General features: G+C 62.0%; 106 protein-coding genes and 2 pseudogenes (2 of these 108 only partly in view). 54 read left to right on the top strand and 54 right to left on the bottom strand.

Translation table 11 applies throughout. The features are described 5' to 3' along the window. Nucleotides 1–140: the 3' end of an SCP2 sterol-binding domain-containing protein gene (locus HBO12_RS22090; RefSeq protein ID WP_169956963.1), read on the top strand. 175 nt of this gene lie to the left of the window's left edge; only the last 140 of its 315 coding nucleotides appear in the window; its start codon lies beyond the left edge, outside the window; it ends in the stop codon at nt 138–140. Nucleotides 141–319: 179 nt separating this feature from the next. After that, nucleotides 320–1,690 carry a 2-oxoadipate dioxygenase/decarboxylase HglS gene (gene hglS, locus HBO12_RS22085; protein WP_170043212.1) on the top strand — a complete coding sequence of 457 codons (1,371 nt, stop codon included), beginning with the start codon at nt 320–322 and terminating at the stop codon, nt 1,688–1,690. 150 nt (nt 1,691–1,840) lie between these two features. Here hglS and HBO12_RS22080 read toward each other — a convergent pair whose 3' ends face one another. The 8 genes from HBO12_RS22080 to HBO12_RS22045 form a co-directional block, all read right to left on the bottom strand. Beyond that, on the bottom strand, nt 1,841–2,080 hold the full coding sequence (locus HBO12_RS22080) for a DUF465 domain-containing protein (RefSeq protein ID WP_032857259.1): 240 nt from the start codon (nt 2,078–2,080) through the stop codon (nt 1,841–1,843). A 78-nt stretch (nt 2,081–2,158) separates the two neighbouring features. Then, complete coding sequence (locus HBO12_RS22075) at nt 2,159–4,693, bottom strand: excinuclease ABC subunit UvrA (RefSeq protein ID WP_170043211.1); 2,535 nt, start codon at nt 4,691–4,693, stop codon at nt 2,159–2,161. Nucleotides 4,694–4,750: 57 nt separating this feature from the next. Continuing rightward, complete coding sequence (locus HBO12_RS22070) at nt 4,751–6,880, bottom strand: hybrid sensor histidine kinase/response regulator (RefSeq protein ID WP_170043210.1); 2,130 nt, start codon at nt 6,878–6,880, stop codon at nt 4,751–4,753. 229 nt (nt 6,881–7,109) lie between these two features. After that, the gene (locus HBO12_RS22065; protein ID WP_346343191.1) at nt 7,110–10,208 is read right to left on the bottom strand and encodes an error-prone DNA polymerase; all 3,099 of its coding nucleotides are present in this window, start codon (nt 10,206–10,208) and stop codon (nt 7,110–7,112) included. Next, entirely contained in the window at nt 10,184–11,599 is a 1,416-nt protein-coding gene (locus HBO12_RS22060) for a Y-family DNA polymerase (RefSeq protein ID WP_169956957.1), read from the bottom strand. Before HBO12_RS22060 ends, HBO12_RS22065 begins: the two co-directional genes overlap by 25 nt. A gap of 7 nt (nt 11,600–11,606) precedes the next feature. Beyond that, entirely contained in the window at nt 11,607–12,218 is a 612-nt protein-coding gene (gene imuA / locus HBO12_RS22055) for a translesion DNA synthesis-associated protein ImuA (protein WP_169956956.1), read from the bottom strand. Continuing rightward, on the bottom strand, nt 12,218–12,835 hold the full coding sequence (gene lexA, locus HBO12_RS22050; protein ID WP_170043208.1) for a transcriptional repressor LexA: 618 nt from the start codon (nt 12,833–12,835) through the stop codon (nt 12,218–12,220). Before lexA ends, imuA begins: the two co-directional genes overlap by 1 nt. 79 nt (nt 12,836–12,914) lie before the next feature. Then, a complete protein-coding gene (locus HBO12_RS22045; protein WP_170043207.1) occupies nt 12,915–13,883 on the bottom strand; it encodes a Gfo/Idh/MocA family protein in 969 nt (322 codons plus the stop codon). A 141-nt stretch (nt 13,884–14,024) separates the two neighbouring features. On the opposite strand from HBO12_RS22045, the gene HBO12_RS22040 reads away from it, so the two are divergent. After that, nucleotides 14,025–14,387 carry an NUDIX hydrolase gene (locus HBO12_RS22040; RefSeq protein ID WP_169956953.1) on the top strand — a complete coding sequence of 121 codons (363 nt, stop codon included), beginning with the start codon at nt 14,025–14,027 and terminating at the stop codon, nt 14,385–14,387. Nucleotides 14,388–14,390: 3 nt separating this feature from the next. On the opposite strand, the gene HBO12_RS22035 is transcribed toward HBO12_RS22040, so the two are convergent. Then, nucleotides 14,391–14,639, bottom strand: coding sequence for a DUF1652 domain-containing protein (locus tag HBO12_RS22035; RefSeq protein WP_169956952.1), 249 nt, complete (start codon nt 14,637–14,639; stop codon nt 14,391–14,393). 462 nt (nt 14,640–15,101) lie between these two features. After that, the gene (locus HBO12_RS22030; protein ID WP_170043206.1) at nt 15,102–15,431 is read right to left on the bottom strand and encodes a hypothetical protein; all 330 of its coding nucleotides are present in this window, start codon (nt 15,429–15,431) and stop codon (nt 15,102–15,104) included. Nucleotides 15,432–15,599: 168 nt separating this feature from the next. Between HBO12_RS22030 and HBO12_RS22025 the strand changes: the two genes are divergently transcribed. Then, on the top strand, nt 15,600–16,145 hold the full coding sequence (locus HBO12_RS22025) for a hypothetical protein (RefSeq protein WP_169956950.1): 546 nt from the start codon (nt 15,600–15,602) through the stop codon (nt 16,143–16,145). 57 nt (nt 16,146–16,202) lie between these two features. Here HBO12_RS22025 and HBO12_RS22020 read toward each other — a convergent pair whose 3' ends face one another. From HBO12_RS22020 to HBO12_RS22000, 5 genes are all read right to left on the bottom strand, one after another. Continuing rightward, on the bottom strand, nt 16,203–16,841 hold the full coding sequence (locus HBO12_RS22020) for a hypothetical protein (protein ID WP_169956949.1): 639 nt from the start codon (nt 16,839–16,841) through the stop codon (nt 16,203–16,205). A 119-nt stretch (nt 16,842–16,960) separates the two neighbouring features. Further along, complete coding sequence (locus tag HBO12_RS22015; protein ID WP_170043205.1) at nt 16,961–19,438, bottom strand: TonB-dependent siderophore receptor; 2,478 nt, start codon at nt 19,436–19,438, stop codon at nt 16,961–16,963. Between the two features lie 102 nt (nt 19,439–19,540). Further along, nucleotides 19,541–20,485: a FecR family protein gene (locus tag HBO12_RS22010; protein ID WP_170043204.1), complete on the bottom strand. Its 945-nt coding sequence runs from the start codon at nt 20,483–20,485 to the stop codon at nt 19,541–19,543. Continuing rightward, nucleotides 20,485–21,027, bottom strand: coding sequence for a sigma-70 family RNA polymerase sigma factor (locus HBO12_RS22005; RefSeq protein WP_169956975.1), 543 nt, complete (start codon nt 21,025–21,027; stop codon nt 20,485–20,487). The genes HBO12_RS22010 and HBO12_RS22005 overlap by 1 nt, the downstream gene beginning before the upstream one ends. A 132-nt stretch (nt 21,028–21,159) precedes the next feature. Further along, nucleotides 21,160–23,307 carry a TonB-dependent receptor family protein gene (locus HBO12_RS22000; RefSeq protein ID WP_170043203.1) on the bottom strand — a complete coding sequence of 716 codons (2,148 nt, stop codon included), beginning with the start codon at nt 23,305–23,307 and terminating at the stop codon, nt 21,160–21,162. 171 nt (nt 23,308–23,478) lie between these two features. Between HBO12_RS22000 and HBO12_RS21995 the strand changes: the two genes are divergently transcribed. From HBO12_RS21995 to HBO12_RS21980, 4 genes are all read left to right on the top strand, one after another. Then, nucleotides 23,479–23,640, top strand: coding sequence for a hypothetical protein (locus tag HBO12_RS21995; protein WP_169956945.1), 162 nt, complete (start codon nt 23,479–23,481; stop codon nt 23,638–23,640). Nucleotides 23,641–23,645: 5 nt separating this feature from the next. After that, a complete protein-coding gene (locus HBO12_RS21990; RefSeq protein WP_170043202.1) occupies nt 23,646–24,284 on the top strand; it encodes a helix-turn-helix domain-containing protein in 639 nt (212 codons plus the stop codon). 67 nt (nt 24,285–24,351) lie between these two features. Beyond that, nucleotides 24,352–24,843 (top strand): hypothetical protein, encoded by a 492-nt coding sequence (locus HBO12_RS28630; RefSeq protein WP_170043235.1) that lies wholly within the window; start codon nt 24,352–24,354, stop codon nt 24,841–24,843. A 349-nt stretch (nt 24,844–25,192) separates the two neighbouring features. Beyond that, nucleotides 25,193–26,029 carry a 5'-nucleotidase, lipoprotein e(P4) family gene (locus HBO12_RS21980; RefSeq protein WP_170043201.1) on the top strand — a complete coding sequence of 279 codons (837 nt, stop codon included), beginning with the start codon at nt 25,193–25,195 and terminating at the stop codon, nt 26,027–26,029. Between the two features lie 1,047 nt (nt 26,030–27,076). On the opposite strand, the gene HBO12_RS21975 is transcribed toward HBO12_RS21980, so the two are convergent. Next, nucleotides 27,077–28,939 (bottom strand): sigma-54-dependent Fis family transcriptional regulator, encoded by a 1,863-nt coding sequence (locus tag HBO12_RS21975; protein WP_170043200.1) that lies wholly within the window; start codon nt 28,937–28,939, stop codon nt 27,077–27,079. Nucleotides 28,940–29,248: 309 nt separating this feature from the next. Between HBO12_RS21975 and HBO12_RS21970 the strand changes: the two genes are divergently transcribed. From HBO12_RS21970 to HBO12_RS21960, 3 genes are read left to right on the top strand one after another with little or no spacing between them, the layout of a single operon-like run. Beyond that, the gene (locus tag HBO12_RS21970; protein WP_057445001.1) at nt 29,249–30,229 is read left to right on the top strand and encodes a thiamine pyrophosphate-dependent dehydrogenase E1 component subunit alpha; all 981 of its coding nucleotides are present in this window, start codon (nt 29,249–29,251) and stop codon (nt 30,227–30,229) included. Between the two features lie 23 nt (nt 30,230–30,252). After that, the gene (locus HBO12_RS21965; protein WP_170043199.1) at nt 30,253–31,272 is read left to right on the top strand and encodes an alpha-ketoacid dehydrogenase subunit beta; all 1,020 of its coding nucleotides are present in this window, start codon (nt 30,253–30,255) and stop codon (nt 31,270–31,272) included. Then, complete coding sequence (locus HBO12_RS21960; RefSeq protein WP_170043198.1) at nt 31,269–32,372, top strand: acetoin dehydrogenase dihydrolipoyllysine-residue acetyltransferase subunit; 1,104 nt, start codon at nt 31,269–31,271, stop codon at nt 32,370–32,372. Before HBO12_RS21965 ends, HBO12_RS21960 begins: the two co-directional genes overlap by 4 nt. Nucleotides 32,373–32,486: 114 nt before the next feature. Here the strand turns inward: HBO12_RS21960 and HBO12_RS21955 are convergent, their stop codons facing one another. Then, complete coding sequence (locus HBO12_RS21955; RefSeq protein ID WP_169957333.1) at nt 32,487–33,383, bottom strand: helix-turn-helix domain-containing protein; 897 nt, start codon at nt 33,381–33,383, stop codon at nt 32,487–32,489. 138 nt (nt 33,384–33,521) lie between these two features. Here HBO12_RS21955 and HBO12_RS21950 point away from each other — a divergent pair, with 138 nt between their 5' ends. From HBO12_RS21950 to HBO12_RS21890, 13 genes are all read left to right on the top strand, one after another. Next, nucleotides 33,522–34,880 carry a glutamine synthetase family protein gene (locus HBO12_RS21950; protein ID WP_170043234.1) on the top strand — a complete coding sequence of 453 codons (1,359 nt, stop codon included), beginning with the start codon at nt 33,522–33,524 and terminating at the stop codon, nt 34,878–34,880. A gap of 30 nt (nt 34,881–34,910) precedes the next feature. After that, nucleotides 34,911–35,999, top strand: a complete 1,089-nt coding sequence (locus HBO12_RS21945) for a polyamine ABC transporter substrate-binding protein (RefSeq protein ID WP_170043197.1) — start codon at nt 34,911–34,913, stop codon at nt 35,997–35,999. After that, the gene (locus HBO12_RS21940) at nt 35,996–37,291 is read left to right on the top strand and encodes an NAD(P)/FAD-dependent oxidoreductase (RefSeq protein WP_170043196.1); all 1,296 of its coding nucleotides are present in this window, start codon (nt 35,996–35,998) and stop codon (nt 37,289–37,291) included. Before HBO12_RS21945 ends, HBO12_RS21940 begins: the two co-directional genes overlap by 4 nt. Nucleotides 37,292–37,377: 86 nt before the next feature. Beyond that, nucleotides 37,378–38,733: an MATE family efflux transporter gene (locus HBO12_RS21935; protein WP_170043195.1), complete on the top strand. Its 1,356-nt coding sequence runs from the start codon at nt 37,378–37,380 to the stop codon at nt 38,731–38,733. Between the two features lie 51 nt (nt 38,734–38,784). Continuing rightward, on the top strand, nt 38,785–40,467 hold the full coding sequence (locus tag HBO12_RS21930; RefSeq protein WP_169957012.1) for a caspase family protein: 1,683 nt from the start codon (nt 38,785–38,787) through the stop codon (nt 40,465–40,467). Next, a complete protein-coding gene (locus HBO12_RS21925; RefSeq protein WP_169957013.1) occupies nt 40,464–41,330 on the top strand; it encodes a lipase family protein in 867 nt (288 codons plus the stop codon). The genes HBO12_RS21930 and HBO12_RS21925 overlap by 4 nt, the downstream gene beginning before the upstream one ends. A 186-nt stretch (nt 41,331–41,516) precedes the next feature. Beyond that, a complete protein-coding gene (locus HBO12_RS21920; protein ID WP_169957014.1) occupies nt 41,517–42,017 on the top strand; it encodes a sigma-70 family RNA polymerase sigma factor in 501 nt (166 codons plus the stop codon). A 32-nt stretch (nt 42,018–42,049) separates the two neighbouring features. After that, nucleotides 42,050–43,018, top strand: a complete 969-nt coding sequence (locus HBO12_RS21915; RefSeq protein ID WP_170043233.1) for a FecR family protein — start codon at nt 42,050–42,052, stop codon at nt 43,016–43,018. An 84-nt stretch (nt 43,019–43,102) separates the two neighbouring features. Next, nucleotides 43,103–45,508 carry a TonB-dependent siderophore receptor gene (locus tag HBO12_RS21910; protein WP_170043194.1) on the top strand — a complete coding sequence of 802 codons (2,406 nt, stop codon included), beginning with the start codon at nt 43,103–43,105 and terminating at the stop codon, nt 45,506–45,508. A 204-nt stretch (nt 45,509–45,712) separates the two neighbouring features. Further along, entirely contained in the window at nt 45,713–46,543 is an 831-nt protein-coding gene (locus HBO12_RS28435; RefSeq protein ID WP_262377053.1) for a hypothetical protein, read from the top strand. 224 nt (nt 46,544–46,767) lie between these two features. Further along, entirely contained in the window at nt 46,768–47,115 is a 348-nt protein-coding gene (locus HBO12_RS21900) for a hypothetical protein (protein ID WP_170043193.1), read from the top strand. 172 nt (nt 47,116–47,287) lie between these two features. After that, on the top strand, nt 47,288–47,635 hold the full coding sequence (locus tag HBO12_RS21895; RefSeq protein ID WP_169957017.1) for a hypothetical protein: 348 nt from the start codon (nt 47,288–47,290) through the stop codon (nt 47,633–47,635). Then, nucleotides 47,625–48,239 carry a type III secretion effector protein gene (locus HBO12_RS21890; protein ID WP_169957018.1) on the top strand — a complete coding sequence of 205 codons (615 nt, stop codon included), beginning with the start codon at nt 47,625–47,627 and terminating at the stop codon, nt 48,237–48,239. The genes HBO12_RS21895 and HBO12_RS21890 overlap by 11 nt, the downstream gene beginning before the upstream one ends. Before the next feature lie 13 nt (nt 48,240–48,252). Here HBO12_RS21890 and HBO12_RS21885 read toward each other — a convergent pair whose 3' ends face one another. From HBO12_RS21885 to HBO12_RS21840, 10 genes and pseudogenes are all read right to left on the bottom strand, one after another. After that, entirely contained in the window at nt 48,253–49,404 is a 1,152-nt protein-coding gene (locus tag HBO12_RS21885; RefSeq protein WP_170043192.1) for an MFS transporter, read from the bottom strand. Nucleotides 49,405–49,541: 137 nt separating this feature from the next. Beyond that, nucleotides 49,542–50,204, bottom strand: a complete 663-nt coding sequence (locus tag HBO12_RS21880) for a carboxymuconolactone decarboxylase family protein (RefSeq protein WP_170043191.1) — start codon at nt 50,202–50,204, stop codon at nt 49,542–49,544. A 181-nt stretch (nt 50,205–50,385) separates the two neighbouring features. After that, nucleotides 50,386–51,621 carry a cytosine deaminase gene (codA, locus tag HBO12_RS21875; RefSeq protein WP_169957021.1) on the bottom strand — a complete coding sequence of 412 codons (1,236 nt, stop codon included), beginning with the start codon at nt 51,619–51,621 and terminating at the stop codon, nt 50,386–50,388. A gap of 102 nt (nt 51,622–51,723) precedes the next feature. Continuing rightward, complete coding sequence (gene codB / locus HBO12_RS21870; RefSeq protein ID WP_170043190.1) at nt 51,724–52,992, bottom strand: cytosine permease; 1,269 nt, start codon at nt 52,990–52,992, stop codon at nt 51,724–51,726. A gap of 182 nt (nt 52,993–53,174) precedes the next feature. Beyond that, nucleotides 53,175–53,315 (bottom strand): annotated as a pseudogene (locus HBO12_RS21865) (NUDIX hydrolase); the annotation flags it as partial. Nucleotides 53,316–53,388: 73 nt separating this feature from the next. Beyond that, nucleotides 53,389–53,745, bottom strand: a complete 357-nt coding sequence (gene queD, locus HBO12_RS21860) for a 6-carboxytetrahydropterin synthase QueD (protein ID WP_003190259.1) — start codon at nt 53,743–53,745, stop codon at nt 53,389–53,391. Between the two features lie 140 nt (nt 53,746–53,885). Continuing rightward, nucleotides 53,886–54,281 (bottom strand): hypothetical protein, encoded by a 396-nt coding sequence (locus HBO12_RS21855; protein ID WP_169957023.1) that lies wholly within the window; start codon nt 54,279–54,281, stop codon nt 53,886–53,888. A gap of 302 nt (nt 54,282–54,583) precedes the next feature. After that, complete coding sequence (locus tag HBO12_RS21850) at nt 54,584–54,796, bottom strand: helix-turn-helix domain-containing protein (RefSeq protein WP_169957024.1); 213 nt, start codon at nt 54,794–54,796, stop codon at nt 54,584–54,586. Nucleotides 54,797–54,799: 3 nt separating this feature from the next. Beyond that, nucleotides 54,800–55,381, bottom strand: a complete 582-nt coding sequence (locus HBO12_RS21845) for a hypothetical protein (protein WP_170043189.1) — start codon at nt 55,379–55,381, stop codon at nt 54,800–54,802. A gap of 90 nt (nt 55,382–55,471) precedes the next feature. Then, nucleotides 55,472–56,551, bottom strand: coding sequence for a patatin-like phospholipase family protein (locus HBO12_RS21840; protein ID WP_170043188.1), 1,080 nt, complete (start codon nt 56,549–56,551; stop codon nt 55,472–55,474). A gap of 159 nt (nt 56,552–56,710) precedes the next feature. Here HBO12_RS21840 and HBO12_RS21835 point away from each other — a divergent pair, with 159 nt between their 5' ends. From HBO12_RS21835 to HBO12_RS21805, 7 genes are all read left to right on the top strand, one after another. Next, nucleotides 56,711–57,019: a PepSY domain-containing protein gene (locus tag HBO12_RS21835; protein ID WP_169957027.1), complete on the top strand. Its 309-nt coding sequence runs from the start codon at nt 56,711–56,713 to the stop codon at nt 57,017–57,019. Next, nucleotides 57,019–57,333: a PepSY domain-containing protein gene (locus tag HBO12_RS21830; RefSeq protein WP_169957028.1), complete on the top strand. Its 315-nt coding sequence runs from the start codon at nt 57,019–57,021 to the stop codon at nt 57,331–57,333. The genes HBO12_RS21835 and HBO12_RS21830 overlap by 1 nt, the downstream gene beginning before the upstream one ends. Then, complete coding sequence (locus HBO12_RS21825) at nt 57,333–58,001, top strand: response regulator transcription factor (protein ID WP_169957029.1); 669 nt, start codon at nt 57,333–57,335, stop codon at nt 57,999–58,001. Before HBO12_RS21830 ends, HBO12_RS21825 begins: the two co-directional genes overlap by 1 nt. Beyond that, a complete protein-coding gene (locus HBO12_RS21820; RefSeq protein WP_170043187.1) occupies nt 57,998–59,311 on the top strand; it encodes an ATP-binding protein in 1,314 nt (437 codons plus the stop codon). The genes HBO12_RS21825 and HBO12_RS21820 overlap by 4 nt, the downstream gene beginning before the upstream one ends. A 209-nt stretch (nt 59,312–59,520) precedes the next feature. Next, nucleotides 59,521–60,474 carry a TAXI family TRAP transporter solute-binding subunit gene (locus tag HBO12_RS21815; RefSeq protein WP_170043186.1) on the top strand — a complete coding sequence of 318 codons (954 nt, stop codon included), beginning with the start codon at nt 59,521–59,523 and terminating at the stop codon, nt 60,472–60,474. An 88-nt stretch (nt 60,475–60,562) separates the two neighbouring features. After that, a complete protein-coding gene (locus HBO12_RS21810) occupies nt 60,563–62,590 on the top strand; it encodes a TRAP transporter permease (protein ID WP_170043185.1) in 2,028 nt (675 codons plus the stop codon). Continuing rightward, the gene (locus HBO12_RS21805; RefSeq protein ID WP_169957033.1) at nt 62,587–63,003 is read left to right on the top strand and encodes a DUF1850 domain-containing protein; all 417 of its coding nucleotides are present in this window, start codon (nt 62,587–62,589) and stop codon (nt 63,001–63,003) included. The genes HBO12_RS21810 and HBO12_RS21805 overlap by 4 nt, the downstream gene beginning before the upstream one ends. A 7-nt stretch (nt 63,004–63,010) precedes the next feature. Here HBO12_RS21805 and HBO12_RS21800 read toward each other — a convergent pair whose 3' ends face one another. Beyond that, complete coding sequence (locus tag HBO12_RS21800) at nt 63,011–65,158, bottom strand: methyl-accepting chemotaxis protein (RefSeq protein WP_170043184.1); 2,148 nt, start codon at nt 65,156–65,158, stop codon at nt 63,011–63,013. Between the two features lie 238 nt (nt 65,159–65,396). On the opposite strand from HBO12_RS21800, the gene HBO12_RS21795 reads away from it, so the two are divergent. The 3 genes and pseudogenes from HBO12_RS21795 (at nt 65,397) to HBO12_RS28820 (ending at nt 68,487) form a co-directional block, all read left to right on the top strand. Further along, nucleotides 65,397–66,716: a Na+/H+ antiporter family protein gene (locus tag HBO12_RS21795; RefSeq protein WP_166647879.1), complete on the top strand. Its 1,320-nt coding sequence runs from the start codon at nt 65,397–65,399 to the stop codon at nt 66,714–66,716. A 91-nt stretch (nt 66,717–66,807) separates the two neighbouring features. Further along, nucleotides 66,808–67,629: pseudogene (locus HBO12_RS28825) on the top strand (cache domain-containing protein); the annotation flags it as partial. Nucleotides 67,630–67,665: 36 nt separating this feature from the next. Beyond that, nucleotides 67,666–68,487: a methyl-accepting chemotaxis protein gene (locus HBO12_RS28820; protein WP_370693742.1), complete on the top strand. Its 822-nt coding sequence runs from the start codon at nt 67,666–67,668 to the stop codon at nt 68,485–68,487. 448 nt (nt 68,488–68,935) lie between these two features. Here the strand turns inward: HBO12_RS28820 and trhP are convergent, their stop codons facing one another. Then, nucleotides 68,936–70,255, bottom strand: a complete 1,320-nt coding sequence (gene trhP, locus HBO12_RS21785; RefSeq protein ID WP_170043182.1) for a prephenate-dependent tRNA uridine(34) hydroxylase TrhP — start codon at nt 70,253–70,255, stop codon at nt 68,936–68,938. 162 nt (nt 70,256–70,417) lie between these two features. Here trhP and HBO12_RS21780 point away from each other — a divergent pair, with 162 nt between their 5' ends. Continuing rightward, the gene (locus HBO12_RS21780; protein ID WP_169956214.1) at nt 70,418–71,485 is read left to right on the top strand and encodes an AI-2E family transporter; all 1,068 of its coding nucleotides are present in this window, start codon (nt 70,418–70,420) and stop codon (nt 71,483–71,485) included. Here HBO12_RS21780 and HBO12_RS21775 read toward each other — a convergent pair. The 3 genes from HBO12_RS21775 to HBO12_RS21765 form a co-directional block, all read right to left on the bottom strand. Continuing rightward, nucleotides 71,482–71,661: a hypothetical protein gene (locus tag HBO12_RS21775; protein WP_169956212.1), complete on the bottom strand. Its 180-nt coding sequence runs from the start codon at nt 71,659–71,661 to the stop codon at nt 71,482–71,484. The two genes, HBO12_RS21780 and HBO12_RS21775, sit on opposite strands and share 4 nt — an antisense overlap. A gap of 109 nt (nt 71,662–71,770) precedes the next feature. Beyond that, a complete protein-coding gene (locus HBO12_RS21770; RefSeq protein WP_029296627.1) occupies nt 71,771–71,965 on the bottom strand; it encodes a hypothetical protein in 195 nt (64 codons plus the stop codon). Between the two features lie 231 nt (nt 71,966–72,196). Next, nucleotides 72,197–72,544: a hypothetical protein gene (locus tag HBO12_RS21765; RefSeq protein WP_169956210.1), complete on the bottom strand. Its 348-nt coding sequence runs from the start codon at nt 72,542–72,544 to the stop codon at nt 72,197–72,199. A 164-nt stretch (nt 72,545–72,708) separates the two neighbouring features. Between HBO12_RS21765 and HBO12_RS21760 the strand changes: the two genes are divergently transcribed. Further along, the gene (locus HBO12_RS21760; RefSeq protein ID WP_169956208.1) at nt 72,709–73,527 is read left to right on the top strand and encodes a shikimate 5-dehydrogenase; all 819 of its coding nucleotides are present in this window, start codon (nt 72,709–72,711) and stop codon (nt 73,525–73,527) included. A gap of 129 nt (nt 73,528–73,656) precedes the next feature. Here the strand turns inward: HBO12_RS21760 and HBO12_RS21755 are convergent, their stop codons facing one another. Beyond that, nucleotides 73,657–74,307 carry a YceH family protein gene (locus HBO12_RS21755; RefSeq protein ID WP_170043181.1) on the bottom strand — a complete coding sequence of 217 codons (651 nt, stop codon included), beginning with the start codon at nt 74,305–74,307 and terminating at the stop codon, nt 73,657–73,659. A gap of 115 nt (nt 74,308–74,422) precedes the next feature. Here HBO12_RS21755 and HBO12_RS21750 point away from each other — a divergent pair, with 115 nt between their 5' ends. Beyond that, a complete protein-coding gene (locus tag HBO12_RS21750) occupies nt 74,423–74,932 on the top strand; it encodes a DUF1993 domain-containing protein (protein ID WP_057439460.1) in 510 nt (169 codons plus the stop codon). Between the two features lie 93 nt (nt 74,933–75,025). Here the strand turns inward: HBO12_RS21750 and sstT are convergent, their stop codons facing one another. Then, nucleotides 75,026–76,249 carry a serine/threonine transporter SstT gene (gene sstT, locus HBO12_RS21745; RefSeq protein ID WP_169956202.1) on the bottom strand — a complete coding sequence of 408 codons (1,224 nt, stop codon included), beginning with the start codon at nt 76,247–76,249 and terminating at the stop codon, nt 75,026–75,028. Nucleotides 76,250–76,458: 209 nt separating this feature from the next. Between sstT and HBO12_RS21740 the strand changes: the two genes are divergently transcribed. After that, nucleotides 76,459–77,613: an MFS transporter gene (locus HBO12_RS21740; RefSeq protein WP_170043180.1), complete on the top strand. Its 1,155-nt coding sequence runs from the start codon at nt 76,459–76,461 to the stop codon at nt 77,611–77,613. Here the strand turns inward: HBO12_RS21740 and nhaR are convergent. Then, entirely contained in the window at nt 77,610–78,515 is a 906-nt protein-coding gene (nhaR, locus tag HBO12_RS21735) for a transcriptional activator NhaR (RefSeq protein WP_170043179.1), read from the bottom strand. The genes HBO12_RS21740 and nhaR overlap by 4 nt on opposite strands. Before the next feature lie 148 nt (nt 78,516–78,663). Between nhaR and HBO12_RS21730 the strand changes: the two genes are divergently transcribed. From HBO12_RS21730 to mnmH, 4 genes are all read left to right on the top strand, one after another. Continuing rightward, nucleotides 78,664–78,915 carry a hypothetical protein gene (locus HBO12_RS21730; RefSeq protein WP_170043178.1) on the top strand — a complete coding sequence of 84 codons (252 nt, stop codon included), beginning with the start codon at nt 78,664–78,666 and terminating at the stop codon, nt 78,913–78,915. A 29-nt stretch (nt 78,916–78,944) separates the two neighbouring features. Further along, nucleotides 78,945–79,694, top strand: coding sequence for a TerC family protein (locus HBO12_RS21725; protein WP_057726241.1), 750 nt, complete (start codon nt 78,945–78,947; stop codon nt 79,692–79,694). Between the two features lie 94 nt (nt 79,695–79,788). After that, on the top strand, nt 79,789–80,823 hold the full coding sequence (gene selD / locus HBO12_RS21720) for a selenide, water dikinase SelD (RefSeq protein WP_170043177.1): 1,035 nt from the start codon (nt 79,789–79,791) through the stop codon (nt 80,821–80,823). After that, nucleotides 80,823–81,923, top strand: a complete 1,101-nt coding sequence (gene mnmH / locus HBO12_RS21715; RefSeq protein ID WP_170043176.1) for a tRNA 2-selenouridine(34) synthase MnmH — start codon at nt 80,823–80,825, stop codon at nt 81,921–81,923. Before selD ends, mnmH begins: the two co-directional genes overlap by 1 nt. 64 nt (nt 81,924–81,987) lie before the next feature. On the opposite strand, the gene HBO12_RS21710 is transcribed toward mnmH, so the two are convergent. Both HBO12_RS21710 and HBO12_RS21705 read right to left on the bottom strand, forming a co-directional pair. Then, entirely contained in the window at nt 81,988–83,043 is a 1,056-nt protein-coding gene (locus tag HBO12_RS21710) for a permease (RefSeq protein ID WP_169956190.1), read from the bottom strand. Between the two features lie 52 nt (nt 83,044–83,095). Beyond that, nucleotides 83,096–83,797, bottom strand: coding sequence for a histidine phosphatase family protein (locus HBO12_RS21705; protein ID WP_169956188.1), 702 nt, complete (start codon nt 83,795–83,797; stop codon nt 83,096–83,098). A 255-nt stretch (nt 83,798–84,052) separates the two neighbouring features. On the opposite strand from HBO12_RS21705, the gene HBO12_RS21700 reads away from it, so the two are divergent. The 4 genes from HBO12_RS21700 to HBO12_RS21685 all read left to right on the top strand — a co-directional run bounded on the left by HBO12_RS21700 (nt 84,053) and on the right by HBO12_RS21685 (nt 88,003). Further along, nucleotides 84,053–84,751, top strand: coding sequence for a glutathione S-transferase N-terminal domain-containing protein (locus tag HBO12_RS21700; protein ID WP_169956187.1), 699 nt, complete (start codon nt 84,053–84,055; stop codon nt 84,749–84,751). 3 nt (nt 84,752–84,754) lie between these two features. Further along, nucleotides 84,755–85,597 (top strand): PhzF family phenazine biosynthesis protein, encoded by an 843-nt coding sequence (locus HBO12_RS21695; RefSeq protein ID WP_170043175.1) that lies wholly within the window; start codon nt 84,755–84,757, stop codon nt 85,595–85,597. A gap of 218 nt (nt 85,598–85,815) precedes the next feature. Continuing rightward, the gene (gene hemB, locus HBO12_RS21690) at nt 85,816–86,790 is read left to right on the top strand and encodes a porphobilinogen synthase (RefSeq protein WP_057959111.1); all 975 of its coding nucleotides are present in this window, start codon (nt 85,816–85,818) and stop codon (nt 86,788–86,790) included. A 127-nt stretch (nt 86,791–86,917) separates the two neighbouring features. Further along, entirely contained in the window at nt 86,918–88,003 is a 1,086-nt protein-coding gene (locus tag HBO12_RS21685) for a DUF1615 domain-containing protein (RefSeq protein WP_170043174.1), read from the top strand. Nucleotides 88,004–88,005: 2 nt separating this feature from the next. On the opposite strand, the gene HBO12_RS21680 is transcribed toward HBO12_RS21685, so the two are convergent. Further along, complete coding sequence (locus HBO12_RS21680) at nt 88,006–88,785, bottom strand: DUF4349 domain-containing protein (RefSeq protein ID WP_170043173.1); 780 nt, start codon at nt 88,783–88,785, stop codon at nt 88,006–88,008. A gap of 168 nt (nt 88,786–88,953) precedes the next feature. Here HBO12_RS21680 and HBO12_RS21675 point away from each other — a divergent pair, with 168 nt between their 5' ends. Then, nucleotides 88,954–89,364: a PaaI family thioesterase gene (locus tag HBO12_RS21675; RefSeq protein WP_169956181.1), complete on the top strand. Its 411-nt coding sequence runs from the start codon at nt 88,954–88,956 to the stop codon at nt 89,362–89,364. A 187-nt stretch (nt 89,365–89,551) separates the two neighbouring features. Here the strand turns inward: HBO12_RS21675 and HBO12_RS21670 are convergent, their stop codons facing one another. Genes HBO12_RS21670 through HBO12_RS21660 form a run of 3 tightly spaced genes read right to left on the bottom strand, consistent with a single transcriptional unit; the run spans nt 89,552 to nt 92,137 of the window. Then, entirely contained in the window at nt 89,552–90,733 is a 1,182-nt protein-coding gene (locus tag HBO12_RS21670; protein ID WP_170043172.1) for an acetyl-CoA C-acetyltransferase, read from the bottom strand. A gap of 11 nt (nt 90,734–90,744) precedes the next feature. Further along, nucleotides 90,745–91,404, bottom strand: a complete 660-nt coding sequence (locus HBO12_RS21665; RefSeq protein WP_027603173.1) for a CoA transferase subunit B — start codon at nt 91,402–91,404, stop codon at nt 90,745–90,747. 34 nt (nt 91,405–91,438) lie between these two features. Continuing rightward, complete coding sequence (locus HBO12_RS21660; RefSeq protein WP_048729618.1) at nt 91,439–92,137, bottom strand: CoA transferase subunit A; 699 nt, start codon at nt 92,135–92,137, stop codon at nt 91,439–91,441. A gap of 132 nt (nt 92,138–92,269) precedes the next feature. Between HBO12_RS21660 and HBO12_RS21655 the strand changes: the two genes are divergently transcribed. Next, nucleotides 92,270–93,172, top strand: a complete 903-nt coding sequence (locus HBO12_RS21655; protein ID WP_169956177.1) for a LysR family transcriptional regulator — start codon at nt 92,270–92,272, stop codon at nt 93,170–93,172. Nucleotides 93,173–93,292: 120 nt separating this feature from the next. Here the strand turns inward: HBO12_RS21655 and HBO12_RS21650 are convergent, their stop codons facing one another. Further along, entirely contained in the window at nt 93,293–93,622 is a 330-nt protein-coding gene (locus tag HBO12_RS21650) for a hypothetical protein (RefSeq protein ID WP_029296579.1), read from the bottom strand. A gap of 332 nt (nt 93,623–93,954) precedes the next feature. On the opposite strand from HBO12_RS21650, the gene HBO12_RS21645 reads away from it, so the two are divergent. Then, entirely contained in the window at nt 93,955–94,116 is a 162-nt protein-coding gene (locus HBO12_RS21645; protein ID WP_169956119.1) for a hypothetical protein, read from the top strand. Between the two features lie 137 nt (nt 94,117–94,253). Here HBO12_RS21645 and HBO12_RS21640 read toward each other — a convergent pair whose 3' ends face one another. From HBO12_RS21640 to HBO12_RS21625, 4 genes are all read right to left on the bottom strand, one after another. Then, on the bottom strand, nt 94,254–94,694 hold the full coding sequence (locus tag HBO12_RS21640) for a CBS domain-containing protein (protein WP_169956176.1): 441 nt from the start codon (nt 94,692–94,694) through the stop codon (nt 94,254–94,256). A gap of 124 nt (nt 94,695–94,818) precedes the next feature. Beyond that, the gene (locus HBO12_RS21635; protein ID WP_170043171.1) at nt 94,819–96,768 is read right to left on the bottom strand and encodes a DNA topoisomerase III; all 1,950 of its coding nucleotides are present in this window, start codon (nt 96,766–96,768) and stop codon (nt 94,819–94,821) included. Nucleotides 96,769–96,997: 229 nt separating this feature from the next. Further along, nucleotides 96,998–98,623 (bottom strand): MFS transporter, encoded by a 1,626-nt coding sequence (locus HBO12_RS21630; RefSeq protein WP_170043170.1) that lies wholly within the window; start codon nt 98,621–98,623, stop codon nt 96,998–97,000. Nucleotides 98,624–98,717: 94 nt separating this feature from the next. Beyond that, the gene (locus HBO12_RS21625; protein ID WP_169956171.1) at nt 98,718–100,364 is read right to left on the bottom strand and encodes a GMC family oxidoreductase; all 1,647 of its coding nucleotides are present in this window, start codon (nt 100,362–100,364) and stop codon (nt 98,718–98,720) included. Nucleotides 100,365–100,494: 130 nt separating this feature from the next. On the opposite strand from HBO12_RS21625, the gene HBO12_RS21620 reads away from it, so the two are divergent. Beyond that, a complete protein-coding gene (locus tag HBO12_RS21620; RefSeq protein WP_169956169.1) occupies nt 100,495–101,382 on the top strand; it encodes a LysR family transcriptional regulator in 888 nt (295 codons plus the stop codon). Nucleotides 101,383–101,527: 145 nt separating this feature from the next. Here the strand turns inward: HBO12_RS21620 and HBO12_RS21615 are convergent, their stop codons facing one another. From HBO12_RS21615 to HBO12_RS21600, 4 genes are all read right to left on the bottom strand, one after another. After that, nucleotides 101,528–103,387, bottom strand: a complete 1,860-nt coding sequence (locus HBO12_RS21615; protein WP_170043169.1) for a DUF3857 domain-containing transglutaminase family protein — start codon at nt 103,385–103,387, stop codon at nt 101,528–101,530. Between the two features lie 151 nt (nt 103,388–103,538). Beyond that, on the bottom strand, nt 103,539–104,636 hold the full coding sequence (locus tag HBO12_RS21610; RefSeq protein ID WP_170043168.1) for a DNA alkylation repair protein: 1,098 nt from the start codon (nt 104,634–104,636) through the stop codon (nt 103,539–103,541). Between the two features lie 124 nt (nt 104,637–104,760). After that, entirely contained in the window at nt 104,761–106,107 is a 1,347-nt protein-coding gene (locus HBO12_RS21605) for a type I glutamate--ammonia ligase (protein WP_170043167.1), read from the bottom strand. A gap of 22 nt (nt 106,108–106,129) precedes the next feature. Then, the gene (locus tag HBO12_RS21600; RefSeq protein WP_170043166.1) at nt 106,130–106,687 is read right to left on the bottom strand and encodes a helix-turn-helix domain-containing protein; all 558 of its coding nucleotides are present in this window, start codon (nt 106,685–106,687) and stop codon (nt 106,130–106,132) included. A 206-nt stretch (nt 106,688–106,893) separates the two neighbouring features. On the opposite strand from HBO12_RS21600, the gene HBO12_RS21595 reads away from it, so the two are divergent. Beyond that, nucleotides 106,894–107,199, top strand: coding sequence for an RcnB family protein (locus HBO12_RS21595; RefSeq protein ID WP_170043165.1), 306 nt, complete (start codon nt 106,894–106,896; stop codon nt 107,197–107,199). A gap of 175 nt (nt 107,200–107,374) precedes the next feature. Continuing rightward, nucleotides 107,375–108,580 (top strand): MFS transporter, encoded by a 1,206-nt coding sequence (locus HBO12_RS21590; RefSeq protein WP_170043164.1) that lies wholly within the window; start codon nt 107,375–107,377, stop codon nt 108,578–108,580. A 129-nt stretch (nt 108,581–108,709) separates the two neighbouring features. Here the strand turns inward: HBO12_RS21590 and HBO12_RS21585 are convergent, their stop codons facing one another. The 3 genes from HBO12_RS21585 to HBO12_RS21575 form a co-directional block, all read right to left on the bottom strand. Continuing rightward, nucleotides 108,710–108,958 (bottom strand): DUF1652 domain-containing protein, encoded by a 249-nt coding sequence (locus tag HBO12_RS21585; protein WP_029296553.1) that lies wholly within the window; start codon nt 108,956–108,958, stop codon nt 108,710–108,712. A gap of 11 nt (nt 108,959–108,969) precedes the next feature. Further along, a complete protein-coding gene (locus tag HBO12_RS21580; RefSeq protein WP_029296551.1) occupies nt 108,970–109,221 on the bottom strand; it encodes a CsbD family protein in 252 nt (83 codons plus the stop codon). Between the two features lie 134 nt (nt 109,222–109,355). Further along, complete coding sequence (locus HBO12_RS21575; RefSeq protein WP_169956161.1) at nt 109,356–110,849, bottom strand: PAS domain S-box protein; 1,494 nt, start codon at nt 110,847–110,849, stop codon at nt 109,356–109,358. 264 nt (nt 110,850–111,113) lie between these two features. Between HBO12_RS21575 and HBO12_RS21570 the strand changes: the two genes are divergently transcribed. Both HBO12_RS21570 and HBO12_RS21565 read left to right on the top strand, forming a co-directional pair. Beyond that, entirely contained in the window at nt 111,114–112,082 is a 969-nt protein-coding gene (locus tag HBO12_RS21570) for a hypothetical protein (protein WP_169956159.1), read from the top strand. A gap of 87 nt (nt 112,083–112,169) precedes the next feature. After that, nucleotides 112,170–112,790, top strand: a complete 621-nt coding sequence (locus HBO12_RS21565) for a transglycosylase SLT domain-containing protein (RefSeq protein WP_169956157.1) — start codon at nt 112,170–112,172, stop codon at nt 112,788–112,790. Nucleotides 112,791–112,827: 37 nt separating this feature from the next. On the opposite strand, the gene HBO12_RS21560 is transcribed toward HBO12_RS21565, so the two are convergent. After that, nucleotides 112,828–113,610, bottom strand: the 3' portion of a protein-coding gene (locus tag HBO12_RS21560; protein ID WP_170043163.1) for a hypothetical protein. 387 nt of this gene lie beyond the right edge of the window; the window shows 783 of its 1,170 coding nt (coding positions 388–1,170); its start codon lies off the right edge, out of view — the gene reads right to left on this strand; its stop codon occupies nt 112,828–112,830.

Here is a 113,610-nt window from a genome sequence, read left to right as displayed (position 1 = left end):
CTCTGGTGATGGATGCTGAAACCATGAAAGGTATCGTCAGCGGCGAAACCGATGGCATGCAGGCCTTCATGGGCGGCAAGCTGCGCGCCGAAGGCGACATGATGCTGGCAATGAAGCTGAGCGAATTGTTCCCAGGCTGATCCAGGGCAACCTGGGTTGACCAATCCCGCCTACCCAGGCGGGATTTTTGTTTATGCCTGTGGCGCTCATTCATTTGCAGAATGAAGTCCAGAGGAATCTTCGTTTGCACCCAAGGGCACCGCCCAACAAAATCTGGCTCACGGCCCATACCACCGTTATCGCAGCCAGGAATTTTTCTATGCCTACCCCGCGCCATATCAGCCCCGACGACATCCGCAAAGACTTCTCCAGGGCCATGTCCGACATGTACCGCGAGGAAGTACCGCTGTATGGCGCGCTGCTGGAGTTGGTGGCCCAAACCAATGCCCGGGTACTGGCCAGCGATACCGACCTGGCGCAGCAACTGCAGCGCACCGGTGAAATCCAACGCCTGGACATGGAGCGCCACGGCGCCATCCGCCTGGGCAGCGCCTATGAGCTGGCAACCATCCGCCGCCTGTTTGCGGTGATGGGCATGCAACCGGTGGGCTACTACGACCTCACCCCGGCCGGCGTGCCGGTGCATTCCACCGCCTTTCGCGCGGTGCATGAAAGCGCCTTGCAGGCAAGCCCGTTCCGGGTCTTTACCTCGCTGCTGCGCCTGGAACTGATCGAAAACCTTGAACTGCGAGCCTTTGCCGAAGCCGCCCTGGCCAAGCGCTCGATCTTCACCCCACGAGCCCTGGCGCTGATAGAGCAAGCTGAAACCGACGGCGGCCTGAATGCCGGCGATGCCCAGGCCTTTGTCCAACAAGCCCTGGAAACCTTTCGCTGGCACCACACCGCCACGGTCAGCGCAGCCCAGTACCAGCAACTCAGCGACCAGCACCGGCTGATTGCCGATGTGGTGGCCTTCAAGGGCCCGCACATCAATCACCTGACCCCACGGACCCTGGACATCGACCGCGTACAAGCCGACATGCCCGGCAAAGGCATCACCCCCAAAGCCGTGATCGAAGGCCCGCCCCGCCGCCAATGCCCGATCCTGCTACGCCAGACCAGCTTCAAGGCCCTCGACGAAGCCATCGCCTTTACCGATGCCAAGGGCAGCCACAGCGCCAGGTTTGGTGAAATCGAACAGCGTGGCGTGGCCCTGACACCCAAAGGCCGGGCACTCTACGACCAATTGCTCAACGCCGCGCGGGATGAACTGGGCGCCTTCCCCAACGAAGCCAACGCCCAGCGCTACACCGAACTGATGGCGCAGCATTTCCAGGCCTTCCCGGATAATCACCGGGCCATGCGCGAACAAGGGTTGGCGTTCTTTCGCTACTTCGTGACCGACACGGGCCGCGCAGCCGACAAGAGCCCGCAACCCAATCTGGACGCACTGCTTGCGGCCGGCTGCGTGGCAATCGAACCATTGGTGTACGAGGATTTTCTGCCGGTCAGCGCGGCGGGGATTTTCCAGTCGAACCTGGGCGATGCGGCGCAGAGTCACTACACGGCCAACGCCAACCAGGCCGAATTTGAACAGGCCCTGGGCCGCCGGACCCTTGATGAATTGCAACTGTATGCAGACACCCAGCAGCGCTCGATCGACGCTTGCCTACAGGCGCTACGCACCTAGAAAAGAGAGTTCGCCCGACACCACAACGCATTCCATGCGCAGTCAACGTGCCCCAGGGTCGGGCGAACGGTTGGGATAATAGGCAGTGGAGGGGCTGCTGTCCTTCGGTCAATTCTGAACAAATATGGACACCCCCGCTCCCAACGTTGGCTAGTGCCCCTTGGTCTGTTCCAGTTGTTCGACGATTTTATCTTTGATCAACAGGCGTTTCTTTTTCAGGTTCTCTACATCATCGTCATTGGCACTTGCGGATTCTGCTTCCAGCACCTCCTTGTCGGCGACGTCATACTGGGTGAGCAATACATCTAACCGATGGTGGCTTGCCCGACGCTGCTGAACGTCTTCCTTGCTCAACCCCAAATCCTGATAAAGATCATGTTTCACTGGCATGAAGTACCTCCGCAAGTTAATCAATGACTGGTACACCTTGAAGCTAGCCCATCCATGGGCCTCTTGTCATGCCCAAGGTCAATTCCCCTGGCCCAGTTCCCGTGCGAGGAACGGGGCGGTGCGGCTGGTTTTGTTCTGGGCGAGGTGTTGGGGCGTGCCGCTGGCGACGACTTTACCGCCACGGTCGCCGGCGCCTGGGCCGATGTCGATGACCCAGTCGCTCTGGGCCACCACGCGCATTTCGTGTTCGACCACGATCACCGTGTGACCGGCGTCCACCAGGTGGTTGAGTTGCAGTAGCAGGCGGTCGACGTCACGAGGGTGCAGGCCGGTGGTCGGCTCGTCGAGCACATACAAGGTCGCGCCCCGCGCGGTGCGTTGCAGTTCGGTGGCCAGCTTGATCCGCTGGGCCTCGCCGCCGGACAGTTCGGTGGCCGGCTGGCCCAGGCGCAGGTAACCCAGGCCAATGTCGCGCAGGACTAGCAACGCACGCAGTACGCCCGGTTGTTCGGCGAAGACGTCCACCGCCTGCTCGACGGTCAAGCCCAGCACCTGGGCGATGTTCAGGCCCTGCCAGGTAATCGCCAGGGTCTGGGGGTTGTAGCGCGCGCCATGGCAGATGGGGCATGGTGCGTAGACGCTGGGCATAAACAGCAATTCGACGCTGACAAAACCCTCGCCCTCGCAGTTCGGGCAGCGGCCCTTGGCGACGTTGAAGGAGAACTGCCCGGCATCGTAGTGGTGTTTTTTCGCCGCCGGGGTGGCGGCGAACAGCTTGCGCACGTTATCGAACAGGCCGGTATAGGTCGCAAGGTTGGAGCGCGGGGTGCGGCCGATCGGCTTCTGGTCCACCTGCACCAGGCGGCGGATCTGCTCCAGGCCCGCGCGGATGCGCCCGCCGCTGGTTTGCGGTGCGTCTTCCAGATCGGGCTCGTCGTCGCTGACCACCACCCGCCCCAGGCCCTCCCCCACCAGGTCCAACAGGGCCTGGCTGACCAGGCTGGATTTACCCGAGCCGGAAATCCCCGTCACCGCGGTAAAACAGCCCAGGGGGAAGTCCACGCTCACCCCGTCGAGATTATTGCGGCTGACCCCTTCCAGGCTGAGCCAGCCACTCGGCGCACGGTGCGAGGTGTTCAACGGGCGCGGCTCGGCAAACAGGTACTCACGGGTCTGTGAGGCTTCAATCTGTGCCAGGCCCGCCGGTGGGCCGCTGTACAGCACCTGGCCGCCTTGCTCGCCGGCTGCCGGGCCGACATCGATCAGCCAGTCGGCGCGGCGCATGGTTTCCAGGTCGTGCTCCACCACAAACAGCGAGTTGCCGGCGGATTTCAGGCGTTCCAAGGCAGTGAATAAGGCTTCGCCATCGGCCGGGTGCAAGCCCGCCGACGGTTCATCCAGCACGTAGATCACGCCGAACAACTGCGAGCCCAATTGCGTCGCCAGGCGCAGGCGCTGCAACTCGCCAGAGGACAGGGTCGGCGTGCTGCGCTCCAGCGACAGATAGCCCAGGCCCAGGTCGGTCAGGGTGCTGACCCGCTCCAGCAAATCCTGGGCGATGCGTTGGGCGGCCAGGCGTTTTTCCACCGAGAGTTTTACCCGCCCCTTGCCCTCGGCCACCGGGCGTAAAAGCTGTGCCAGTTGCAACAACGACAGCTGCGACAACTCGCCAATATCCACTCCGGCGAATGTCACCGACAGCGCAGCCTTGGTCAGGCGCTTGCCCTCGCACAAGGGGCACGGGCTGCCTTGCATGAACTGCGCGACACGCTTTTTCATCAGCGCACTCTGGGTGTGGGTGAAGGTGTGCAGGATGTAGCGCCGGGCGCCGCTGAAGGTGCCCTGGTAACTGGGTTCGAGTTTGCGCTTGAGGGCGTCGCGGGTTTGCGCCGGGGTCAAGCCGGCATACACCGGCACCGTGGGCGTGTCCTCGGTGAAGAGGATCCAGTCACGCTGTTTTTTCGGCAGCTCGCGCCAGGGGACATCGACGTCATAGCCCAGGGTCACGAGGATGTCCCGCAGGTTTTGTCCTTGCCAGGCCAGCGGCCAGGAGGCGACGGCACGTTGGCGAATGGTCAGCGAGGGATCGGGCACCATCAGCGCCTCGGTCACCTCATACACGCGGCCCAGGCCGTGGCACTGCGGGCAGGCGCCCTGGGGCAGGTTGGGCGAGAAGTCTTCGGCGTACAGCATCGGCTGCCCCGGCGGGTAGCTGCCAGCGCGGGAATAGAGCATGCGGATCAGGCTGGACAAGGTAGTCACGCTGCCCACCGATGAGCGCGTGCTAGGCGTGCCCCGCTGCTGTTGCAAGGCCACGGCGGGCGGCAGGCCTTCGATCGAGTCCACATCCGGCACGCCCACCTGGTCGATCAGGCGCCGGGCATAGGGCGCCACCGACTCGAAGTAACGCCGCTGCGCCTCGGCGTACAACGTGGAAAACGCCAGGGACGACTTGCCCGACCCCGACACCCCGGTGAACACCACCAGGGCATCCCGTGGGATGTCCACATCGACATTGCGCAGGTTGTGTTCCCGGGCGCCCCGCACCCGGACAAAACCGGGGCGCGCGGCAGGCAGATCGGTGGCAGGCGGCAAGTGGCGCTGTGAAGTCATGGTCAACCTTATAGGAGGCGGCAAGTCCAGTGGTGGATCCGGCACCCTGGCAAACGTTCAATCGCAGTGGTTTATCCGCGCGGTCAGCACCGAGCGTACCTGTTGCGTCAGCTCTTCGGGGCTGTAGGGTTTGCCCAGCAGATGTATTTCGCTGCCCAGCAGGTGGTCGCTGGAAAGAATGTCACGGGTATGCCCGGAGGTGAACAGTACCGCAACCGGCGGCTGTTGCGCCTTGGCCCACTCGGCCAGGTCGGTGCTCTTGATTCGCCCCGGCATCACCACATCGGTGAAGATCAGGTCCGGCCGCAAGCCGGTGCGCAGCATCAGCATCGCATCATCGCCATCCTCGGCGGTGAGCACTGTGTAGCCGGACTGTTGCAGCAACTCCACGGCCGCGCCGTGTACACCTTCGTTGTCCTCCACCACCAGGATGGTTTCCCGGCCGCCTTCTTGCAGTGCCACGGCGGCAGGTGCCTCCTGGCTTTCCGGCTCAAGGCTGTGGGGAAAGTACATCTGCACCACGGTGCCCTGCCCTGGCTCGCTGCTGATCTGCACATGCCCGCCGCTTTGCTTGACGAAACCAAACACCATGCTCAAGCCCAGGCCGGTGCCGTGACCGTCCGGCTTGGTGGTAAAGAATGGCTCGAAGACCCGCCGCAGCACCGCCGGCGGCATGCCCGCCCCGGTGTCACTGACCGACAGGCGCACATATTCACCGGGGGCAATCCCGTTGCGGCTGCCATCCTCGGGTGACAGGGTGATGTTTTCACCGGTGATGCGGATCACCCCCTCGCCCTTCATGGCATCCCGGGCATTGATCGCAAGGTTGAGCACGGCGTTTTCCAACTGATTGCGATCGACATGGATGCACCATGGATCTTGCGGTAATTGCACATCGATCTGGATCGTTTCCCCCAGGGCCCGCTGCAGCAATTCACCCAGGCCTTCATAAATGCGCCGGGGGTTGAACACCGCCGGTGACAGGGGCTGGCGCCGGGCAAAGGCCAACAGTTGCGAGGACAGCTTGGCGCCGCGCTCGACAGCCGCCAGGGCGGCACCGACGCGCCGTTGTACCTGGGGATTGTCCCGTTCATGGCGGGCCAGCAAGTGCAGGTTGCCGGCAATCACCTGCAGCAGATTATTGAAGTCATGGGCCACGCCCCCGGTCAGCCCGCCAATGGCCTCGAGCTTTTGCGACTGGCGCAACTGGTCCTCGGCGGCCGAGCGCGCCTGGACTTCGGCAGCGACGCGCTGCTCCAGGTTATGGGTGAGCTTGAGCAGGGATTCTTCGGCAATCTTGCGCACATGGATATCAATGATCACCCCCGGAAAACGCAGCGGCCGCCCGCCCGCATCCAACTCGCAACGCCCACTGGCCAGTACCCACAGATAGCTGGCGTCAGGGCGCCGCACGCGAAACTCGACGTTATACGACCCGCCGGTTTCCAGGGTGCGGGCAATCAGGCGGTTGACCCGCGCCAGGTCATCGGGGTGGATGATCTGGGTGGCAACGGCAATGGACAGGCCCTGCTCCACGTCATCCATAGACAGGCCCAGGGTGCGGGCAAAACGCTCGTCGCCCGACAGCCGATCCGGCAGCACATCCCAGACAAAGGAGCCCAGCAGCGCCCCGGCATTGAGCGCCAGTTGCAAGCGCTCGTCCGCCACGCGGTAAGCGCCCTCGGCTTCCTGGCGCAAACGCTCGGACAGCACATGCGCGGTGGTTTCCACGACAATCGCCAGCACCCCGGCCGGCTGCTGGTCGTCACCGGCCACCGGGCTGTAATAGAGGTCGAGCCACAAGTCTTCGGGGCTGCCATTGCGCAGCAGCATCAAGGCCTTGTTGCGATAGGACAAGGTGCCGCCAGCCAGGCAGGTGTCCATGACATGCCGGTTGAAGTCGGCCACTTCCGGCCAGCCTTGCTCCACCGGCACGCCCAGCAGAAACGGGTGGCGCCCGCCGGCGAACACTGAGTAACTGTCGTTGTAGATCATGTGCCCGGCGCGCCCCCAGAGCATCACCATCGGCACCGGCGAAGCCAGGAGCATCTGCACGGCGCAGGTCAGGCTGGTGGACCAACTGTCAATCGAGCCCAGGTCCGTGGTCGACCAGTCAAAGGCACGAATCCTTTGGGCCATTTCACCGCCCCAGCCGTCACAACCATGGGTATTGGATAAAAATTGCATGGATCAACTCGGTGCAGAGAGAGGGCAGTCGCCAATGTTGGAGCATAGCCGGACGCGATGGTTTCACTGCATCTGCGAACCATTGCAGGAGCAAGCTTGCCGGCGATGGTCGTTAACCATGGCGTGGGCCCTAGGTGTTCTTGCTGGCAAGCCTGCACCCACAGAGGATAGCGCTCCGCGCGCAGGCTCGGCCCGTTACACCACGATGGCCGCAGGAAGGTTGCCCCCCTCAGCGGAAATCCCGGCTACGCACGCTGATCCCCGCCAACAGCGGCGTCAGGTCGCTCAAGCGGCCAGCGATCAAATGGCGCACTTCGCCTACCGCTTCCCAGCGCCCATCCACCTTGAGCAGCCGTGAGCCCACCAGCACCTGGCGCTGACGCTCGGCCAGGTCGCGCCAGACCACCACGTTGATGTTGCCAAACTCATCTTCCAGGGTCACGAAGGTCACGCCGCTGGCGGTGCCCGGTCGCTGGCGCCCGGTGACCAGGCCGGCAACGCTGACATTGCGCCCATGCTCCACCGCCTGTAGCTCCTGGGAACTGCGACAGCGCCGTGCGCGCAGTTGATCACGCAGCAGCGCCAAGGGATGGGGCCCCAGGGTGGTGCCCACGCTGGCATAGTCGGCGTACAGGTCTTCGCCGACGCTGGGGGCCGGCAGTTGCACCGCCTCTTCCTGCGGGCTCGACACCCCGGCAAACAAGCCCAGCTGTTTTTCCACCCCGGCCACGTCCCAGCGCGCCCGATGCCGGTGCCCGGCCAACTGGCGCAAGGCCCCGGCATCTGCCAGCAGTTCCTGGGCCCGGCTGTCCAGTTGGGCGCGTTCACCCAGGTCAGCGATAGTCGCAAACCTGGCGCCCTGGCGAGCTTTTTCGATACGCCGGCCCTCTTCTTCGCGAAAGCCGCTGATCATGCGCAACCCCATGCGAATCGCCGGTTGCTCGCCGTCGATGGGTTCCAGGCTGCAATCCCAGTCACTGGCGGTCACGTCCACCGGGCGAATCTGCAAGTGATGGCGGCGTGCGTCCTGCAGGATCTGGTCCGGGCTATAGAAACCCATGGGCCAGCTGTTGATCAGGGCACAGGCGAATGCCGCCGGCTCATGGCATTTGAGCCAGCAACTGGCATAGGTCAGCAAGGCGAAGCTGGCCGCGTGGGACTCCGGAAAACCATAGCTGCCAAAACCCTTGATCTGCTCGAACACCTGGGCGGCGAAGGCCTCGCTGTAGCCGTTTTTGAGCATGCCGGTGCGCAATCGCTGGCGATGGGGCTCCAGGCCGCCATGGCGCTTCCAGGCCGCCATCGAGCGGCGCAACTGGTCTGCTTCGCCAGGGGTGTAGTGCGCCGCGACAATGGCGATCTGCATCACTTGCTCCTGGAACAGCGGGATACCCAGGGTGCGCTTGAGTACCGCCTCCAGCTCGGGCGACGGATAGGTCGTAGGCTCTTCCTTGTTCCGCCGCCGCAGATATGGATGCACCATGCCGCCCTGGATCGGCCCGGGGCGCACGATGGCCACCTCGATCACCAGGTCATAGAACGTCTCGGGCCTGAGCCGGGGCAGCATGGACATCTGCGCCCGGGACTCGATCTGGAACACGCCTATCGTGTCGGCGCGGCTGATCATTGCGTAGGTTGCCGCATCGTCCGGGGGCACTGTCGCCAGCGTCAGGTCGCGATGGCGATGGCGGCGCAGCAGGTCGAAGCAGCGGCGGATCGCGCTGAGCATACCGAGGGCGAGGATATCCACCTTGAGTAGGCCCACCGCGTCCAGGTCGTCCTTGTCCCACTGGATGATGGTGCGCTCGGCCATGGCGGCGTTTTCCACCGGCACCAACGTGTCCAGCGGCTGCTCGGAAATCACGAAGCCGCCGGGGTGCTGGGACAGATGGCGCGGAAAGCCGATCAGTTGTTGGGTCAGCCCCAGCACCCGTCGCAACACCGGGCTGTCCGGGTCGAAGCCACCCTCGCGCAAGCGTTCCAGGGGCGGCGCCTCATCGCTCCAGCGCCCACAGCAATCGGCCAGCGCGTTGACCTGATCCGGTGGCAGGCCCAGGGCCTTGGCCACATCACGCACTGCGCCGGCACCGTGGTAGCTGCTGACCACCGCGGTCAAGGCCGCGCGACGCCGGCCATAGCGCTGGAACACGTATTGCAGCACCTCTTCGCGGCGTTCGTGCTCGAAGTCCACGTCGATGTCCGGTGGCTCGTTGCGCTCACGGGACAGGAAGCGTTCGAACAGCATGTTCATCCGCCCCGGGTCGATCTCGGTGATGCCCAGGGCAAAGCACACTGCCGAGTTGGCCGCCGAGCCACGGCCCTGGCAGAGGATCGAACGGCTGCGGGCGAAGCGCACGATGTCGTGCACCGTCAAAAAGTAGCTTTCGTAGCCCAGTTCGCTGATCAACTGCAGCTCATTATCGATCTGCTCCAGGGTCTTGGCTGTCGCGCCCTCGGGCCAGCGATGGGCGATGCCCTCTTCGGTCAAGGCACGCAGCCAGGATTGTGGGCTCTGCCCTTGCGGCACCAACTCCCTGGGGTATTGATAGCGCAACTGGCTCAGGTCGAAAGTGCAACGGCTAGCAATGTGCAGCGACTCCGCGAGCAAGTGCGCCGGGTACAGCGCGCGCAGGGCCTCCAGGCTGCGCAGGTGCCGCTCGCCATTGGGGTGCAGGCGCTGGCCGGCCTGCGCCACCGGCAGGTGGTGGCGGATGGCGGTCATGGTGTCTTGCAAGGCGCGCCGGCTGCGCACATGCATATGCACATCGCCACAGGCCACGGCCGGCAGGTGCAGGCTGGCAGCCAGTTGCAGGCGCTGCGCCAGGCGGCGGGCATCGTCCTGGGCGCAATGCAGCTCTACCGCCAGCCATAGCCGCCCGCTGAAGGTCTCGCACAGCCACTGGCCGTCGGCAGGCGTATCGCCCTCCTCGGCCAGCCACAGCACCAGCAACCCCGGCAGCGGGTCGGCAAAGTCTTCGCGCAACAGGCGGTACTGGCCTTTTTCGGCACGCCGCCGGGCCAGGGTGATCAACCGGCACAGGTGCTGATAGCCCTGCAGGTTCTCCACCAGCAGCACCAGTTTCGGGCCGTTTTCCAGGCGCACCTCACTGCCGACGATCAACCCCAGCCCGACCTCCTTGGCCGCCTGCCAGGCGCGCACGATACCGGCCAGGGTGCATTCGTCGGTGATTGCCAAGGCCTGATACCCCTGCTGTTTGGCGCGCTCGAACAACTCGCGGGCACTGGACGCGCCACGCTGGAAGCTGAAGTTCGACAGGCAATGCAGTTCGGCGTAGCCCTCCATCATGCAAACCAGCCTTGCAGCCACAACCCGGCGCTGTCGCCCACGGTGCGATAGGCCCAGCCTTGCTGCCCGGCGCGGGTGCGCACCAGGTAGTAATCGCGGCGGATATCGGCGCCATCCCACCAACCGGATTCGATACGCTCCGGGCCCAGCAGGATCTGGATGCCCTGCTCGGCCAGCAAGGTCGGTTCGTTGAGCAGCCAGCCAGGGCGTTGCACCGGGCTCAAGGCTGGGCAGGCGCGGCTGTCGGCGCCCGGCAGCCAGGCGCACTCGGGGCGATGGTCAGCATTAAAGCGCAGGCCCTGCACCGCCTCATCCCCCAGGCGCGCCCGCAGACGTTCGCGCAATTGCACCCACGGTAGGGTTTGCTGCGGGCGCTCGTCGAACAGGTCCTGGCGCTGTGGCACAAACACCGGCAGGTCCTCGGCCAGCAGGCGCAGGCCACGCACCGGTGCGGCCACTTGCACCTGCTCCAGGCGGCCACGGGCCAGTTCAAACAGCATCGAGGGTTCGCGCTCGGCACTCAGCAGGCCCACCGTGATCACGCTGTCTGGCGCCTCGGCATGCTCCAGGTGCAGGGCAAAACGCTGCACGCCACTGTCGCGGCCACAGAGGAACGCGGCGAGGTCGCCAGTCAGGCGCCGCAAGGGAAACAGCAACGCCTGGTGGGACTGCACATCGAAATTCAATTCGATGCGCAGGTCAAACCGATCCGGCGGCTGATAAAAATCCAGGCCCAGCGGCCGCAGCCCGGTCAAGGCATCCAGGTGCTTGAGCAACCCGGCGTCGAAGCGCCTGGCCAAGGTATGCCGGGGCAACGCCTGGACCTGGGCCAGGGTCCGCAGGCCCATGCGCGACAAGGCCGTGGCGGCTTGCGGGTCGATGCCGACGCGATCGATCGGCATCGGCCCAAGGGCTTGCTGGAGCGCCTCGGCATCGGCCACCGCCAGGCCATCGTAGGCATTGGCCAACACCCGCGCGGCGGCCGGGTTGGGGGCGGCGACGATACGGTGGCGAAAGCCCAGGTCGCTCAGTTCCTCGCGCAAGCGTGCTTCCAGCAGCGGCCACGGCCCGAACAGGCCCAGGCTCGATTCGATTTCAAACAGCAAGGCCCGTGGATAGAACACGCTGACCTGGGAACTGAAACGGTAGGCCCAGGCCGCGAGCAGTTGTTGGCAGCGCTCGATATCCACCGGGTCGTATTCGACGCAGGCAAAGGCCTTGGTCAGGGCATGGGCCGCCGTCAGGGATAGGCCGGGGCGCAGGCCCAAGGCACGCGCGGCGCCATTGACGGTTTGCAGCACCCGGCGTTGCGGCGGGCCGGCCAACAACGCCAAGGGTTGCTCGGGCTCGGGACGTCGACGCAAGACCCCGTCCAACGCCAATTGCGGGAAGACAATACACACCCAGCGCATATCAACCTCAGTGCCCGCTGGCCAGGGCAATGGGTGCGGGATGGGCCAGGCCACCGCGGCACTTGAGCACCCGCACCTGGCTCGGCTCGACGGCCAGGCGCAGGGCGGCCGGTGACGGGTTGATCGCCTCGCCCATGGCCCGCCAGGCAAACGCCAGGGTCTGGCCGGTCTCGGCGGCCACCTGCAAGCGGCGCAAGGCCCGGTCATCGGCCTTGCGTGGCCAGCACAGCACCGCGCCGCAACTGCCGGAGCGCAGGCACTGCTCGGCCGCCCACAAGGCATCGCGCTCATCGGCCTGGATCACCGAGAGCTGGCGCAGGTCCACCCCGGCGTTCTGCCAGGCGTGGGGGTATGGGGTATACGGCGGCGCCACCAGCACAATGCGCTCGCCGGCCGCCGACAGCCGCGCCAGGGTCGGCCAGACCAGTTGCAACTCGCCCACGCCCTGCTGGGCCACGAGGATTTCACTCAAGGCCGCCGCCGGCCAGCCACCGCTGGGCAACACCGCATCCAGGGCCGCCAGCCCGGTGGGATACACACTGGCCGGCGGCGCGGCCGGCCGCCCCTTCCACACCCGCCCGCCATTGAACAGCGAGTCCAGTGCAACCACGGCGCCCATCACCCTTGCCTCACCAGGCCACAGAACACGCCTTCGATGGCCAGGTCCTGGTCGGCACGGACCACGATAGGTTGATAGGCCGGGTTGCGCGGCAACAGGCGCACGCTGTGGCCCATCCGCTCGAAGCGCTTGATGGTGACCTCGCCGTCCAGGCGCGCGACCACGATCTGCCCGTTCAGCGCCTCGGCACTGCGGCGCACGCCCACCAGGTCGCCATCGAGGATGCCGTCTTCGATCATCGAGTCACCCTGGACCCGCAGCAGATAATCCGGGACCCGGGCAAAGGTCGCCGGGTCCAGCATCAGCCGCGCATGCACTTCGGCGTCGGCGCCGATGGGCAGGCCGGCGGCCACGCGGCCCAGCACCGGGACCTCCAGCCATTGCGGACGTGCCGGTTGATTGAGCAGGCGAATACCCCGGGCCTGGTTCGGGTTGACCTCGATAAACCCGGCCTCGGTCAGCGCCAGCACGTGTTTGCGCGCCACACTGCGCGAAGCAAAACCGAAGGCCTCGGCGATCTCGGCGAGGCTGGGGGACTGACCTTGCTGCGCGATACGTTCGCGGATGAAGTTCAGGATGGCGGAGCGGCGGGGAGTGAGAGTCGTCATGGAGCACATTTGTACTCCTGTGGGAAATTTCTGACAATAGCCGCCAGTCAGACAAACACCTTGGCGGCTCCGACAAGGGTGGGCGGGGTCAGGGCTTGCGCTGCAACACCCGATCCATGATGCGGTCGGTCTTCAAGGCCTCGATCGCCAGTGCCGGGTGTACGCTCTCGCCACGGATATGCGCGTTCATGCCCAGCACGTGATGCCACTGGATATGGGGGTGATGGGCAATATGCAGGGTCTGGCTGACCTCGGCCTCAAGGTGCAACGGCTGCTCGTCGAACACTGCAAAGCTGATCCGCCCTGTGCTACCGATCAACTCGACCCGGTCTTCACGCCGGTCCGCCACAAAGTTCCAGCAGCCCATCCCCAGCGCGCCCGAGCTGAAGCTCCAGCAGGCGGTGACCGCATCTTCCGCCGCATAGCGCCCGGCCTGGCGCGCGGTATACCCCGTGACCTCGACGATATCCCCCGCCAGGTACTGGAACAGGTCGAAACCATGGCTGGCGAGGTCGGCAAAATAACCACCGCCGGCAATCGCCGGGTCGGTGCGCCAGTTGCTGGCGTTGGTGTCCGTGGGCGATGGCGGCTTGCACAACGTCCAGCTCAGGTGCCGCAACTCACCGATGCGCCCTTCTTGCAGCCAGGCACGGACCTGCTGGAAGCGCGGCAGGGAACGGCGGTAATAGGAAACAAACAGATGCAGCCCAGCCCGCTCGAAGGTGCGCTGCATCAACGCGCTCTGCTCGGCATTCAGCGACATCGGTTTTTCTACACAGCAATGCTTGCCCGCCGCTGCCACCAACAGGCTGTACTCCAGGTGGCTGTCGGGTGGTGTGGCGATGTACACCGCATCCACTTCGGGGTCATCGATCAGCGCCTGGGCATCCGTGTAAAAGCGGGCAATCCCGTGGCGTGCCGCATAATCGCGCACCGCTTCCTCGCGACGCCCCATCACGGCCACCAGGGCCGAGCCTGGCGCTTTGTAGAAAGCGGGTCCACTCTTGAGTTCAGTAACACTGCCACAACCGATCATGCCCCAGCGGATGGTGCTCATCAGACTTTCCTTCAGCGGTATTTTTTCAGTCGGGCAGTATCGGCGTTTTCCTGCGTGGTCTCCAGCCTCCCCCTATAAAGACCTAGCATGACAATTGCATTACACTTTTATGACAATCATCCAGCTGCGGGGGCACAGACGATGAAAATACGCGCAACGGTGATTTGCGAACACGAGGGGCACATTCTGTTCGTGCGCAAGGCCAGGTCGAAATGGGCATTGCCCGGGGGCAAGGTCGAGCGCGATGAGCGCCCGGTCGGCGCGGCCGAGCGGGAGTTGCAGGAGGAAACCGGGCTGAACGTGGATGGGTTGCTGTATCTACAGGAGTTGAAAGCCAGTGACACGCTGCATCACGTGTTTGAAGCCTCGGTGGTGAACATCGACCAGGCCCGGCCCTGCAATGAAATCATCGATTGCCAGTGGCATGCCTACAGTGCGTTGGAGCAACTGGACGCCACCGACGCCACCAAGCGCATTGTGCGCTCGTTTCTGCGCCGGCTCTGACGCCTAGCCGAATGCCGCAAACCCACGGCGCCCGGCCTTGAGCTCGGTGCGCAGCTCGCCGATCAGGTTGGAGATGGCACGGATGCTATCCAGGCCCTGGGGCGACACGCCGGTCAACAGCAGGTCGACGCGACCGGACTCCGGCTCAAAGACACGGATGGTCAAGAAACCCTGGGGGTTGACGCTACAGTCGCACGCCAGCGGGACGAAACCGGACGCCATGATGCGGCTCAACTCAACGATCGGAATCATCCTGGGCACCCTTGCTCGCACATGACGCGATGGACGTGATCCATGCAGGGTAGATCAGGTTGTGCAACGCGTGTAGGCAATCCTACGAAAGTGTTAGCCACCCCACACTTTTCCCCGAAAGCGCCGGCGCAATGACGCCAGAAAAACCACGGACACTTATCTGCCAAGCAGGTATGAAGGTCAAATCCCGGGCAAAAAAAATCCCAAGTAGCTGATGGAAACTTGGGATTTAAAAATGCATAAACCGTGGGAGGTGAACGCCCGGTCATAATAACCACCGAGACAACCTGTAACAAGTTTATTATTAGCCTTTCGTCGGATTGAAACAGCGCTAAGTCATTCAATAACCACACATTTTTCATGGTTCGCGATATCTTTAGTGCCACTTTTTGGTGCAACTTCCAAACTTGCCGGGTTAAAACCCTAATAACTATCAGGTTAATAAACCAGTCTGCAGCGTGTCTATCTACGCGCCAGTTTGTAGCGCACGCACTCTTCATAAAAACTCGAACGCACCGCCGTCGGCTTGAGCCGCGAGGGGCTGTCATAAGTCTGCTCGGTGATGCCCATGGCCATCATGCGCATCCACGACTTGTCGAACTTGTACCGCTGGATCTTCTGCCGCGCCGCATACAACGAAACGCCAGCCAACTTCAGCTCCTGGGCCCTGGCCGCCGTACCCGCGCCCCAACTGCACATGTACCGATCCCCTTCACGCAGCGCCTTGCCCTGGGCTGCCGCTGCCCCGCCCGCCAGGGCCAAGGCAATCAGCGTGATTTTTACGTTGCGCATTGGCATCCACCTAACCACCTGAAAATAAAAGTGATTTTGGCGAAACATGCGGCAGATGGGGGCCAGCAAAATGCTTTCTTGGCGATCTCCCCTTCCCGCGCGGGTTGCCGCCCTACCAGCGGCTGACCATAATCGCGCCCCCCTACCCCCCTCACGCAAGGAAATGCCGTGAAGAAGTTTCTTATGTTGGCCCCACTGGTCTTACTGCTGCTGCAAGGTTGCGGCGTGACCATGACGCAATACGAGCCCAATTTCGACAACGTCCAGCGCCTCAAGCAGACGCCAGCGCTGCAACCCATCAGCCAGGCCAAGGTTACTGCCGCCTCGGGCCAGGGTTCGTTGATGGTCCGGGCCAATCCGATCAGCTCGCCCACCGGCAGTATCCCGGCCCATGTGCAGGCGGCGCTTACCCAGGAACTGTCCCTGGCCGGCCTGCTGAATCAAAGCGCGCCGCGGCGCCTTGACGTACTGCTGGTGAAGAACGAGCTGACAGCTGGCGTGGGTTCCGGCCACGGCACACTGGCCGCGCGCTTTACGTTGCTCAAGGATGACGCCGTGGTGTACGACGCCACCAAGGAAGTGACCAGCGTATGGTCCAGTTCATTCTTCGGCCCCATTGCGATTCCGAATGCGGCGAATGCCTATAACCCGCTGGTGCGTGACTTGCTCAAGGCCTTGTACAGCGATCCGCTGTTCATTCAGGCACTCAAGTAAAAACCCGGGTAAAAAAAAGGGAGCCGGTCAGCCGGCTCCCTTTTTTTGCAGCCAAAATCAGGCCCGCGGCACACCGGCATCCAGTGCCGAGTACTTCAGGTTATTGCTCTCGACCATCTGTTTGAGCAGCGCATTGACCTGGCGCGTGAAGGTATCGGTCACCGCTTCTTTTGGCGTGTAGGCCATCATCGGGATAAACCAGATACCCAACCAGGTGTTGATCGCATCGTGGTTGCTGCCTTTGCTCAGCGCCTGGCCCTGTGGGTCCAGGGCCTCCAGGCTCATGGTGTACTGGTCGGTACCCAGCGCCGGGATAATGGTGAAGGTGAAGCCGCTGATAAACGCCAATGCCATCTGACCGCCACCTGGCGGATGGTTGTAGACCTTCAGGCGCAGGCTGTAGTCGCCCGGCTGCTTCTGGAACTCATCCAGGGTCACGCGGCCGAACAGGCCGGAATCGGTGAGGATCTTTTGCAGTTGCGGACGCAGCATGTCCCGCGCCTGGGGGACTTCGGCAGCGGCAGCGTTGGTCGGTTCGCCCTGATAGAAATCAAAGTCGACATAGACGTTCGGCTTGTTGGCGAAGCTCGCCTTCGATGGCAGGGTGACTGGCGCGACTTCGTCCTTGGTGAAGCTGGCGCAGCCACTCACTGCCAACATCATCAGGGCCAACCCCAGCATTTTTCCAATGTGCATTACGACTTCCTTAGTTGATGGAGCGTCTCCATGGCCGGAGGTGCTGGGGGCGGATAATAGAGAGTCAACGGCCCGGGTAAAAGGCCGCTGTAGGAAAAATCTTCACTCGTTATCGGCATTTACCATTGATACGTCGCACTGGCCTGCACCGTGCGTTGCGAGCCGTACCAGCACCACGAGTACGAATAGCAGGACGCCACGTACTCTTTGTCCGCCAGGTTGGTGGCGTTCAGCGCCAGGCGCAGGTTGTCGCCCAGGGTGTTGATGTGCGGGATGTCGTAGTGCACCGACGCATCGAACAAGGTGTAGCCGGGAACCTTCAAGGTGTTGGCCGTATCGCCCCAGGACGAGCCGACATAACGCGCACCCGCGCCGACGCCGAAGCCCTTGAGGTTGCCGTCATGCAGGGTGTAGTCGGCCCACACCGAAGCGGTGTGGCGCGGCACAGCGTAGGTGGTGGTGCCCTGGGTCGACACGGCCGGGCCTACGCCGATGTCGGTGATCGGCGCGTAGCGCACGGTGCTGTTGGATTTGCTGATGCGGTTATCGAGGTAGGCATAGGCCGCCGTGATATCCAGGTTGTCGTTGAGGCTGGCCTTGCCTTCGAGTTCAAAGCCACGGGAGCGCACTTCACCGTCCTGGACCTGGCAGCGACCGTTGCCACACAGGTGGGTGGGATCCGGATCCATGGTCGGCACGTTGTTCTGGCGCAGGTCAAAGATGGCGGCGGTGATAAAGCTGTTGCTGCCTGGCGGCTGGTACTTGATGCCGATTTCGTACTGCTTGCCTTCGGTGGGCTTGAACACCGAACCGCCGTAGCCGGTACCGGTTTGCGGCGAGAAGGATTCGGAATAGCTGGCGTAAGGCGCCAGGCCGTTATCAAAGAGGTAAACCACGCCCAGGCGGCCGGTGAAGGCTTTGCTGTCCAGGGAGGATTTGGTTTTCTTGCCGTCGGTCAAGCTCAACGAGCTGTTATCCGTGCTGGCCCAGTCATAACGACCGCCCATCAACAGTACCCATTTATCCCACTTCGCCTGCTCCTGCAGGTACACACCGGTCTGCTCGCTACGCTGGGTCGCGTCGCTGGAAAATGCCGGGGTGGTCACCGGCGCACCGTACACCGGGTCGAAAATATCCAGGTCCGGTCCCTTGCCGTAACCGGCCTTGGTATCGACGCTGGTGTTCTGGTAATCAAGCCCCATCAACAGCGTGTGCTGCACCGGGCCGGTGTCGAACTTGCCCTGCAACTGGTTATCCAGGTTGTAGGCGTCCATGTCGACATCGGTGGCGATGGTCGAGCGGTTCAAGGTGCGGTAATCGGCCTGCAGGTTGCTGCTGTAGATACTGCGGTAGATCCCTTCGCTGCGCATATAGCGGGCGTTCTGGCGCACGGTCCAGACGTCGTCGAGGTGATGCTCGAAGGCATAGCCGATGGAGTAATGCTCGCGGTCACTCTTCTCGAAGTTTTTCTCGCCATCGTAGAAGTCGACATCGATCTTGCGCCCCAGCGGGCTGTGCAACACCGAGCCCCAGGCCGGCATCGAGCCGTAGGAAGCCCCCTTGGGATCCTTCTGAAAATGCCCCAGCAGGGTCAGCGAGGTGTCCTCGTTCGGGCGCCAGGTGAAGGCCGAGGACAGCGATTGACGACGGGTCTCGGTGTGCTCCACCTGCCCGTCGGCATCGTCGAACAATCCGGCGACGCGGTAGGAATACACCCCTTGCTCATCCAGCGGGCCGCTGAGATCGAAGGTGGTGCGCTTTTTGTCGAAGGTGCCGTACTCCACGCCGACTTCATGGAACGGCGTATCCAACGGGCGCTTGGTGACCATATTGATCACGCCACTGGGGCTGCCCTGGCCGTACAACACCGAGGCTGGGCCGCGCAGGACCTCCACGCGCTCCAGGTCGAAGGCATCCTTTTGCGGCGAGGCATCGCGGCTCGATGCCACGCGCAGGCCGTCGAGGTAAGTCACCGGCGAGAAGCCGCGAATGGTCAACTGGTCCAGGCGCGAGGCGGTGGCGCCACGGGTTTCCGGAACAACCGCGGCGCTGTAGCGCAGGATCTGGTTGAGGCTCTCGGCATTCTGCGCACGCATCTGGTCTTTGGTGACCACCGAGATCGATTGCGGGGTCTCGATCAGCGCGGTGTCGGTCTTGGTGCCCGACAGGCTGCGCGTGGCCACATAACCGGACACCGGGCCGACGGGGCTTTCACTTTGAGCAGCGCCGCTGATGGTGGTGGCCTGCAATTCCACCGAGCCATCCGCCTGGGGAATCGGCTCGATGCGATAGCGCTGGGCAGACAGCGCCTGGGCACGCAAACCGCTGCCCGCCAGCAACTGGGCGAGTGCCGCGTCGCTGCTCAAATGCCCGTTCAAACCGCTGCTGCGCTTGCCACGGGTCAAGACCGGATCAAAGGCCAGGACCAGCCCGGCCTGTTCGGCAAAGCCGTTGAGGGCCTGGCTCAGGTCACCGGCAGGGATCGAGAAATGGCTGCTTTCATCAGCCCATGCGGTGTGAATGGTCAGGGGCACAGCGGCAAAAGCCATCGCCACTGACAGCGCCAGCGGGTGCAACGGACGAGCAAAGCGTGACATGAGAGGTCCTGGAAAAGAGGGTTCTATATTCCATGACGGCCATGTCGGGAAATCGGGTATGAATGAGACCGGTTTTTATTTGAACGGGCGTCTTCAGGCAGATCAGAGGGGCTTGATCACCACCAGCAGGTCGGTGAAATACTCCACCTTGATCGGCAGGTTATCCGCCAGGGTCGCCAGCGCCGCGTCGCTGTCATCGAGCTTGAACACCCCCGACACACGCATCCCGTGCAACGCCTGGGCATCAAACCGCACCACCCCATGGCGATAACTGGCCAGGGTTTGCAGGACTTCGCTCAACGGCCGGTCATCCACCGTGAGCAAGCCCCGGGTCCAGGCCGCCGGGTCGCCGCTGCCGACCGCTTGCGCTGGCTGGGCGTGCCCCTGCCTGAGAATCGCGCGCTGGCCTGCCGTCACCTTCACGGCCTCGCTGTCAGTGCCTTTGGCGGCCACCGTTGACTCGATCACCGTGACCACGGTCGAGCCATCCACCGCACGCTGCACCAGGAAACGCGTGCCCAACGCGGTCGCCGTGCCCTGATCGGTGCGCACCACGAACGGCCGTTGCGCATCCTTGGCCACCTCGACCCACATCTCGCCCTTGAGCAATTCGATCACACGCTGTTGGCCGTCGAACTTCACGTCCAACGCCGAGTTGCTGTTGAGCTGCACCTGGCTGCCATCGGTCAATACCACCTGACTGCGCTCGCCGACGCCGGTGCGTTGGTCGGCCATCCACAGCGGCAGTTGCTCGACGCTCGCCCAGCCGGCCACCAACACCCCCAACAACGCCAGGGCTTGCCCGCCGCGCACGGCGTACCCGGCTTTGCGTGGGATGAAGGCTTGATTCAACGCCAGGCGTGCAGGTGCCGCAGGCAGTTCATCGAGGCTGCCCCACAACGCCCCCATGCGCTCGAAGGCCACCCGATGGCGTGGATCGGCCGCACACCAGGCTTCAAATGCCTGACGGTCGGCGGCGCTGACGTCCTCGTCATTGAGCAACGCCAACCATTGCGCTGCCTCGCTGACAATCTGTTCGGCGGGCATCAGAGCGGGTCCGCGCCATAAAGGGTCTGGTAGCAATGCACCAGCGCGCTGGAGATGTAGTTTTTCACCGTGCTGGACGAGACCTGGAGCTGGGCCGCGATTTCACTGTAGGTCAGCCCATCCAGGCGACTGAGCAGGAACGCCTCGCGGGCCTTGTCCGGCAGGCCGGCGAGCATCAGCGCAATGCGTTCCAGGGCCTGCAACGCCACATGAATAGTCGCAGGGTCAGGCATGCCGGCGTCTTCGTACTGGATGGCCAGGGCTTGCATATAGGCTTTCTCGATCTTGCGCCGCCGCGCACCGTCAATCAGCAAGCGCCCGGCAGTGGTCGCGAGAAATGCCCGAGGCTCCTGAATGTTGTGGGGCTCGGCCAGCAGCAACACCCGCACGAATGCATCCTGGGCCAGGTCCGCCGCATGCTGCGAACAGCCGAGCTTCTTGCGCAGCCATCCCTGGAGCCAGGAATGGTGGTCGCTGTAGAGCGCGGTGAGTGTCTGCTGGCGGCGGGCTGTATCACAATCGGCCACGGGAAAGTCATGCATGCGCAAAAATTTCTCAAACAAGAAAGATTACCAATCGCGCAAACGATGACAGTAAAACGATGGCAGAGCAAGGGCCCAACGATGGCGCCTGGGTATCGGCGTAGGCACCGGCTTGCCGGCGCCTGCAAGGGTTTAGCGCAAGCTCCAGGAAACGCCGGCGTACACGCCCATGCCGTCACCCGGCGTCGAGCGCGCCATATCGCTGCCATGATCGTCATAACCCGGGGTCACGGTATTGGCGTAGCGCTGGTTGGTCAGGTTGCGCAGGTCGACCCAGGCTTGCCAGTCCTGTTTCGGTGCGTCGTAACCGAGGGTGGCACCCAACAAGCCATAGGCCGACGCGTAGTAGGAGTTGGCATAGTCCACCGCCACCCGCGAGGAATACTCGCCATTGAGGCTGCTGAAAAAGCCGCTGGGATGGCTGTAGCGCAACTGCGCCTGGTAATAGTGCTTGGGGATACCGGGCAATGTGTTGTCGCCAAAGCGCGGGTCGTCGCGGTAGTGGAAGTTACTGAAGGTGTAGGCCTGGCGCAGGGCCAGGCGACCGGTATTGCCACCGTCCCACAGCGCGCTGGTGAGGCTCAGTTCCAGGCCTTGGTGAAGGGTCGGGCTGGCGTTGGATTCGGCGACCACCTGCGACAAGTTAGGCGTAGCCGCCTGGGTTTCGACGCTCAGCAGTTCATGGCGCACCAGCGAGTGGTACAACGCCAGGTCCCATTGGCCGAACCACGCTTCGCCGCGCCCGCCCACTTCCAGGGTGGTGGCCGTCTGGTTTTGCAGCTTCACGCCTTCGCGGGTCAAGCCGGAAGCAGGATTATTGGCATCTTTGGCAAAGAACTTGTTGGAACCCCAGATCATCGACCAGGCATGCGGCGGCTCCACCGAGCGGCTCAGGTTGCCATACACCTGCAACTGCGGGTTGAAGTCATAGCGCAGGCCCACGCGCGGGGCATAGTCCCAGTCATGAGTGCTCAAGGGGGCATGGGTGTCGGGATAGGTGACTTCGGTTTCGCGACGGGTATAGATCGCCGCCAGGCCGGTGGTCAGCCACAGGTCGGGCAGCAGCTCCAGGTCGTTGCTCACGTGCAGCACGGTATCCGACCCCAGGTAACTGTAGTCACGGGTCTTGGTCCCCGGGGCGAAACCGGCGGTGGCACCGGCAGGCACCCGCACGTACTCCGACACACCGTTATTGGGCAGGCCCTGGGTGGTGCGCAGGCCGACTGTGGTCTTGCTGTCGCGCCCCAGCAGCGTGTCCTGGCGGATGTAGTTCAAGGTGCCGCTGATATCGGTATACGCCACCTTGAGCCGGTTGGTGCCTTCGCGCAGGTCCATGGGGTAGTCGTGGTACACCAGCCCCGCTTCGACGCGGGAGTTATCGTCCAATTGCAGCGTGGTCTTGTTGGCGATCCAGGTAGAACCCGGCTGCAAGCGCTTGGAGTCGCGCGCCAGGTTGACGGCATTGGCTGCGCGCGGGCTGTGCTCGATCTGCTGACGCGTGAGTTTGCCGGGGCTGTCGTTGGCGGTTTCGCGGTAACGGAAATAGAAGCGGGTTTCCAGGTCCGGGTTGAACCGGTAGCCGAAGTTGGCCGCCACGCCTTTGCCGCTGCCGGCGCTTTGTTGCTGGAAGCCATCGTAGTCAGTGTCGGTCAGGCTGATGTAATAGTCGGCATCGCCCAGCACTTGCCCGGAGCTGATTTCCCGCTGGGCATACCCATGGCTGCCGGCCTCGTAGCGCACGCGCAACTTGGGCGCATCGTAGCCGGTGTGGGTGACATAGTTGACCGCCCCGCCCAGGGCCAGTGCGCCGCGATCAAACCCGTTGGCGCCGCGCAGCACTTCGACGCGGCTGAGCCACAGCGGGTCTTTGAGCTCATAAGGCGTTCCGCCGGGGCCGGTCAGTGGCAGCCCGTCGATGGTTTCATACAGGCCGGATGCATGGCTGCCGGGGCCACGGTTGATGCCCGAGCCACGAATGGAGATTTTCACCCCTTCGTTATTCGCCGCCTTGGCGTAGATGCCAGCCTGGTACTTGAACACATCTTCATTGCTGCTCACCCGCCCCTGCTCGACACTGGCCATGTCGACGTAATTGGTAGCGCCGGGCACCTGCCGGAGTTGCGCCTGGGCCGCTTCGCCTTCGCTCAGTTCGGTGCTGGTGACTTGCAGCGGCGACAACTGCAGCGCCTCCTGGGCCTGGGCCAGATGGGTGAATGTCAGGGCAACGCCAAAACCGAGCCAACGAGGAGGGAGAAACAGCAAAGGTTGTGGCAGGCGCATGGGGCCGAATCCTGGGAAAGTTCAAGCGTTGGAAGAACATCGGATACGGCAGGTCACGTCTGTTTTTAAGTCCAAAATAGAATTAATAAATGCAAACTCAGTATTTAAGGAAATAAGCTGCGCGCAGTAATGTGGAGCAACCGAGTCACCACCGTCACCCGAGACTGCGCCATGTCGATATCCGCCAACGTCATTGATTTCACCCTCCACCGCAAACGCCGCCAGGCTCGTGCAGCGGCCCAGTTGATGTGGGCAATGTACGCCGCGCGCGCCGGGTTGTCGGTATTCACGTTGCAGGCCAGTAACGCGCCCAGCGACACACGCCGGGCGTAACGCCGATGAGTTTTCTCCAGGCCCTTCCCGACGTGCTGCCCCCCATCGCTCAACCCAAGGATTGCGCCAGCCGCGACGACGATGCCATCGGCCAGTGCGTCGCGCACAACCTGCATCGCCTGCGCAGCAAACGCTACCTGTCCCTGGATGCCCTGGCCCGAGCCTGTGGCGTCAGCCGGGCGATGCTCGCGCAGATCGAGTCCGGGCGCAGCGTACCGTCGATCAAGGTGCTGTGCAAAATCGCCAAGGGCCTGAAAGTGTCGGTGGCGGCGTTCCTGGAAAACCGCTCGTTCGAAGGGGTCGAATTACTGCCCGCCCACCAAAGCAAACGCCTGGTGAGCGCCGACGGCACATTCGTCAGCCGGGCATTATTCCCCGACGACATGTCGCGCCAGTCCGAATTCTATGAGGTACGCCTGAGCGCACGCGGTGAAGAGGTGTGCGAAGGCCGTCGGCCTGGGATCCAGGCAAACCTGGTGGTGGCCCAGGGCGTGCTGGAGATCAGCGTCAACGAGGAACGATACTTGCTGTCCACCGGCGACTCGATCCTGTTCTATGCCGACCAGCCCCACCGCTATCGCAACCCGGCAGACAGCGATGCGCTGGCGTTCCTGGTCATCCTCCACCCCGAACGCCTGGACTGAACGCAAAAAGCCCCGCCTGATTGCTCAGGCGGGGCTTTTTCATGCGCGCGAAACGTCGGTTCAGCAGGTGCAGCACATCATCGGCATGCCGTTGCAGCTGATCATCATCGGCATGGCGCAATCGTTCATCATTTTCTTCATCAGCATGCAGCAGTTGTCCATCATCACTATGCTCATACCAGGCATCGGCATCATCTTGCAGGTCATGCCATCGGCTTGCAGGGTGCATTCCATGACGCACTTCATCATCGGCATGTTCATCGCTGGCATGTTGTTGAGCATTGCCATGGTGTCCTGCGACATGCACATCATCGACAGGTTGGCGCACTGCATCATCATCGGCATGCCGCAGTTCATCATCATCGCCATCATTTCGGCGTTGTTCTTGAACATCGCCATGTCCATACCGGCGGCCGGCTTCATGGTGCACACCATGGCATCGCCGGTCATCTCGCACTGCATGGTGGCCATCATCATCGGCATGCCCATCATCGGCATCATGGGCATCGTGTTGTTCATTGGCATCTGCATGGCATTCATCATGTTCGAAACTCCGTAATCGACAGGAAAGGTCTAAATTCTGGGGCCGATTCTAGAGATGACGCGCCGCGCTGCAAGACGCTGGCCGAGCAGCAGGAATCGACGCCAGACCGTCCACTTCTGATTAAAAGCAGACTGCAAAAACGTGGCAGCAGACGGGCGTTTGTTATTGCATCCAGCGCCTTTGCTGCGACCAGTATATGGACGCAATGGATATTCACTAAAATGCTATGCACCTTCGATAAGGAAATAAACGATCTAACCCTGATGAAAATAAGCGTCTGATGCAGGCTGGGGCGCAATACTGCGCTACTGTGCCGGGCCTGATCATCGATCCGCGACCGCCATTTTTGAGGCCGACTCTTTTTATGCGTCTTATGAATTTCGCCGGCGTATGCCTGCTTTCTTCGGTGCTGCTGGGCTGCCAACAGCATCCACCCGCCAACGATCAACTGGATGCGGTGCTGTGGACCCAGACCTCCATCGAACACGAGATGATCTATCGCCAAGTGTTCGCCGACGCCACCCGCCAGCTCGATGTAGCCCTGGCCACCAAGGACTGGGACGCCCTGCCCTTTGCCCCGCGTAACCTCAGCGGCCTGCCGCCGGCAGTGATCGTCGATATCGATGAAACCCTGCTGGACAACGTGCCCCTCAACGCGCGGGACATCGTCAACAACCAGGTCTACTCCTATGACCGCTGGAACACCTGGGTCGACCAGGCCAAGGCCCAGGCCCTGCCCGGTGCCGTGGCGTTTTTGCAGGCGGTGCAGCAACGGGGAATCAAGGTGTATTACCTGACCAACCGCGAGCACAGCCAAGTCCAGGCCACCGTCGCCAACCTGCGCCTGCGCGGCTTCCCGGTGCAGAGCAACGAACACGTACTGGCGGCCGCCACCCCCACCGGCCATTGCGCACCGGCGGGCTACGGCAAGAACTGCCGCCGCCAGTGGGTCGCCAGCCAGGCACGGGTGCTGTTGATGGTCGGGGATTCCCTGGGGGATTTCGTCCAGGCCGAACACAACACCCTGGCCGCCCAACGCCGGGCGGTCGAACCCTATGTGGCCTGGTTCGGCCAACGCTGGTTCCTGCTGCCGAACCCAACCTACGGCAACTGGTACAGCGCGCCCTATGGCGACCGTGAAGAGATTCCATTTGAGCAGAAGCGTTTTTTCAAGCGTGAGGCCCTTCAGTTGCAGCAATGAGGATCAGATGGGGCAGCTGAACTGCAATCCTCCAAACCCTGAGGATCAAGGTGGGAGCTGTCGAGCCCCGACGAGGCTGCGATGGCGGCGGCATTGCTGGAGTTGATGTTGGCTGACCCGCCGCTATCGCTGGCAAGCCAGCTCCTACATTGGATCGTCGTACATTGAGTACCGTATGCATCCTGCAGTGGCAGTGAAATGCAATCTTCCAAACCCTGAGGATCAATGTAGGAGCTGTCGAGCCCCAGCGAGGCTGCGATGGCGGCGGCATTGCTGGAGTTGATGTTGGCTGACCCGACGCTATCGCTGGCAAGCCAGCTCCTACATTGGATCTTCAGTACATTGAGTACCGTATGCATCCTGCGGTGGCAGCTGAAATGCAATCCTCCAAACCCTGAGGATCAATGTGGGAGCTGTCGAGCCTTGGCGAGGCTGCGATGGCGGCGGTATTGCTGGAGTTGATGTTGGCTGACCCACCGCTATCGCTGGCAAGCCAGCTCCTACATTGGATCGTCGTACATTGAGTACCGTATGCATCCTGCGGTGGCAGTGAAATGCAATCCTCCAATCCCTGAGGATCAATGTAGGAGCTGTCGAGCCTTGGCGAGGCTGCGATGGCGGCGGCATTGCTGGGATTGATGCTGGCTGACCCACCGCTATCGCTGGCAAGCCAGCTCCTACATTGGATCGTCGTACATTGAGTACCGTGTGCATCCTGCGGTGGCAGCTGAAATGCAATCCTCCAAACCCTGAGGATCGCGGTGGGAGCTGTCGAGCCTTGGCGAGGCTGCGATGGCGGCGGTATTGCTGGGGTTGATGTTGGCTGACCCACCGCTATCGCTGGCAAGCCAGCTCCTACATTGGATCGTCGTACATTGAGTACCGTCTGCATCCTGCAGTGACAGCTGAAATGCAATCTTCCAACCCCTGAGGATCAATGTAGGAGCTGTCGAGCCTTGGCGAGGCTGCGATGGCGGCGGCATTGCTGGGATTGATGCTGGTTGACCCGCCGCTATCGCTGGCAAGCCACATTTGGATTGCATTGGGTCAGGGGTGTTTACCCGGCATATCAATGCCCAGCTGCTTGACCCGGCGATACAGGGTCGCGCGGGAAATCCCCAGCGCCTGCGCCGCCGGCAATGGCTTCCAGCGATGGCGTACCAGGGCATCCAGCACCACTTGCCGCTCCGGGCTCATACTTTGCTCAAGCTCGAGCTCCAGCCGCTCACCACGCACCTCCACCGGCAAGTCCGCCAGTTGGATCGTGCCGCCTTCACACACCGCACAGGCATACGCCAGCACATGGCGCAGTTGCCGCACATTGCCCGGCCAGGGATAGCCCAGCAGCAACTCCAGCGCAGCCTGGCCGATGCCGACCGTGACCCCGCTGCTGCGGGCCTCCTGTTCCAGCAGCCGGTTGATCAACGCCAGTTTGTCGGTGCGCTCGCGCAGGGGCGGCAGGGTGACGCGGGCGCAGCCCAGGCGAAAGTACAGGTCTTCACGGAAACGCCCGTCACTGACCAGGGTCGCCAGGTCGCGGTGGCTGGCGCAGATCACCTGGATATCCACCGCGCGGGTTTTTGCCGCGCCCAGCGGGGCCACTTCACCTTCGGCCATCACCCGCAGCAAGCGTGTTTGCAGGGCCAGGGGCATATCGCCGATTTCATCGAGAAACAGCGTGCCGCCGTGGGCCTGCTGCAACAGCCCGGTCATGCCCTTGCTGGACGCCCCGGTAAACGCGCCGGCGACATAGCCGAACAACTCGCTTTCGATCAGGTTCTCCGGGATCGCCGCACAGTTCACCGCCACGAATGGCCCGTCGCGGCGCGCGCTGCGGGCGTGCAGTTGGCGGGCGAAGACTTCCTTGCCGGCCCCGGTCTCACCCTGCACCAGCACCGGCAGGTTGCGATCCTTGACCCGCACGGCCAGGCGCAGGTGTTCTTCCACGCGTGGGTCGACCTGGGAGCTCGGCAGCGCCCGCGCCGGTTGGCGTCGCGGGGTGTTGACGCGCACTTGCAGCACCCCAGGTTCTCCCAGCCACTGCAGTTGCTGGACCGACTGATCGGTCACTGCGCGCAGGGCATCGAGGTCGAACACCTCGCCGATATGCACCGGCACCTGGCCAAAACGCCGGCGCAGTGCCTGGCGGGCCTTGCTGTTCAAGGCTTGCAGGCGCCCGTCGTGGTCCCAGGCCAGCAGCAGGTCGGGTTGGCTGTCGACATAACCTGGTGTGCTGTGGGCCTGAAGCACCCAGTGCTTGGCGGCGCTGTGCATGAAGAAGGCGTTTTCGATGGCCTGGGCGCTCTGCGCCACCATCTGCCGCACCAGGTGCTGGCTGCGACGGTCATCCGGGGATTGCAGCGCCGAGGCATCCATCACCCCCAGCAGGTTGCCCTGGGGGTCGAAGATCGGCGCGGCGGAGCAGGTCAGGTTGATAAAGGCGGCGCGGAAGTGGTCGCGTTTGTGCACCGTCACCGCTGCCTTGCTGGTCAGCACCGTGGCCACGCCGCAGGTGCCTTCTTCGGCTTCCGACCAGCAGGTGCCCAGGTACAGGCCGGCCTTGCGGCAGTCGCTGCGGATGGCCGCATCTACGCGGTGGTCGATGGTCTGGCCCTGGGCGTCGGTGAGCATCACGCAGTAGTCGGCGTGGCGCACGCGGTGGTGCAGTTGGCTGACTTGCTCGCTGGCAATGCGCATGAACAGTTCGGCGCGCTCGCGGCATTCCTTGAGCAGCGGCTCGCTGAGGATCCGCGGGCCCTGTAGGGAACCGGGGTCCAGGTGGTGTTGTTCCATGGAGCGGCGCCATGAATCGAAAATCAGCGACGGCACCGGTGCCTGGGGCAGGCGGTCGGCATTGCGGACCACGCGACTGACGCAGTCGACGTGCTCTCTGGAGTTCGCGGCGAGCATAAGGCCTCCGGTTCTCGATCTTTGTTGTTATGCCCGCCATTAAGCGCCCGCGGGCGCAGGGGGACAAGGGCGGCCTGACCAACTGCCCGCCTTGAGACGCAACGTCTCATCCTGCCTGAGACGCAGCCTGCACGCTGCAATGCGCCGTCTCATTGTGCGGTGGCATGCCGCACCGGCACAACCGCACGGCACTGCTCTGGATCAAGGCTTTGCCAGGTTTTGCCGCGCCTTGGCACAGGCTGTGCTGAACAGGTTGCAGCTGGCCGCAGCCAGCCTTTTGTGTGTCGAGACAACCTGGAGAACAACAAGATGTCCACTCACCTGTCCACCGATCAACTGCTGCATGCCTACACCGTGATGCGCACCATCCGTGATTTCGAAGAGCGCCTGCACGTGGAATTCGCCACCGGCGAGATCCCCGGTTTCGTGCACCTGTATGCCGGCCAGGAAGCCTGCGCCGCCGGAGTCATGGCCCATCTCAACGATGAAGATTGCATCGCCTCCAACCACCGTGGCCACGGCCATTGCATCGCCAAGGGCGTGGATGTGTTCGGCATGATGGCCGAGATCTACGGCAAGAAAACCGGGGTCTGCGGCGGCAAGGGCGGCTCCATGCACATTGCCGATCAGGAGAAGGGCATGCTCGGCGCCAACGGCATTGTCGGCGCCGGTGCACCGCTGGCGGCGGGCGCGGCCCTGGCATCCAAGCTCAAGGGCAGCCAGGGCGTGGCCGTGGCATTTTTTGGCGACGGCGGTTCCAACGAGGGCGCGGTGTTCGAGGCGATGAACCTGGCCGCGATCATGAAGCTGCCATGCCTGTTCGTCGCCGAGAACAACGGTTATGCCGAAGCTACCGGTTCCGGCTGGTCGGTGGCGTGCAAGGACATTGCCGAGCGCGCCGTAGGTTTTGGCATGCCGGGGGTGATTGTCGATGGAAATGATTTTTTTGCCGTCCACGCGGCGCTGGGCGTGGCGGTGGCGCGGGCGCGCCAGGGCGAGGGGCCGACCCTGGTCGAGGTCAAGTTGCACCGCTTCTACGGCCACTTTGAAGGCGATGCGCAAACCTATCGCGGCCGTGACGAGGTGAAAAACCTGCGCGAAACCCAGGATTGCCTGGCGCTGTTCCGCCAGCGCTGCAGCGCCGAAGGCTGGTTGCAGGCGGCGCAGTTCGAGCGCATCGACGCCGAAGTCGCGCAGTTGATCGACGACGCCGTGCGCCTGGCCAAGTCCGATCCCAAGCCCCAGGCCGCCGACCTGCTCAGCGATGTCTACGTCGCCTACCGCTCATAACAACAAGACCCGGAGAGAATTTCATGGCTCGTAAAATCAGTTATCAGCAGGCAATCAACGAAGCCCTGGCCCAGGAAATGCGCCGCGACCAGAGTGTCTTTATCATCGGCCAGGACGTGTCCGGCGGCACCGGCGCCCCTGGCGAGCAGGATGCCTGGGGCGGCGTACTGGGGGTGACCAAGGGCCTGTACCCGCAGTTCCCTGACCGCGTGCTGGATGCGCCGCTGTCCGAAGTCGGTTACGTGGGCATGGCCGTCGGCGCCGCCACCCGGGGCATGCGCCCGGTGTGCGAGTTGATGTTCGTCGACTTTATCGGCTGCTGCCTCGACCAGTTGCTCAACCAGGCCGCCAAGTTTCGCTACATGTTCGGCGGCAAGACCACCACGCCGTTGGTGGTACGCGCCATGTACGGCGCCGGCCTGCGCGCTGCGGCTCAGCATTCGCAGATGCTCACCTCGATGTGGACGCACATCCCGGGCTTGAAGGTGGTGTGCCCGGCCACGCCCTATGACGCCAAGGGCATGCTGATCCAGGCGATCCGCGACAACGACCCGGTGATTTTCCTTGAACACAAGATGCTCTACAGCCTGCAAGGCGAAGTGCCGGAGGAGCTGTACACCGTGCCCTTCGGCGAGGCCAACTTTGTGCGCGAAGGCAACGATGTGACCCTGGTGACCTACGGGCGCATGGTGCATATCGCCCTGGAGGCTGCGGCCAGCCTGGCGCGCCAGGGTATCGACTGCGAAGTGCTGGACTTGCGCACCACCAGCCCGCTGGATGAAGACAGCATCCTCGAGAGCGTGGAGAAAACCGGGCGCCTGGTGGTGATCGACGAGTCCAACCCGCGCTGCTCCATCGCCACGGATATCAGCGCCCTGGTGGCCCAGCGCGGATTTTCCTTCCTGCGCGCGCCAATCGAGATGGTCACCGCGCCGCACACGCCGGTGCCGTTTTCCGATGCCCTGGAAGACCTGTACATCCCCGACGCGGCGAAGATCGAGGCCGCGGTGCGCAAGATCGCTGACAAGAGGACTGCGGCATGATCCATACCTTGACCATGCCCAAGTGGGGGCTGTCGATGACCGAAGGCCGGGTCGATGTCTGGCTCAAGCAGCCGGGCGACCGGGTAGAGAAGGGCGAGGAAGTGCTCGACGTGGAGACCGACAAGATCTCCAGCAGTGTCGAGGCGCCGTTCAGTGGGGTGTTGCGCCGGGTTTTGGCCCTGAGCGACGAGACGTTGCCGGTCGGCGCATTGCTAGCGATTGTGGTGGAGGGCGAAGCCACCGACGCAGAGATTGATGCGGTGATCGACCGCTTCAATGCCGGCTTTGTCTCCAGCAGCGCCGAGGCGCAGGCGTCGGGGCCGAGTGCGCAGAAAGTCGAGTTGGGCGGGCGCCTGCTGCGTTATCTCGACCTTGGCGAGGGCGGTATACCGCTGGTGCTGATCCACGGGTTTGGTGGCGACTTGAACAACTGGCTGTTCAACCATCCGGCCCTGGCTGCCGAGCGCCGGGTGATCGCCCTGGACCTGCCGGGACATGGCGAGTCGGGCAAGCACTTGCACAGTGGCGATGCCGAGGAGTTGAGCCTGGCGGTACTGGCGTTGCTCGATCACCTCAAGCTTGAACGCGTGCACCTCGCTGGGCATTCCATGGGCGGATTGGTTTCGTTGACGGTGGCGCGCCAGGCACCGCAGCGGGTTGCCTCGCTGGTATTGATCGCCAGCGCCGGCCTGGGTGCGGATATCAACGGTGACTACCTGCAAGGCTTCACCGAAGCCAACAACCGTAACGCGCTCAAGCCGCAACTGGTGCAACTGTTCAGCGACCCGGCGTTGGTCACGCGGCAGATGCTGGAGGACATGCTCAAGTTCAAGCGCCTGGAGGGTGTGGACCAGGCGTTGCGGCAACTCAATGCCAAGCTGTTTGATGGCGGTCGGCAGATGCTTGACCTGCGTGCAGTGGTGGGGCAGCAGCCGAGCCTGGTGATCTGGGGCAGTGAAGATGCGATCATTCCGGTGCGGCATGCCCAGGGGTTGCAGGCCCAGGTTGAGATCTTGCCGGGGCAGGGGCATATGGTGCAGTTGGAGGCGGCGGAGCAGGTGAATCAGTTGCTGAGCCTCTTCCTCAAATCTCCAGCCTGATAGCAATCAAATGTGGGAGCGGGCTTGCCCGCGAATACGGTGGGTCAGTTAGACATTCATTGCCTGACACACCGCTTTCGCGAGCAAGCCCGCTCCTACAGGGTTGAGCGTGTATCAACCATGACGCTTGAGGGTTTCGCTGGGCAGCTCCTTGAACAACGCGCGGTAGCTATTGGAAAACCGCCCCAGGTGCCAGAACGACCAGTTCATCGCGACCTGCGCCACGGTGGAACCCGCTGAGCTCAACAACTCGCGCCGCGCGCCGTTCAACCGGCGCAGGCGCAACCACTGCGCCGGGCTCATCCCGGTGTAGGTCTTGAAGCCCTGCTGCAACTGGCGCAGCGGCACGCCGGCGATCTGCGCCAGTTGCAGCAGGTTGACGGTTTCATCCGGCGCATCCGCCGCCCACGCGCCAATGCGCGCCATCAACCGGCGTTCTTCGCTGCGGCGCTGCAATGAGTGGCGGTCCAGGCACACACAGGCGTTGTCGAGGATAAACAGGCAATCGTCCAGCAGTTGCCGGGTGAGGGCGTCGCGGCTGATCGGGTCGATCTCGCAGGACAAGCGCGTCAGGGTGCCACTGAGCCAGCGGGTGAACAACGCGTTCTGTTGGCAGGTCAACGGCGCCATGAACAGGCCTTCGAGCCTGGCCACATCCAGGCCATGGCGTTGCACGAACTGGGGGCCGAATACCACCGCCACTTCCCGGTAGTTTTCCGGGGTGATCCAGGTGTTGCGGCTTTCGCCATTGAGCAGGTACAGCGCGTTGTCGCTGCCGTCGAAACAGAAGGCCAGGGCGCCTGGCGGCGCGTTGAAGTGCTGCTCGACGCGGGTGTTCATGCACTCTTCGTACACCTGCACCCCCTGCAGGTCGAGGTAGCGGATCTGCCCGGCAAAATGCCCCGGGGACATCTGCTGGTACTGCTGCACCCAACCGGGTGTCGCACTGCATTGGGCGGCCACATCACCGGTGGTGAAGGCCTGTACGCGCAAAGCGGTTGCCTGTGTCATGGGTGATCCGTGCGCACTCTATTGGTGCGTTGTGGGTCGTGCAAAGTGGATAGATGCCTGGGTAAGGCTGGCCCAAGATAGACCTCAATGCGCCGCAAGTACAAGCCGGCGCAGCACCCAACCCATGCCGAGGTCTTTATGAATGCCCCTTTCGATCAGCTGTCCACCTGGCTGAAAGAACACAAGATTACCGAAGTCGAATGCGTGATCAGCGACCTGACGGGCATTGCCCGCGGCAAGATTGCGCCCACCAACAAGTTCTTGCATGAGCGTGGCATGCGCCTGCCGGAAAGTGTGTTGCTGCAAACGGTAACCGGGGATTTTGTCGACGACGACATCTACTACGACCTGCTGGACCCGGCCGATATCGACATGATCTGCCGCCCGGTGGCCAACGCCACCTACGTGGTGCCGTGGGCCATCGAACCCACCGCCATCGTGATCCACGACACCTTCGACAAGCAGGGCAACCCCATCGAGCTGTCGCCGCGCAATGTGCTGAAAAAAGTCCTGCAACTGTATACCGACCAGGGCTGGCAGCCGATTGTCGCGCCGGAAATGGAGTTTTACCTGACCCAGCGCTGCGAAGACCCGGACCTGCCGCTGAAAACCCCGGTGGGCCGTTCCGGGCGTGCCGAAACCGGGCGCCAGTCGTTCTCCATCGACGCGGCCAACGAGTTCGACCCGCTGTTTGAAGATGTCTATGACTGGTGCGAAGCCCAGGGCCTGGACCTTGACACGCTGATCCACGAAGACGGCCCGGCGCAGATGGAAATCAACTTCCGCCACGGCGACGCCCTCGACCTGGCCGACCAGATCACGGTGTTCAAGCGCACCCTGCGCGAAGCGGCGCTCAAGCACAATGTGGCCGCGACCTTCATGGCCAAACCGGTGGCCGACGAGCCGGGCAGCGCCATGCACCTGCACCAGAGCGTGGTGGAGATCGCCACGGGCAAGCCGGTGTTTGTCGATGCCGACGGGCAGAAGAGCCCGCTGTTCTTGCATCATATTGGCGGCCTGCAGAAATACATCCCGATGCTGCTGCCGATGTTCGCGCCCAACGTCAACTCGTTCCGCCGCTTCCTGCCCGACACCTCGGCCCCGGTCAACGTGGAGTGGGGCGAAGAAAACCGCACCGTCGGCCTGCGTGTGCCGACCTCCAGCGCCGACGCGATGCGCGTCGAAAACCGTCTGCCGGGGGCCGATGCCAACCCCTACCTGGCCATCGCCGCCAGCCTGCTGTGCGGCTACCTGGGGATGATCGAAAAGATCGAACCGAGCGCCCCGGTCGAAGGCCGTGCCTATGAGCGCCGCAACCTGCGCCTGCCGATCACCATCGAAGATGCCCTGGCGCGCATGGAGGCCTGCGATACGGTCAAGCAGTACCTGGGGGACAAGTTCGTGCGGGGCTATGTCGCGGTGAAGCGTGCCGAACATGAAAACTTCAAGCGGGTGATCAGCTCCTGGGAGCGTGAGTTCCTGCTGCTGAGTGTCTGACTCCATCATCAACTATAAAAAGGTGTCGATATGCGTCTCGTCAAACAGCTTCTCCCACTGGCCCTGGCTGCGGTGTTCAGCAGCGCCAGCCACGCCGCGCCGACGGTCAGTGTCTACAACTGGACCGATTACATCGGCGAGACCACCCTGGCCGACTTCCAGGCCAAGACGGGGATCAAGGTGGTCTACGACGTGTTCGACTCCAACGAAACCCTGGAGGGCAAGCTGCTGGCGGGGCGTACCGGGTATGACGTAGTGGTGCCGTCCAATCACTTTCTGGGGCGCCAGGTAAAGGCCGGCGCGTTCCTTGAATTGGACCGCGCGCAATTGCCCAACTACCCGAACCTGGACCCCAAGCTGCTCAAGCTGCTGGAGCAGAACGACCCCGGCAATGCCCATGCGGTGCCGTACCTGTGGGGCACCAATGGCATTGGCTATAACGTCGACAAGGTCAAGCAAGTGCTGGGCATCGACCACATTGATTCGTGGGCGGTGATGTTCGAGCCCGAGAACCTGAAGAAGCTGCAGCAATGCGGCGTGGCATTCCTGGACTCGGCGGATGAAGCATTCCCGGCGATCCTCAACTATATGGGCATGGACCCGCGCAGCGAGAAGGTCAGCGATTATGAAAAGGCCGAAGCCAAGTTGCTGACGCTGCGCCCATACATCACCTATTTCCATTCTTCCAAGTACATCTCGGACCTGGCCAACGGTGATATCTGTGTGGCCTTCGGTTACTCCGGCGATGTGTTCCAGGCGGCCAACCGCGCCAAGGAAGCCAATAACGGCGTGAACATCGCCTATGCGATTCCCAAGGAGGGCAGCAACCTGTGGTTCGATTTGCTGGCGATTCCCGTAGACGCCACCAACCCGCAACAGGCCCACGCGTTTATCAACGACCTGCTGGACCCCGAGGTGATTGCCAAGGTCAGTACCTACGTCGGCTACGCCAACCCCAACCTGGCGGCGAAGGCCTTCATGGCGCCGGAGTTGGTGAACAATCCCGAGGTGTACCCGCCCCAGGACGTGCTCGACAAACTGTACATTTCCACCACCCCCAGCCCCGCCATCATGCGTGTGATGACCCGGGCCTGGAGCAAAGTGAAGTCCAACCGATGAACCAGTCCCAAGACCATGCCCGTTCCTATTACCTGGCGTCGGCCAATGCCATGCCCCAGCGCGCGGCACTGGCTGCGGACCTGAGTGCCGATGTGTGTGTGATCGGCGGCGGCTTTACCGGCGTCAACACCGCCATCGAGCTGGCCCAGCGCGGTCTGTCGGTGATCCTCCTGGAAGCCCGGCGCATTGGCTGGGGTGCCAGCGGGCGCAATGGCGGGCAGTTGATCCGGGGTATTGGCCATGACGTTTCGGGTTTTGCCCGGTACGTGGGCGAGGAGGGCGTGCGTTACCTGCAACGGGCCGGGATCGATTCGGTGGCCTTGGTGGGTGAGCGCATCCGTGAGCACGGGATCGACTGCGACCTGCGCTGGGGCTTTTGCGAGTTGGCCAACACGCCGGCGCAGTTCGCCGCATTCCAGGGCGAGCAGGACAGCCTGGCCACCCTGGGTTACATGGCGCAAACCCGGCTGGTGGCGGCGCAGGACATGGCGCAGGTGGTCGGCTCAACCCTGTACGCCGGCGGTTTGGTGGACATGGGCTCGGGCCACTTGCATCCGCTGAACCTGGTGTTGGGCGAAGCCCGCGTGGCCGAGGCGCTGGGCGTGCGAATTTTCGAGCACAGCGCGGCGTTGCAATTGAGCCATGGCGACACCGTGCAGGTGCGCTGCGCCGGTGGCACCGTACGGGCCGGCAGCCTGGTGTTGGCGTGCAATGCACACCTCGACGAACTGGAGCCACGCCTGAGTGGCAAGGTGCTGCCGGCCGGCAGCTATATCATCGCCACCGAACCGTTGCCGGCTGCGCTCGCCGACGAGCTGATCCCGCAGAACCTGGCGCTGTGCGACCAGAAAGTCGGCCTGGACTACTACCGGCTTTCGGCGGACCGTCGGCTGTTGTTCGGCGGCGCCTGTCATTATTCGGGGCGTGATCCGGTGGATATCGCTGCGTATATGCGGCCGAAGATGCTCAAGGTATTCCCGCAACTGGCCAACACCGCCATCGACTTCCAATGGGGCGGCAAAATCGGGATTACCGCCAATCGTTTCCCCCAGGTTGGACGGTTGCAGCAGTACCCCAACGTGTTTTACGCCCAGGGTTATTCGGGGCATGGGCTCAATGTCACGCACTGGTGCGCGCGGTTGCTGGCCGAAGGGATCCACGCGGGTGTCAGCCAGGGCCTGGACACCTTCAGCCGGGTGCCGCACATGACCTTTCCCGGCGGCAAGGCTTTACGCTCGCCGTTACTGGCGCTGGGCATGTTGTGGTATCGGCTTCGGGAAATGCTGGGATAGGTGGGTAGCGGTTTAAAACACAGCAGGATCGGATCCAATACGCTATAACCCCTCGGTCGCTGTGTCATTCCGAGGCCCCGCTTTTCATGCAGAACCCTTTGCAACGCCCGCTGTGGCAGGTGTACCTGTTCTTTCTTGCGCCGATGGTGCTGTCCAACTTCCTCCAGAGTTTTTCCGGCACCCTCAACGGCATCTATGTCGGGCAAATGCTTGGCACCCAGGCGCTGGCGGCCGTGTCGGGGATGTTTCCCATCGTGTTCTTTTTTATCGCCCTGGTGATCGGCCTGGGGGCGGGCGCTTCGGTGCTGATCGGCCAGGCCTGGGGCGCGGGGGAAACGGCGCTGGTCAAAGTCATCACTGGCGCGACCCTGACTTTGGGCGCGTTGATCGGGATTCTCGCCGCCGTGCTCGGCAGCCTGTTCGCGCGCCCGGCCATGCAGGCATTGGGCACGCCGCTGGATGTGCTGGACGACGCCGTCGGCTATGCCCAGGTGATGATGCTGATCATGCCGCTGCTGCTGGTGTTCATCCTCTACACCCAACTGCTGCGGGGCGTGAGCGATACGGTGTCGCCGCTGCTGGCGCTGATGGTCTCGACGGTGGTTGGCCTGTTGCTGACCCCGGCCCTGATCCGCGGCTGGCTGGGGCTGGCGCCCATGGGCATCCAGAGCGCGGCCTATGCTGGCCTTGTGGCCAACGCCGTGGCCATGCTGTTTCTGGTGCTGCGCCTGCGTCATAAAGACCATGTGATGGCGCCGGATCGCGCATTGCTGGCGGCCTTGCGCCTGGACCGGGCGATCCTCGGCAAAGTCCTGCGCATCGGCCTGCCCACCGGCTTGCAGATGGTGGTGCTGTCGTTGTCGGAGCTGGTGATCCTGGCACTGGTCAACGGCCACGGCTCCCAGGCCACGGCGGCGTATGGCGCGGTGACGCAGATCGTCAACTATGTGCAATTCCCGGCGCTGTCGATTGCCATCACCGCCTCGATCCTCGGCGCCCAGGCCATTGGCGCCGGGCGCCTGGAACGCATCGGGCCGATCCTGCGCACCGGCCTTGCCATCAACCTGTGCCTGACCGGGAGCCTGATCGTGCTTGGCTACGTGTTGTCCCACTGGCTACTGGGCCTGTTCATCACCGATGACCAGGCGCGGGTCCAGGCCGAACACCTGCTGCACATCATGCTCTGGAGCATTCTGGTGTTCGGCTTCCAGGCGGTGATTGGCGGCATCATGCGCGCCAGCGGCGTGGTGCTGATGCCGGTGGCGATCTCGATCTTCTGCGTGCTGGGTGTGGAGCTGCCGGTGGCGTACCTGCTCAATGCACACTTTGGCCTGGAAGGGGTGTGGATGGCGTTCCCGGTGACTTATCTGGTGATGTTGGGGTTGCAGACGGCGTATTACCGGTTGGTGTGGCGGCATAAGCAGATCAAGCGGTTGGTGTGAGTTGAGGCAGCGAGGGGCTGGATGGCATAGTGTCATCATGGAGAGAGACCTATGAAAAAAGCATTAATCGCAATCGGCGTCGACCGCGCCGGCCATTTTCCTGTACTGCGTGGCGCGGCCTCTGGGGCTGAGCAGGTGGGGGAATGGGGCAGGGAGCAAGGTTTCGAGACCACAGTTTTTTCCGATGCTGACGGCAAGGTCGTGGGGCCTGAGGAGATATTCGAGGCGATCAGTAAGATCGTGGAGAGCAGGACGTGCTCTCAACTGGTGGTGTTCTTTTCCGGCCATGGTGTATTGAGAGCCCCGGATTGTGAGTTGTGGCTATTGTCCGAGGTGGGCAGGAATCCCAACCATGCCATCAACGTCAATGGCTCGATCAGCCTGGCGCGTCAGTGCGGTATCGAACACGTTGTGATCATTTCGGATGCATGCCGGTCCCTGGCGGGAACCCTTCAGGTGAGCATGGTCGACGGCTACCGGATATTTCCTGCTCATCGCTCGAGCGGCAAAGCACCCGAAGTGGATGTGTTTTATGCAGCGCTGCCGGGAGATCCGGCATTGGAGGTCTCGGCTGACGATGCGGACAAGCGTCACTATGGGCTGCTGACCGATTGCATGCTGACCGCTTTGCGGGGCGATATTGAAACTGTGATCGAAACCGTGAAAAGCGACGACGGCGTGCAAAAGCATGTGGTTGCATCACGTCCGCTTAAACTGCACCTTGAGGACGCTATTCCCCGAGCGGCAGCGGCGGTGTCTGTGGCGCTGTTCCAGCGCCCGGACTCGCGGGTGGAGTCGGCGTTGCCCAAGTTTCTGGCAACGATTGATGCCGGTGCCGAGCGAGCGATTGATGTCGCTAAGACAGCCCTGACTGAGCCCGAGCCTGATCGAGGGAGCATGCAGTGGTATCGGAAGGTGCTGCTGATCCCCAAACCTGGTCGACCGCTGCCCCGCGAGGCTTTGGATGCCGAGATGGAGCGATTAATGGCGGCGATGGATGACCAACAGACGGACATGCACACGGGGTTTCACATCAAGGGCGACGAAGTCGAGGCTATTTACGTAATCAAACAGAACCAGATCACCTTTCGCGGCAATGGGCCGAGCATCCTGATCAGCGGTTTGGAGCCAGGGGCGCTTTACCTGCGTTTCAAAAATGGCACCAGTAGCTTGCTGTCAGTTATTCCCGGATTTATCGGCACCGTGATTATTGAGGATGGGCGTATTGCTACGGTCAATTACACGCCGTCGGCCGCCGGTATTCCTATGCGTAACTATCACTATCTGGATATGCGACGTTCTTTTGTCGCGGTGGCTGCGCGTCAAGGCAGCTTCCACTTGCCTGATACAACAGCTGTGTTGCCCAGTTATCTGCGTTTCTTCAGGCGCATGGACCCAACGCTGGGCATTTATGCCGCGTATGCCTATCACCAGGCAGGCGATCAGCAGAGTGTCAGAGGGATTTACCAGCATATGGCAGATGGCCTGCAACCCATTCCTTTCGATGTGGCAATGCTTGCGTGGGCGGGCACCGATCAGGAGCAGGCCGTGCATAAGTGCATGCCCGGTGTGCCCATGCTGGCGCAGGGGTGGTCGTTGCTGGGGAATCTGACTGAGACAATGCCCAAGCAGTTGCTAGAGGCTGGGCGTTATCTGGAGCCGTCACTATGGACGACATTCTCCGGTAAGGGGTCGGCGATTCTAGAACGATATTTCAGTAGGGGTTTCCCATGAAACTGGTATTCATCCACGGGCGAGATCAACAGGAAAGCACCCGGGAAGCCCTGGAAAAATTATGGCTGGACTCGCTGTATATCGGCTGGGGGGAGTCCGGTCTTCCACTCCCCGAAGGGCTGTCTGTGACGATGGCGTTTTACGCCGACGTACTGGATGAGCTGACCCGGGCCCTCAGCACCCCGCTGGCGCGTGGGGTGCGCCTGCGTGGCGATGAACAGGCGCAGGATGATTTTCGTGGAAAATTTTTGCAGGACATCGCGACCGCCAATGGCGTGACCGATGCGCAGATCCAGGCTTTTCTCGATGAGGACAGCACCGAGAAAGGCCTTGGCAGTTCGCCCTGGATTCAGGCGCTTTTACGTGCAGTGGATCAGCGCACCGCCCTGGGTGAAGCCGCTCTTGATCGCTTCACTCGTGATGTCTATCTCTATCTGGCTTACCCCGTAGTCTCGGACCGCATTACCGCCATCGTAGAGGCGGCCATTGGCGATGAGCCCTGTGTGATAGTGGCCCACTCCTTGGGATCGATTGTTGCGTACCGCGCGTTGCAACAGCTCGGGCGTCGAGCCAACGTGGTGGGGCTGGTGACGGTTGGCTCGCCCCTGGGCCTGAATACGGTACGCGAAATGCTCACCCCCCCTGCATTGTCGATGCCTGCGGGTGTGCAGCAGTGGTTCAATGCCTATGATCCGGGCGATGCGGTGGCGTTGTATCCACTGGACGCTACCCGCTGGAACATCACACCCGGCATCGAGAATTTCAACGGCGTGAGTAACCATATGGCCAATCGGCATGGTATTGCGGGCTACCTTGATGATGTAACCGTCGCAACGTGGATGCATCAACGGTTAGTTAAGTGAGCGCAATGTCAACGTTCGTGAAAATCCAAGGGGCTCGACAGCTCCCACCGGGTTTACCGGTGTCTGTTGGATTCTCACCATAACTGATCGACATTGGCGGCAATCGCAGCCAGGGCGACGGTCAGTAATTGCTCCCATTAATAGGAAGCATTACTATTCACGCCCCGCCTACCCAGTGCATCCTCGATGACTCCTCAGCCGCCCCGCAGACCAGGCTTTTTCGCGTACTACGAGGAGTTGGTCGGGACCTGGACGCGCCGCTTGCGCAATCGCCAGCAGGCCGAGGACCTGGCCCACGATACATTCGTGCGGGTATTGGAGTCCAAGGCGGCGCTGGTCGAGCAGCCGCGTGCCTATTTGCACCAGACGGCGCGCAATATTGCGGTGGATGCCTATCGCCGTGCCGACCGGCGTGAAGCAATGGAGCTGCAAGGTCTTGACCAGAGTGCGCCGCCAAGTGGCGACCCGGAGCATTTCATGCATGCAGTGCAGTTGGCGGACTCCATCGAGCGGGCCCTGGCCGAATTGCCCCTCAATTGCCGCAAGATTTTCATTTGGCAAAAGGTCGAGGGCCTGACCCAACAGGAAATCGCCGAGCGCCTGGGGTTGTCTAAAAACATGGTGGAAAAGTATATGATCCGCACCCTGCGGCATCTGCGCGAGCGCCTGGACGCGCTGGCCCCATGACCAATGCCCGCTTTGAAACAGGATCTTCCATGATGGATACCCGTGAGTGTGCCTGTGGCAGCGCAGCGGTGCGTGACGAGGCGGCGCTGTGGTTCGTGCGTTTGCAGGATCAGCCCCTGAGCGATGCGGACCAGTGTCTTTTCGACACATGGTGTGGGGAGCATCCCGCCCACCAGTACGAATTCGAGGTGCTGCAAGGGCTGTGGAGCGCCGCCGACCTGCTGCCCAAGCGCCGTTTGCAGGCCCTGGTCGATACGCCTGTGCCGCGCAAGCGGCGTGGAGCAGTGCGCTATGCCATGGCGGCTAGTGTGCTGGCGGTGGCCGTGGGTCTTGGGCTGTTCAGCGGCCTGGATCATCCGGCGGTGTACGACGCGCAGTTCAGCACGGTGTTGGGTGAGCGTCGCCAAGTGGCGTTGCCCGACGGCTCGCTGATGGACCTCAATAGCCGCAGCGTGGTGGCGGTGCACTACGAAAAGGGCCGGCGTGGGATAGAGCTCAAGCAGGGCCAGGCGCTGTTCAGCGTCGAGCACGACACCAGCCGGCCTTTTGTGGTGCGGGCCGGGGCCGGGCAGGTGACGGTTACCGGCACGCGGTTTGATGTACGCCGCGACGATGACCAGACCCGCGTGGTGGTCGAGGCGGGAACGGTCAAGGTGCAAGGGCATGCCGCGCAGCCGGTGGTCACACTGACGGCGGGCCTGGGGACATCCATCGACAACCAGGGCGCGGTCGCGGCGGCTCGCCCGGTCAACGCCCAGGCACTGCTGGCCTGGCAGACCGGCAAGCTGGTGTTCAACGACGCCAGCCTGGCCGAGGTGGCGCGGGAAGTCTCGCGCTACCGCGAAAAACCCTTGCGGGTCAGCACCGCGGCCAGCGAGTTGCGCCTGACCAGCGTGTTCAAATCCAACGACACCGATGCCTTGCTCAAGGCCTTGCCGCACATCCTGCCGGTGGCTCTACGCACGCTGCCGGACGGCAGCCAGGAAATAATTTCACGTTAGATTCAGGTTTTTTCCGAGTTCTTCGTCTTCTTGTCCAACTGCAACTGGTTTGCATTAACAGCCGCGCTTTCCTGGGATTACGACGTGAAAAAACTCGCTGCGAACAACAATAAAACCTGGCGCTGGGCGCCCCTGGCCCTGGCATTGGCGATCAATGCCGCACTGCCTGCGGCCTATGCCGACGATGCCATCCATATCAAGGCCCAGCCTTTGGGCGCGGCGCTGAGCCAATTGGGCCAGCAAACCTCGCTGCAAGTGTTTTTCAGCCCGCAGATGGTGGCAGGCAAACAAGCCCCGGCCGTCGATGGCAACCTGTCGCCGGAACAGGCCTTGCGCCAGTTGCTGCAAGGCAGCGGCCTGGAGTACCAGATCGATTCGGGCTCGGTGACATTGCATCCGGCCTCCACGGGCACTGGTGAAGCGGGCTCGCCCCTGGAGCTTGGCGCGACCTCGATCAAGGTCGTGGGCGATTGGCTGGGCGATGCCAATGCCGAAGTGGTGCAGAACCATCCCGGCGCGCGTACGGTGATCCGGCGTGAAGCCATGGTGGAGCAGGGCGCGATGAATGTCGGCGACGTGTTGCGCCGGGTTCCCGGGGTGCAGGTGCAGGAGTCCAACGGTACCGGCGGCAGCGATATTTCCCTCAACGTCGGTGTACGTGGCCTGACGTCGCGCCTGTCGCCACGCTCCACGGTCCTGATCGACGGTATTCCTGCGGCGTTCGCGCCCTATGGCCAGCCCCAGTTGTCGATGGCACCGATTTCCGCCGGTAACCTGGAGAGCATCGACGTGGTACGCGGCGCCGGCTCCGTGCGTTATGGACCGCAGAACGTCGGCGGCGTGATCAACTTCGTGACCCGGGCGATCCCCGAGACCTTTTCCGGTGAGGTCGGCACCACCCTGCAAACCTCTTCCCACGGTGGCTGGAAACATGTCGACAACGCCTTCATCGGTGGCACCGCAGACAATGGCATTGGCATGGCGCTCCTGTATTCCGGGGTCAATGGCAACGGTTATCGCGACAGCAACAATGGGAACGACATCGACGATGTGATCCTCAAGACCCACTGGGCGCCGACCGATCAGGACGATTTCACCCTCAACTTCCATTACTACGACGCCACTGCCGACATGCCCGGCGGCCTGACCCAGAAGCAGTTCGACGCCAACCCTTACCAGTCGGTGCGCGACTGGGACAACTTCAGCGGCCGGCGCAAGGATGTTTCGTTCAAGTACATCCGTCAGATCGACGACCGTACCCAGGCGCAAGTGCTGACTTACTATTCCGACAGCTTCCGTGGCAGCAACATCGCCAACCGTGACCTGGCTACTATCGGTTCCTATCCGCGTACCTACTACACCTTCGGTATCGAGCCACAGGTGTCCCATGTCTTTGACCTGGGGCCCACGAGCCAGGAAGTCAGCGTGGGCTACCGCTACTTGAAAGAAGGCATGCACGAACAGGCCACACGCCTGAACCTGACCAATAACGTCCCTACGCCGGGGCCGCAGAGTGATGGCCATGTGTACCAGGACCGCACCGGTGGCACCGAAGCCAACGCGTTCTATATCGATGACAAGATCGATGTGGGCAAATGGACGATTACCCCCGGTATCCGCTTTGAAAGCATCCGCACCCAATGGCATGACCGCCCGGTGCTGGCACTCAATGGCACTCCCGTCCAGGAGAAGCGCCGCGAGATCAAGAACAACGAACCGCTGCCGGCACTGAGCGTGATGTACCACGTCTCCGACGCCTGGAAACTGTTCGCCAACTACGAAACGTCCTTCGGCAGCCTGCAGTATTTCCAGCTGGGCCAGGGCGGTAATGGCGACCAGACGGCCAATGGCCTGCAACCGGAAAAAGCCAAGACCTACGAGGTCGGCACCCGCTACAACGACAATGTGTGGGGCGGCGAAGTGACGTTGTTCTACATCGACTTCTCCGACGAATTGCAGTACGTCAGCAATGACGTGGGCTGGACCAACCTGGGCGCCACCAAGCATGCGGGTATCGAAGCCTCTGCCCGCTACGACCTGGCCAACCTTGACCCGCGCCTGGATGGCCTGAGCGCAAATGCCGGCTTTACCTACACCAAGGCGACCTCCGAAGGTGATGTGGCCTTTAAGGGTCGTGACCTGCCGTTGTACTCGCGGCAAGTGGCAACCCTGGGCCTGCGTTATGCGGTCAACCGCTGGACCCATAACCTGGATGCGTATGCCCAGTCCGGGCAGCGGGCGCCAGGTACCACCAGCACCTATATCACCCAGCCGACTGCGGACGGCCAGTACGGTGATATCCCGGGGTATGTGTCGGTCAACGTGCGCAGTGGCTATGACTTTGGCGCGCAACTGTCGAACCTGAAGCTGGGCGTGGGGGTGAAAAACGTGTTCGACCAGCAGCACTACACCCGGTCCAGCGATAACAACTCCGGGATCTACCTGGGTGAGCCCCGTACGTTCTTTGTGCAGGCGAGCGTGGGGTTCTGACGCGTGCTTCCTACGATCCTTCTGACGAAAGCGAAGGGTCGTAGGGACGCGTTTCCTACCTTTATTTTGTGATTTTCTGCACTTTGCGGAACCGAACTCCGTAGGCCTGCCACACACCTTCAGCTCATCGTGTGCGGGCACCCATTGTCTGGGTGCCTGGGACCGTGAGGTGAACTGTGTCAACAAGCCGCACTGGAGAACATTATGTCGGTAACTGCATTCAATCAGCCTGTCGTCAAACTACCGAATGACGCCACACCGCAAGGGGCTGAGGCAAAGGCCAACACCTCGGGCGCTGCGGCGCCGGCCGCCGGGGCAGCCTCCAAGGGGCCCAGTTTCAGCGGGCCGCAGAGTCAGTCGGGGCCGGTGTTCGCAGCACCGCAGCCGATGGCACAGGGCGATGCAGCTCGGGGGGCTGCGCCTGCGTCCTATGGGGGGCCGCCGCCAAGGCCTGTTGCGCAGAAGCCCGATCCGATCTACTCAAAACGCAGCCATGATCAGTTGGCCCAGCAACTGCTGGATAACTTCCAGTCGTTCAAGGATCCGAGCAACCCGTCCTACATCACGCCCCAAGGTCTGAAAGACAAGGCACAGATGCCCCTGACCGGCTACTCGAGCAAGGATCAGGACACCCGGCTGGCCAGGGAGATCCTGAAACGTCCGGACCTGCTCAAGGCGCTAGACCGTGACGGTCGTACGGGGGCGCTGGATGCCCAACTCACCCGACAAAACATTTATGACGTCATACGCTCGGACAACCCGTTGAAGTTCAAGGACGACGCACAGCTGGCCAAGGACATGCTGAATAACTTCAATCAGTTGAAAGGAAATTTCTGGAACAAAGACATCAAGTTCGCCGATCTCGATGCCAAGGCCCAGCGCCCGCTGACAGGTGACCCGTACCGGGACCAACTCACCCAACTGGCCAGGGAGGTCAATAACCGCTCGAACCTGCGCCAACAAATGGACAATACGGCCAGCCCCGATTATGACGGCAGGATCAGCAGACAAGCCTTGAAGAAGTTGTCCCGTTAAGCCGCGGGTATTGCAGCGCAAGCATAGAACCGGGATGGGCCGCGAGTATTACGCCGTGTTTCCCGGTTCGGCCATTAACGATGGCAGGGCTGGCTGAAAGTGCCAGCGTCCGCTCATCGCCTGCCACTTCAATGAACAGGAACTGTTTTCAGCGGTCTGCCACATAGCTTGTAACTGACGGCCTTTATGACGCCGACGGTTTCACTCAAAGAGAGGGTGTTGACATGACTTCTACGTCGTTTGGAACTCAAACTCCTGGCTTGCCACAATCCCTTCTTGCACCACCTTGCGAAACCCGCGCGCAGTGCCAACGTTTCGATGCTCAGCACCAGGGCGTGGCTGGCGAGGGAGGTGCCGAGGTTCAGCGAGCGAAGGGTTTTTCCGCACAGTACACATTCAAGGCCCCGGCGGCGGATGACTTCGCCAAAGGCATGCTTGCTCACCGAGCCACCGCGACGCCAGGCTCTGATGTGTCGACAACGGTGGGTACCACGGTGGGGTTGATCAATGCAATAAAGGCCATGCTGGGTGTTTCGAAATCCGTGGCATTGCCGCCCCAAAAACCTGACTGAAGCCGCGCCCAGGCCCCCTCCGTTGTTTACATGTAGTCATCGAAAATGATCGACCGCCCCGGAACCATTGCCGGTGCTTGGCCACATACTTTGCGCTTTTTGGAAACCACCCTTGTAGTGACGGTGGTGATAGCCGGTCTGAGTATGGATCTAGAAAAGGTGGATATGAAACATGGCAATTGACGGTGGGGTACCTCTCCTGCGGCCTGATGTTACGAGCCGCCATGATGCGATACCGGATGACGCACAACAGAAAGCTCATGCTGCTTCAATCGAGAGCACGCCGCGTGGGTGGCAGGTTGACAATCAGCCTCTGCCCAGCACGATTCGATCTTCGGGTTTCCGGCGCCCCTTGCGGTGGGCCACGCCTGACGAAGTCACTCTGCATCATCAGGAACTCAGAAACACGCCTTCGGCGCGTACCTCCCATATGAACCCCTATACCCAATTGCCGGATAGCCAGTTGGTGAAGGCCTTGGGTGATCATTTTTCCGTGCTGGAAAATTTTCATGAAAACTGAAGGCTTGAAACTGGTGGCGTTGCGACGGATCGCGGGTGAAAAAATGACGGACACACCAGCGCTCAATAACGCCATTCTGCTGGCCAAGGCCCTGCTCCAGCGCCCGCGACTGATCGACGCGATCCTCGACGAGGAGGGCTTGATTACGCGGCAAAGCCTGTCCAAAGCGGTACAGGGAGTGTTTGGCAACAGCGACCCAAATGCCTTCAGTTCGGATCCCTTTCACGCCAAGACCAACGTCGAACTGGTGCAGGCGTTCAGGGCGGCATTTGATGAACTGCGTGACAGGTCCCGGGATCGCACGGGCTTTTTCGAGAGCGTCGGCTACGTGCAGATCGAGCGGCTTGTTTCAATCAGCAAGGACCCGGACGAAACGGACCAGGAAGGCGCCGTTATCCGGGACCCCGTCACGGGGTTAGCGAAAAAAATGTACAGCGAACAACTGGTGTACATGTCAAAAAACCTGGTGGACCGCCCCAGGCTCTTGAACTCGCTGGAACGCATCCATTCTGGCTGGCGACGCCTTTACGGCAGCCATTACCAGAAGGGCTGGTTGAGCAACAAGGACCTGGACGGCTGGCTGGAAAACAACAAGACCCTGTAGGGTCTTGAGCGCGTTACACCCGCAGGATTTTCCCGCTGATCGCCACCCCCAGCAGGAGCGCGGCGATCAACACAAAGGCCACGCTCAAACTGCTGCCATGGGCGATAAAGCCGATCAGCGCGGGGCCGGCGAGAATACCGGCATACCCCAAGGTGGTAATGGCGGGCACTGCAATATGCTCCGGCATGACGGTCTGCTTGCCGACTGCGGTGTACAACACCGGGACGATATTGGAGCAGCCGGCGCCTACCAGGGCATAGCCCAGCAGCGCGGTTTCCCAGGCTGGGAGCAGGGTAGCCAGGAGCATGCCGGCAGTGGCCAGCAAGCCGCCGATCACGATCACCCGTTTGGCCCCCAGGCGACGCACAATGGCATCGCCGGTCAGGCGTCCGATGGTCATGGTCAGGGCAAATGCCGCATAACCCAGGCCCGCATAGGCTTCGTCGAGGCCGCGTTCGTCACTGAGGAACACCGCGCTCCAGTCGAGCACGGCACCTTCTGCCAGGAACACGATAAAACACAGGCAGCCGATAAACAGCACTACCCCGTGGGGGATGGCGAAGGCGGGGCCGGAGCTTTCGCTGCCGTAGGGCAGCAAGTGCGGGGCCGCCTTGAGCAGGGCGGCCAGGGTAATCACGATGACCACCAGGGTGGCCGACAGTGGTGACAGCCCCAAGCCCAGCAACGCGCTGACCCCCGCCGCCCCGACAATCCCTCCCAGGCTGAACAACCCGTGGAAGCCCGACATCATGGTTTTGCCACTGGCTCGTTCGACGATCACCGCCTGCAGGTTGACGGTGGAGTCCACCGTGCCCAGGCCCGCACCAAACAGAAACAATCCTGCCATCAGCAAGGGTATCGAGCTGACGGTGGCCAGCATCGGCAAGGCCACGCAGAGCAGGAGCGTGCCGGCGCTGAGTACGCGCCGGCAGCCATAGCGTGACGCCAGCGCGCCGGCCACCGGCATCGCAATGATCGAGCCCACCCCCAGGCACAACAGCAACAGGCCCAGGGTGCCTTCGTTGAGATTTGCGCGGGCCTTGGCATAGGGCACCAGAGGCGCCCAGGCGGCAATGCCGAAGCCGGCAATAAAAAACGCGATACGGGTCGACATTTGTTCCAGGCGCCCGGGAACCACGGGCGCAGGGGTGGGAATGGCAGTCATGAAAGTCCTTGGTTTTTGCGTTCAGCGAACGATGTCCGGCGCGACATCCTTGCACATCAGGCCCTGTGGAGCGAGCCAGGTTCCCTTGGCGATCGCGAACTTTCCTGCAGCAGCAGCGGATACTGCTGGCCTTCGGGTCAGGTGGTTGCCGGCAGATACGCCCTGACTTGCACGACGTCGGCGCCGTCGACGCGCACCACGACCGTGCCACGGGGCGTCGTTTCCTGGCCGATGTAGCTCTCTACCATTACTCGGTCCGCAGCCGTGGCTTGCAGCGATAGCTTATGGGGTTTGCGCAGCAGCTTGCGAGCCTGGGCGTCCACCGGGAATGAGGGGTGGCCGCGGCGCACACTGTCGCAAAACGCTAGCGCCACGGCGCGGGGTGTCGGTGGTGGTGGCGAGGGCAGGTTGGCCCCGGCGAACAGCAGGTTGAGTTGATCGGCGGTGGCGACGGCGCGCGGGAAGCCGGTAAAGGCCGAGGCGACCAGCAGCAGTTCGGTCAACTCCCCAGGCGCCAAGCCTTGGGCCAGGCTGGTCTTGAAGTGCACGCTCAACGGTGGGCCGACCATGCCGGCGGCGACGATCGCGGCAAAAATCGCCGCTTCCTGCAGGCGCGGATCGAGGCCCGGGCGATCATGCAGATAGCCATACACCACGCCGACCGCCAATTCGCCCAGGGCCGGTGCGGTATGGAACAACGCATCCAGGCGTGCGCCGCCATCAGGTACCAGCTCAATGAACGTTTTGCGGCCTTCGCGATAAAGCGTTTCAACGGGACTTTGCGGGGCAAGGGGCTTCATGGTGCATCCTCCGAGAAAATGAGGACGGCGTTTGCTCGACTGCGCACGGACTTCGGCCTGATGAAAACGTCCATCCAGGGGAACTAGGAGTGTAGGGCGAGTGGCTGTTTTTGCCAGGGTCATGCACACCAATGGTGCAGGTGGTGTGCGGTGTCGGCGATAGCGTGCGAATGGGGCTGACCTACATAAACTCGACCTGCGCAGGCTGGCGCTTGATCAGCACCTTGCCATTACGGATCGAATACAGCGCCAGGCCCTGGCTGCGAATCACTTCATAGTCGCTGTTTGCCGACAGGATCAGCAGGTTGGCCGGCCGCCCGGGTTCCAGGCCGTAGCGGTCGCCCAGGGCCATGGCTTGGGCACTGTTGTCAGTGACGAGATCCAGGGCTTTTTGCAGGTTGCTGTAGCCGAGCATATGGCAGATATGCAGCCCGGCTTCGAGCACTCGCAGGATATTGCCGTTGCCCAGTGGGTACCACGGATCGACGATGGAGTCCTGGCCGAAGCACACGTTCATGCCGGCTTCCAACAGCTCGTTGACCCGGGTCACGCCCCGGCGTTTCGGGAAGTTGTCGAAGCGGCCCTGCAAGTGAATGCTTTCGGTGGGGCAGGACACAAAGCTGATGCCAGAATGCCCCAGCAGACGAAACAGCTTGGCGCAGTAGGCATTGTCGTAGGAGCCCATGGCCGTGGTGTGGCTGGCCGTGACCCGGCTACCCATGTCGCGGCTGCGCGCTTCTTCGGCCAGCACTTCGAGAAAGCGCGAATGCGGGTCGTCGGTTTCATCGCAATGCACGTCCACCAGGCAGCCCGTACGTTCGGCCAGGTCCATGAGGAATTTGACCGAGCTGACCCCTTGGTCGCGGGTGTACTCAAAATGGGGAATGCCGCCCACCACATCGGCGCCCAGGCGAATGGCTTCTTCCATCAGTTCGCGGCCATTGCGGTAGGACTCGATGCCTTCCTGGGGAAACGCCACGATCTGCAGGTCGATCAGGTGGCCACTCTCCTGGCGCACTTCGAGCATGGCCTTGAGCGCCGTCAGGTCCGGATCGGTGACGTCGACGTGGGTGCGCACATGCTGGATACCATGGGCTGCCAGGGCCTGGATGGTCTGCTTGGCACGGGTCTTGGTGTCGGCCTGGGTGATGGTGGCCTTGCGCTCGCCCCAGCACTCGATCCCTTCGAACAGCGTGCCGCTCATGTTCCAGCGCGGCTCGCCGGCAGTGAGGGTGGCGTCGAGGTGGATATGCGGCTCGACAAACGGTGGCACTACCAGGTTGCCAGCGGCATCCAGGTCGTCCGGCCCCAGGGGCGGCGTGACGGTTTGTGGGGTAATGCTGGCGATCCGGCCATGTTCCAGGTGCAGATCATGCAGGCCTTCACGGTTGCGCAGGCGGGCGTTGATGATATGCATGGGCAAGTTCCTCTTGGGCAAACAGCAATCAGGCAGACAGCCGCCAGATCATCAGCGCGACGCCGATGTCCGACGGTCATTGGAGTGTCGGGGCTCTCAGGCTCATGCCTGGATGTCAGCCAATGGTACGCGCACCCGTAGGGCGGCAGTGAGTGCAATGTAGGTAGCGGCTGCCGCGATAATCCCCACCAGGGGCGCGACCCATGGCGAGCTGAACGCCAGCACCGTACCCACTGCATAGGCAATCAGCCCCGGCCAATTGAAGGCCGGCAAGCGCACGTCTGCCAGCCGTGGATAGTGACCGCGGTAGCGATAGAAGAAGTCGGCCATGATCACCCCGCCAATCGGTGGTATCACTGTGCCCAATAGAATCAGGTAGGGCACCAGCATGTCGTACATGCCCAGCAAGGCGAGCAGGGTGCCGATCACGGCGCCGACCAGGGTTACGGTCTTGCGGCGTTTGGTGCGCAGCAGGTTGCAGCCGGCGACGGCGAAATTGTAGATGGTGTTGTCCTGGGTGCTCCAGATATTGAGCAGCAGCATGGCCATCGCCGCCATGGCGAAACCTTGCAGCAGCAATACTTCCACCACATCCGGTTGCTGATAGACGATGGCGCCGTAGGCACCGATCAGCACCATCAGGCCGTTGCCGACAAAAAAACCGATCAGGCTGGCCAGTACCGCGACCTTGGCCGAGCGGGAAAAGCGCGTCCAATTGGTGGCCTGGGTAGCACCGCTGACAAAGGTGCCGAACACCAGGGTAATGGCCGTAGACAGATCCAGCTCCGCGCTGGGCACCACCGCGAGCAAACCTTGCAGCCCGCCGACTTTTACGGTGGCCACCCACATCGACAGCAACAGCAGCAGGCCCATGGCCGGGACGGCAATGTAGGAGAGGATTTCCAGCCCCCGGTAGCCCACGTAGGCCGTGGCGCAGAACACCAGGCCGAACAGCACCATCAGTGCCAGTACGCTGCCCTGGCCCAATTCGAAATATTTGCCCAGTACCACGGCCGCCGTGGCGGTACCCCAGGCGTACCAGCCAATCTGGGTGAACCCCAGGATCAGGTCACTTAACTTGCTACCCACTTCGCCAAAGCAGAAACGCCCCATCAGCACCGAGTTCAAGCCGCTCTTGAAGGCGATATAACCCAGGCCTGCGGCGTAGATACCCAATAGCAGGTTACCCAGGGCCACGACACCGAGCATCTGGGTAAAACTGAAGGCCACCCCCAGCTTGCCGCCAGCAAACATGGTTGCGGTAAAAAAAGTGAAGCCCAGCAACACCATGGCCGTGGAGCCAAGGCCCTTGCGTGCATGCATGGGCACTTCGCTGAGAGGGTAATCGTTGCCCGGTTCGTTCTGCGTCATGTGCCGTTCCCCTGTGAGTGACCCAGGGCTTGTTGCAGCGCCCGTGCCAAGTGGGGGCTGTGCAGGTTGCACAGTATTCGGGCGCGGGGAAGGGCAGGAGGCTGGGATTGCTTGTTGGTTAGGCCCAGCCAGGCACAAAAGCGGTGCAGCGGTGATACAAGTTGGATCACCGTGCCAGGGTGTCAGTCGAACAGGGTCTGGCTGATTTCGCCGCGGTGAAAGGCGAAGGCTGCTGCAAGATCACTCTCGATGGTGCGCCCGCGTGATAGCGGTGGCAGGTCGTCGAGTCTGAAGAAACCAACGTCGGTGGTTTCAAAGCCTGATGCCATGGTGGGCTTGCTTGGTGTACTTCAAGGCCTGGTTTTAATCGCTGTTGCCACCGAGCACAGCAGCGAATTACTCACCGCGATAAATACAGCCACTGGTGCAGGTCTCATGGATGCGAATAGCGCTGAGTTCCGGCAACAACGGCTTCAACTCATTCCAGATCCACTTGGCCAGCACTTCGCTGGTAGGGTTTTCCAGGCCGGGGATGTCGTTGAGGTAGTTGTGGTCGAGGCGCTCATAGAGCGGCTTGAAAATCGCCTTGATCTCCGAGAAATCACGGATCCAGCCGGTATGCGGGTCAAGGTCGCCGCTCAGGTGGATGGCCACCTTGAAGGAGTGACCATGCAGGCGCCCGCATTTATGGCCTTCGGGGACGTGAGGCAAGCGGTGGGCGGACTCGAAGGTGAACTCTTTGAAAATTTCCACGGTATGACCTGTAAGGCAGGAGTTTCTAGGGCGGTGTGCGATTGTCAGGGTCGGGTGAGCGCTTGATGGGCCCAGGCGACCGACGTGGCGCGCATTCTAACCTGTTTATCGGGCGACCTGGCGGCGTGTGTAAAGCATGGTTATTCCTGGGACCATAACGTAGTACTGACCTTGACCCCATCCCCGCAGGCCAATGAACTCTGCGACCCGCGGCGCTCCAGTTCTGCGTGCGCACGAGCACACTGCACCTGGCCTTGGGCGGCTGCATTATCAATGCTGATATTGCCGGTGGTTTCGGACACCAGGTCGCCGTTTTTCTCCACCCGGATCAATGGCCGTTCGGGCTGTATTTCAAAGCGGCTTTTCGTCGGCTCGGTGTTCAGTGCCAGGTCGGTGGGGGCTGCCGGCAACTGGTCTTCGGTGACGCCATAGCGAGTGAGAAGCGAGAGATTGGGCAAGTCCTGCGCGTTTGCGTGGCCGGCCGCCAGAAGCAGGAACATGCCAAGGCTATACAGTTTTTTGCGATTAGAATGCATGGTTGTATCTTTCCAAAGTTGTTTCTTGATGGGCTGGATTGAAGAACAACTTGTTGTTATCGCAACCACGTTTAGGGCAGGGAGTATTCAACCAGAAAGATGAACCGTAGCGGTTGCCGAACTGGGTGCCTGGTTCATAAAACTTGAACGAGGAAGGGTCGTAACTGCTGTTACTACAGCCAGTAATCAGGGCGATAGTGAAGAGGCCCAGGAACTTTATGGGTGTCATAGGGGGGGAGGTCCGCGTTAAATTGATCAGTATCTTACAGGGTTGCCCGCAAGCCAGGCAGCCCATTCCAGAGCTAGGCGTCTTCGCTCTCGAACTCCAGCAAGTCGCCTGGCTGGCAATCCAGGGCGATACACAGCTTGTTCAGGGTTTCGAGTTTGAAGCCTTTGATCTTTCCATTTTTCAATAGCGACAGATTGGCTTCGGTAATCCCAATGGCATCTGCCAGTTGGTTGGAGCGAATCTTTTTCTTCGCCATCATGACGTCCAGTCGAATAATGATTGTCATGGGTTAGATGATGCTTTTGTTTTCATCGTCGATAACTTTTGATTCGGCCACTATCAATGAGAATGCGCACAGAAAGATGCCTTGTATGATTGCATAGATGGCTGCGGATGATACACCCACACTGAGGCTGAATGTGCGCTCGCCAGGCGGCATTTCAATCGCCAGGGCCAAGCCTTGCAGGGTGGAAACAACCGGTGCAAGCAGCGGGGTAGCAATGAATAGGAGGCCCATCCACCACAGGATCTTGATATTGGCCTCGGTCCAGATGTGCCCCTTGGAAAGGCGCATGAAAAAGATCCCGGTCAGCACCAGCGCCAGCACTGTAAGGCTGATCGGCAGCATTTCCAGGGCCAGGACCAGGCCCATGATCCAGGGGGCCGGTTGGTAGCCAGGGGCTAACAGCGAAGGCATCTGCTCGCCGTAGGCATTGAGATACTCTGCCAGGGCGGTGGGATAGTCGAAGATCCAGTACAAAATCGGCGCGCCGAATTCGATCAGCGCGACCGACCACGCCAACAGTGCGGCAAACGCGCCTATGGACCGCAGCCGGGTGTTGGTGGAGACGGTATGCAGGTGATTGCTCATGGGTTGATCCATACGGGGTTGATGGAAGAATAATCCATGAATAATTATCGAACTACAATAATTTTTTGCGAAAAAAACAGTGGCCGATGCTTAGAGTGCAATCAAACGCTCACCCAATCGACCGCTATCGGCCAGTTCAAGGAATTCATCGCCCAGCCGCTGGCTCTCATTCATCGCGGTTTGCCAGTACTGATTACGCCGGGTGTCGTCCCCCATAAAGCGCTTGAAGTCGCTGCGATCCGGCAATTTGCCGTAGGGCAGGCGGGCCAGGTAGTCCCGTGAAGGGGCCACCAGCAATACATCGCGCAAACCCTGCGGACTGCTGCGCCGCCACGGCAGGCTCTTGTCGAACCAGCCGGGGATGACTCTGTCGGTGAAGTGCGGGTACAGCACAATGTCATCACCGTGGTAGGGCAGGTCGAGGTGGTAGTCCAGCAGGCCGCCATCGCGATAGGTGCCGGCCCCGGCGCCCGGCAAGTCGCGCACGCCTTGCATCACCATGGGGATCGAGCCGGACGCCAGCAAGGCCTGGCGCAGGTTGCCCAGTTCCAGGTCGAGGAAGCGCGACGGGAAATCCTTGAGTGGGTGCAGCGGTGGGGCCTGGCGCGGGTCGTGGATGATCAGCCGCTCAAAGTGCCGCGACAGTCGCGCACGGCCGCGCAGGTTGTCGGCGATCACCGAAGACAGGCCCAGGCCCAGGCGCCCACGGTGGTCATCGGCGAGCAGGCCATGGCTTTTGACCACCACGATATTCAGGCGATAGTGCGGGTTATCCAGCAGCGTTGCATCGCGCCCGGCCAGCAAGTCATCGAGCATGCGCTGGCAGCTCTGGCTGACCTCGGCCATGGTCACGCCCTTGGCAAAACGTTGCTCGTTGTACAGGCGACCGAGGTCGAGCAAGCCTTGTACCGGGTCGGGCAGGCAGGCACTGGCAAAGCGCCAGGAGCCGATCGATGCGCCAATCAGCGCGCGCTCGCGGGGCGCGCGTGCCAGCCAGTCACCGAACAACGCCAGGTCCAGGCCCTGAATGCCCAAGGCCTTGGGGCCCCCGGCCGCGCCGGGCAGAATCCCCACGTCTTGAGGTTTGAGGCCGTGCTCGCGAATGCGTGTAAAGGCGCGCTGGCCAGCCTTGAGCGTCAGGGCTGGGAACTTGATGTGGATGGCCGTCATACCGATCTCTGTGCAGGCGAGCAGGGCAGTATAGGAAATTTCCCCAGGGGGCTGGCAAGGTGTTGTGGGACAATTGCCATAGTGGCAATTCAGTTTCAGTTAAGTTGCGCGTCGTACTGTGGGGGCCGTAGGTAAAACATTGTGAAATGGAGACTTGTCATGAAAAACCTCACAGCAATTGTCGCCGCCAGTATCATCGCCCTGACCACCGGCCTGGCCCAGGCGCGGGACCTGGGGCCGGATGAAGCGCTGAAATTGCGTGACGCTGGTACCATCCAGTCCTTCGAGAAGCTCAATGCCGCCGCCCTGGCCAAACATCCAGGTGGCACCGTGCATGAAACCGAACTGGAGCAGGAATACGGCAAATATATTTACCAGGTTGACCTGCGCGATGCCCAAGGCGTCGAGTGGGATGTGGAATTGGACGCTGTCACCGGGCAAGTTCTCAAGGATCATCAGGATACGTAATGAAGGTAAATCTACGCACCGGCAGTCGATTGGCGCTGGTGCTCCTGGCCTTTTGCTCGGTGGTGGCTGCCCGGGACCTCAACCAGGATGAAGCTCTGGAACTGCGCCAGCAGGGGGTGATCCTGTCCCTTGAACAACTGTTGCAGCAGGCCATGGCGCGGCATCCCGGCTCCCGGTTGCTGGAGGCCGAGCTTGAGAGCAAACACGGCAGCTATGTCTATGAAGTGGAACTGGTGACCACCGATGGCGTGGTCCGGGAAATCAAACTGGACGCGACCACTGGCGCACTGCTTAAAGACGAGGAAGATGACTGATGCGCCTGCTTCTGGTGGAAGACCACGTACCGTTGGCCGATGAACTGCTGGCCGGGCTCAAAGCCCAGGGTTATGCCGTGGATTGGCTGGCGGACGGGCGTGACGCGGTGTATCAGGGGCGCAGCGAGCCCTATGACCTAATCATCCTTGACCTGGGCCTGCCCGGGCTGCCTGGGCTTGAGGTGTTGAGCCAATGGCGCGCCGCCGCCCTGGCGACGCCGGTGTTGATCCTCACCGCCCGCGACTCCTGGGCCGAGCGCATAGAAGGGCTCAAGGCCGGGGCCGACGATTACCTGAGCAAGCCGTTCCACCCCCAAGAGCTGTACCTGCGCATCCAGGCGTTGTTGCGCCGCTCCCATGGCCAGGCCAACCAGCCGACCTTGCAGGCGGCAGGCTTGCATCTGGATGAAGGCCGCCAGTGCGTGATGCGCGACGGTGCCGAGGTGCAACTGACCGCTGCCGAGTTTCGCCTGTTGCGTTACTTCATGCTGCATCCCGAACAGATCCTTTCCAAAAGCCACCTGGCCGAGCATTTGTATGACGGTGAGACCGAGCGCGACTCCAATGTCCTCGAGGTCCACGTCAACCATCTGCGGCGTAAGCTGGGACGCAGCGTGATTGAAACCCGGCGCGGCCAGGGTTATCGCTTTGGCGCCAGCCCCGCGTGAGGTCGATCCAGCGGCGGTTGAGCCTGGGGCTGATCAGCGTGATGGTGATCGTCGGCCTGGTGCTGGCACAAACCAGCCTGTGGCTGTTTGAAATGGGTTTGCAGCGCTACCTGGAGTCGGGTTTGCGCAATGACAGCGAAAACCTGCTGGTGGCCCTGGTGCGCGGCCCTGGCGGCGTGCAACTGGATGAGCAGCGCTTGTCACCGGCCTATCAGCGGCCGTTTTCCGGGCACTATTTCCGTATCGACTTCAGCGACCACCACTGGCGCTCGCGCTCACTCTGGGACCAGGAACTGCCGCAACTGCCCCAGGCCGGCCTGCAGGGCAACCTGCAATTGGGCCCGGAAGGCCAGCAACTGCTGGTGCTGCGTTCGGACTACAAGCGTTTCGGCCAGTCGATTTCCATCAGCGTGGCCCAGGACTTCACGCCCGTGCGGGAAAGTTTCCGCCTGATGCGCCAGGTCGGCCTGGTCCTCGGGCTGGCGGCGTTGCTGCTGATCCTGATCCTGCAAAGGGTCACCGTGCGCCGGGCCTTGCGCCCGCTGGAAACCGCGCGCGAACAGATTGCGCAACTGCAACAAGGCCAACGCTCACAACTGGACACCCAAGTGCCAGTGGAGCTGGAGCCGCTGGTGGCGCAGATCAACCACCTGCTGGCCCACACCGAAGACAGCCTCAAGCGCTCGCGCAATGCCCTGGGCAACCTCGGGCATGCCCTGAAAACCCCCCTGGCGGTGCTGTTGAGCGTGGCCTCCAGCGAGCAGCTCAAGGACCAGCCGCAACTGGCCAAGCTGCTGCGCGAGCAATTACAGCAGGTGCAGCAACGCCTCAACCGCGAACTCAATCGCGCGCGCCTTGCCGGTGAAACCCTGCCCGGTGCGTTGTTCGACTGCGACAGCGAATTGCCGGGCCTGCTGGCGACCCTGAACATGATTCACGGCGAGCACCTGGACCTGAGCTACCACGTTCGCCCCGGCCTGCAACTGCCGTGGGACCGCGAGGACTTGCTGGAGCTCTTGGGCAACCTGCTGGACAACGCCTGCAAATGGGCGGATGCCGAAGTGCGGGTGAGCATTGACGAGGCGCCCCACGGTTTTCAGTTGCGGGTCGAGGATGACGGGCCGGGGATTCCCGAGGCCCAGCGCACCCAGGTGTTCAGCCGCGGCACCCGCCTGGATGAACAGACCGATGGCCACGGCCTGGGGCTGGGGATCGTGCGCGATATCGTCGAGGTATGGGGTGGCACATTGCAGTTGCACGAGAGTGAACTGGGCGGCCTCAAGGTGCTGATCGAGCTGCCCCGACGCTAGGTCTGATGGCACCTTGCTTCCGATCTGTAGGAATTTGCAACAAGGCTTTTCCTGTAACGCCTGGCTGGGACTATTTCGCTTATAACAGCCGCCTGGCTGGCCACGTCGAGCGGGGTTCCCCGCTCGCAACCCACGGTATCTGTCAGAGCACTTGTCAGCCGGGCACTCGCTTGCTCGGCACCTAATAAGAACGATAAAAGGTGACTCCCATGCGAATGACCAAGCGTTTGTGCGTGTTTGCTGCTGTCGCAGCCTTTGCCGCAAGTACGGCGGCACTCGCCGCTCCCACATTTATCAACGTGCTGACTGGCGGCACCAGCGGCGTGTATTACCCGATTGGCGTGGGCCTGTCGCAGCTCTACAGCAACGGCATCGAAGGGTCGAAGACCTCGGTGCAGGCCACCAAGGCTTCCGTGGAAAACCTCAACCTGCTGCAAGCCGGTCGCGGCGAGCTGGCCTTTGCCCTCGGTGACTCGGTAGCCGATGCCTGGAATGGCGTAGAGGACGCCGGTTTCAAGGCTCCGCTGCAAAAACTGCGGGCGGTTGCCGGTACCTATCCCAACTACATTCAGATCGTTGCCAGCCAGGAGTCCGGCATCACCACCCTGGCCGACCTGAAAAACAAGCGCATCTCCGTCGGCGCGCCAAAGTCCGGCACCGAGCTCAACGCCCGCGCAATCTTCAAGGCGGCTGGCCTGCGCTACGAAGACATGGCCAAGGTCGAGTTCCTGCCTTATGCCGAGTCTGTGGAGTTGATCAAGAACCGCCAGCTGGATGCCACCCTGCAGTCTTCGGGCCTGGGCATGGCGGCGATTCGTGACCTGGCGGCGACCCTGCCGGTCACCTTCGTTGCCATTCCTGCGGATGTCATCGCCAAGATCGGCAACGCGGCCTACCAGGCCGGCACGATCCCGGCGGGCACCTACGACGGTCAGGCCAGCGATGTATCGACAGTGGCCATCACCAACCTCCTGGTCAGCCATGACGGTGTGCCCGATGACGTGGCCTACCAGATGACCAAACTCATGTTCGACAACCTCGATCGCCTGGGCAATGCCCATTCGGCCGCCAAGGATATCCAGCTCGAAGGCGCGGCCAAGGGCCTGCCGATCCCGCTGCATCCGGGCGCCGAGCGCTTCTACAGGGAAGTGGGCGCCCTGTAGACCACGTGCCAGGGCTGCCAGTAAAGCCTGCGTACACCGTACGCCAGGTTTTATTGGCCTATCGACGTTGTAATGTGGGAGTGCCTCCATGAGTGAGCAAGACCAAAGCCTCGCCGCCAATCCCAGGGATTGGCCCCGAGCCCTGTTCTATGTCGGGCTGTTGTTTTCCACCTTCCAGATCATCACCGCCGCCTTCCACCCGGTTTCCAGCCAGATTCTGCGGGCCGTGCACGTGGGCTTCCTGTTACTGGTGGTGTTTCTGTGTTTTCCGGCGCGGGGCAGGGCCCAGCCCTGGCAACCGCTGGCCTGGCTGCTGGGGCTGGCCGGGATGGCCACGGCGTTCTACCAGTGGTATTTCGAAGCTGACCTGATTCAACGCTCCGGCGACCTGACTGGCAGTGACATGATCGTCGGCCTGCTGCTGATCGTGCTGGTATTTGAAGCTGCGCGACGGGTGATGGGCATTGCCCTGCCACTGATCTGTGCGCTGTTCCTGGCCTACGGCCTGTTCGGCCAGTACCTGCCAGGCGACTTGATGCACCGTGGCTACGCCATCGACCAGATCGTCAACCAACTGGCCTTTGGCACCGAGGGGCTGTATGGCACGCCGACCTATGTTTCAGCCACTTACATCTTCCTGTTCATCCTGTTCGGCGCATTCCTTGAACAGGCCGGGATGATCAAGCTGTTCACCGATTTCGCCATGGGCCTGTTCGGCCACAAGCTCGGTGGCCCGGCCAAGGTTTCGGTGGTGTCGTCGGCACTGATGGGCACCATCACCGGTTCGGGCGTGGCCAACGTGGTCACTACCGGCCAGTTCACCATCCCGTTGATGAAGCGCTTTGGCTACAAATCGGCGTTTGCCGGCGGCGTGGAAGCGACCTCGTCGATGGGCAGCCAGATCATGCCGCCGATCATGGGCGCAGTGGCGTTTATCATGGCCGAGACGATCAACGTGCCGTTCTTCGAGGTGGCCAGGGCCGCGCTGATTCCGGCCTTGCTGTACTTCGGCTCGGTGTTCTGGATGGTTCACCTGGAAGCCCGGCGCTCCAACCTGTGTGGCCTGCCCAAGAGCGAATGCCCCAACCCCTGGGCGGCGGTCAAACAGCGCTGGTACTTGCTGATACCGCTGTTGGTGCTGATCTACCTGCTGTTTTCCGGGCGCACACCGTTGTTCTCGGGCATGGTCGGCCTGGCACTGACGTCCATCGTGATTCTTGGTTCGGCGATCATCCTGCGTGTTTCATCCAGGGTCATGCGCTTTGCCTTCTGGATTGCCCTGGGCGTGCTCTGCGCGGGGTTCTTCCGGCTGGGTATCGGCATGGTGTTCGGGGTGGTGGCGCTGCTGGTGGCGGTGTGCTGGTTTATCAAGGGCGGCCGCGACACCCTGGGCCTCTGCTTGCATGCGCTGGTCGAAGGCGCGCGCCATGCCGTGCCGGTGGGCATCGCCTGCGCCCTGGTGGGGGTGATCATCGGCGTGGTGTCGCTGACCGGGGTGGCCTCCACCTTTGCCGGCTATATCCTTGCCATCGGCCAGGACAGCCTGTTCCTTTCGCTGCTGCTCACCATGCTCACTTGCCTGGTTCTGGGCATGGGCATCCCGACCATTCCCAACTACATCATCACCAGTTCGATTGCCGCCCCGGCCTTGCTCGACCTGGGGGTGCCGCTGATTGTGTCGCACATGTTCGTGTTCTATTTCGGCATCATGGCGGACCTCACGCCACCGGTGGCGCTGGCCTGTTTCGCGGCGGCGCCGATTGCCCGGGCAAGCGGCCTGAACATCAGCCTGTGGGCGATCCGCATCGCGGTGGCCGGGTTTGTCGTGCCGTTCATGGCGGTGTACGAGCCGGCGTTGATGCTCCAGGGCGATAGTCTGCTGGCCACACTGTATGTGGTGGCCAAGGCGCTGCTGGCCATTGGCATCTGGGGCGCAGTGTTCACCGGTTACCTGCAGACCCGGCTCAGTGGGTGGGAACGCATGCTGGGCTTTGCCGCCGGTGCCAGCCTGATTCTGGCGACGCCGTTAAGCGATGAAATCGGCTTCGCCCTGGCCGTGCTGTTGATCGCACAGCACTGCTGGCGTGCTCGCCGAGCTCAGGTGGCCACTGCGTGATCGGCCTGTGCCTGGGGTTGGCCGGCGCGGTCTGGGCACAAGTCCCCACGCCAGCCTTCACCCTGGCCTGGACCCATACCGTTGAGAAAGTGCGCTGGGAGGAGGACTACCGCATAACGCCCGAGGGGTTGCTGTTGGGCGAGGCGCGGGTCAAGGGTTCCGGGGCAGGCATGGAAATCCCGCACGGCGCCGAACTGCGCGAGGGCAGTTGGCATTACCGGCGTCAGTTACCGCCTGTGCAACCGTTGCGTGTGGGGCGAGCCCCCGAGGCCGGGGATTATCAAGTGTGCTTCAACCAGCGCTGCCACTGGCTGAGTGCCTGGCTCGGCCCGCCACACGCGAGCCGACCGGCGCTGGAGCTGTGGGGGTGTGAGCTGGATGTTGCATCCAGCGCCAGGCCCCGCGCATTTTAAGGCGCCATCAGACTCGGAACTGGTCCATCAAGCCCTGTTGCTGATTGGCCAGGCTGTTCAGCGTCTGGCTGACCCGCGCCGATTCATTGGCTTGTTCCGACAGCGATTCGGTCACGTCGCGAATCGTCGCCACGTTGCTGTTGATCTCCTCGGCCACCGCGCTTTGCTGCTCGGCGGCGCTGGCGATCTGCAGGTTCATGTCGCTGATCACAGTCACGGCGTCGCCGATCTGGCGCAATGCCGTGACGGCCTGGCCCACCTGCTCGACACTGCCCTGGGCCTGGCGATGGCTGTTGCTCATGGAACTCACCACTTCCTGGGTGCCGTTTTGCAACTGTTCGATCACTTGGCGGGTTTCTTCCACCGATTCCTGGGTGCGCCGCGCGAGGTTGCGCACTTCGTCCGCCACCACCGCAAAACCGCGCCCGGCCTCACCGGCGCGGGCGGCTTCGATGGCGGCGTTGAGCGCCAACAGGTTGGTCTGTTCGGCAATCGCGCGGATCACTTCCAGCACTGAACCGATCTGCTCGCTATTGGCCGCCAGGCCTTCGACTTGGGCCATCGCCGTACTCATGTCGGCGGCGAGGTGGCCGATGCTGGTGGTGGTGCGGTCGATCACGGTCAGGCCTTCGCGGGTGGCCTGGTCGGCATCGCGGGCGGCTTGTGCTGCCTGGGCGGCGCTGCGCGCGACATCCTGGGCGGTGGCGCTCATTTCGTGGGAGGCGGTGGCCACCTGATCCACCTGGCGGTACTGCTGGTCCATGCCGGCGCTGGTCTGGCTGGCAATTGCCGCCGATTGGTCGGCGGTGCTGCGCGCGTCCTGTACCGAGCGTTTGACCTCGGCAATGATCGGTTGCAGTTTGTCGAGGAAGCGGTTGAACCAACTGGCCAACTCGCCCAGCTCATCGCGCTTGTCGTAGGCCAGGCGCCGGGTCAGGTCGCCTTCGCCACTGGCGATATCCTCCAGCATGCGAGCCACGCCGAGGATCGGCCGGGTCACGCTGCGGGCCATCAGCCACACCAACAGCAAGCCGACGATGGCGGCGAGCAGGCCCAGGCCCAGTTCCAGCAGGGTGCCTTTGGTGTTGTCGGCATCCAGCTCGGCCTTGAGGGCTTGCGCGGGGCCGATCAGGACTTTTTCCGGCACATCCAGCAACACGCCCCAGGACTTGCCATTGGGAATGGGCTGGAAGGGGGCCAGGACCTTGAGTTGATGATCGGTACGCAGGCTGTAGGTCTGGGTGCTGCTGGCCATGGCGCTGATCAGTTGCGCGCCGCTGGCGGTATCCACGCTGTCCAGGCGCTGGCTGAGCTTGCTGGCATCCGGGCTGTAGCCGGCGAGCAAACCCACCGGGCTGATGATGCTGACGTTGGTCTGGCCGTCATACAGTTTGCGGCTGGCGTTCTGGCTGACGGCCTGCAGGCTGTTGAGGTTGATGTCCACCGACAGCGAGGCGATGACTTTGCCATTGACCATGAGCGGGAACACGATGCTGGTCAGCAATACGTTGTGCCCGTCGATCACATAGAAGTACGGCTCGATCACACACGGCTTGAGCGTGCTGCGCGGGCAGGTGAACCAGGTGTTGGCCTTTTCGCCGCTGGGGCCGACGCTGGTGTCGGACATATCGCTTTCCGGCAGCGCCATCGAGGTCAGCGTGCCGGGTGTCGGCTGCGACCAGTACAGGGCAAAGCGTCCCTTTTCATTGCTGCCCAGCTCCGCCTGGCCGGCGAACAGCTCATCCTTGCCATCCAGGGCATTGGCTTCAAAGACCAGGGACAGGCCCAGCAGGTCCGGGTTGGCTTGCAGGGCAGCCTTGACCTGGCGGGTCAGGTCCTCACGCAGGTCGAAGGCATCGAGAAAGCGCTTCTCGGCCTGTTCGCGCAAAAACAGCACCTGGCGCGAAAAACCATGGCCGTACTGATAGGCGTCCATAAATTGCTGGCGGATGCCCAGGGCCTGGACTTCACCCTGGGCTTCGATGCGCGATTGGGCCGCGACATTGAGCATCTGCGTGCTGGAGGTCTGGACCCTTTGTGAGCTCTGGTCCATCCGATACAGCGACAGACCCACCAGCAGGGTCACGATCCCCAACAGACAAAGGCCGGCGAGGAGGGTGATTTTCCATTGAATGGACAGCTGCCTGAGCGACATGGAGATCCTTAACCTTTCGTTACGACAGAGATGATCCGTTGTATCGGCCGCGTGGTTTTTTTCTTTATTCATACGATCAATTGAATTCTGTTTGCGACGTCGCGCTTTGACATGACGCGCCGGCTGCTGCAAAGTGCGCGCCCTCTAATAAAACTCCCTTTCTGCGTGTGCCGTGGTCGCCATCTGGCCAGGGCGCCGGCGCGTGTTGTTTTTATGTTTCTGTCTTGAGGTAACCATGATTAACGCAGTAATCGCCGCGGTCGGTACCATGCTCGTGCTCAGCCTGTCCCGCGTGCATGTGGTCATCGCGATCATCGTCGGCGCGCTGGTCGGCGGCTTGACCGGCGGCCTGGGGATCGACGCGACGCTCAGCGCGTTCAACAGCGGCCTGGGCGGCGGTGCCACAGTGGCGCTGTCCTACGCGTTGCTCGGTGCTTTCGCCGTGGCGATTGCCAAGTCCGGCCTGGCCCACGCCCTGGCGGACAAGGCCCTGCTGCTGGTGGACCGCCAGGAGGCTACCGGCGGCAGTCACGTCAAATGGCTGCTGATCTGCCTGCTGGGCGCGGTAGCGATTGCCTCGCAGAACATCCTGCCGATCCATATCGCCTTTATCCCGTTGCTGGTGCCACCGCTGCTGTATGTGCTGACCAAGTTGCAGATTGACCGGCGCCTGATCGCCTGCGTCATGACCTTCGGCCTGATCACCCCGTACATGTTCCTGCCGGTGGGCTTCGGCAACATCTTCCTCAACCAGATCCTGCTGGCCAACGTTGCCAAGAGCGGGGTGGATATCAGCCAGGTCAATGTCACCCATGCCATGGGCATCCCGGCGCTGGGCATGGTGTTCGGCCTGCTGGTGGCGGTGTTTATCAGCTACCGCAAAAAGCGCGTCTATGACCTGGAGAAAATCGAACGGGTCGAGCAAGTGGCGGTGCAATACAACCCGCTGACCCTGCTGGTGGCCGGGCTGGCCATTGCCTCGGCCTTTATTATCCAGTTGTGGCTGGACTCGATGATCATCGGCGCCCTGGCGGGTTTCCTGATCTTCTCGGTATCGGGCATCGTGCGCTGGCGCGACACCGATGACCTGTTCACCGAAGGCATGAAGATGATGGCGATGATCGGCTTCATCATGATCGCGTCTTCGGGGTTTGCCGAAGTGCTCAAGGCAACCGGCCAGGTACAGACGCTGGTGCAGGCCTCCGCCGCGTTCATCGGCCACAGCCGTGGCGTGGGGGCGTTGTTGATGCTGCTGGTGGGCCTGCTGGTGACCATGGGCATTGGCTCGTCATTCTCCACCGTGCCGATCCTTGCGGCGATTTTTGTGCCGCTGTGTGTGCAACTGGGGTTCAGCCCGCTGGCCATCGTCTGCATCGTCGGCACCGCCGGGGCCCTGGGCGACGCCGGCTCTCCAGCGTCGGACTCCACCCTGGGGCCGACCTCGGGTCTGAACATTGACGGCCAGCATCACCATATCTGGGACACCGTGGTCCCGACCTTCCTGCACTACAACCTGCCGTTGCTGGTGTTCGGCTGGTTTGCCGCGATGACCCTGTAACACCCCCTGTAGGAGTTGGCTTGCCGGCTCCTACAGTTTTTTCTCTGCGGGCCGTTAACCTCTTAACGTTGCCCTACAAGAGAGAAGATCCATGCGTCTGAGTCTGAAGGCCAAAGTCCTGTCCCTTGCCGTATTGCCGGTGTTGTTGTTTGCGGTGGTCATCAGCCTGACCACGGTGTGGATTCTCAAGGAACAGGCGCGTACCGAGGTGGCCGAAACCCGCCAGCGCCTGCTCAATAACGCCAAGGCCACCCTGCAAAGTTATGTCGAGGTGGCGATGACCACCATCAAGCCGCTGTACGACGCCGCAGCCCCTGGCGACACAGAGGCGCGGGCGCAGGTGGTCAAGTTGCTGTCCAACACCACCTACGGCAAGGACGGTTATTTCTTTGGCTACGACTCCGAAACCATCCGCCTGTTCAAGGGCAACAGCCCCGACGGCGTGGGCAAAAGCTTCAAGGACAACCGCGACCCCAACGGTGTCTACGTCAACGGCGACCTGGTGAAGGTCGGCAAGGACGGCAGCCACTACCTGCAATACAGTTCGACCCAGCCGGGGCAAACCGAACTGGTGCCCAAGCTCGGCTACACCGAATACCTGCCCAAGTGGGACATGGTGATTGGTACGTCAGTCAACCTCGACGGTATCGACGCCCTGGTCAGCGAGGTGGAAGCCAAGGTCAACGAGCGTATGGAAGGGGTGTTGTTGAGCATTATCGGTATTGCGGCGGTGCTGCTGTTGCTGATCGCGGCAGTGGGCATGCTGCTGGCCAATACCATCTTGCGTCCCTTGCACCTGATGAAGGCCAACCTCGACGACATCGCCGCCGGTGAAGGTGACTTGACGCGCCGCCTGGCAATCACCAGCCAGGACGAACTGGGTGAACTGGCGGGCTCGTTCAACCGGTTTGTCGACAAGATCCACGGCCTGGTGCGCCAGATCACCGACATGACTTCGCAACTGACCGGCCTGGTCAGCCAGGTGTCCGAGCAGGCCCATCGTTCGGAGCAGGCCATGGAGCGCCAGCGCCAGGAAACCGACCAGGTGGCAACCGCGATCAATGAAATGTCATCCGCCGCCCATGAAGTGGCGCGCAGTGCCCAGGGCGCGGCGGTGGCGGCCCAGCAGACCGACGCCGAAGGTCAGGCCGCCAAGCGCGTGGTGGATGGCAGCATCGCGCAGATTCATGCGCTGGTGAATGACATCCGCAGCAGTGGCGTGTCCCTGGACAGCCTGCAACAGGACGTGTCGTCGATTGTCAGTGTGCTTGGGGTGATCCGTTCGATTGCCGAGCAAACCAACCTGCTGGCCCTCAACGCCGCCATTGAAGCGGCCCGTGCCGGTGAAGCCGGGCGTGGGTTTGCGGTGGTGGCCGATGAAGTCCGCGCGCTGGCCAGCCGCACTCAACAAAGTACCCAGGAAATCCAGGGCATGATCGACCGCCTGCAAAAAGGCACCGAGGCGGCCGTGGAATCCATGCGCCGCTCCAGCGATGCCGGCGATGGCACCTCGGCCCAGGCCAATGAAGCCGGGGCGTCCCTCGATACCATGGCGCAGCTGATCGGCACCATTAACACCATGAACGCGCAGATCGCCAGCGCCGCTGAAGAGCAAACCGCCGTGGCCGAAGAGATCAACCGCAGCGTGCATCAGATTGCCGTGGCGGTGGACAGCGTGGCGGACGAGACCCAACAGGGCGCGCAGACCTCCCGCAGCCTGGCGGAACTGGGGCAGCGGTTGGGGCAGTTGGTGGGGCAGTTCAGGATCTGACCTGGTAATTGGGGTGCTGGTTCTGGCCTCATCGCAGGCAAGCCAGCTCCTACATTTGAATGTATTCACAGTTCAAAATGGGGGAGTTGGTGGGGCAGTTCAGGGTGTGACCTGGCGATTGCGGTGCTGGTTCTGGCCTCATCGCAGGCAAGCCAGCTCCTACATTTGAATGTATTCACAGTTCAAAATGTGGGGGTTGGTGGGGCAGTTCAGGATCTGACCTGGCGATTGCGGTGCTGGTTCTGGCCCCATCGCAGGCAAGCCAGCTCCTACATTTGAATGTATTCACAGTTCAAAATGTGGGGATTGGTGGGGCAGTTCAGGATCTGACCTGGCGATTGCGGTGCTGGTTCTGGCCCCATCGCGGGCAAGCCCGCTCCCACATTTGATCGGTGAACACGGTCAAAATGTGGGAGCGGGCTTGCCCGCGATGAGGCCCTAACAGCCGCTACACATCCCGCATCAACAACCCAAACCCGATATCCATCTCCAACGGCACCGGCACATACACCGTATGCCCATCCCCCGGCGCCACCTCGATCGCCTCACCCTTGGCGTTATGCATCATCCCCAAATCAAAGTGGAAATTCCCCGCCGGGGTCATCAACTCCAGGTGATTGCCCACGGCAAAGCGGTTCTTCACCTTGACCTCGGCCAGTTCCCCGCGCCGTTCGCCGGTCAATTCCCCGACAAACTGCTGTTGTTCCGAGACGGAGCTGCCGTTCTGGTAGTTCTGGTACTCGTCGTGCACATGGCGGCGCAGGAAGCCTTCGGTGTAGCCGCGCTGGGCCAGGGACTCAAGGTTGGTCATCAAGCCCCGGTCGAACGTGCGCCCGGCCACTGCATCATCAATGGCCTGGCGGTACACCTGGGTGGTGCGCGCCACATAAAAGTGGGATTTGGTGCGGCCTTCGATCTTCAGCGAGTGCACGCCCATCTGCGTCAGGCGCTCGACGTGCTGCACCGCCCGCAGGTCCTTGGCGTTCATGATGTAAGTGCCGTGCTCGTCCTCGAAAGCCGGCATCTGCTCATCCGGGCGATTGGCCTCTTGCAGCAGGAACACCTGGTCGGTGGGCGCGCCAAGGCCCAGGGTCGGCTCGGGTTGATACTGCTGGACGATATCACCCACGGTGTTTTCGACCGCCGCGGTGGCCTGGTATTTCCAGCGGCAGGCGTTGGTGCAGGTGCCCTGGTTGGCATCGCGCTTGTTCATATAGCCCGACAACAGGCAGCGCCCGGAATAGGCCATGCACAGTGCGCCATGCACAAACACTTCCAGCTCCATGGCCGGCACGTGCTGGCGGATCTCGGCGATTTCTTCCAGGGACAATTCCCGCGACAGGATGATCCGGCAGATGCCTTGCTGCTGCCAGAACTCGACGCTGGCCCAGTTCACCGTATTGGCCTGTACCGACAGGTGGATCGGCATCTGCGGGAAGTGCCGGCGCACCAGCATGATCAGGCCCGGGTCGGACATGATCAGCGCGTCCGGGCCCATGGCGATCACCGGTTCCAGGTCCTTGAGAAAGGTTTTGAGCTTGGCGTTGTGCGGCGCAATGTTGACCACCACATAAAAGCGCTTGCCCTGGGCCTGCGCCTCGGCGATGCCCAGGGCCAGGTTGGCGTGGTCGAACTCGTTGTTGCGCACCCGCAAGCTGTAGCGCGGCTGGCCGGCGTAGACCGCGTCGGCACCGTAGGCAAAGGCGTAGCGCATGTTTTTCAGGGTGCCGGCAGGGGCGAGCAATTCGGGGGCAAGGACAGGGAGCATGGGGATTTGGGTCGCAAAAGGGCGGCAGGGTAGCCGAGCCGGGGCGGGCGCTTATTGATCTGGGTCTACGCTGTAGAAATAAAGATGGCACTCGTGCGACGCCCGGCGGACTAAGCAACAGGGCGCGCTGGGCGCCCGGCGTTTTTCTGGTACGGATCGGACATGAACCAAACGAATCTGCAATTCAAAACCCTGCTGTTGCTGCTGGTCATCGTGACCCTCGCGTTCTTCTGGATCCTGTTGCCGTTCTATGGCGCGGTGTTCTGGGCGGTCATCCTGGGGATCATCTTTGCGCCCATGCAGCGCCGCCTGCAGCTCAAGTTTGGCTGGAACCGCAACCTCACGTCGTTGTGTACCCTGATGGTGTGCCTGGTGATCGCGATCTTGCCGGTGATCATCACCAGCGCCTTGCTGGTGCAGGAGGGGGCGACGCTGTACAAGAACGTCGAAAGCGGCAAATTGGATGTGGCCGGCTACATCGAACAATTCAAGAACTTCCTGCCGCCGTACTTCCAGCACCTGCTGGACCGCTTCGGCATGGGCAACCTGGAAGGCCTGCGCGAGAAAATCGTCAAGGGCGCGATGCAGGGCAGCCAGTTCTTTGCCAGCCAGGCGTTCAGCTTTGGCCAGGGCACCTTTGATTTCCTGGTGAGCTTTTTCATCATGCTGTACTTGCTGTTCTTCCTGCTGCGCGACGGCCCCGACCTGGTGCGCAAAGTGCGCACGGCGGTGCCGCTGGCCGAGCCGCAGAAGCGTCGCCTGCAACTGAAGTTCAACCGCGTGGTGCGCGCGACCGTAAAGGGCAATGTGCTGGTGGCGGTGACCCAGGGCGCGTTGGGCGGCCTGATCTTCTGGTTCCTGGATATCCCCAGCGCGTTGCTCTGGGCGGTATTGATGGCGTTTCTGTCGTTGCTGCCGGCCGTGGGTGCGGGGATCGTGTGGGGGCCGGTGGCCGCTTATTTCCTGCTCAGCGGTTCAATCTGGCAGGGGGTGGTGCTGGCCTTGTTCGGGGTGTTTGTGATCGGCCTGGTGGACAACGTGCTGCGCCCGATCCTGGTGGGCAAGGACACCAAAATGCCGGATTACCTGATCCTGATCTCGACCCTGGGCGGCCTGTCGATCTTCGGCCTCAATGGCTTTGTCATCGGGCCGTTGATTGCCGCGCTGTTTATCTCCAGTTGGGCGCTATTTGTCGAGACCAAACCGCGGGTGCGGCTGCCATTGCCCTAGGCTGAGAAGCAATGGGCCATCTTGCGTGACAGGGCTTGGGCATCGGGTAGTGAAGTCAGTGGGCCGCTGATGGCTTCACCGTCGCGTACCAGGTACCAGCAGGCGAGCAAACCCAGTTCCCGCAGGGGGCCGGGGACGGCACTGCCGATGACGGACATGATCTGGATAGTGGGCATATCTACCTCCATTGCTGATGGAGGTCACCTTACGGTGGCCAGGCGGCGAGGGAAAATCACCCTGCTCGATAGTCAACATCACTGCGATCGAGACTGCGCCGGCAGGGGTTCAGTCAACCACCTGGTCCAGCATGTGCAGCACTTCCTGTTCATTGAGCAGGCCCTTGTGGACCAGGTTTTCTGCCAGCAGCGAGAGAAACTTGGCGCTGCGATGGCCCTCCAGGTGCTTGAGTTCGGTCAAGGCGCTGTAGACCTTGCTCGAAGTGCAGAGGCCGGCGGTACGGTGCGGGTTTTGTGTGGGCATGCTGGGTCGTCCTTGTTGTTATGACCTGTTATGGGGGACAGTTTCGATAGTGAGAGTGCCGCGTGACACAAACATGACAGCGCGCCCCCCGGTTGGGCAAGTGCACTTTGGCCTTAATAATGTCGGATTTAACAGTCGGCGTTGTCTCGATAGCGACCTTGGCGAGATTTATTCAGACCTGGCAGCCCATAAAAAAGCCCCGCCTGGAGGGCGAGGCTTTTTCTGCTGGGCTTACCAGCCGCGCCCGTAATAGCCGCGGGGCGGGCCGTAATAACCGCGTGGTGGCCCGTAATACACCGGCGCCGGGCGGTAATACACCGGCTGCTGTACATACACCGGCGCCGGCTGGTAATAGACCGGTGGCGGGGCGGCATACACCGGCTGCGGTTGGTAATACACCGGTTGTTGCTGCACATATACCGGCCGATCATGGCTGGCGATCACTGAGCCCACAACGGCTGCGCCGACAACCGCACCCAATACGGCCGGGCCACCCCAACCGCCACCATGGGCGCAGGCTTGGCCGGCTACAGCGAGTGCCCCGATCAGCAAGGCGATCCTGGGGATTTTACGAATCATGGTCTTTCCTCGGTTGGCCCCTGCGCTTGTGGTCTGCAATCAATAGACTCAAGGATTGTCGCGGGGATACTTTTAAGACAACGTATTTCAGGAAAACAGCACTACCACTAGGTAAAGGTTGTGTAAGGTCTGTACCGATTTGCTTACTTGAAGAGGCGTTACCGATGCTGATGAACCCTAACAAGGATACCCAGCTGTGCATGTCGTTGTCGGCCCGGCCAGGCAATTTCGGCCTGCGATTTCATAACCATTTGTATGAGCAGTTGGGGCTGAACTTCTATTACAAGGCCTTCAGCAGCCAAGACCTGAACGGCGCCGTGGCCGGCATCCGGGCCTTGGGTATCCGTGGCTGCGGGGTGTCGATGCCGTTCAAGGAGGCCTGTATCGAGTTGGTGGACGAACTCGACGACTCGGCCCGCGCCATCGCCTCGATCAACACCATCGTCAACACCGCCGGGCACCTCAAGGCCTACAACACCGACTACATCGCCATCGAGCAACTCCTGCAAAAGCACGCGGTGCCCAAAGACTCGACCTTCGCCCTGCACGGCAGCGGCGGCATGGCCAAGGCCGTGGCCAGCGCCTTGCGTGATGGTGGCTATGCCAATGGGCTGATCGTTGCGCGCAATGAAACGGCGGGCCGGGCCCTGGCGCACAACCTGGGGTATGAGTGGCAGGCGACATTGGGCAAGGCGCGCCCGCAGATGCTGGTCAACGTGACGCCGATCGGCATGACCGGCGGCGCCCAGGTGCAGGACCTGGCATTCGAGGCCGACGCGATTGATGCGGCCGACACGGTGTTCGATGTAGTGGCGATCCCCGCCGAAACACCGTTGATTGTGCGTGGAAGGGCCCAGGGCAAGCGGGTAATTACCGGCCTGGAAGTGATTGCGATCCAGGCCCTGGAGCAGTTCGTGCTGTACACCGGCATCCGGCCGACCGACGAACAGTTCCAGAAGGCGGTGAATTTCGCCCGCCAGTAAAAAATCTCAAAAACACTGCGGGCCCATGTAGGAGCGGGCTTGCCCGCGATGGCGGAGTGTCAGTCAACTATGTGTTAACTGATCCACCGCTATCGCGGGCAAGCCCGCTCCCACAGGGGGACGCGGTGTTTATTCGAGCCGCGACAGGCGCTCTTCCAGCGCCGCAATCCGTGCTTCGAGCTCTTCGATGCGTTCCAGAGGAACCCCGCTGCCAGCGCTGCTGCGCTCCACCGGGCTGCCACGGGCGGCCAGGATCGCCTCCATATCCGCCGGGTCGCCCAGGGAGTGGGTGTAGCGGTCTTCGCGCTGGCCGGCCTGCTTGGGCACCAGCACCGCCAGATCGCGAGCGATCAGGCGTTCCAGTTGGTGCACCACCTGCTCGGCATCTTCAAAGTCATGCATGCGCCCGCTGCGGGTCAGCAATTCGTTGACCGTCTGCGGGCCGCGCAGGAACAGCAGGCCAGTCAGAATCACCTGCGCCGGCACCAGCTCCAGGGCCTTGTCTACGCGGTGTTCCCAGCGGTCGGCGCGACTGCCCATCACCAGTTTGGTAAAGCCACGGCCTTCCAGGGCGCGCAGGCTCTGGCCGACTTGGCCCTGGCTGAGGTTCATCACCGGTTCGCGGCTGGTTTTCTGGTTGCAGGCCAGGACCAGGGCATTGAGGGTCAGCGGGTAGGTTTCCGGGTTGGTGGCCTGCTTCTCGATCAGGCAGCCCAGAACGCGGATTTCCGTGCTGTTGAGGCGCGGCTCGGAGGAGGTGGTGTCGTGCTCGGCGGTCATCGCGCTTTCCCTATGCAGTGAGCCCACTAGCCTAATCCCGAAAAAATAAAAGACAAGCAGCGCTCATGTCTATAATCGCGGCTGTTCAAACCCTGTCACCACTGTCGAGACTGTCATGACTATTTCCCTGTACGCCGCTTCCCTTCCGGTATTCAAGCAAATGCTCAACGCCCTGAGCGATGTGCTGAACAAGGCCGAGGCCCACGCCACCGCCAAGAACATCGACCCGAACGCCTTGCTGCAGGCGCGTCTGTTCCCGGACATGTTCCCGCTGGTGCGCCAGGTGCAGATCGCCGTGGATTTTGCCAAGGGTGTTTCCGCGCGCCTGGCCGAGATTGAAGTGCCGAAATACGAAGACACCGAAGTCACCTTCGCCGACCTGCAAGCGCTGATCGCCAAGGTCCTGGCCTTCATCGACACCATTACCCCGGCGCAGATCGACGGCAAGGAAGGCATCGAGATCGTCACCCGCCCAGGCACACCTAAAGAGAAGCGCTTCAGCGGCCAGTCCTACCTGCTGACCTATGGTCTGCCGCAGTTCTTCTTCCACGTCACCACCGCCTACGCGTTGCTGCGTCATAACGGTGTGGAAGTGGGCAAGCGTGACTACATGGGCGCGTTCTAAGCCCTGAGTAACACTGCAAAACAAATGTGGGAGCGGGCTTGTGTGGGAGCTGGCTCCCACCCAAACCAGCTCCCACTTGCTTGCCGGGTTGTGTCAGGCCGGGTTCTTGTCTTCGTGGCCCAGGCACGCCGCTGCGGTGAATAGCACGTCGGTAGACGAATTCAGCGCGGTTTCCGCCGAATCCTGCAACACCCCGATAATGAAGCCCACGGCCACCACTTGCATGGCGATTTCACTCGGAATGCCGAACAGGCTGCACGCCAGTGGAATCAGCAACAGCGAACCCCCGGCCACACCCGACGCGCCACAGGCACAGATCGCCGCCACCACGCTGAGCAGCACGGCGGTCGGCAGGTCGACCGCGATGCCCAGGGTATGCACGGCGGCCAGGGTCAGCACGGTGATGGTGATGGCGGCGCCGGCCATGTTGATGGTCGCACCCAACGGGATCGATACCGAGTAGGTGTCTTCGTGCAGGCCCAGGCGCTCACTCAACGCCAGGTTGACCGGGATGTTGGCCGCGGAGCTGCGGGTGAAGAAGGCGGTGATCCCGCTTTCACGCAGGCACAGCAGCACCAGCGGGTAGGGGTTGCGACGCAATTTCCAGAACACGATCGCCGGGTTGACCACCAGGGCCACGAACAGCATGCAGCCGATCAGCACCAGCAACAGGTGCGCATAACCGAGCAGCGCATCAAAGCCAGAAGCGGCCAGGGTCGAGGCCACCAGGCCGAAAATCCCCAGCGGTGCGAAGCGAATCACCACGCGCACGATCAGCGTGACGCCGTTGGACAGGTCGTCCAGCACGGTACGGGTGGTTTCCCCGGCATGACGGATTGCGATGCCCATGCCGATGGCCCACGCCAGGATCCCGATAAAGTTGGCGTTCATCAACGCGCTGACGGGGTTGTCCACCACGCTGAGCAACAGGCTCTGCATCACTTCGCCGATCCCGCCGGGAGCGCTGATGGCCACGTCATGGGTGCTGAGCACCAGGCTCGACGGGAACAGGGTACTGGCAATCACCGCGACCACCGCCGCCGAAAAGGTACCCAGCAGGTACAGGAACAGAATCGGCCGGATATGGGTTTCCTGGCCATGCTTGTGGTTGGCAATCGAGGCCATCACCAGCACAAACACCAGGATGGGCGCCACGGCCTTGAGCGCCGAGACAAATACCTTGCCGATGAACGCGGTGGACAGGGCAGCACTGGGCGACAGCAGGGCTAGCAAGATGCCAGCAACCAGGCCGATGACAATTTGGGTCACCAGGCTGACGCGCAGCAGGCGTTGAAGCAGCGAAGGAGCAGCAGTCATAAGAGTGTCTCTAGTTTTTTTAATGTGTGCAGCGCTATGCAGGGCGCGAAGTCTAACATGCTGTAGGAAACATCCCGTTTGCTGCGGCATTCAGTCGCCAAGGCCGTGTGTGGTCCGGTCACATTCTGTTAAGATTCGCCATCCTCTTCTTATCTCTATGTCAGCGGGCCCTTGGGTCAGCGCTGGCGTCGCCGTTTCTGGAGTTGTGCATGTTGTTGCCCATCCTGCTGCTGTCCGCAGCCGGTTTTACGGTGTTGACCACCGAATTTGTCATCGTGGGCCTGTTGCCCTCCATCGCCCGTGATTTGGATGTGAGCGTGTCCCAGGCTGGTCTGCTGGTGACCCTGTTTGCCTTCACCGTAGCCGCGTTTGGGCCGTTCCTCACCGCGTATTTCGCACGCTTTGAGCGCAAGCGCCTGTTTATCAGCATTCTGTTGATGTTCGGCGCGGCCAACACCCTCGCGGCACTGGCGCCGAATATCTGGGTAATGGCCGTGGCCCGCCTGATTCCGGCCCTCGGATTGCCGGTGTTCTGGGCCCTGGCCAGCGAGACGGCGGTGGACATCGTCGGGCCGGACTACGCTGGCCGGGCGATTGCCAAAATCGGTTTCGGCATCGTCTGCGCCACGGTCTTCGGCATCCCGGTGGGTACGCTGATCTCCGATATGTTCGGCTGGCGCAGCGCCTTCGGCATTCTCGCCGGGGTGGCGGTGCTCAAGGCATTGCTGCTGTTGATTTACCTGCCGGCGACCACAGTGAAGAAGGACGCGGTGACCCTGCGTTCGCAGTTCAAGATCCTGCGCAACCCGTTGATGCAGGGCCACGTACTGCTGTCGATCCTGGTATTTAGCGGCATGTTCACTGCCTATACCTACCTGGCCGACATTCTCGAGCGCCTGGCCGGCTTCGATGGCACGCTGGTGGGCTGGTGCCTGATGGGCTTTGGCGCCGTGGGGCTGATCGGCAATTCCCTGGGCGGACGCATGGTCGACAAGCATCCGCTGATCGCCTCCATGGTGTTTTGCGGCTTTATGATTGCCGGCATGGTGGCGCTGGTACCGGCGATCCATTCCACCCTCGGCCTGGCTGCGGCCATGGGGATCTGGGGCGTGACCCAGGCGGCGCTGTTTTTGGTCAGCCATGTGCGCTTGATGAAGGCGGCGCCCCATGCGCCGGCATTTGCCGCGTCCTTGAACATTGCCGGGGCCAACCTGGGTATTGGCCTGGGCGCGATGGTCGGCGGGCGGGTGATCGACACCTTGGGCCTGGGCAGCCTGGGGTTCGCCGCGTCGGGTTTTATCCTGCTGTCGATTCTCCTGGCCCTGTGGCTGATGACCGCCAAGACCCGGGTCGCCTGCGCCTAGGCGGGCAACGCGGTAAACAGTTCGCGGCGAGCACCTTCGGTAATCGCCACGATGCCGGGGTGCTTGACCTTACGTTCCACCGAGATGGCATAGAACGACTCGGTGACCGCGTCCGTCTGGCCAATCAATGCCACGCCATATTGGCGCAGCACTTCTTCGGCAATCACGCTGGGGGCAATGAAAATCCCGCTGCCGGACTGGCCGAAGGCCTGCATCAAGGCGCTGTCGTCGAACTCACCGATGATTTTCGGGCGGATCTGCTGCTCGGCGAACCAGCGCTGCAAACGGCTGCGCACTACGGTTTCGGCACCGGGAATCAATAGTGGCGCACCGTGCAGGCACTGTGGGAAATCACCACCGTGCCGGTCCGCCAACGCCTGGGTGGCGAAGAAACTGATGCCGCATTCCCCAAGCTTCTGGCTGTAGCCCTTGATGTCCAGGTGCGTCGGCATCGGGCTGTCGGAGATCACCAGGTCCAGACGCTGGATCGCCAGGTCGGCCAGCAGGCGTTCGAGTTTGTCTTCACGGCAGGTAATGCGCAGTGGCTCGCTCAACTCCATGGTCGGCGCGATCAGGCGATAGACGATGGACTTGGGCACCACGTCCGCCACGCCAACGCGAAACACAATCTGCTGTTCATTGGGCTGGGCGCGCAACATCGCTTCCAGCTCATTGCCGGTCTGGAACATCTGCTCGGCATAGGGCAGGGCCTGGCGCCCAGCCTCGGTCAGCTCCAGTTGGCGGCCGACTCGTTGAAACAGTGCGATACCAAATGTCTGCTCCAACAGGCTGATTTGCCCGCTGATGGTCTGCGGCGTGAGGTTCAGTTGCTCGCAGGCACGCACGATGCTGCCGGTCTTGGCGACTACCCAGAAGTAGTGCAGTTGTCGGTAATTGAGCATCAGGCGCCTCGGTTGCAGAGTGTTACTTCGTGTAAACCGAAGTATAAGCGAAAAAAATACGAATTTTCCTGAAGTGTTCGCTTCCTTAGAATGCCTCGCTATCGCGGGCCCAATGCTTGGGTCCAACGGTTCTAACGAGGAATACATCATGAAATTCAATTCCCTGGGCGCGGCGTCGTTGCTTGCGCTTTCATTAGTGGTGCTCAGTGGTTGCGACCAGGTCGAGAAGAGCACCCAGCAGGTGCTGGGCAAAGCCAGCGAAGCGGCCAAGCAGGCCATTGATGACACCCATAAAGCCGCCGAACAGGCGTTGAGCGAAGCGACCCAGGGTTTGATTGCCCCCAAGGAAGACGAGCAAGAGCAGGATTCCAAGCCTGAGCCAGATTCCAAAGAAGCTTAATTTCCCGTACACCCAGTCAGGACTGACCTATGGATTACCTTTTACAGCTGGCCGCCAGCCCCACCGCCTGGGTGGCCCTGGCGACGCTGATCGTCATGGAAATCGTGCTGGGGATCGACAACCTGATCTTCATCTCGATCCTCACCAACAAGCTGCCGGAGCAACACCGGGCCAAGGCACGGCGCATCGGCATCAGCATGGCGCTGATACTGCGCCTGGGCCTGTTGAGCACCATCGCGTTTATCGTGCAACTGACGGCGCCGGTGTTTGAAGTGTTCGGCCAGGCGTTTTCGTGGAAGGACATGATCCTGATCGCCGGTGGCCTGTTCCTGGTGTGGAAGGCGACGACCGAGATCCACCACAGCATGGACCCGGAGCCCGAAGAGAAGGCCAGCGTCGGCAATACCGTGGCGATCGGCTTTGCCGCGGCCATCGGGCAGATCCTGTTGCTCGACCTGGTGTTCTCCATCGACAGCATCATCACCGCCGTTGGCATGACCGAGCATTTGCCGATCATGATCATTGCCGTGGTGACCTCGGTGATCGTGATGCTGGTGGCGGCTGAACCCCTGGCCAAGTTCATCAACGACAACCCGACCGTGGTTATGCTGGCCCTGGGCTTCTTGATCATGATCGGCATGACCTTGATCGCCGAAGGCTTCGGTGCCCATGTGCCTAAAGGCTACGTGTATGCGGCCATGGCTTTCTCGGCTGCCATCGAGTGCCTGAACATCGCGCGGCGCAATCGCCACAAGCGTTTGCTCGCTGCCCGCCAGTAACCGCTGGAACCCAAAGGCCGGCTGCGCTCACATGAGCCCAGCCGGCTTTTTGCTGTCTGTTAGAATCCCCGCACTTGATAGCTTGAGGTCCACCATGAACGAGCCGATTCGCCTGACCCAGTACAGCCACGGTGCCGGATGTGGCTGCAAGATTTCGCCGCAGGTGCTGGAAGTGATCCTCGCCGGCAGCGGTGCGCAGAACCTCGACCCCAAGCTCTGGGTGGGCAACGCCTCGCGCGACGACGCGGCGGTGTACGCCATCGACGACGAGCGCGGGGTGGTGTCCACCACTGACTTTTTCATGCCGATCGTCGACGACCCCTTCGATTTCGGGCGCATAGCCGCAACCAACGCCATCAGCGATATCTACGCCATGGGCGGCGATCCGTTGATGGCTATCGCGATTCTCGGCTGGCCAGTCAACGTGCTGGCCCCGGAAATCGCCCGCGAAGTGATTCGCGGTGGCCGCGCGGTGTGCGACGCAGCGGGCATCCCCCTGGCCGGTGGCCATTCCATCGACGCCCCGGAGCCGATCTTCGGCCTGGCCGTCACCGGGCTGGTGCACAAACGCCATATGAAGCGCAACGACACCGCCACCGCTGGCTGCCGTTTGTACCTGACCAAACCCCTGGGCATCGGCATCCTTACCACCGCCGAGAAGAAGGGCAAGCTGCGGCAGGCGGATATCGGCCTGGCGCGGGACTGGATGTGCACCCTCAACAAGCCCGGCAGCCGCTTCGGCAAGCTGGCCGGGGTCAGCGCCATGACCGACGTGACCGGTTTCGGCCTGCTCGGGCACCTGGTGGAAATGGCTGACGGCAGTGGTTTGACTGCCCTTATCGAATACGAAAAAGTCCCACGCCTGCCGGGGGTGGAGTACTACCTGGACCAGGGCTGTGTGCCCGGTGGCACCCTGCGCAATTTCGACAGCTACGCCAGCCAGTTGGGCCGTATCAATGAACTGCACAAACGTGTGCTGTGCGACCCGCAAACCAGTGGCGGGCTGCTGGTGGCGGTCACGCCCGAGGGCGAAGCCGAGTTTCTGGCGGCAGCTGCCGAACTGGGCTTGAACCTGGCGCCGATTGGCCAGTTGGTTGAGCGACAGAGCAACGCGGTAGAGGTGTCTTGATGCCCATCGACATCACCGATTACCGCGATATCTTTCTCAACGACCGGCCGATGATGGACACCCGCGCACCGGTCGAATTCGTCAAGGGCGCGTTCCCCGGCGTGGTCAACCTGCCGTTGATGAACGACAACGAACGCCAGCGGGTCGGCACTTGTTATAAGCAGCAGGGGCAGCAGGCGGCGATTGTGCTGGGGCACCAACTGGTCAGCGGCGCAATTTTGCAGGAGCGATTGGCGCGCTGGACCGCGTTTGCCCAGGCCAACCCTGACGGTTACCTGTATTGCTTCCGTGGCGGCTTGCGTTCGCACTTGGTGCAGAAGGTGCTCAAGGACGAAGCGGGGATCGACTATCCCCGGGTCGGCGGTGGCTACAAGGCCATGCGTACCTTCTTGCTGGAGACTGTGGAGCAGGCGGTCGAGCAGTGTGACTTTGTCCTGCTGGGTGGCCTGACGGGCAGTGGCAAGACCGAGGTGCTCCATCAGTTGCGCAATGGCCTGGACCTGGAGGGGCATGCCAATCACCGGGGCTCCAGCTTTGGCAAGCGCGCCAGGGGCCAGCCATCGAATATCGACTTTGAAAACCGCCTGGCGGTGGACGTGTTGAAAAAACGTGCGCAAGGGATCGAGCAGTTCGTGCTTGAAGATGAAAGCCGCATGATCGGTAGCTGCGCCTTGCCGCTGAACCTGCACCGGGGCATGCAGGCGTACCCGATGGTATGGCTGGAAGAAAGCCTGGAAAACCGCGTCGAGCGGGTCTTGCGCGACTATGTCATCGACCTGTGTGCGCAGTTCGAGGCCGAGTTTGGCGAAGCGGGCTTCAGCCTGTTCGCCGAGCGCCTGGTGCAGAGCCTGGCCAATATCCACAAGCGCCTGGGCGGCGAACGCTACCAGCGCTTGCACGGGCTGATGCAGGACGCCCTGGCCGAGCAGGCCCGCTCGGGGAATGTGGATTTACATCGCGGCTGGATTGTCGGGCTGCGTGAATACTACGACCCGATGTACGCGTTCCAGCGTGAGAAGAAGGGCGCGCGGATCGAGTTTGCCGGGGAGCGGGGGGCGGTGCTGGAGTATCTGCGCGAGCGTGCTGCCCGGCGCGGGTGATTGGTTGGTTTTCGGGCCCTATCGCAGGCTTACCTGCGATGAGGCCCTGACAGTCAACCCCTCCCTACAGGACGACCACCGCCACCAACCCACACACCACGCCCATCAGCATGGTCAACCCGGCCACCGTCACCAGCACCCGCGTGTCGAAATCCTTGCGCAGCATCAACAGCGACGGCAGGCTCACGCTCGGCAGGGTCATCAGCAGTGCCACTGCGGGCCCGGTGCCGAGCCCCAGGGCCATCATGGTCTGTACGATCGGGATTTCGGCGGCAGTCGGAATCACAAACAGGGTGCCGACAATCGCCAGCGGCACCAGCCACAGCAGGCTGTCGGCCATCGCCCCGTCCACATGGGGAAACAACCACACCCGCGCCGCGCCCAACAGCAACACCGCGAGGATGTAGATCGGGATGGTGCTCCAGAACAACTGCCACAAGGTGCGCAGCCAGCGGCTGAGGAAGGGCTGGGTCTCGGCGCCGCTGACGTCGGCCACGGCCTCCAGCGCCACCTGTGGCACCTGCTCGGGGCGGGCGATACGTTGGGCGATCAGGGCGACGCCGATCACCAGGACGATCCCGGCCACCAGCCGCAGGGCGGCAAAATCCCAGCCCAGCACAAAGCCCATGAACACCAGGGTCGCGGGGTTGAGCACCGGGTTGGCCATCCAGAACGCCAGGGCGGCGCCCACCGATACTTGCTGGCGACGCATGCCGGCGGCCACCGGCGCGGCGCAGCAACTGCACATCATGCCCGGCAGGGCGAACAGCCCGCCACGCACCGTGGAGCCCAGCCCGGCGCGACCGAACAGGCGCAACAGCCAGTCCCGTGGAATCAATACTTGCAGCAACGAGCCGAGAATTACCGCCAGCACGGCGGCTTTCCAGATCGCCAGGAAATACACCTGGGCATAGGCCAGGGCCGCCGCCAATGGCGAGCCTTGCTGGTCATTGAGGATCGAGTTGCCGATGCTGTGGCTGTCCGCCGCGACGAACGCCTTGAAGTAGTAGGGCGACCACTTCACGTAATACAGGCCGACGCAGGCCACCAACAGGAACAGCGCCGGCTTCCACCAGAAGGACCAGCCGCGTACAGGGCTGGCAGAGGTGAGGTTAGACATGGTCAAGATCCGCAGATAAGTCGATAGCGACGCATCATACGCGGTCCCGGTGTCAGGTGTCGGCGCCTGCGTGTGTTGCATCCGGGCAGGTCTGCAAGCCGTTATCCAGCCCTTGCTTGTAGTTGCGGCTGAGCAGGCTGGCCTTGCCGTTCTGCCAGGTCAGGGTCAACACGTACAAGGTGTCGAAGTCGCCGCCGGACCAGTCTTCGGTGATGGTGTACTTCTCGCCGACCGCTTCGCTCGCGACCTTGTTGATCAATTCCGGCAGGTAGCCGTGGGACCAGGCGGTATAGATGGTGGAGTTGTGGTACTTGTCCTCCATCAACTCGTCAGCCAGATCGCTGGTGTCGTTGGCCGAAAACTCGATGTTCACCGGCAGCCCGAGTTTGATCGCGCTGGGGCTGATGGTCATCAATGGGCGAATGTAGCTGTAGGAATTGTCGAACTCGCCTTCCTCGACATTGCGCGTCGGGTTGGCCGCGAATACAAAATCGGCGGCGCCGAATTTTTCTGGCAATACGGTGGCCAGGTTCATCGCGCGGTTGAGGCCCTGGCAATTGAGTTGGCCCAGGCCGCCCACGGGCTTCTCGCCATGGCGCAGGAACACCAGGGTCTGCACGCCGTTCTTCGGCTCGGCGCTGCTTTCGCGGGCTTCAAAGGCCAGCATCAAGGCGCCACCGACAAACAGTGTCGGCACCAGGAAATAAGCACATTTTCTAAAACGTTTGCCAATGCACAAAGGCTTGATAGTCATTAGGGTTCGAGTCTTCAGTGCGTCGGATCAAGGCTGGAAGGCCCAGCCACAGCGACGCTCCAAGCATCGTGCGGTTTTCCGTGACAGATATGGCGGTATGCCTCCATTCAACCGTTCAAGCGCTTCTAAGAGTGCGTCAGGGCGTTTTGGTTCGCTTGGTACAGGAGATTAGCCGGCGGATGTTGCGAATTGAAGACCGATGCAAGCGTGCCGCCGGATGGCTATCATGGGTTTTTCTCACCTTGGGGTATATCGATGATTTCAGCTGCTGCGTTTCCGATTATTACCAAATGGCCAGCCCAGCACCCCGAGCGCCTGCAGCTGTACTCGTTGCCGACGCCCAATGGCGTCAAGGTCTCGATCATGCTCGAAGAGGTGGGCCTGGCGTATGAGGCGCACAAAGTCAGCTTCGACACCCAGGACCAGCTCTCGCCGGAGTTCTTGTCCCTGAACCCCAATAACAAGATCCCGGCGATCATCGACCCCAACGGCCCCGGCGGTGAACCGCTGGCGTTGTTCGAGTCGGGGGCGATCCTGATCTACCTGGCGGAGAAAACCGCGCAACTGCTGCCCCAGGCACCCGCCGCGCGCTACGAAACCCTGCAATGGCTGATGTTCCAGATGGCCGGGATCGGGCCGATGTTCGGCCAGGTTGGCTTCTTCAATAAATTTGCCGGCAAGGCCTACGAAGACAAGCGCCCTCGTGATCGCTATGCGGCTGAAGCCCGGCGCCTGCTGGGCGTCCTGGAAAAACGTCTGCTGGGCCGCAGCTGGATCATGGGCGATGAGTACACCATCGCCGATATCGCGACCTTTCCCTGGATCCGCAACCTGATTGGCTTCTATGAGTCGGGCGATCTGGTGGGCATCAGTGACTTCCCCAATGTGCTGCGCGCGCTGGATGGCTTTGTCGCCCGGCCGGCGGTGATCCGTGGCCTGAATATTCCGAGCTGACCCATGCCGACTTTCGATTTCAAGCAACTGGACGTATTCAGCAGCGTGGCCCTCAAGGGCAACCCACTGGCAGTGGTGCTGGGCGCCGATAGCCTCAGTGACCAGCAGATGGCCGACTTCGCCAAGTGGACCAACCTCAGCGAAACCACGTTCCTGCTGCAACCGCGCGACCCGCGTGCGGATTACCGGGTGCGTATTTTTACCACCGTGCAGGAGCTGCCGTTCGCCGGTCACCCAACCCTGGGCAGTTGCCAGGCGTGGCTGCAAGCCGGTGGCGTGCCCCGGGGCAGCGAAATCATCCAGGAGTGCGAGATTGGCCTGGTGCGCATCCGTCGCCAGGGCGAGGAACTGGCGTTTATCGCGCCGCCGTTGCTGCGCTCAGGGCCGTTGGATGCCGAGCTGCTGGAGCGTGTACGCCTGGCGCTTAACCTTGAGCCTGAGGCGATTGTGCGCAGCCAATGGGTCGATAACGGCGCCGGCTGGCTGGCGTTGATGTTGCCGGATCGCCAGACAGTGCTGGACTTGCAGCCGGACTATTCAAAACTGCTCGGGCTGGCGGTGGGCGTGGTTGCCCCGTGCGATCCGACACGCGATGACGTCGATGCGCAGTTCGAAGTGCGCGGGTTTATTGCCGGTGACGGTGCACCCGAGGACCCGGCCACCGGCAGCCTGAATGCGGGCGTCGCGCAATGGCTGCTGAGTGCGGGCCTGGCCCCCAGCCAGTATGTGGTCAGCCAGGGCACGGCCATTGGCCGCGCCGGGCGTATCCGGGTGCAGCAGCAGGGCGATGAGATCTGGATCGGCGGCGCCGTCTCGCTGTGTATCGAAGGGCGCCTGACCCTGTAACGCCGAAAAGCACCTGTGGGGAACGGGCCAGCCCGGTCGCTGCAGGTCACTCGTTGCTGCTGCTTGTTCCGCCTGGGCGCATTGTTACGTGAACGGCAAAACACCGTTATGGCCGCCGTATTTGTGCTCTCGGTCAATCCAGGCATAAGCTTTCGCCTTTAAGCTAGCGGCCTTGCCACTTGCCCTGGCGTTTTTTGTAGGAAATTGTAGGAAAACCCATGTCCAGTCAGTTCCCCGAAGCCCGTTCCCGCCGTCTGCGCCGTTCCCCCGAGCTGCGCAGCCTGTTCCAGGAAACCGAATTCACCCTCAATGACCTGGTATTGCCGATCTTCGTCGAAGAAGAAATCGACGACTTCGTGCCGATTACCAGCATGCCCGGTGTGATGCGCATCCCCGAATCGAAACTGGCCAGTGAAATCGAGCGTTTTGCCCGCGCCGGGATCAAGTCGGTCATGACATTCGGCGTGTCCCATCACCTGGACGCCAGCGGTAGCGATACCTGGAACGAGCGTGGGTTGGTGTCGCGCATGTCGGCGATCTGCAAGGACGCAGTGCCGGAAATGATCGTGATGTCTGACACCTGCTTCTGCGAATACACCGACCACGGTCATTGCGGCGTGATGCACGGCAATGAAGTGGACAACGACCGCACCCTGGCCAACCTGGGCAAGCAAGCGGTGGCGGCAGCCCGTGCCGGTGCCGATGTGATCGCGCCGTCGGCCGCGATGGACGGCCAGGTCCAGGCCATTCGCCGGGCCCTGGACGCGGCCGGGTTCAGCCATATCCCGATCATGGCGTACTCCACCAAATTCGCTTCGGCCCTGTATGGCCCGTTCCGCGAGGCGGGTGGCAGTGCACTGAAGGGCGACCGCAAAAGCTACCAGATGAACCCGATGAACCGCCGCGAAGCCGTGCGCGAATCCTTGCTCGATGAGCAGGAAGGGGCCGACTCGCTGATGGTCAAGCCGGCCGGTGCGTACCTGGACATCATCCGTGACATCCGCGAAGCCTCGCGCTTGCCAGTGGCGGCGTACCAGGTTAGCGGCGAATACGCGATGATCAAGTTCGGTGCCCAGGCCGGTGCCATCGACGAAGCCCGTGTGGTGCGCGAAACCCTGGGTTCGATCAAGCGTGCCGGTGCGGACCTGATCTTCACCTACTTTGCGATGGACCTGGCGCTCGCCGGTATCTGATCCCGGCGCTTGCCGTACTGTGGGGGCCGGCTTGAGGATGCCATCGCGGGCAAGCCCGCTCCTACAGGGATGGGTGTGGGTTTGTGAGATAGTGGGTGCTTTCAGCGACTCACAGGAACCCCCCCGCATGTTTTCATCCCGGCTGACTCTGTGCCTGGCCGCCTTACTGGTGCTGGCCGGTTGTTCGACCCAACGCAGCCAGCAGCTCCCTGAGCGCAGCGAGGCCGAGGTCAAGGCGCAGATCGTGCGACTGATGCCGGCCAAGGTGCCGGATCGCGCCGGTTGGGCCCAGGATATCTACACGGCACTCGACAGCCAGAAAATCTACCCCAGCACCGAGAATATCTGTGCGGTGCTGGCGGTCACCGAGCAAGAGTCCACCTATCAGGTTGACCCGCCGGTGCCGAACATGGGCAAGATCGCCCAGGATGAAATCCTCAAGCGCGCGGCCAAGGTCCACGTGCCGGCGGTGCTGGTGCGCACCGCGTTGCAACTGCGCTCGCCCACGGGCAAGTCCTACGCCGAACGCCTGAACGCCGCGCGAACCGAGAAGGACCTGAGTGGGATCTTTGACGACTTTATCGGCACCGTGCCGTTGGGCCGTACCTTGTTTGGCAGTTTCAACCCAGTGCATACCGCAGGCCCGATGCAGGTGAGCATTGCCTTCGCCGAGCAGCAGGCGCGCGATTATCCCTACACCGTAGACGGGAGCATTCGCCGCGAAGTGTTCACCCGGCGTGGCGGCATGTACTTCGGCATTGCCCATTTGCTGGGTTATCCGGTGAGCTACGAGCAGCCGCTGTACCGCTTTGCCGACTTCAACGCCGGTTGGTACGCCAGCCGCAATGCCGCGTTCCAGGCCGCAGTCAGCCGCGCTTCCGGTACCCGCCTGGCGCTGGATGGCGATTTGATCCGCTATGGCTCGATCATGCCCGGCACCACGGAGTTGGCGGTGCGCTCACTGGGCAAGAAGCTGGACATGCGCAACCCGAGCATTCGCAGCCAGTTGGAGCAGGGCGATCGCCTGGACTTTGAACAGACCACCCTGTACCAGCGGGTATTTGCCCTGGCCGAAAAAGCCGAAGGCAAGCCGCTGCCACGGGCGATCCTGCCGGGGATTGTGCTCAAGAGCCCGAAGATCACCCGCAACCTCACCACGGCCTGGTTCGCCAAGCGCGTGGATGAGCGTTACCAGCGCTGCATGAAGCGTTGAGGTCAGGGGCGGCGCTTGACCAGCTTGCGCCACAGCCAGACCCACAGCCACAACACCGGGAACGCGAGGATCACGAACGGTAGCACGTAGCTGGAGCGTTCCAGGGCATCGGCGGTGCCGTCGACCAGGTTGTCGCCCAGGTTGCCGAACATCCGGGCAAAACGTGATTGCTGATGCTCGCCGTCGGATGGACTGAAGTTCAGGGTCACGCGGTTGGTGTCCAGGCGCCGCTGCTGGCCGGCGGCGATCTGCGCCAGCTCCTGCAGCTCGTTTTCGATGGCAGCCTGTTCCTTGGTGAGGGTGATCAGGTCGCCCACGGTGATGTCCTTGCGTGCGGCCAGTTCATCCAGGCGCTTTTGCTGGGCCTGCAAACGTTGCTGGCGGCGGCGCACATCGGCCACTGCGTCGGCCAGGTCTTCGGCGCTGGTGATGCGCTGGCCCAGTTGCCCGCCCTCGGCCGCCATCTTCACCAAGGGTTCGACCCCGCTGGGGGCGATGCGCAACACGATCATGCCGCCGTCGCTGTTTTCTTCGATACGCAGGATATTGCAGGCGCCGAACTGTGCCGACTCGCAGGCTTGGCGGGTGGCCTGCATGCGCGGCGCGAGTAGCGCCAGCGGCATCGCCAGACTCAACTCGTGTTCATAGGCCAGCAGCGCGCCGGCCCGGCCCTGTTCACCATTGATCGGCGTGCCTTCGGAATAGTCCTTGGGCGAACAGCCGCCGAGCAGCAGGGCGGCCAATAACATCAACGCAGTAGATCTGCCTTCCAGGTGGCGCATTACGGTTCCTTCAAGTGTGCGGGATAAATGCGCGGCGATTAAAGCCGGTTTGCCCGGCGAACGCAAAGCGGGCGCAGGCTTATCGGCCCAGATTTCCCCGGTTGATCATGCTGGCCGCATCGAGCGATGCAGGTTAAACCTCATGCCCGGTCACAAGGAAGATCCACCATGACGAACGTCCCTGAAGGTTTTGCTCCCTTAACCCGCAGCAGCCCGCTCCTGGATCTACTGGGCCCGGTGTATTGCCGTGGTGAGGGCCTACGGCTGCAATTGGGCCTGCGCGCCGACAACCGCCATGCCAATGGGCGCGGTACGGTGCACGGTGGTGTATTGGCAACCCTGGCGGATGTCGGCATGGGCTACGCCATGGCGTTTTCCAGCGACCCACCGGTGCCGTTGATTACCGCCAGCATGACCCTTGATTATCTGGGGGCGGTGCAGGTCGGCGAGTGGATCGAGGTGCAGCTGGAGCATCACAAGCGCGGGCGGCAGATGGCGTTTGCCACGGTCAGCTTGCAGGTGGGGGAGAAGGTGGTGGTGCGGGCCAATGCGGTGTTCGCCGTGCCGCAATCCAATTGACGATAGAGATCTAACGTGGGAGCTGGCTTGCCTGCGATAGCGGTGGGGCAGTCACCGGCAGCATTGACTGTTACACCGCTATCGCAGGCAAGCCAGCTCCTACATTGGACGGTGTTCGCCAATCAAAATAGGCAAAAAAAGGCCCGGCTTTTCGTGGAGCCGGGCCTTTTTCGTGTTGCTCGTTGAATCAGTCGCGCTCAAGGGCCAATGCCACGCCCTGGCCGCCGCCGATGCACAAGGTCGCGAGGCCTTTCTTGGCATCGCGCTTGAGCATTTCATGCAGCAGGGTCACCAGCACCCGACAGCCTGATGCGCCAATCGGATGGCCGATGGCAATCGCGCCGCCGTTGACGTTGACCTTGGCCGCGTCCCACTCCAGTTCCTTGCCCACTGCCAGCGCTTGCGCGGCGAAGGCTTCGTTGGCTTCGATCAGGTCCAGGTCGGCCAACTGCCAGCCGGCCTTGTCCAGGCAGCGACGGGTTGCAGACACCGGGCCAATGCCCATGATCGCCGGGTCGACGCCCGCGTTGGCGTAGCTGGCGATACGCGCCAGCACCGGCAGGCCGAGAGCCTTGGCTTTATCGGCACTCATCAGCAGCACGGCGGCGGCGCCGTCATTGAGGCTCGACGCGTTACCGGCGGTGACGCTGCCGTCTTTCTTGAAGGCGGGCTTGAGCTTGCCCAGGGACTCGGCGGTGGTACCGGCGCGGGGTTGTTCGTCCACGCTAAAGGCAATCGGGTCGCCCTTGCGCTGGGGAATCAGGATCGGCGTGATTTCATCGGCAAAGCGCCCGGCTTCAATCGCCGCGGCCGCTTTTTGCTGGGAGGCGGCGGCGAAGGCATCCTGAGCTTCACGGCTGATGCCGTACTTGTCCACCAGGTTCTCGGCGGTGATGCCCATGTGATAGTCGTTGAACGCATCCCACAGGCCGTCGGTGATCATGCTGTCGACCATCTTCGCGTGCCCCATGCGCAGGCCGGTGCGGGCAGCGGGCAGCACGTAAGGGGCCAGGCTCATGTTTTCCATGCCGCCGGCGATGATCACTTCGGCATCACCGCAACGGATGGCCTGAGCGCCCAGGTGCAAGGCCTTGAGGCCCGAGCCGCAGACCTTGTTCAAGGTCAGGCTCGGCACCGCGTGGGGCAGCCCGGCGAGGATCGACGCCTGGCGCGCCGGGTTCTGGCCGGAGCCTGCGGTCAGCACTTGGCCGAGGATCACTTCGTCCACTTGCGCAGGGTCCAGGCCGGTCTGCTCCAGCAGGCGGCGGATCACGGCGGCGCCCAGTTCCGGTGCCGGGATGCCGGCCAGGGCCCCTTGAAAGCTGCCCACGGCGGTGCGGGTGGCAGCAACAATCACGACGTCTTGCATGGAATCTGTCCTCACTGGAAGTGCATTTCTGGAACGTGGTCCGGGACGATCAGTTTACCGGCGGTCTTGCTCACAATCTCTTCCACGCTGACGCCAGGTGCGCGTTCCTTGAGGACGAAAGCGCCATTTTCGATTTCCAGGTAGGCCAAGTCCGTCAGCACGCGCTTGATACAGTTGGCTCCGGTCAGCGGCAGGCTGCACTGGCTGAGCAACTTGGACTCACCGTCCTTGGAGGCGTGAGTCATGATCACGATGATGTTTTCTGCACCGGCCACCAGGTCCATGGCGCCGCCCATGCCCTTGACCAGCTTGCCGGGGATCATCCACGAGGCGATGTTGCCGTGCACGTCCACTTCAAAGGCGCCGAGCACCGTGAGGTCAACGTGGCCACCGCGAATCATCGCGAAGGATTCGGCCGAGGAGAAGATCGACGCGCCGATACGTGCGGTGACGGTCTGCTTGCCGGCGTTGATCATGTCGGCATCGATGGTGTCTTCGGTAGGAAACGGTCCCATGCCCAGCAGGCCGTTTTCCGATTGCAGCATCACTTCCATGCCTTCGGGAATGTAGTTGGCCACCAGGGTCGGGATGCCGATGCCGAGGTTGACGTAGAAGCCGTCCTGCATTTCGCGGGCGACGCGTTGAGCCATTTGTTCGCGGGTAAGAGCCATTTTATGAGTCCTTATTGTTCGGGCTGGAGGCAGATTATTTGCGGACAGTGCGCTGTTCGATGCGCTTCTCGAAGGTGCCGCAGATAATCCGGTCGACGTAGATGCCAGGGGTGTGGATCTGCGCCGGGTCCAGCTCGCCCGGTTCGACGATTTCCTCGACTTCGACCACCGTGATCTTGCCGGCAGTGGCGGCCAGCGGGTTGAAGTTCTGGGCGGTGTGGCGGTAGATCACGTTGCCGAAATGGTCGGCTTTCCAACCTTTGACGATGGCGAAGTCGCCGGTGATGGATTCTTCCATCAGGTATGGGCGCCCGTTGAATTCACGGGTTTCCTTGCCTTCGGCGACGGGCGTGCCAACACCTGTGGCGGTAAAGAACGCTGGAATGCCGGCGCCGCCTGCGCGCATTTTTTCCGCGAGGGTGCCCTGGGGCGTGAGCACCACTTCGATTTCACCGCTGAGCAGTTGCTTCTCGAACAGGGCGTTTTCACCGACGTAGGAGGCGATGACCTTGCGGATCTGTTTTTCTTCGAGCAATACACCCAGGCCGAAGCCGTCGACGCCGCAGTTGTTGGAAACTACCGTGAGGTCGCGGGTGCCTTTGCGCTTGATTTCGGCGATGAGGTTTTCCGGGATGCCGCACAGGCCAAAGCCACCGGAGAGTACGGTCATGCCGTCTTCCAGGCCTGCCAGCGCTTCTTCATAGGACGCCACGCGTTTATCGAAACCTGCCATATGCACCTCTTTTATTGTTTGTGGTCCAGCCAGTGAACGGAGTGTTGCGCCGGGGGATTGATTTGTTAAGTTGTTTTTTAAGGTTGATTGATTTAAAAAACAGCACAATTGTCCGGCCATTGGAGCAGCGTTATGACAGTTAAACAGATGCGGGCCTTCCTTGCCGTGGCCCAGACCTTGAGTTTTGCCGCCGCCTGTGAGCGCCTGCATTTGTCCCAGTCGGCCTTGAGCCTGACTATCAAAGGCCTGGAGGAAGGCCTGGGCGGGCGGCTGTTCAGCCGTAATACGCGCAACGTCGCGCTGACCCCGGAAGGCGAATCCCTGCTGCCCCTGGCCCGGCGCTTGATTGCCGACTGGGACAATGCCGAAGATGAACTACGCCAGCGCTTCACCCTGCAGCGCGGGCGAGTGACGGTGGCGGCGATGCCGTCGTTTGCCGGCAACCTGCTGCCGCCGATCCTGAAGATCTTTCGCGCGCGGTTTCCCCAGGTCAATGTCACGGTGCACGACCTGATCAACGAACAGGTCCTGGAAATGGTCCGCGATCGCCAGGTCGAGTTGGGTGTGGCATTTGAACCCTCATCGGGATCGTCGCTGGCCTTTACCCCGCTGTACCTGGACCGCTTTGTCGCGGTAGTGCCCGGTGACTCAACGCTGGCACACATGACCGAGATCGATTGGAAAACCCTGCTGGCACAACCCTTCATTACCTTGCAGCGGCCTTCGACGGTAAGGGTGATGTTGGAAGAGCACCTGGGTGCCTTGCAGATGAAGCTGCCGGTGGCATTGGAAAGCCATCAATTGGCGACGGTGGGCAAGATGGTCGCCAGCGGCCTGGGCGTCAGCGCCGTGCCAGCATTGTGCGCGCAGCAGATGGAAGAGGCAGGTGCCCGTTGCATCACCTTGTGTGATCCCGTGATCGAGCGGCCGATTGGGGTGCTGACCAAGCCAGGACATGAGCTGTCGGCGGCGGCGCAGGCACTGTTTGATATCTTCAGGGGCGAAGCGCAGAAGGGGCGATTCCCGGGGATTTAAGTCAACACAAACAAATGTGGGAGCTGGCTTGCCAGCGATAGCTATCTAACATTCAACAACTCTGTTGATCGTTAAACGGTTATCCCAGGCAAACCAGCTCCCACAAAGGTCTAGTTATTCTTAGTAGTAGCGGTCAATCACTTTAACTTGCGAGTTGTCCTTGAACGACTCCCAGGCATTGTTAAGTGTATCGAAGACCTGCTCGATAAAGTTGCGATCGGCAGCGGCCTTTTTACCGACATAACCCTGGCCGCGGCGGTACATCTTCAGGCGCGCCGCCAGTTCACGGTTATTGCGGTCGAACTCGGCTTCTTCGGTATGGGGCGCCAGGCAGTCAATTTGCACTTCGCCCGATTTACCAATCCACAGGATATGGTCGTCGAGTGTGTCTTTCTGCGCTGCGAACATCTCAGCCAATTCATCGATAGTTGGTTGGTTGTTCAGATTCATGTGTAAGCCCCTTGACCAGTTGGCGATCTTCAGTTGATTCGTTAATCCACGTTAGTTGTCTCCGGTTGCGAAAACCGGGCGTCAGAAACGGTCTGCCAAATACGGGCAGGGTCTTGAACCTGATGCATGTAGTGTTTCTGATGAACTGCTACGCAATGGTTTCATAACGAAGACAAGCAGCATTTGAGCTTCTTGTACCGATCCTTTCGGGCCGGTCAGCTTCATCAATCTGCCTTGTGGGCAGTGCACATCCGGAAAAACAGCTCGGCGGTCAGACGAGCTTGTTCAAAACGCGTGTTACCAACGCTCCCGATCCGGGAGACGCTTGAATCATGCAAGGTCAAAATGGTTACGTCAACGGTTATGTAGTGATTATTTTTGATCACTACATATTTTTTGCAGAAGAGAGGGCGGTCTGGGAAAAGGTGACTTGGGCGTCATTTTTTGTGCCGGGGAGTCGGGGTAAGCATGGCGATGCTGGACCCTTCCAGTGATCTAATGTGGGAGCGGGCTTGCTCGCGATAGCGGTGGATCAGTCAGTAATTTTTTTGACTGATCCACCGCTATCGCGAGCAAGCCCGCTCCCACATAAGCCTGTGTTCACATTGGCTTCGAGGTGTTTTGGTAAATGCTATTCGCCGCGGATGTACTGTTCCAATTGCTGGATAAGGGCAGCCTGTTCAGCGATGGCTTCCTTGACCAGGTCGCCAATGGACAGCAGGCCCAGCAGTTCTCCGCCTTCCACCACGGGCAGGTGGCGCAGGTGGCCGTCAGTCATGATACCCATGCAGTCTTCGACGCTTTTGTGGGTGTCCACGGTGATTGCCGGTGAACTCATCACCTGGTGGACCTGTGTGCTCGTCGAGGACAGTCCATGGAGAATCAGTTTACGCGCGTAGTCGCGCTCACTGATGATGCCAACGACCTTGTCGTCCTTGACCACCGGCAAAGCGCCGACGTTCTTCGCTGCCATCACCACCAGCGCCTCAAACACGGTGTGGTTCCACTGGATGGTATGGACTTCCTGATTCTTCTGGTCCTTGGACTTGAGCAACTGTGCGACGGTCTTCATGGTGGCCACCCCGGTTTTGTTATTAGGCAGTTCCTACAGAATCCTAGACCGCTGGCGCCAGGGCAAGACCTAAAGCGGCGTATATCCGCTTGAAAAGCGTCATTACCCGACTTTTTTCGGTATTTCAGCCCTTGTTTGCCGGTTTTGCCGCCCGTTTCGGGCTGGCGCCGGCCTTGCGTTTGGCCGGCTTGCGTTTGTTTTTCCAGGGGGTGGCGCCACGGCCTGCCGGGCTGGCCGGGCCGCTGATGGTCATTTGCATACCATTGCAGCGGGCCACTTGCTTGCTCATCCAGGCCGCCTGCTTGGCGACAAACTCTTCCAGGCTCATCTCACCGCTTTGCACCATGTCCAGGGCCTGCTCCCAGATGGCGGTGGTGCCGGGATCGGCAATCGCCCTGGGTACCGCGTCGATAAGGCTGAAGGCCGCCGGTGTGGCAGACAGTGCCTTGCCGTTTTTCACCAGGTAACCACGGTCCAGCAGGCCCTGGATGATTCCGGCCCGCGTCGCCTCGGTGCCGATGCCGGTGGTGTCCTTGAGCTTTTGCTTGAGCAACGGGTCCTCCACCAGTTTGGCGACGTTCTTCATCGCCTTGATCAGGTCGCCTTCGGTGAAAGGCTTGGGCGGTTGGGTCCACAGGTCCTTGAGGTTGACCTTCGCCACTGCATAATCCTGGCCCTGCACCAACGCTGGCAAAGGCTGTGGCGCCGGCGCCTCGCGGCCCTTGCTGGACGCCAGGGCTTCGGGCAAGGCGCGCTTCCAGCCCGGCTCCACCACCACTTTGCCTACCGCGCGCAGGGCTTCACCGGCACAGTCGAAATCCGCCTGGGTGCGGTCGTACTCGTGGTTGGGCAGGAACTGCGCCAGGTAACGGGCGCGGACCAGGGTGTAGACGGCGCGGTGCTTGCCGGTCAGTTGCGCGAGGTCCTTGCCGGCACCGGTGGGGATGATGCCGTGGTGGGCGCTGACCTTGGCGTCGTTCCAGGCACGGGAGCGGCGTTGCGCATCGAGGTGTGGCATCAGCGCATTTACCGCCGGGTCGGCGCGGCCCAGTGCCGCGAGAATAGTCGCCGCGTCGCCATGCTGGCTCACGGGCAGGTAGCCGCAGTCGCTGCGTGGGTAGGTGATGACCTTGTGGGTTTCGTAGAGGGACTGGGCGATATCCAGGGTTTCCTGGGCGCCGAGGCCGAGCTTCTTCGAGCAGATCTCCTGCAGCGTGCCCAGGTCAAAGGGCAGCGGTGCCACTTCGCGCATGCGTTCGGTGCGCAGCTTCACCAGGCGCGCGCTGGCTGCGTTGCTCATCGCCGTTGCCGCCTGCTGTGCCCGCTCCGGATTGAGGCAGCGGCCCTGATCGTCACAGAGATCGTCGGCGGCGCGCCATTGCGCGATAAAGCGCATCTGCTGGTCCAGCAGTTCGACGTCGATTGCCCAGTAAGCCACCGGGACGAAGTCGGCAATGCTGCGGTCGCGGTCCACCACCAGGCGCAGGGTCGGGGTTTGCACCCGGCCCACTGGCAATACGCCCTGATAGCCGGACTGGCGGCCGAGCAGGGTAAACAGGCGACTCATGTTCATGCCGATCAGCCAGTCGGCACGGGAGCGGCCCAGGGCCGAATGGTAGAGGCTGAAGGTGTCTGCGCCAGGCTTCAACGAGGCCAGGGCCTTGCGGATCGAGGCATCATCCAGAGCCGACAGCCACAGGCGCTGGATCGGCCCGCGATAGCGGCAATGCTCCACCAGCTCCCGGGCGATCATCTCGCCCTCGCGGTCGGCATCGGTGGCAATCACCAATTCCCGGGCTTCCCCGAGCAGGCGCTTGACCGCCTTGTACTGGTTGGCGGTCTTGGGCTTGACCGTCATCTTCCATTTTTCCGGGACGATGGGCAGGTCGGCCAGCACCCAGCGCTTGTACTTGGCGTCGTAGGCATCGGGCGGGGCGGTTTCCAGAAGGTGGCCGATGCACCAGGTGACGGTGACGTCGGTTCCCAGCCAGCAACCGTCGCCCCGGCGCCGGGCGCCGAGCACGGCCGCGATATCCTTGGCCTGGGAGGGTTTTTCACAGAGGAACAGCCGCATGCTCAGCCCATTCGTTACATAGTTGAATGGAGAGCAGGATGGGCAAAAGAAGGGAATTGAGCAACCTTTATCTGTATGGATATACAGCAATTTGTGTGGGCGCCGGCAAACCAATGTGGGAGCGGGCTTGCCCGCGATGACGGTGTGCCAGTCACTGCATTCATTGACTGACCTACCGCCATCGCGAGCAAGCCCGCTCCCACAAGGGATCTACAGGCTTTGCGGGATATTAGTTTTTATCCAGATCCACATTCTTGGTTTCCTTCAGGCACAGCAGCCCGACGATCAGGCTCACCCCGGTAATCACCACCGGGTACCACAGCCCGTAGAAAATATCGCCGGTGTACACCACCAGGGCAAACGACACGGTTGGCAGGAACCCGCCAAACCAGCCGTTACCGATGTGGTAGGGCAGCGACATGGACGTGTAGCGGATGCGCGTCGGGAACAGTTCCACCATCAGCGCGGCCAGCGGGCCGTAGCACATCGCGGCGATCAGGATCAGGGCGACGATCAGCACCACCACCATGGTTTTGTTGACCTGGGCCACGTCCGCCGATTTCGGGTAGCCAGCCAGGGTCACGGCGCCGCGCAGGGCGTCTTCGTCGTAGCCGTCGATGCGCACATCGCCGATGCTCACTTGCACGGCGCTGCCGGCAGGTGCGGCTTCGCTGCTGTAGGGCAGGCCCTGTTTGACCAGGAAGGTCTTGACCTTGTCGCATGGGCTGTCAAAGCGCGCCTTGCCCACCGGGTCGAACTGGAAGGTGCAGGTGGCCGGGTCCGCCAGTACGGTGATCGGGGCCTGGCGGCTGGCCTGGTCCATGGCCGGGTTGGTGTAGTGGGCCAGGCCCTTGAAGATCGGGAAGTACAGGGCGGTGGCCAGCAGCAGGCCGACCATCAGTACTGGCTTGCGCCCCCATTTGTCCGAGAGCCAGCCGAAGAAAATAAAGAACGGCGCGCCAATCACCACGCTGATGATCAGCAGCATATTGGCCAGGGCCGGGTCCATCTTCAGGAACTGGGTCAGGAAGAACAGCACGTAGAACTGCGCGGCGTAGAAGGTCACGGCCTGGCCGGCGTTGATGCTGAACAGTGCAATCAACACCACCTTGAGGTTTTCCCAGTTGCCGAATGACTCGCGGATCGGCGCCTTGCTGGCCTTGCCTTCCTCTTTCATTTTCAGGAACGCGGGCGATTCGTGCAGGCTCATGCGGATCCAGGTGGAAATCCCCAGCAGCACGATGGACAGCAGGAACGGCAGGCGCCAGCCCCAGACTTCAAACTGATCGCCAGTGAAGTAACGACAGGCCAGCACCACCAGCAACGACAGCAGCAGGCCGAGGGTGGCGGTGGATTGAATCCAACTGGTGTGGAAGCCGCGTTTGCCGGCCGGGGCGTGCTCGGCGACATAGGTCGCGGCGCCACCGTATTCACCGCCCAGGGCCAGGCCCTGGAGCATGCGCAGCACCACGAGGATGATCGGCGCAGCGATGCCGATGCTGGCGTAGGTGGGCAACAGGCCTACGCAGAAAGTCGCCACGCCCATCAGGATGATGGTGGCGAGGAAGGTGTACTTGCGTCCGATCATGTCCCCCAAGCGGCCGAATACCAGCGCGCCGAACGGCCGCACCACAAAACCGGCGGCAAAGGCCATCAAGGCGAAGATAAAGGCCGTGGTGTCGTTGACCCCGGCAAAAAATTGCTTACTGATCACCGCCGCGAGGGCGCCATAGAGGAAAAAGTCATACCACTCGAACACCGTCCCCAGGGACGAGGCGAAGATGACCTTTTGCGACTCCTTGCTGGAGACAGTGGCGCCAGGAGTGGCGTCCAGGGGTTGAGCACGTTCTGACATGGGGTAGCCCTCACAGTGATTATTTATTGTTGTTCCACTGTCGGCGCCAACTTCAGCGCCGCTCTTGCCCTGTAGGCTTGCCGGCTTCTACAGGTCATGCCGGTGTTGTCTGTTCTCTTTCGGGGGTGAGGTTCCTTGTTGGCGGGGACAGGATCAGTTGCGCGGCTTTTTCCGCGATCATCAACGTGGGTGAGCAGGTGTTGCCGGAGGTGATACGCGGCATGATCGAGGCATCGGCGATGCGCAGGCCCGGCACGCCGTGCACGCGCAATTGGGCATCGACCACCGCGTCCTTATCCTGGCCCATGCGGCAGGTGCCGACCGGGTGAAAAATCGTGGTGCCGATCCGCGCGGCGGCTTCCTGCAATTGTTCGTCGCTCTGCAACGCCTCACCGGGCAGGTATTCCACCGGGTTGAAGGGGCGCAGGGCCTGGGCGCCGACAATGCGCCGGGTCAGGCGGATAGCTGCGGCGGCCACGCGCAAGTCTTCGGCATGGCTCAGGTAGTTGGGCTGGATCAGGGGCGGCGCCGCCGGATCGGCCGAGCGGATATCAATGCGTCCGCGACTCTGTGGGCGCAAGTCGCAGACCGACGCGGTAAACGCCGGGAACGCGTGCAGCGGTTCGCCAAAGCGCTCCAGCGACAGCGGCTGCACGTGGTATTCGAGGTTGGCCGAAGTCTGTTCCGGCCCCGAGCGGGCGAAGGCGCCGAGTTGGCTGGGGGCCATGGACAGCGGGCCGCTGCGGTCATACAGGTATTGCAGGCCCATGCCCATCTTGCCCCACACGGAGCCGGCGATCTGGTTCAGGGTGCGGGCGTTTTCCAGCTTGTAGATCAGCCGCAGTTGCAGGTGATCTTGCAGGTTGCCGCCGACCCCTGGCAGTTCGTGCCGTACCTCGATGCCCAAGGGCTTGAGGATGCTCGAAGGGCCGATCCCGGAGCGCTGCAGGATGCCGGGCGAACCCACGGCACCGGCGCAAAGGATGATTTCCTTGCGCGCTTGCCACGTCACCGCTTGCCCTTGCTGGCGGCCCACCACCGCACTGGCGCGGCCGTTTTCCAGGAGTACGCGGTCGACTTCCACGCCAGTGAGCACCGTGAGGTTGGCGCGCTGGCGGATGGGCTTGAGAAACGCCTTGGCCGCATTCCAGCGTACGCCGCCTTTCTGGTTGACCTGGAAGTAGCCACACCCCTCGTTATCGCCCTGGTTGAAGTCGTCGATGCTGGCGATGCCGCTCTGCTTGGCGGCTTCGCGGAAGGCGTCGAGGATCGGCCAGTGCAGGCGCTGTTGTTCCACGCGCCATTCGCCGCTGTCGCCATGCAGCGGCGAGGCACCGGCAAAATGGTTTTCGCTTTGTTTGAACAGCGGCAATACATCGTCCCAAGCCCAGCCGGGATTGCCTTCGGCGGCCCAACCGTCGTAGTCATTGGCCTGGCCGCGCATGTAGATCATGCCGTTGATCGACGAGCAACCGCCCAACACCTTGCCCCGCGGATAGCTCAGCGCACGGCCTTGCAGGCCAGGCTGGGCTTCGGTCTTGAAGCACCAGTCGGTGCGCGGGTTGCCGATGCAGAACAGGTAGCCGACGGGGATATGGATCCAGGGATAGTTGTCGCGCCCGCCCGCTTCAAGCAGCAACACGCGATGGGCAGGGTTGGCGGACAGTCGGTTGGCCAGCAGGCAGCCCGCAGGGCCGGCGCCTACCACCACGTAATCGTATTGCGCAGGTGCAATAGTCATCTGGGGTCTCGCTTGTTTTTCTTATTGGCTCCATCCTAGTTGTTAGTTTTCGTCTTAAAAATGTTAGTTTTTACCCAGCTGCTGTGCGTTTTTAAACAGCGCTGCGCTCATGGCCGAGAGGGGGGGTGACATGTTCGACTGGAATGACCTGCGGTATTTTCTTGAGTTGCAGCGCAGCGGGCGCCTGCTCACCGCCGCCCAGCGCCTGAAAACCACGCATGCGACCGTGGCGCGGCACATCGAGGCCATCGAGAAAAGCCTCGGCACCGCGCTGTTTGTGCAGCACGCCCAGGGTTATGAACTGACGCCGTCGGGCGAAGCGCTGCTCAAGCATGCCGAAGCCATGGAGAACGTGGCGCTGCTGGCCGAAGAAGAACTGACCCATTCCGCCGCGCCCCTGGGCAAGATTCGCCTGGGGGTGGCCGAAGGCTTGGGCGTGATGTTTCTCGCCAGCCGCATGGGTGGCCTGTTCGAGCGTTATCCTGGGCTGGAAGTGGAACTGGTGGCGGTGCCGCGGTTCGTCAGCATCCTCAACCGCGAGGCCGAGATCAGCATCCACCTGGAGCGGCCCAGCGTCGATCAACTGGTCACGCGCAAACTCACCGACTACCGCCTGGCCCTCTACGCCAGCCGCAGCTACCTGGCGCGCACGCCAGCCATCGAGAAACGCGAAGACCTGGCCGCCCATGCCTGGATCGATTATGTCGACGACCTGTTGTTCAGCCAGGAATTGAAATTCCTCAGCAGCTTTTGCCGCAACCCCAGGGTGGTATTCCACAGCACCAGCGTGATCGCCCAGCACCAGGCGGCGCGCTCAGGGCTGGGGATTGCGGTGTTGCCATGCTTTATGGCCGCCGGCGACCCGGACTTGGTGCCGCTGTTGCCGGAGGAGGGCATCCAGCGCAGCTACTGGATCAGCTCCCGGCGCGAACTGCACAAGTCGGTGCGGTTGCGGGTGTTGTGGGATTACGTGGTGGAGTTGTGCGCCAAGGAGCAGGGGCTGCTGTTGGGCGAGTAGCGAAGGGCAAGGGGGCTTTACAGAGATCAAATGTGGGAGCTGTCGAGCCCCTGCGAGGCTGCGATGGCGGCAGGTCAGTCAACATCAATGCTGGCAGTACCGCCGTCATCGCAGCCTCGCAGGGCGAGACAGCTCCCACACAGGCTTAGAGTTTTACCGTCTGGTGCACCTGTTCACCACACGCACGGGCATCGTTGATCATCTTTTCAAACGGCGCACTGACGATTTCATCATGGCTCAACCAGCGCACTTTCTGGGTCAGCCGGTAGTGGTAGCGCAAGCCATCCTTGAGCGGTTCGCCATCGAGTTCCAGGTCATACCAGGGCGAGCTGATCTTGCAGCCCTGAACCGGCTTGTCCATCTTCCCGCCGGTCAAGGTAAAGGTGTAGTCGACGGTGTCCGGATTGCCCAGGTACAGGTCGCCCCGTTGCCCGTTGCGGCGGTAGTTGAGCAGGCCGTCCCACTTCTCCTTGAGCGACTGGTCAGTGTAGACGTAGCCTTCGTCGAGTTTTTCCAGGGCGCGCAGGTCGGTCATGCTGGCCTTGACCGTGTAGCTATCGGGCTGCACGAACCCGGTGGGTTGGCGGGTGACCTGGCAATCGCTGATCTCGCGGCCAAAGTTGTCGCAGATATTCTGGTCGGTGGCGGTGGCGCCCTGTTCGCGGTCAGCCATGCTCAATTGCATCAGCGTCAGGCGGCTGAAGGTGACGCTGGCGCGGGTCGTGCCGTTGCCCTGCTTGTCGTAATGCACCTGCTTGTCCAGGCGGATGCTGGTGTCAGGGCGCGCCAGGGGGATGTGTTCCTCGCGTACCTGGCCCTGTGCATCGTTGACCAGCACCCAGCGATCCTGGATGTCGGGCATGGTCTGGCCCGGGGCGAACACCGGGTTGGTCGGGTCCAGCCACCACACCTGGCCGGCCACTTCGGCGCGCACGATCGCATGGTTGGGCGCGCCAGTGCCCGGCACCAGCAGTGAATCCACCACATCCCCACGGCTGACCCAGGCGGTCTCGGCCTTGATCCCGCTGGCCTTGAGCATGGCGGTCAGGAGAATCGCCAGGTCCTTGCAGTCGCCGTAACCGTGCTGTTCGATCTCTGCCAGGTTAAACGGCACATAGCCGCGATCCGTGGCGCGCCAGTCACCCAGGTAGCGGTAGTGATCGTTGATGTGCTGCATCAGCCCGGCCACTTGTTGGGCCGGGGCCAGGCCCTTCACCGCCGCCACGGCAGCGGCACTTGCGGCCGGCAGGTTGGCCGCGAGGATCTGGTTGTAGCGCTGGGCAAAGCCGCCAAAGTGCTTTTGTACGTCGAGGCTGCTGCCCACTTCGATCCGGGGGATCACCCGCATATAGGCGTGGCCCGATTCGTTGATGTAGTTGAGATAGCTCGGCGCTTTTTGCTCGATGTCCAGGGTCTTGCGATTGACCGACGGGGTGATGGTGAAGCCATCCATCGACTCGGCGCGCCACTCGATGGGCCGTTCGGCGGTGAAGCGCGCCTTGAGCCGATCGCGGCGGGCGTTGCTGGGGCCAAACTGCAGGGCGTAGTGGAATTCGGTCATCAGCGGCTTGGCCGGGTGATGTTCGCGCACGGTGTAGCGGATCTGTGTGCCGACCCGCAGGTTGGGGAAGGCCAGGGACGTTTGCTTGAGGCGGGAAAACCCCTGGTCAGGGTTGGGCGCGGTGCGCGTATCGATCTGCGCCTCGTCCAGCGCCTGGGGCTTGCCGCCGGGCTGGGTGGACTCGGCGTGCAGCACTTCAAAACCATCGCCTTCGGCGTAGTTGAAGTCGATTCGCGACAATATCTCCCGGCCACTGGGCTGGAGAATGGTGTAGTGATAGGTGGTGGTGCAATCGGTGCTGGCGTCACGGTTGAAGTGGCAGTGCAGCTCGGATTCGTTGGCAAGTGCAGCTTCGGCCATGGGTTGCAACGCGGCATGGGCGGTGTGCGAAACAAGCCCCAGACTGGCGCATATCAAAGGGCGGTAAAACGAGAAACGGTGCATGGGCGCCTCAGGTGGAACGTTGACACAGATACCCTGGCGGGTACCGAGAAGGCAGCAGATGATAATGGATCGCAACACCAAAGGCTAGCATTGTAGGACAATAAATATCGCCGAAAGGCCCGAGATAGAGCCTTCGGATGAGTAGGAAGGGTCAGTCGATCAGCTCAAAGCCGGTGCTGCCCAAGCGTTCGCCGTTCACCAGTACATGCACGGTGTGCTGGCCGGGGTAGTGCTTGCGCGTAGTCATGTCGCGGATGTGTTGGCCACGCAGCACGGTATGCCGTTCACCCGCGCCGAGGGTAAACGCCTTGAGCTTGAACACTTTGGCGGCGCTATGGCCGGCGCTTTTTACGTAGTCGATGGCGTAGTCCACCACCAGTTTTTGTGGGGCACTGGCCAGGGATTCGAGGGTGAACGACAGATTGATCCGCTCACCCAGGCGAATCACCGCCGGCTCGACCTTGAACTGGTGGATCTTCACCTCGGCCCGCGCGCCTGCGCCGATGATCGTCAGCGCGCGGGTGTTGCCTTGCTTGATCAGGCTGCGCAGGGCGTGGCGGGCGATCCAGGCGGTGTGGGGGTTGTCCAGGGACCAGCTCTCGATCACCTGCAGCACCCAGTCGGGATGATCCTTAGTGATGTCGTTGAGGTGGTTGGCCACGGATTTGCGCACATACAGGCTGCTGTCGGCCTTGAGGTTCTCCAGGATCGATGCGCACAGGCGCGGGTCGGCCTGCACCTGGGCCAGGCGAAACGACCACGGCAACCTCGGCCGCGAGCCCTCGCTGGCGAGGCGGCGTACGTGTTCATTGTCATCCAGCGACCACTGCTGCATCACCGCCAGAGTGCGCTCGAAGTCCTTGAGCAGAAAAGCCCGCACGGCAAATTCGGCAGAGCCAAAGGTGGTGAAGTACTTGAGTGCCGCCATCGAGCGCTGGAAGTCATCCAGGCCATAGCTGGCCACATAGTGCCCGAGGAACAGGCTGACAAAACCGCTGTTCAGGCGCGGGGCCAGGGCATACAAATGTTCGAGGGTTTGTGGGTAGTCCAGTGGCATCACCGCGTGCAGGCTTTCACTGACGCGGGCCATGCGCTGCATCACCGACAACCCGTCCAGGTCGCGTGTGGCGTGCTTGAGAAACCCCTTGGCATCGAATGACGGGTACACCGCGCTCATCTCATCGGCGATGTGCTGCAGGCGTTCGAGGTTGAAGATTTCCTTGAGGGCAGGGGTGCTTTGCTTGGTCATGGGGAGTCCGCAGGAGAGGGCGTTCGTCGGGCTTTTTCAAGGTAACACCTTGCTCAAGGCCGCGAAGCTCAAAATGTGGGAGCAGGCAAGCTGTTCCCACAAGGGGGGGCAGGGTGCTCGGTATTTACAGATACCAGCGATATTCCCGCGCATTGATCTCCTGCTGGAAAGCCAGGTGATCCTGGCGCTTGTTTTCGCAGTAGACGTCGACAAACTCCGCGCCCAAGCCCTCGCGCAGCGCAGGTTGCTGTTGCATGGCGCGCACGGCCTCGAGCATTTCCAGGGGGAAGTCGTGGCCGCTGTCGCGGTCCTCGTTCAGCGGTGCGATAGGTTCGCGCGCCGCCTCCAGGCCATGTTCAAGCCCGACCAGGATTGCCGCCAGCACCAGGTATGGATTGGCGTCGGCACTGGCCAGCCGATGTTCGATTCGCAGGTTGCGCGGGTCGGACTCGGGAATGCGCACGCAGGCATCGCGGTCTTCATAACCCCAGCAGGCTTTGGTGGCGGCATTGACCGTACCGCCCAGGCGGCGGAAGGCGTTGTGGTTGGGTGAGAAAATCGGCATGCAATGGGGCAGCAGTTCCAGGCAACCCGCCACCGCGTGGCGCAACGGTTGCTGCTGGTGCGCCGCCAGCAGGTTGTTGCCGGCAGCATCGTACAGGCTGACATGCACATGCATGCCACTGCCCGGATGTTGCAGGTAGGGCTTGGCCATGAAACTGGCGCGATAGCCATGCTTGAGCGCCACGCCACGGGTGCTGCGGCAGAACAGCGCGGCCCAGTCCGCGGCGCGCAGGCCGTCGTCGAGGTGGCCGAAGTTGATTTCAAACTGGCCGGGGCCCAACTCGGCAGTGATCACCGTAATGTCGATCCCTTGGGCCTGGGCGGTCTGCACCATGTCATCGAGTACCGGGGCGAAACGCGACAGCCGCTCGATGTGCAGGGTCGGTTGGTCATCGGGGTCGTCGCTCAACGGGTCGCGGGCAAATTGCGGCAGGCCGTCGGCCAGTTTCCGGTCGAACAGGTAGAACTCCAGCTCGAACGCCACCACCGGGTGAATGCCCTTGCCGTGCAGGCGTTCCAGGACTTTGGCCAGTACTTCCCGGGGCTCGAATTCGATGGGCGCCTCGGTGCCGTCAGAGGTGATCAGCATCTGCCCCAGGGGCTGCGCTTCCCAGCTCACGGGCTTGAGCGTGCCGGGCACCAGGCGGCGGTTGGCGTCGGGGTCGCCGTCATGGAAGCAATAGTCGCCGATCTTGAACAAACCGCCCTGGGCGCCCAGCAACACCGCGTTCTGTGGCAGCTTCAGGGGGCTGCCGGCGGCGACTTTTTCCAACATTTCAACCGGGTAGCGCTTGCCGTAGAAACGCCCTGGGATGTCCAGGCAAATCAGGTCGACATAACGTACATCCGGATGGTTCTGGCGAAAGGTCCGCACTTCGGCCAGTAACGTGGAGGAATGGCTTTTCACGGGTGACGCTCCTTGGTGTGCCTCAGTTATAGACCCACAGCACGCGGGCCGGCAGGTCGGTCAGGTTGCCGTAGCGGCAGTGGGCGAAACTGGCCAGGTGAAAGCTGTCGCCGGGGCCGAGGGTGACCGCCTCGGTCTCGCCCTCGACCCACAGCGTCAGGTGGCCTTCAAGTACGTAACCGGCCTGTTCGGCGCGGTCGCTCATGGTCTGTTCGCCACTGTTGGCGCCGGGTTCGAGCAGGCTGTCGAGGATCGAAAACGCCCCTTGCATGCTCGGCGAGACGAGGATGTCGGTGATGCCATTGGCGTAATACACCGTGCGCCGCTCGTTGGGGCGCGTGACCCAGTCCACCGCCTTGGGCTTGGACAGGCTGTAGAAATAAGTAGTGGGCACATCGAGGGCATGGCTGATGGCAGTCAGGTCCGCTACGGTGGGGCGCGATAACCCCCGCTCGACCTGGGACAGGAACCCCACGGAACGCTCGATCTTCTGTGCCAGTTGGGCCAGGGTGAGCTTTTTGTACTTGCGCAGGTCGTGAATCAGGATCGCCAGGGCGTCCAGTTCTTCTTGTTTGTCCATGGGGATTTCGTGAAATTCTTATCTAAAAATTTCATGAAAAATTACAGGATTAATTTCACCAGCGCAATAGGCGGTCCAGTATAGGAACCGGCTTGCCATCCACCGCGGGATTTTCCGGCAGGCAATCGGTGCCTGGATTGCCGGTGAATGATTGCCCAGCCCTGCTGTCGGAACCTGGGTACACATCATTTATTGAAGGAGTGCCCATGAAAGCAACGTCCCTGATTGCCAGCCTGCTGGTTGCCGCCAGCCTGTCCGCCGCCAGCCTTACCGTGCAGGCCGAGGACAATCCGCAGAAAACCGTGGAGCCTTCAAACATCAATACCCGAGACTTGAAAGTGGGAGACCGTGCGCCGGATATCCTGGTGCGCAAGGAATCGGCCCTTGCAGACTGGAAAAAGCGCGGGCTCAAAGCGCCCCATGACGACAGCCAGTGGGCGCGGGTCAATGACCGTTATGTGCTGGTGAAAATCACCAATGGCACCATTCTCGATATCACCCCTGCCAAGTAACCGGGTTGGGGGAAGGGGCCCGCGCCCTTCTTCCCCCTTTGCGCTGCGCATTTAAAAATTGCATGCACGAATGCATAAAAACAGTCTTTTTTGCCGCTCATCCTGAGTTAAGGTAGCTGCGCTTCGCGCCCGTCATGGCGTGTGCAACGACTCCTTTTCAGGAAACGAGAGCAGGATGCTGAACACAATAAAAAACTACCCCCGCAGTGTGAACCTGCTGCTGTCGGCCACGCTGGTACTGACCCTGGCCAAGGCGATCACCTTTCCCTATATGGTGATCTACCTGTCCAGCCACTTTGCCCTGGGCATCAGCCAGGTGGGCCTGGTGATCGGCAGTTCGCTGATCGTCGGCTCCCTGTTGAGCGTGTATGGCGGTTTCCTTGTGGACCGGGTCAACAGCTACCGGCTGTTGCTGGGCCTGAGCCTGTTGTTCGTCCTCGGGTTTGTCGGCACGCTGCTGGCCCGCGAGCTGTGGCTGTTCTATAGCTGCCTGATCCTGATCAACCTGGCGTATGCGGTGATCGACGTCGCGGTCAAGGCCGGTTTTGCCAGCCTGTTGCCCGTCGACGCGCGCAGCGAAGTGTTTTCCATCAAGTACACCCTGACCAATATCGGCTACGCGGTAGGGCCGTTTTTAGGGGCGATGGTGGCCAAGGTCGACATGAGCCTGCCATTTGTCTTGTCGGTGCTGCTGGGGCTGGGTTTCTTCCTGCTGTACTGGCGTTGGGGCGACCGCAGCCTGGCCACGGTCGACGCCGCGCAAAAGCCGGTGCCCTTCATCGCGGTGGGCCGGGTGTTGCTGCGTGATCATCGCCTGGTGTGCTTCACCCTCGGTGGCCTGCTCAGCGCCGTGGTGTTCGGGCAGTTCACGGCCTACCTGTCGCAGTACCTGGTGACCACCTCGGACGCCGAATACACCTACACCGTAATCAGCGCCATCCTGACCACCAACGCCCTGTTGGTGATTGCCCTGCAATACGTGATTGGCCGGCAGATCAGCCACCGTAACCTGAGCCGCTGGCTGCTCCTGGGGCTGGCGATGTTCATGGTGGGGGTGATCGGCTTTGCGCTGTCCACCAGCGTGTGGTGGTGGGTGGTGTCGATGGCGATCTTTACCGTGGGGGAAATCATCGTATTCCCCGCCGAGTACATGTTTATCGACCGCATCGCCCCGGACCACCTGCGGGGCATGTACTACGGCGCGCAAAACCTCTCCAACCTCGGCGCCGCGCTGGGGCCGGTGTTGTGCGGGCTGGTACTGGCCAGCCTGCCGGCGCACTACATGTTCTACATGCTGGCCGGGTTTATCGTGGCCGGGGGGCTGTTCTACTTTATCGGGGCGTCGTTAAAGCCGCGCCCTGACATCCCACCACCTGGGTAAACGTCTGCGTCCCTGTGGGAGCGGGCTTGCCCGCGATTGCGGCCTGTCAGTAAATGCATCTTTGACTGAGCCGCCGCCATCGCGGGCAAGCCCGTTCCCACAGGGGATAGTGCCTACAAGGGGGCGGGGTCAGATGGAGATGGCACCACCCACGGTGTTGCTGTGCAATTCGTAGCGCAATTCTTCGACCATCGTCGCGACGTCCTGCGGGGTCTTGAGCTTGTTCACGCTGATCCCGGTGACCACCAGGTCCACGCGCCCACTCTCGGCATCAAACACCTTCAACGTCAGTGACGAATCGCGGCACAGGGTGAACTCGCAAGTCAGTGGCAACAAGGCTTCTTCGATGCAATTACGCAGTTGGGACAAGGTAAACATGCCGGCCCCCATTAACGACGACGCAGCAACAGGCCCAGGACCAGACCCACGCCCGCGACGATTGCCACGGTGGCCAGCGGCTTGCGTTGGGCAAAGTCACCGACATTGTCCAGCACATCGCCATAGGTCTGTTGTAGTTGGCCGGCCGCCTGGCGCGCTACGCCCTGGGCCTGGAGTTGTTCGTCATCGGTCATGTCGCCAAGAAAGTCCTGGGCCTTGCCGACGGCCTTTTCCACGCGGCCTTTGATTTGTTCACTTTTCATGATGTCTCCTTCAAGGGCAACAATCGCCATGGCACAGAGCGTCAAACCCTGTGGCTACCCTTCAAGGTTAAGCAGCCCATCCCCTCGCAATAAGGCGAATTTGCACTGGTAGGGCTAGTGCATTTGCACTTGCGTCATGGTTTTTTTACCCGTCGCTCGCCGGCAAACAGCCCTCGTTCCCGCGCCCATACAATCGCGGCGCTGCGGCTGTGTACGTTGAGCTTGGAGTACACCGTTGCCACATGATTGCGCACGGTATTGGGCGCCAGCTTCAGGCGCGAGGCGATTTCCTTGTCGGCCAGGCCTTCGCAGATCAACCCCAGTACATCGCGCTCACGGGCGGTCAGGTCGGTGAAGGCGATGTTCGGCTGGTTGGGGCTGTTGACGCTCTTGGCGTTGGCCAGTTTTTCGATCAGGGTCTGGCTGAACCAGGAGGCGTCCTTCATCACTTCCTCGATGGCCGACACCAACTCCAGCTCCGAGCGTTTGCGCTCGGTGATGTTCATCATCACCAGCAGGTAACAGGCGGTGTCCTGGATGGTTACGGTGTCGGCCGACACCACGCAGTCAATCACCTCATTGCCTTTTTTGCGGATCTTCAGGTCCTGGCCTTCGAGGCTGCCGGCCTTTTCCAGGGTGGCGAACAACTGCGTGCAGGCCTCGCTGCTGTCGATAAAGTTGATATCGCTGATGGATTTGCCGATCAACTCTTCGCTGGTGTAGCCGGTGATGGTCATGAACGCATCGTTGACGTCCACCACCTGCTGATTGCCCGCGTCGCACACCAGGGTTGGCACCGGCGTCAGGCGGAACGACTTGGCAAACCGCTCCTCGCTCTGGCGCAGGGCGGTTTCGGCCTTGCGCCGGGGCTCAAGGTCAGTGAAGGAAAACAGCATGCATTCCTCATCGTTCATATCCAGCGGCTGGCCGGCGACAATCACCAGCTTGCTGCCGCCTTCGGGGAGCTTCAGCTCGGCTTGCATCTGCGGGATGGTCGCACCTTCGCCCAGGCGCTGGATTGCCAGCTCCTTGCGCTCGGCCTGTTCCAGCACGTCCAGTTCGTACACCGAACGGCCGATGACCTGGTCGCGGTTGTAGCCGGTCATTTCGAGGAAGCCCTGGTTGACCTTGATATAGCGCAAGTCACTCAGGCGGCAGATCACTGCCGGCGCCGGGTTGGCGTTGAAGGTCTTTTCAAAGCGCTGCTCGGCGCTGGCCCATTCGGTGGCATCGCTCAAGATCAGCACCAGCAATTCCGGCTTGCCGGCGCTGTCGGTGAGCGCCAGGCTGCGCAGACGATGGACCCAGGTACGGTCGGTGTCGGCGGCGGGCGTGACTTCGACCACCACATCGCTGAACTCTTCGCCGTTGGCCACCCGGCTCAGGGGATAGGCCTCCAGGGGCAGCGGGTGATTGTTGCGGTAGCGCAGGGCAAAGCGCTCGGCGTATTCGGCGGTGTTGGCCCCCAGCCCGGCGATGTCATCCAGGCCATGCATGGCCAGCGCGGCTTCGTTGGCCCACAGAATGCTCTGGTCGATCTCGGCGAGAATCACCCCATCGGACAGGCCGGAAATGATCTGCTGCAATTGGCGGCGATTGGTTTCTTGGGCGAGGACGGCCTGGCTCATGGTTTCTCCAAAAAAATCCGCGTAGGAGCCGGCTTGCCGGCGATGAGGCCCAGAGCTTCATCGCACGCCTTACGGCCGTCTTCGCCGGCAAGCCGGCTCCTACAGGTGGTGTGTGTGGAGTACGACAACTGGCCTTGAGCATAGTGCAGACCGATTCAGCTTGGCGGGGTGCGAATGCACCAGTTGCCCTAGTGCAATTGTGCCGAGACCGCAACCGCCGGCCTCGACACACTGACGGCCTACTCACTTGTCCAAGGAACGATCATGACCACTTTGTATGAAACCAATCGCTCGCCTTTTCGTGTGTCCTGGGGCTCGGTACTGGCCGGTAGTGCAATTGCCCTGGTGACCTACCTGGTGCTGAGCGTGCTGGGTACCGCCATCGGCGCCAGTGCAGTCGACCCCATGGCGGCGGGTAACCCGCTGAGCGGTTTTGGCACCGGTGCCGGGATCTGGCTGTTTGTCTCCACACTATTGGCGATTGGCGTGGGCGCCTTCGTCGCCGGCCGCACCGCCCCGGATCGCGGCGGCCTGCACGGCGTCCTGAGCTGGACCATCACCACCTTGCTCACCACCTGGCTGCTGGCGGCATTGGCCACCAGCGTGGTCGGCGCAGCGGGCAATGTGGTCGGCAAAGGCCTGTCGGCGGCCGGCAGCGGAATTGCTGCGGTAGCCCCCGGCATCAGCGACAGCGTCAAGCAGCAGTTGAACGAGAAGGGCATCAGCCTGGATTGGGACAGCTTGCAGGGCGAACTCGACACCTTGCTCAAGCAAAGCGGCAAGGCTGAACTGGATCCGGCCAATGTCGAACAAAAAGCCGACCAGGCAGCGGCAGACGGCCAGCAAGCGGCTACTGATGCCGCCACCAACCCGGCCCAGGCTGCGACTGAGCTCAAGCAATGGTTCGAACGCGTCAAAGCTTCGGGTGAGCCTGCGTTGAATGCAGCGGACAAAGAGGCGCTGGTCAACATCGTCGCTGCCCGCACCGGCAAGAGCCAGGCCGAGGCTAGCCAGATCGTCGAAAACTATGCCCAGGCGTATCAGCAGGCCGTGCAGAAAGTCGAAGAACTGAAAGCCCAAGCCGAACAAAAGGCTCGTGAAGCTGGCGAAGTGGCGGCCAAGCAACTGTCCCGCGCGGCGTGGAGCACTTTGTTGATATTGGTACTGGGCGCCGCATTGAGCTTTGGCATCGGTCGCCTGGCCATTTCGACCCGCAAAGTACCCGTGGCTTGATCAAGGCTCATTGATGCCGTAACCACAACACCTTGCGTGAGCGCGTAAACTGTCGGTTTTTTTACGCGCTCATGCAAAGGTAAGCTTTTGACCCCGCTAAAAACCACAGCCCTCCTGCTATTCACCACCCTGTTGGCGGCGTGCGGCACTTCACCGCCACGCACCCCTGACGACATCTGCGGCATCTTCCGCGAAAAGGACGACTGGTACGACGCGGCCAAAGTCACCCAGAAGCGCTGGGGTGTGCCGATCCAGGTGCCGTTCGCCATCATGTATCAGGAATCGGGCTTCCGGCAGAACGCCAAGACCCCGCGCAAATACCTGCTATGGATCATTCCCTGGGGCCGTGTCAGCACCGCAGCCGGCTACGCCCAGGCCAAGGATGAAGTGTGGGGCGACTACCAGAAAAGCACCGGCCGCAACTGGGCCAGCCGCCAGGACTTCGACGATGCCATCGACTTTGTCGGCTGGTACATGGACAAGACCGCCAGCATCAACGGCGTATACAAATACGACGCCTATGGCCAATACCTCAACTACCACGAAGGCTGGGGCGGCTACCGTAACCGCACCTACGCCAGCAAGGCGTGGCTGTTGCCGGTAGCCGGCAAGGTCAAGGCCCGCTCCGATCTGTATGCGCGCCAGTATGCGGGGTGCAAGGCGGATCTGGAGCGGGGGTTCTGGGGGCGGTTCTGGCGCTGGTTGTGAGGCCAGCGCGTCAGGCTCATGAGCCTGACCCGCGTGTTTACGCGATCAGCCTGCCAACGATGGGCACAATCAATAAGGTGCTCAACGCCATCGAGATCACATTGCCGATATACGGATGAACGTGTGCCGGCAGCCGGCCTGCAATGGCACAGGCCAGCGGTGGTGCAATCAGCGCGCCGAGCAACGCGCTCGAACCGACCACCATCCAACTTCCGCCATGGGTCAACACCGCCGCCGGTACGACCGACACCAGCGGCACATAGGTGGGATACCAACCGCGCTTGATCCACTGACTGCGCCAGATCAGCACGCCCAATGCCGATGTCAGAGCCTGGGCACCGATCAGTTGCAGCACCAGTCCCGAACCATAGGCAGCGCTCAATGGGTTCAAGGCATACGCCAGCAGGACCCCCGCCAGCAGGCCAAGGCTGGCCCACTCATTGCCGAAGAACGGCGCTTCGGAAAAGTCCGCCAAGACCCTGCGCAAACTCCAGCCCAGGCCATAGGTTGGCGGCTTGAGCGGCAACGGTTTGTCCGCGGCGATAAAGTCCGAACGCACCAGAATCGGAACGCGACGACAAACGACAAAGGCCATCACACTGCCCGCTGCCATGCCCAGTACGTTGCCAATCACCACCGGTAACTCCAGCGGTACACAGACAAAATTGACGATCAGCAAGCACATCGGCGTGACCAACAGCGCACCCAGCAACGCGCCGTTGAGGGTGACCTTCCAGCCGCCACCAAACATCAGCACCATCGCCGCCGGCAGGGAAACAAACGCGGCGAAGGTGGGCTGCCAGGTGTCCGCAGTGAGCGT

Origin of the sequence: Pseudomonas sp. WS 5059 (assembly GCF_012985525.1) — a bacterium.
Taxonomy (GTDB): Bacteria; Pseudomonadota; Gammaproteobacteria; order Pseudomonadales; family Pseudomonadaceae; genus Aquipseudomonas.
The sequence above is the reverse complement of the archived record's forward strand: the minus strand, read 5'-3'. Positions and strand labels throughout refer to the sequence as shown.

Bases quoted from the DNA above. Each gene is read 5' to 3' on its own strand.
- hglS (WP_170043212.1), top strand. From the start codon at position 320: ATGCCTACCCCGCGCCATATCAGCCCCGACGACATCCGCAAAGACTTC.
- HBO12_RS22080 (WP_032857259.1), bottom strand. From the start codon at position 2,080: ATGCCAGTGAAACATGATCTTTATCAGGATTTGGGGTTGAGCAAGGAA.
- HBO12_RS22075 (WP_170043211.1), bottom strand. From the start codon at position 4,693: ATGACTTCACAGCGCCACTTGCCGCCTGCCACCGATCTGCCTGCCGCG.
- HBO12_RS22070 (WP_170043210.1), bottom strand. From the start codon at position 6,880: ATGCAATTTTTATCCAATACCCATGGTTGTGACGGCTGGGGCGGTGAA.
- HBO12_RS22060 (WP_169956957.1), bottom strand. From the start codon at position 11,599: ATGCGCTGGGTGTGTATTGTCTTCCCGCAATTGGCGTTGGACGGGGTC.
- imuA (WP_169956956.1), bottom strand. From the start codon at position 12,218: ATGGGCGCCGTGGTTGCACTGGACTCGCTGTTCAATGGCGGGCGGGTG.
- lexA (WP_170043208.1), bottom strand. From the start codon at position 12,835: ATGTGCTCCATGACGACTCTCACTCCCCGCCGCTCCGCCATCCTGAAC.
- HBO12_RS22045 (WP_170043207.1), bottom strand. From the start codon at position 13,883: ATGAGCACCATCCGCTGGGGCATGATCGGTTGTGGCAGTGTTACTGAA.
- HBO12_RS22040 (WP_169956953.1), top strand. From the start codon at position 14,025: ATGAAAATACGCGCAACGGTGATTTGCGAACACGAGGGGCACATTCTG.
- HBO12_RS22035 (WP_169956952.1), bottom strand. From the start codon at position 14,639: ATGATTCCGATCGTTGAGTTGAGCCGCATCATGGCGTCCGGTTTCGTC.
- HBO12_RS22030 (WP_170043206.1), bottom strand. From the start codon at position 15,431: ATGCGCAACGTAAAAATCACGCTGATTGCCTTGGCCCTGGCGGGCGGG.
- HBO12_RS22020 (WP_169956949.1), bottom strand. From the start codon at position 16,841: ATGCACATTGGAAAAATGCTGGGGTTGGCCCTGATGATGTTGGCAGTG.
- HBO12_RS22015 (WP_170043205.1), bottom strand. From the start codon at position 19,438: ATGTCACGCTTTGCTCGTCCGTTGCACCCGCTGGCGCTGTCAGTGGCG.
- HBO12_RS22010 (WP_170043204.1), bottom strand. From the start codon at position 20,485: ATGCCCGCCGAACAGATTGTCAGCGAGGCAGCGCAATGGTTGGCGTTG.
- HBO12_RS22005 (WP_169956975.1), bottom strand. From the start codon at position 21,027: ATGCATGACTTTCCCGTGGCCGATTGTGATACAGCCCGCCGCCAGCAG.
- HBO12_RS22000 (WP_170043203.1), bottom strand. From the start codon at position 23,307: ATGCGCCTGCCACAACCTTTGCTGTTTCTCCCTCCTCGTTGGCTCGGT.
- HBO12_RS21995 (WP_169956945.1), top strand. From the start codon at position 23,479: ATGTCGATATCCGCCAACGTCATTGATTTCACCCTCCACCGCAAACGC.
- HBO12_RS21990 (WP_170043202.1), top strand. From the start codon at position 23,646: ATGAGTTTTCTCCAGGCCCTTCCCGACGTGCTGCCCCCCATCGCTCAA.
- HBO12_RS21980 (WP_170043201.1), top strand. From the start codon at position 25,193: ATGCGTCTTATGAATTTCGCCGGCGTATGCCTGCTTTCTTCGGTGCTG.
- HBO12_RS21975 (WP_170043200.1), bottom strand. From the start codon at position 28,939: ATGCTCGCCGCGAACTCCAGAGAGCACGTCGACTGCGTCAGTCGCGTG.
- HBO12_RS21970 (WP_057445001.1), top strand. From the start codon at position 29,249: ATGTCCACTCACCTGTCCACCGATCAACTGCTGCATGCCTACACCGTG.
- HBO12_RS21965 (WP_170043199.1), top strand. From the start codon at position 30,253: ATGGCTCGTAAAATCAGTTATCAGCAGGCAATCAACGAAGCCCTGGCC.
- HBO12_RS21960 (WP_170043198.1), top strand. From the start codon at position 31,269: ATGATCCATACCTTGACCATGCCCAAGTGGGGGCTGTCGATGACCGAA.
- HBO12_RS21955 (WP_169957333.1), bottom strand. From the start codon at position 33,383: ATGACACAGGCAACCGCTTTGCGCGTACAGGCCTTCACCACCGGTGAT.
- HBO12_RS21950 (WP_170043234.1), top strand. From the start codon at position 33,522: ATGAATGCCCCTTTCGATCAGCTGTCCACCTGGCTGAAAGAACACAAG.
- HBO12_RS21945 (WP_170043197.1), top strand. From the start codon at position 34,911: ATGCGTCTCGTCAAACAGCTTCTCCCACTGGCCCTGGCTGCGGTGTTC.
- HBO12_RS21940 (WP_170043196.1), top strand. From the start codon at position 35,996: ATGAACCAGTCCCAAGACCATGCCCGTTCCTATTACCTGGCGTCGGCC.
- HBO12_RS21935 (WP_170043195.1), top strand. From the start codon at position 37,378: ATGCAGAACCCTTTGCAACGCCCGCTGTGGCAGGTGTACCTGTTCTTT.
- HBO12_RS21930 (WP_169957012.1), top strand. From the start codon at position 38,785: ATGAAAAAAGCATTAATCGCAATCGGCGTCGACCGCGCCGGCCATTTT.
- HBO12_RS21925 (WP_169957013.1), top strand. From the start codon at position 40,464: ATGAAACTGGTATTCATCCACGGGCGAGATCAACAGGAAAGCACCCGG.
- HBO12_RS21920 (WP_169957014.1), top strand. From the start codon at position 41,517: ATGACTCCTCAGCCGCCCCGCAGACCAGGCTTTTTCGCGTACTACGAG.
- HBO12_RS21915 (WP_170043233.1), top strand. From the start codon at position 42,050: ATGGATACCCGTGAGTGTGCCTGTGGCAGCGCAGCGGTGCGTGACGAG.
- HBO12_RS28435 (WP_262377053.1), top strand. From the start codon at position 45,713: ATGTCGGTAACTGCATTCAATCAGCCTGTCGTCAAACTACCGAATGAC.
- HBO12_RS21900 (WP_170043193.1), top strand. From the start codon at position 46,768: ATGACTTCTACGTCGTTTGGAACTCAAACTCCTGGCTTGCCACAATCC.
- HBO12_RS21895 (WP_169957017.1), top strand. From the start codon at position 47,288: ATGGCAATTGACGGTGGGGTACCTCTCCTGCGGCCTGATGTTACGAGC.
- HBO12_RS21890 (WP_169957018.1), top strand. From the start codon at position 47,625: ATGAAAACTGAAGGCTTGAAACTGGTGGCGTTGCGACGGATCGCGGGT.
- HBO12_RS21885 (WP_170043192.1), bottom strand. From the start codon at position 49,404: ATGACTGCCATTCCCACCCCTGCGCCCGTGGTTCCCGGGCGCCTGGAA.
- HBO12_RS21880 (WP_170043191.1), bottom strand. From the start codon at position 50,204: ATGAAGCCCCTTGCCCCGCAAAGTCCCGTTGAAACGCTTTATCGCGAA.
- codA (WP_169957021.1), bottom strand. From the start codon at position 51,621: ATGCATATCATCAACGCCCGCCTGCGCAACCGTGAAGGCCTGCATGAT.
- codB (WP_170043190.1), bottom strand. From the start codon at position 52,992: ATGACGCAGAACGAACCGGGCAACGATTACCCTCTCAGCGAAGTGCCC.
- HBO12_RS21855 (WP_169957023.1), bottom strand. From the start codon at position 54,281: ATGCATTCTAATCGCAAAAAACTGTATAGCCTTGGCATGTTCCTGCTT.
- HBO12_RS21850 (WP_169957024.1), bottom strand. From the start codon at position 54,796: ATGACAATCATTATTCGACTGGACGTCATGATGGCGAAGAAAAAGATT.
- HBO12_RS21845 (WP_170043189.1), bottom strand. From the start codon at position 55,381: ATGAGCAATCACCTGCATACCGTCTCCACCAACACCCGGCTGCGGTCC.
- HBO12_RS21840 (WP_170043188.1), bottom strand. From the start codon at position 56,551: ATGACGGCCATCCACATCAAGTTCCCAGCCCTGACGCTCAAGGCTGGC.
- HBO12_RS21835 (WP_169957027.1), top strand. From the start codon at position 56,711: ATGAAAAACCTCACAGCAATTGTCGCCGCCAGTATCATCGCCCTGACC.
- HBO12_RS21830 (WP_169957028.1), top strand. From the start codon at position 57,019: ATGAAGGTAAATCTACGCACCGGCAGTCGATTGGCGCTGGTGCTCCTG.
- HBO12_RS21825 (WP_169957029.1), top strand. From the start codon at position 57,333: ATGCGCCTGCTTCTGGTGGAAGACCACGTACCGTTGGCCGATGAACTG.
- HBO12_RS21815 (WP_170043186.1), top strand. From the start codon at position 59,521: ATGCGAATGACCAAGCGTTTGTGCGTGTTTGCTGCTGTCGCAGCCTTT.
- HBO12_RS21810 (WP_170043185.1), top strand. From the start codon at position 60,563: ATGAGTGAGCAAGACCAAAGCCTCGCCGCCAATCCCAGGGATTGGCCC.
- HBO12_RS21800 (WP_170043184.1), bottom strand. From the start codon at position 65,158: ATGTCGCTCAGGCAGCTGTCCATTCAATGGAAAATCACCCTCCTCGCC.
- HBO12_RS28820 (WP_370693742.1), top strand. From the start codon at position 67,666: ATGACTTCGCAACTGACCGGCCTGGTCAGCCAGGTGTCCGAGCAGGCC.
- trhP (WP_170043182.1), bottom strand. From the start codon at position 70,255: ATGCTCCCTGTCCTTGCCCCCGAATTGCTCGCCCCTGCCGGCACCCTG.
- HBO12_RS21780 (WP_169956214.1), top strand. From the start codon at position 70,418: ATGAACCAAACGAATCTGCAATTCAAAACCCTGCTGTTGCTGCTGGTC.
- HBO12_RS21775 (WP_169956212.1), bottom strand. From the start codon at position 71,661: ATGCCCACTATCCAGATCATGTCCGTCATCGGCAGTGCCGTCCCCGGC.
- HBO12_RS21770 (WP_029296627.1), bottom strand. From the start codon at position 71,965: ATGCCCACACAAAACCCGCACCGTACCGCCGGCCTCTGCACTTCGAGC.
- HBO12_RS21765 (WP_169956210.1), bottom strand. From the start codon at position 72,544: ATGATTCGTAAAATCCCCAGGATCGCCTTGCTGATCGGGGCACTCGCT.
- HBO12_RS21760 (WP_169956208.1), top strand. From the start codon at position 72,709: ATGCTGATGAACCCTAACAAGGATACCCAGCTGTGCATGTCGTTGTCG.
- HBO12_RS21755 (WP_170043181.1), bottom strand. From the start codon at position 74,307: ATGACCGCCGAGCACGACACCACCTCCTCCGAGCCGCGCCTCAACAGC.
- HBO12_RS21750 (WP_057439460.1), top strand. From the start codon at position 74,423: ATGACTATTTCCCTGTACGCCGCTTCCCTTCCGGTATTCAAGCAAATG.
- sstT (WP_169956202.1), bottom strand. From the start codon at position 76,249: ATGACTGCTGCTCCTTCGCTGCTTCAACGCCTGCTGCGCGTCAGCCTG.
- HBO12_RS21740 (WP_170043180.1), top strand. From the start codon at position 76,459: ATGTTGTTGCCCATCCTGCTGCTGTCCGCAGCCGGTTTTACGGTGTTG.
- nhaR (WP_170043179.1), bottom strand. From the start codon at position 78,515: ATGCTCAATTACCGACAACTGCACTACTTCTGGGTAGTCGCCAAGACC.
- HBO12_RS21730 (WP_170043178.1), top strand. From the start codon at position 78,664: ATGAAATTCAATTCCCTGGGCGCGGCGTCGTTGCTTGCGCTTTCATTA.
- HBO12_RS21725 (WP_057726241.1), top strand. From the start codon at position 78,945: ATGGATTACCTTTTACAGCTGGCCGCCAGCCCCACCGCCTGGGTGGCC.
- selD (WP_170043177.1), top strand. From the start codon at position 79,789: ATGAACGAGCCGATTCGCCTGACCCAGTACAGCCACGGTGCCGGATGT.
- mnmH (WP_170043176.1), top strand. From the start codon at position 80,823: ATGCCCATCGACATCACCGATTACCGCGATATCTTTCTCAACGACCGG.
- HBO12_RS21710 (WP_169956190.1), bottom strand. From the start codon at position 83,043: ATGTCTAACCTCACCTCTGCCAGCCCTGTACGCGGCTGGTCCTTCTGG.
- HBO12_RS21705 (WP_169956188.1), bottom strand. From the start codon at position 83,797: ATGACTATCAAGCCTTTGTGCATTGGCAAACGTTTTAGAAAATGTGCT.
- HBO12_RS21700 (WP_169956187.1), top strand. From the start codon at position 84,053: ATGATTTCAGCTGCTGCGTTTCCGATTATTACCAAATGGCCAGCCCAG.
- HBO12_RS21695 (WP_170043175.1), top strand. From the start codon at position 84,755: ATGCCGACTTTCGATTTCAAGCAACTGGACGTATTCAGCAGCGTGGCC.
- hemB (WP_057959111.1), top strand. From the start codon at position 85,816: ATGTCCAGTCAGTTCCCCGAAGCCCGTTCCCGCCGTCTGCGCCGTTCC.
- HBO12_RS21685 (WP_170043174.1), top strand. From the start codon at position 86,918: ATGTTTTCATCCCGGCTGACTCTGTGCCTGGCCGCCTTACTGGTGCTG.
- HBO12_RS21680 (WP_170043173.1), bottom strand. From the start codon at position 88,785: ATGCGCCACCTGGAAGGCAGATCTACTGCGTTGATGTTATTGGCCGCC.
- HBO12_RS21675 (WP_169956181.1), top strand. From the start codon at position 88,954: ATGACGAACGTCCCTGAAGGTTTTGCTCCCTTAACCCGCAGCAGCCCG.
- HBO12_RS21670 (WP_170043172.1), bottom strand. From the start codon at position 90,733: ATGCAAGACGTCGTGATTGTTGCTGCCACCCGCACCGCCGTGGGCAGC.
- HBO12_RS21665 (WP_027603173.1), bottom strand. From the start codon at position 91,404: ATGGCTCTTACCCGCGAACAAATGGCTCAACGCGTCGCCCGCGAAATG.
- HBO12_RS21660 (WP_048729618.1), bottom strand. From the start codon at position 92,137: ATGGCAGGTTTCGATAAACGCGTGGCGTCCTATGAAGAAGCGCTGGCA.
- HBO12_RS21655 (WP_169956177.1), top strand. From the start codon at position 92,270: ATGACAGTTAAACAGATGCGGGCCTTCCTTGCCGTGGCCCAGACCTTG.
- HBO12_RS21650 (WP_029296579.1), bottom strand. From the start codon at position 93,622: ATGAATCTGAACAACCAACCAACTATCGATGAATTGGCTGAGATGTTC.
- HBO12_RS21645 (WP_169956119.1), top strand. From the start codon at position 93,955: ATGCAAGGTCAAAATGGTTACGTCAACGGTTATGTAGTGATTATTTTT.
- HBO12_RS21640 (WP_169956176.1), bottom strand. From the start codon at position 94,694: ATGAAGACCGTCGCACAGTTGCTCAAGTCCAAGGACCAGAAGAATCAG.
- HBO12_RS21635 (WP_170043171.1), bottom strand. From the start codon at position 96,768: ATGCGGCTGTTCCTCTGTGAAAAACCCTCCCAGGCCAAGGATATCGCG.
- HBO12_RS21630 (WP_170043170.1), bottom strand. From the start codon at position 98,623: ATGTCAGAACGTGCTCAACCCCTGGACGCCACTCCTGGCGCCACTGTC.
- HBO12_RS21625 (WP_169956171.1), bottom strand. From the start codon at position 100,364: ATGACTATTGCACCTGCGCAATACGATTACGTGGTGGTAGGCGCCGGC.
- HBO12_RS21620 (WP_169956169.1), top strand. From the start codon at position 100,495: ATGTTCGACTGGAATGACCTGCGGTATTTTCTTGAGTTGCAGCGCAGC.
- HBO12_RS21615 (WP_170043169.1), bottom strand. From the start codon at position 103,387: ATGCACCGTTTCTCGTTTTACCGCCCTTTGATATGCGCCAGTCTGGGG.
- HBO12_RS21610 (WP_170043168.1), bottom strand. From the start codon at position 104,636: ATGACCAAGCAAAGCACCCCTGCCCTCAAGGAAATCTTCAACCTCGAA.
- HBO12_RS21600 (WP_170043166.1), bottom strand. From the start codon at position 106,687: ATGGACAAACAAGAAGAACTGGACGCCCTGGCGATCCTGATTCACGAC.
- HBO12_RS21595 (WP_170043165.1), top strand. From the start codon at position 106,894: ATGAAAGCAACGTCCCTGATTGCCAGCCTGCTGGTTGCCGCCAGCCTG.
- HBO12_RS21590 (WP_170043164.1), top strand. From the start codon at position 107,375: ATGCTGAACACAATAAAAAACTACCCCCGCAGTGTGAACCTGCTGCTG.
- HBO12_RS21585 (WP_029296553.1), bottom strand. From the start codon at position 108,958: ATGTTTACCTTGTCCCAACTGCGTAATTGCATCGAAGAAGCCTTGTTG.
- HBO12_RS21580 (WP_029296551.1), bottom strand. From the start codon at position 109,221: ATGAAAAGTGAACAAATCAAAGGCCGCGTGGAAAAGGCCGTCGGCAAG.
- HBO12_RS21575 (WP_169956161.1), bottom strand. From the start codon at position 110,849: ATGAGCCAGGCCGTCCTCGCCCAAGAAACCAATCGCCGCCAATTGCAG.
- HBO12_RS21570 (WP_169956159.1), top strand. From the start codon at position 111,114: ATGACCACTTTGTATGAAACCAATCGCTCGCCTTTTCGTGTGTCCTGG.